Source organism: Aeromonas sp. 30P, from assembly GCF_051919805.1.
Taxonomy (GTDB): Bacteria; Pseudomonadota; Gammaproteobacteria; order Enterobacterales; family Aeromonadaceae; genus Aeromonas; species Aeromonas veronii.
This window is the reverse complement of the sequence record NZ_JBQBEA010000001.1, coordinates 2,075,557-2,190,899: the sequence shown is the minus strand read 5'-3', so window position 1 is coordinate 2,190,899 and position 115,343 is coordinate 2,075,557. Positions and strand designations below refer to the sequence as shown.

Genomic DNA, 115,343 nt, shown 5'->3' with positions numbered 1-115,343 from the left:
TGTTGGCCAGCGCAACCGCCAGACCTTCCAAAATGTGTGCCCGATCCCGCGCCTTGCGCAGTTCAAACACGGTCCGGCGAGTCACCACTTCACGGCGGTGCAGCAGGAACGCATCCAGGATCTCTTTAAGGTTCATCACCTTGGGCTGGTTGTTATCGAGCGCCACCATGTTGATGCCGAACGTGGTCTGCATCTGGGTGTGCTTGTAGAGATTGTTCAGCACAATCTCGCCGGACTCGCCGCGCTTGATCTCGATAACGATGCGCATGCCGTCTTTGTCAGACTCATCGCGCAGGGCACTGATGCCCTCGATCTTCTTCTCTTTGACCAGCTCGGCGATCTTTTCGATCAGTCGAGCCTTGTTCACCTGATAGGGGATCTCGTGAACGATGATGGTCTCGCGACTGGTCTTCTCGTCCACTTCCACTTCAGCTTTGGCCCGCACATAGATGGAGCCACGACCGGTACGGTACGCCTGCACGATGCCGGAACGACCGTTGATAATGCCGCCGGTGGGGAAATCCGGGCCGGTGATGTAGGTCATCAGCTCGTCAATGGTGAGGTCGCCGTTTTCGATCAGCGCCAGGCAGCCATTGACAATCTCGGTGAGGTTGTGAGGCGGAATGTTGGTCGCCATGCCCACCGCGATACCGGAGGAGCCGTTGACCAGCAGGTTGGGAACCTTGGTAGGCATGACCGCCGGGATCATCTCGGTGCCGTCATAGTTCGGCACCCAGTCCACGGTCTCTTTGTCCAGATCGGCCAGCAGCTCGTGGGAGATGCGGGCCATCCGCACTTCGGTATAACGCATCGCCGCGGCGCTGTCGCCGTCGACTGAACCGAAGTTGCCCTGACCATCGACCAGCATGTAACGCATGGAGAAATCCTGCGCCATCCGGACAATGGTGTCATACACAGCGACATCGCCGTGCGGGTGATATTTACCGATTACGTCACCGACCACACGGGCCGATTTTTTATAGGGCTTGTTCCAGTCGTTCCCCAACTCGTTCATAGCAAACAGAACGCGGCGGTGAACCGGTTTCAAGCCATCACGCACATCCGGCAGAGCTCGTCCTACGATCACGCTCATGGCGTAATCAAGATAGGAACTCTTGAGCTCTTCTTCGATGTTGACCGGCGTGATCTCTCTGGCCAGATCGCTCATAGAAAGCCTTATCCCTAATTAGTTGTTCTTTGGCTTAAACAGCGCGACATGGTAACACACTGAGCCAAATACCTTAAGCCACAAATCGGGTATCAGATCGGGCTGGTGTGACAAAGTCCGTCCGTTATAATGCCCGCCAGGACAATAGATTGCGCCCATGACTCAGAAGCGGGCGCCCTGCCACAGGATCTTCGAAAAATGAACAGTGATGCCAATGTCGATCTGACAGAAATCGCCAAGTTTGAAGCCATCGCGTCCCGCTGGTGGGACATGGAAGGTGAATTCAAACCCCTGCATCAAATCAATCCGGTACGCCTTGACTGGATCACCGACAAAAGTGGCGGTCTGTTTGGCAAGCGCATTCTCGATATCGGCTGCGGTGGTGGCATCCTCTCCGAAAGCATGGCCCGCCGTGGCGCCAGGGTCACCGGCATCGACATGGGCAAGGAGCCCCTCGGCGTCGCCCGCTTGCACGCTCTGGAGCAGGGTGTCGAGCTCGAGTACCGCCAGATCACTGCCGAAGCCCATGCCGCCGAAGTGCCAAGCCAGTATGACGTGGTCACCTGCATGGAGATGCTGGAGCATGTGCCGGACCCCGCCTCCGTGCTGCGCGCCATCGCTACCCTGGTGCGCCCGGGCGGACGGGTGTTCGTCTCCACCATCAACCGCAACCCCAAATCCTATCTGATGATGATCATCGGGGCCGAATACCTGATGAAGATGGTGCCCAAGGGTACCCACGATCACAAAAAATTCATCACCCCGGCCGAACTGTGTCGCATGGGTGAAGCGGCGGGCCTGCTGGTGCGGGACATGAGCGGCGTCCACTACGCCCCCCTCACCAACCAGTTCAAGCTCGGCAAGAATGTCGACGTCAACTATATGGTGGAGTTTGTCCGCCCGGAGCAAGGTTGATGAGCGCCTCTCACCCTCTGCCCCTGCGCGGTGTGCTGTTCGATCTGGATGGCACCCTGCTCGACACAGCCCCGGATCTTGGAGCAGCCGTCAACCATGTACTGATAAACGAAGGTTTTGCGCCGCTCTCTGACGACATCATTCGTCAGACCACCTCCCACGGAGCGCTCGGGCTGCTGAAAGCGGGCCTCGGCGACGAACTGCTTGAAGAGCTGGGGGCCACCCGCCTGCGCAATGCCCTGCTCGACTACTACGCGGCCAATCTTTGTGTCGGTACCCGCCCCTATGAAGGAATGGTGGATCTTATCCAGTGGCTCGACGAGAAACAGCTCCCCTGGGGCATCGTCACCAACAAGCCGGGCTTTCTCACCGAGCCACTGCTGGCAGCCCTGCCACAGCTCGCCAACTGCGGCGTCACCGTCAGCGCCGACACCCTGCCGGTACGCAAGCCCGACCCCGCCCCCATGTTCTTTGCTTGTGAGAAGCTGGGGGTCGAAGCAGCTCACTGCCTCTATGTGGGGGATCATGTGCGGGATATCGAAGCGGGCCGCAACGCCGGCATGCGCACCGCGGTCGCTGGCTGGGGCTATCTCAATGATGAGGAAGATCCCGCCCAGTGGGGCGCCGATCTGCACTTTGATACCGTGCAAGCGCTGCACCACTGGCTGCGCTATGAGTTGACGGCCAAGGCGTAACGCGCAGCCTTACCGGCTGATATGCGATAACGGGGCGAAGAGACTCTCCGCCCCTTGCATCTTTCCTTTACGCTCCTGCCTCCTGCGCCACCATCACTCGTCTATTCATGGATAATAAAGGCAGCTTTCTGCCTGTTGGATACCCATTTGACAAGCTAGCAGCCGTCAAAAAGCGGCTACAAACCACCGTCATCTGATGCAAAGCCCTTGCCACGCTGAGCCCGCGGCTGCGACAACTGGACAGCTTTTGACCCTTGTTGCATAAGGGATAATCAGCCGCCGTTTGCTAGTAAAAAGCCCCCCGTTTCGCAAGCAAAAAAAGTTATTTAAATTTTCCATCTTCGATCGGGAGACTTGCATTTAGCGGAGCGGACGAATGAAAACCCGCTCACTGTGAGCAGTCACTAACTGATGGGGCAAGACTCACAATTTATCCACAGCTCGTCACTTATCCACACATTGCAATGGCGGGCTGACCTCACTATCTTGTAGCTCGAACTTAAAATAACACTACATCTTGTGATTCATCGCACAATCTCTACCCAACTCCCGCACACCGCCGGGGCCTGGGTGGCGCCATTGTGCGATGGTTTTTCGGGAATCAACTGAAGGTCATCAGCCAATGAACTTGTTTGTGACGAAGCGTAACGGACACAAAGAACCCATCGATCTGGATAAAATTCACCGCGTGCTGGACTGGGCCGCCGAAGGGCTCGACAACGTGTCGGTCTCCCAGGTTGAGCTCAAATCCCACATCCAGTTCTATGACGGTATCCGTACCGCCGACATTCACGAAACCATCATCAAGGCGACGGCTGACCTCATCTCCGAGCAGACCCCGGACTACCAGTACATGGCAGCCCGTCTGGCCATCTTCCACCTGCGCAAGAAGGCCTACGGCCAGTTCGAACCGCCCCACCTCTACCAGCACGTGGCTCGTCTGGTGGACATGGGCAAATACGACAAGCACCTGCTGGAAGACTACAGCCAGGCCGAATTCGAAGAGCTGAATACCCATCTGGATCACTGGCGCGACATGGATTTCTCCTACGCGGCAGTCAAACAGCTGGAAGGCAAATATCTGGTCCAGAACCGCGTTACCGGCGAGATCTACGAGAGCCCGCAGTTCCTCTATATGCTGGTTGCGGCCTGCCTCTTCTCCAAGTATCCGAAAGATACCCGTCTGGACTACATCAAGCGCTTCTATGATGCGGTCTCGACCTTCAAGATCTCCCTGCCGACCCCGATCATGAGCGGCGTGCGCACCCCGACCCGTCAGTTCAGCTCCTGCGTACTGATCGAATGCGACGACAGCCTGGACTCCATCAACGCCACCGCCAGCTCCATCGTGCGTTACGTTTCCCAGCGCGCCGGTATCGGCATCAACGCCGGTCGCATCCGCGGTCTGGGCAGCCCCATCCGTGGCGGCGAAGCGTTCCACACCGGTTGCATCCCCTTCTACAAATACTTCCAGACTGCCGTGAAGTGCTGCTCCCAGGGCGGCGTGCGCGGCGGTGCGGCCACCCTGTTCTACCCGCTGTGGCACACCGAAGTGGAAAGCCTGCTGGTTCTGAAGAACAACCGCGGCGTGGAGGAGAACCGTGTTCGTCACATGGACTACGGCGTGCAGATCAACAAGCTGATGTACCAGCGCCTCATCAAGGGCGGTGACATCACACTGTTCTCCCCGTCCGATGCGCCGGGTCTGTACGATGCCTTCTTTGCCGATCAGGACAAGTTCGAAGAGCTCTACGTCAAGTACGAGCAGGATCCGGCTATTCGCAAGAAGACCCTGAAAGCGGTAGACCTCTTCTCCCTGATGATGCAGGAGCGTGCCGGTACCGGTCGCATCTACATCCAGAACGTGGATCACTGCAACACCCACAGCCCGTTCGACCCAAGCGTGGCGCCGGTACGCCAGTCCAACCTTTGCCTCGAAATTGCGCTGCCGACCAAGCCGCTGAATAACATCGACGACGAGAGTGGCGAGATCGCCCTGTGCACCCTCTCCGCCTTCAACCTGGGTGCCATCGAGAAGCTGGAAGATCTGGAAGAGATGGCCGATCTGGCCGTGCGCGCCCTCGATGCTCTGCTCGACTATCAGGACTACCCGATTGCCGCCGCCAAGAAGGGCAGCATGGGTCGTCGCACCCTGGGGATCGGCGTCATCAACTACGCCTACTACCTGGCCAAAAACGGTGCCCGTTACTCTGACGGCTCCGGTCTGGCCCTGACTCACCGTACCTTCGAGGCCATTCAGTACTACCTGCTGAAAGCCTCCGTGCAGCTGGCCCGCGAGTTCGGCCCCTGCCCGCTGTTTGGCGAGACCACCTATGCCCAGGGCATCCTGCCCATCGACACCTACAAGAAGGATCTGGATGCGCTGTGCAACGAGCCGCTGCATCTGGATTGGGAAAGCCTGCGTGAAGAGATCAAATCCGTGGGTCTGCGCAACTCCACCCTGACCGCCCTGATGCCGAGCGAGACCTCCAGCCAGATCTCCAACGCCACCAACGGCATTGAGCCGCCGCGCGGCCTGGTCTCGGTCAAGGCCTCCAAAGATGGCATTCTCAAACAGGTGGTGCCCGAGTATGATCGCCTGAAAGATCAATACGAATTGCTCTGGAAGCAACCGAGCGTTGACGGCTACCTACAGCTGGTCGGTATCATGCAGAAGTTTGTGGATCAGGCGATCTCCGCCAACACCAACTACGACCCGGCCCGTTTCGAAGGCAACAAGGTGCCGATGAAGCAGCTGCTGAAGGACTTGCTGACCGCCTACAAATACGGCCTCAAGACCCTCTACTATCACAACACCCGTGATGGTGCGGACGATGCCCAGACCGATCTGCAAGATGACGGTTGCGCTGGCGGGGCTTGCAAAATCTAAGTCACGGCAAGATCTGATAACCGGGCGGGAGCGACAAGCTCCCGCTCTCCTGTTTTCTCCATACAGACATTCTGGTAACCATGGCCTATTCAACTTTCTGCCAAACCCAAAACGACCAGCTCAAAGAGCCGATGTTTTTTGGCCAATCGGTCAACGTAGCCCGTTATGACCAGCAAAAGCACGAAGTGTTCGAGCGGCTGATCGAAAAGCAACTCTCCTTCTTCTGGCGCCCGGAAGAGGTGGATGTCTCCCGTGATCGCATCGACTATCAGGCCCTGCCGCCCCATGAGCAGCACATCTTCATCTCCAACCTGAAGTACCAGACCCTGCTGGACTCCATTCAGGGTCGCAGCCCCAACGTGGCGCTGCTGCCGCTGGTCTCCATTCCGGAGCTGGAAACCTGGATCGAGACCTGGGCATTCTCCGAGACCATCCACTCTCGCTCCTACACCCATATCATCCGCAACATCGTCAACACTCCCGCCCAGGTGTTCGACGACATCGTGACCAACGAGCAGATCCTCAAACGCGCTGGCTCCATCAGCCACTTCTACGACGACCTGATCGAAGCGACCGCCCTCTACAACCTGCACGGTGAAGGAACCCACACCGTTGCTGGCCGCGAGGTGACCATCACCTTGCGCGAGCTCAAGAAGAAGCTCTATCTGTGCCTGATGAGCGTCAACGCGCTGGAGGCAATTCGCTTCTACGTCAGCTTCGCCTGCTCCTTTGCCTTCGCCGAGCGTGAACTGATGGAAGGCAACGCCAAGATCATCAAGATGATCGCCCGCGACGAAGCGCTGCACCTCACCGGCACCCAGCACATGCTGAACCTGATGCGTACCGGCCAGGATGACCCGGAGATGGCCGAGATCGCCGCCGAGTGCGAACAGGCCTGCTTCGAGATCTTCAAGGAGGCGGCCATTCAGGAGAAAGAGTGGGCCGAGTACCTGTTCCAGGACGGCTCCATGATCGGCCTGAACAAGGACATCCTCTGCCAGTACGTGGAATACATCACCAACCTGCGCATGACTGCGGTCGGCCTGCAGCCAGCCTTTGCCGGCACCAAGCAGAACCCGATCCCCTGGATCAACACCTGGCTGTCATCCGACAACGTACAGGTCGCCCCGCAAGAGGTAGAGGTCAGCTCCTATCTGGTCGGTCAGATCGACAGCGAAGTCAATGCCGATGACCTGGGTGATTTCGAGCTGTGAGTGATGCCACCAACACGCTGACCCCTGCCCCGCACGCAGCTGCTGAACAGCAGGCGGTCGTGGCACCACGGGTACATACCCGGGATGGTGCCGTGCTGCACGCCCATCCCGGCGAAAGCGTGTTGGAGACCCTGGAGCGCCATGGTCATCATGTGGAATTTCAGTGTCGCAGCGGCTATTGCGGCGCCTGCCGCACTCCGCTGATGGCTGGCAAGGTGCACTATCCTGCGGTGCCCTTGGCATTCGTCGCCCAGGGGGAGTGCCTCCCCTGCTGCTGCAAACCGGTCGGCGCCATCCGGCTGGATATCCAGAAGAGCTGACGCAGCCACAGACTGGCAACTCGCACAAAATAGAAAGCCGCCGGAGCAATCCGGCGGCTTTTTTTGTCTCTTCACATTGCTCGGGCGCCCGATGACAGACGCCCAACCCATCAGAGGATTACAACCAGGGGGCAGCGGTCGGCCCGTGGTGCAGGCCCAGCTTCCAGACCCGGCCAAAGTGCTTGTAGTGACCGGCTGCGACGCCAGCCTTCTCACCCATACCGTGGTAGAGATCGAGGTGCCCCTTCTTCACTGCCCCGCCCACATCCAGCGCAATCAACAAGCGCAGCTGGTGCTTGCCGGTCCAGTTGCCCTCTTTGTCGAGCAAGGGAACTTCAGCGAGGATCGGGGTCCCCATCGGCAGCAGGGTCTTGTCGGCGGCGACAGCCGCCAGCGGCAGCAGCGGGATACCGGCCGCACCGATCACATCATTGGTGGGTCGACGCTCGAAGAAGACATAGGAGGGGTTCTGCTCCACCAGCTCCTTGACGCTCTCCTCCGGTTGACGGTTGGCCCACTCCTTGATGGCCTTCATCGACATCTGCTCTTTGGGCACTTCACCGCGGTCGATCAGTACCCGACCAATACTCACGTAACCGTGGCCGTTCTTGCCGCTGTAGCCCAGATATTGCAGCCGATCGTCATCCCCGTAGTGGACAAAGCCGGAGCCCTGCACATCCATCAGGAAGTTGTCGATAAGGGATTTGCTGTAACCCAGCTCCAGCCCGCGGTTGGCCAGGGCCCCCTGATGGATCTCGGCCCGGGTCGGACAGCGACCGCCACATTTGGGCATGGCATAGATGGGATATTTGTACTTGGCATCCGGGCGGTGGCGCACCTCCAGCACCGGCGAGTAGTAACCGGTAAACAGCACGTTACCCATGCGATCTGCGCCGCCCAGCTGAGCCAGGCTGATACCGTAACGGGTGATGTCGGCAGGATTGCCGCCGCCCGCCACCCAGCGGGAGAGCTGGTGATAGAGCTCGCCATAACGGCGGGTCATCTTGCCGGAGCGCTCCAATACCAGTCTGCTTTGCGGGCCAAACTTGCTGTAGTCGGCACGCGCACGGCTATTGACCCGCTCCACCCTCACCAGATCCTCTGGCAAGGTCCCGTCCAGATACTGCTTGCCCAGATTTTCCGGCACCTCGCAGTTAAGAAAGCATCTGTTGTCGGTCTGTTTTTTGGGCACTTCTGCTTTGTCAGAGTTGCCCGCACAACCGGCCAGTCCCAGCACTGCGGCGGTCAGCCAGTACGCGTGTTTGTTCATATGTCCTCATATAACGCCAAGAGCCATGCTCGGCGGGGAAGATGCCAAATTTGCAGGGGGAAAGCAAACGACATCAATCACTTGAAGCAGGATTTCTCCAAAGGGGAGCCGCTGGGTTATAACAAGGTGACAGGATGTGCGAGGTGATGAATGGAACAGCTCGAAATATTCCCGCTGCAGAGCCCCTGCATCGGGGTCTGCGAAGTGAACAACAAAGGCTACTGCAAGGGGTGCCTGCGCAATCGCGAAGAGCGTTTCAACTGGCTCACCATGACCCCTGCCCAGCAACAAGAGGTGATGCGCCTGTGCCGGGATCGCAAACGCCGGGTCGAGGCTGCGCGGCGCAAGGCTCGCGAAGGCGATCAACCTGAACCGATGCCGCAATCTGGCTGGGATTTCTGACCCGCTCCTAACATCCCTGCAAACCATATTCCTGCGCTCACGAGACACGACCTATCCAGCATATAAAAAATGCCGCCCGATCTTTCGACCGGGCGGCATTGTCATTGTGATGCGCGTTATGAACGCGGCAGATCAACCAAACAGATGGTGGCTGACGATGAACAGGCCGCCGGAGAGCAACATGGTCAGCGGCAGGGTCAGCACCCAAGCCATCAGGATAGTCTTGATGGTCTGGCTCTGCAGGCCGGATTTGTTGGCTACCATGGTCCCCGCCACCGCAGAAGAGAGGATGTGGGTGGTGGACACCGGCATACCGGTCAGACTGGCGACCCCGATGGAGGTTGCAGCAGTGATCTGGGCCGCAATGCCCTGGCTGTAGGTCATGCCGGTAGTGCCGATCTTCTCGCCCACGGTATGAACGATACGACGCCAGCCCACCATGGTGCCGCAACCCAGCGCCAGCGCGATGGAGACGATCACCCAGGTCGGTGCGTATTCAGCGGTCGCGGTCAGATCCTTGCGCCATTTGGCCAGGTCGGTCAGCTCCTTGGCGGGCAGCGGCAGCTTAGCCGCTTTGCGGGCGGTGTCATCGATACAGAGCAGCAGACGACGCACTTCGCGGCGGTCGGTCAGGCTCATCTGATCATAAGTACGCACGGCCCCCAGACGGGCATCCAGAGTGGCCATCGCCTGCAGCACGCCATCGGCGGAGCAGTGAGTCATCAGCTCTTCCTGAGCCGTTGCCGGTGCAGAGAAGTTGATGACGCCAGAGAGGGCGGACTGGTTGCGCTGGTAGATCTCCATGATGCGCTGGTTGGCATCCTGGGTCCGATCCAGGTCATAAGCGCGGCTGTTCATGTCCAGCGCGAAATAGGCGGGCGCCATACAGATCAGCACCAGCATCACCAGACCGATGCCCTTCTGGCCATCGTTGGAGCCGTGTACGAAGCTGACGCCCATGGCCGAGGCCACCAGGGTCAAACGTGCCCAGAATGGCGGGTGCTTCTTGCCATCCACCAGCTGACGCTCTTCCGGTGTTTTGTGGATCTTGTTGCTGGTCCAGATGCGTTTCATTGCCAGCAGCAGCAGCGCAGCGATGATGAAGCCGATGGTGGGAGAGATGATGAGGGAAAGCATGATGTCGATCGCTTTGCCCACGTTGATCCCTTCTGTCACCGGTTTATGGGTGATCCAGGCATAGGCGCCGCCTACCCCCAGAATGGAACCGATCAAGGTATGTGAACTGGAGGCCGGGATCCCGAAGAACCAGGTGCCCAGGTTCCACACGATGGCGGAAAACAGCAAGGAGAAGACCATGATCAACCCTTGGGTGGAGTCCATCCCAAGCAGCAGGTCGATAGGCAGCAGATGGACAATGGCATAGGCCACACCCAGACCGCCGAACATGACGCCAAAAAAGTTGAAGATCCCCGATGCAACGACCGCCAGGTGAGCTGGCATCGCCTTGGTATAGATAACCGTTGCTACCGCGTTGGCGGTATCGTGAAAGCCGTTGATAAATTCATAGGCAAGCACAAAAAAAACGGCCAATACCAAACCGATTGACCACCACAAACCCAAACCACTAAACATTTCAAACATAAAAAAAAGCCTGTTTATGAGTTGCGGCGGATTATGCCAGATGGCGGCCAACACCATAGCCACCATTGAAATATTTCAGCCATAAAAAAAAAGAGCTTTTTGGAAAAAAATATCCTAGAGCCAGTCTTCATGCGGCTTGCCATCGATTAATTAAAGCCATCAATGATTGCGGGAAAGGGCAAAAATAGCTGACAATTAAGCCAATAATTTCATTTTCATGACGTTTTTATGACAAAAAACGGGCGAAAGTGGTGATAAAACGTCCCTGTCCCGCCAATCTCATCCGACCAGCACCATCAACCCCATATCCGTTTGATTCCAGATGCAAAAAGGGAGCACCTTGTGCTCCCTTGAATCGTTGCCGTGTTGTCAGTTATCAGTCCTGATTGATGCGACTGGCAACGGCGCCCTGCTGGCTCTTGTACTTGGCATTTTCCCGCTTGTTGTAGGGACGGGCTGCGACGCCGGAGAGCATCTCGAAGTTCAAGGCGCCAATTTTCATCTTCGGGCGCAGTGCCAGCGGCAGTTTGCCGCCGTTGTAGAACTCCAGCACGATACGACCGGACCAACCCGGATCGATCCGGTGCGCCGTCACGTGCACCATCAAACCCAGGCGCGCCAGTGAAGAGCGGCCATCCAGCCAGCCGACAATATCGGCAGGCAGGGTGACGGATTCGTAGGTCACCGCCAGCGCCAGCTGACCCGGGTGCAGGTAGAAGGCTTCGCCATCGGGGATGTGGATCTCGTCACTCATCACCCGATCGATGGCATCGGCCATCTCGCTGCTCGGGCCGCTCAGGTCGATATAGGGTGCGGTATGATCGCGAAACACCCGAAACTCGTTACCCAGCAGCACATCGACACTGACACCACTGATCCGCTCTACCCCGGGCCGTGGCTCAATGACGATCTTGCCTTCATCCAGATGGCGTTCAATATCGGTATCACACAGACGCATTGGGCGACTCTCCTGACAAATTGTGCTTTTAAAAAAGCCGGGCATCACCCGGCTTGTTTCATCTTAACCAATCAACATGTGGCGAATACGCGCCTTGAGCATGTCGATGGCGATGCGGTTCTTGCCACCACGGGGCACGATCACATCGGCATACTGTTTGGACGGCTCGATAAACTGCAGGAACATCGGACGCACCGTCTTCTGGTACTGCTTGAGCACGGAGTCCATGGTACGGCCACGCTCCTGCACATCACGCACCAGACGGCGCAACAGGCAGATGTCGAGCGGGGTATCCATAAAGATGGAGGCATCCATCAGATCCCGCAGACGGCTGTCGGTCAGCAGCAGGATCCCTTCCAGAATGATCACCCGGCGCGGGGCAAACGGGGTCACTTCGTTCATCCGGGTGTGTTCGGTGTAGGAGTACTGGGGAATGGCAACCGCGTCACCTTTGACCAGCTGGCTCAGGTGCTGTACCAGCAAGTCGTGATCGAGCGCGTTGGGGTGGTCATAGTTGGTCTTGACCCGCTCTTCCATGGTCAGGTGGGTCTGATCACGGTAGTAGCAATCTTCGGTGATCACACCAATCTGACCTGCGCCCAGTTCGGCCACCAGCTCTTCATAAATGGTCTGGGCTATAAGACTTTTGCCAGACGCAGATGCGCCCGCAATACCGATGATCACACACGAATGTTGAGTATCAGACATGACAAATACCTAAAAGAGAAGAGCAGTGGGGATGGTTTAAACCGATCCATTATATAAAAAAGGGTGGGTCATGCCCACCCTCAATTCCCTGTCAAGTGACCGACCGCCGATTATTCATCCAGCGCCATGGCATAGAGGGGGGTCGCAATCGGTTTTGCGCTGAAAAAGAGTTCAGCCCCTACCCTGCGCGCCAGCTTCAAATAGGCCTGAGCCAGGCTTCCTTCCGGTGCGCCGAACACCGTCGGACAGCCATCATCCATGTGTTGGCGGATATCGATGTGCAGCGGCAACTGGCCAAGCAGCGCCACTTGATACTGCTCTGCCATCTTCTGGCCGCCACCGGTACCAAACAGCGGCTCATGATGACCACAGGCGCTGCAAACGTGATAACTCATGTTCTCGATGATGCCTAGCACCGGCACATTGACCTTGTTGAACATGGCGATCCCCTTGCGGGCATCGGCCAGCGCCACATCCTGCGGGGTGGTGACGATCACCGCCGCCGAAGTCGGCACCTGCTGAGCCATGGTGAGCTGGATATCGCCAGTGCCCGGCGGCATGTCTACCACCAGATAATCTACCTCACCCCAGCGGGTCTCATGGAGGATCTGCGCCAGCGCCTTGCTCGCCATCGGGCCACGCCAGATGGTGGCATCCTGCTCGGAGACCAGATAGCCGATGCTGTTGCTCTTGAGGCCGCAGGCCATCACCGGCTCCATCAGCTTGCCGTCATGGCTGACCGGGCGCTCCTTGAGGGTGCCCATCATGGTAGGAATGGAAGGGCCATAGATATCGGCATCGAGAATAGCGACCCGCGCCCCCTCTTTTTGCAGGGCCAGCGCCAGATTGACCGCGGTGGTGGACTTGCCAACCCCCCCCTTGCCGGAAGCAACCACGATGATGTTGCGAATGCCCTGCACGGCATTGAGGCCCTGCGCCCTCGGCATGCTGGCCACATCGATCTCCAATGCCCAGTCGATACGGGCAGCGCCGGTGGCACTACGCAGCCTGGCATCGTAGTTCTCTTTGAGCTGATCGAGCAGCGAGAGACCGGCAAACGGCAATACCAGCCGGATAGTAAGCCCCTGACCCTGATTGATGATCTCGCGAACGAATCCGGCATCCACCAGATCCATGTGCCAGCCTGCTGGCTTAAATTCGGCGAGGATCTGTTTTACTGAATCAATCACCATTAACTCCTCATTATCTTGTCATTATCTTGAGGTGAACGGTTACCGCACACAAATCAGTGGCTTGCCTGCCATCGTAACAGCAGGTGCTGCCAAGGTTGGCATAGCCACAACCCTAGGCAGGCTACCCCCAATTCGGGTAACATGCACGGCACTCTATCATCCCAACAAGCACATCAAGAACGTAATATGGCAACTGATCCTCGTAAAATGCTGGTAACCTGCGCCCTCCCCTATGCCAATGGCTCCATCCATCTTGGCCACATGCTGGAACATATCCAGGCCGATATCTGGGTTCGTTATCAGCGAATGCGCGGTCATCAGGTGCACTTTATCTGTGCCGATGATGCCCACGGCACCCCGATCATGCTCAAGGCACAGCAGATGGGGATCACCCCGGAAGAGATGATTGCGGCGGTCTCCAAAGAGCACCAGGCCGATTTCGCCGGGTTCAACATCAGCTTTGACAACTATCACTCCACCCACAGCGATGAAAACCGCGAGCTGGCGGAGTTGATCTACGGCCGCCTGAAAAATGGTGGTTTTATCAAGAGCCGCACCATCTCCCAGCTGTTCGATCCGGAAAAATCCATGTTCCTGCCGGACCGTTTCGTCAAGGGAACCTGCCCCAAGTGCAAATCTCCGGAGCAGTATGGCGACAACTGCGACAGCTGCGGCGCCACCTACAGCCCGACGGAGCTGATCGATCCGAAATCTGCCGTCTCCGGTGCGACTCCGGTAATGAAGGACTCCGAGCACTTCTTCTTCGACCTGCCGCAGTTTGAAAAATGGCTCTCTGAGTGGGTGCGCGGCTCCGGCGCCATTCAGGAAGAGATGGCTAACAAGATGCAGGAGTGGTTCGAAAGCGGCCTGCAGCAGTGGGACATCACCCGTGACGCCCCCTACTTCGGTTTTGAAATCCCCGGCGCCCCGGGCAAGTACTTCTACGTCTGGCTGGATGCCCCCATCGGCTACATGGCTTCTTTCAAGAACCTGTGCAACAAGCGTGGCGACATCGACTTTGACAGCTACTGGAAAGCGGACTCCGACGCCGAGCTCTACCACTTCATCGGCAAGGACATCGCCTACTTCCACTGCCTGTTCTGGCCGTCCATGCTGGAAGGTGCCAACTTCCGCAAGCCGACCAAGGTCAACGTACACGGCTATGTGACCGTCAACGGCGCCAAGATGTCCAAGTCCAAGGGCACCTTTATCAAGGCATCCACCTACCTGAACCACCTGGATCCGGAGTGCCTGCGTTACTACTACGCCGCCAAGCTCAACAGCCGCATCGACGATCTGGACCTGAACCTCGAAGATTTCGTGCAGCGCGTCAACGCCGACGTGGTCAACAAGCTGGTCAACCTCGCCTCCCGCAACGCCGGCTTTATTGCCAAGCGCTTTGGCGGCAAGCTGGCAGCAACCTGCGCCGAGCCCGAGCTCTACGCCGAATTCGCCAATGCCCGTACCGCCATCGCCGAAGCGTATGAGAGCCGCGAGTTCAGCCGCGCCATCCGCGAAATCATGGCGCTGGCCGACAAGGCCAACCGCTACGTGGACGACAAGGCGCCCTGGGTTATCGCCAAGCAGGAATGGGCTGACGCCGAGCTGCAGGCGGTCTGCTCTGTTGGCATCAACCTGTTCCGCGTGCTAATGGCCTACCTCAAGCCCGTCATGCCGCTCCTGGCCGAACGTGCCGAAGCCTTCCTGGCCGAAACCCTCAGCTGGGATGGCATCGAGATGCCGCTGGTCGACCATACCGTTGCACCGTTCAAGGCCCTCTTCTCCCGCATCGAGCCGGCGAAGATTGAAGCCATGATCGAGGCATCCAAGGAAGACCTGGCCAAAGAGCAGGCACCGAAAGTGACCGGCCCGCTGGCTGATGACCCCATCAGCGAAACCATCACCTATGACGACTTTGCCAAGATTGACCTGCGCGTCGCGCTGATCAAGAAGGCCGAAGCGGTACCGGAAGCCGAGAAGCTGCTCAAGCTGCAACTGGATATCGGCGGCGAAACCCGTCAGGTGTTTGCCGGTATCAAGTCCGCCTACAACCCGGAAGATCTGGAAGGCAAGCTGACCGTGATGGTGGCCAACCTGGCGCCGCGCAAGATGCGTTTCGGCATGTCCGAAGGCATGGTGCTGGCCGCAGGCCCGGGCGGCAAGGATCTCTGGATCCTGGAGCCGCAGGAAGGCGCCCAGCCGGGCATGCGCGTCAAGTAAGCGTATCGCTGACTGCGACCACAGCGAGATAGAAGAAGAGAGGCCAAACGGCCTCTCTTTTTTGTCTCACCTGTTTGGCCTGGATAGTTTTTGTAGATGCTGGTCGCGGATGACTTCCGCAGATTGCGGCCTCGGGGCTATCCACCGCTTGACTTGGCGGGCGATACATTTTGTTCTGAATACCTGATCACCCGACTTGGCATGTCATTCATGTTGTGGCCTGCCAGCATCGCCAGTTTGAGCGCCACCAGCTCCGCCTGCTGGCAGTCCAGTTGACGCAAACGGGTGGTGATCTTCCCCTTCAACTGCTGCCGCAGTTTCGCCTGCTTGTGGCTGTTCCCCTGCTCTGCTCGCAACCTCCGCCGCCATTGACGCCAATCCTGCAACTGGCCGAGTCGCTCCTGCCAGTGAGTCAGGGTGCTCAACCAGCCGGGATCCCCACTCCCCAGATCCAGCAACAATTCCACGCCATAACGGGCCTGCTTGATCTCGAGGCGCAGCCGATGCCAGCGGTGCAACTGTTGCTGACGGGAGCTGGCAGATTTCCCAACGCAGGGAATAGGTTCATCGAGAGCGCTCTGTGCCTCATCAAGGCGCAGGGCCAGATGCTGCTGATAGAGCGATGCCAATGCCCGCGCATCCGGCACCTGCGCCACCGCCGCGAGCCAGCGGGCCAGTCGCCGTGACAACAGGGGTACGCGACAGGCAGATTTGTGAGTATTGCCCGTGCTGGCAGGCGGCTTGCCAAAACGCTCGGCGTAGACCTGAGCATCCCGCAGCGCCGAGAGCCGCCCGACCGAGCGCAGCAGACGCCGCTCCAGCTCGGGATGATAGGTGAGTGGCCGCCACAGGGCGAGCAGCGCCAGCAAGCGGCGCGCTGCGATACGGTAGCCATGCACGGCCGGTTCGCTGGCCTCTTCGCGCACCGCCCGCGCCGCCTCCTGATAACGGGCGACCCAGCTTGTTGCCTGAGTCAGCAACAGACCTTCCTTGTCAGCGTCCATCTCATCCCCGCCCCTTCAGTTGGTGTGAAAGCCCTGACCGGTGGGCGGCAGCGCCTCCTCATACTCCATCTTGGTCACTCTGGCGGTGCGCGGGCCATGTTCCAGCCACCCCAGCATCATCTGCACCCCCTGCGCGGGGCCGCTGATGAGGATCTCCACCGAGCCATCCTCCAGGTTGTAGGCATGGCCCCGCAAACCCAGTTGCAGCGCCCGCTCGCGGGTGAAATAGCGAAATCCCACCCCCTGCACCTGCCCCCACACCCGAATGACAAACGATTGCTCTCCCATTTCTCACACCTTCCGCTTAAGAAAAAAATTCCCGAGACGATAATGTGCCCGACACTCTATCTCTGCAGGATGCAGCTCCATTATGAAAGAAGTTAAATTCCGGTGGGTTGACCGCTATCTCATTCACCTCACCATCAGTGAAAAATTCCATATCGCGTTCTGGTTACCTCTCTTCATCATCGCCTTCCTCAGCTGGTACATGCTGGCAGCCAGCCATCAGCAGGAGATCTCCCTGCGGGTAGCGCAGTTGCAGCAACGGGTCGAGACCACGGCGCAGCTGGTCAGCCAGCAGCCCACTCTGGTATTGCCTGCTGATCTGCGTCTGACCCGGCAAGGCAGCAGCGGGTTGCAGCAGCAAGGAGATCACTACCTCTTTAGCGCGCCAGCGGGTCAGGCAGGCTACGTCACCGGTGATCTCGATACCGGCAACCTCTCCATGTGGGAGGGTCAGGGCTCGACCCTGCTCCTGATCGGCGCGCTGGCCGCCCTGATGGCGCTGGTGATCCACTACATGATGACCTTTGTCTCCGGAGCGCTTTACTCCACCAACAAGGCGTTGCAAACCGTGGCGGACGGCGATCTCACCTTCCGACTCAACTTCTTCCCGGTGCGGGATGAGTTCTCCACCCTGGCGGGCAGCATCGACCGATTTACCGACCGCCAGCACCAGATCGTCAAACTGGTGGAGGAGTCTGCCGAAGCGCTGACCATGGCCGCCGACGAGTTTCGTGACCATGCACGCGAAGGCGAGACCATGGCGCGTTCCCAGCGCCAGCACATGGATTCACTGGCCACTGCCATGGAGCAGATGTCGGCGGCGATCCGCGAAGTGGCGCGCAATGCCAACGACACCCTGCAACAAACCCGCCAGTCGAGCGAAGAGGCGGCCAATGGCGCCAACCGGGTAGCCCGCACCATAGAGGCGATCCGCACCCTGGCCGACGAGATTGGCAACGCCTCCGGCGCGGTCGAGCGGCTAACCCACAACGCCAACCGGATCAACGAGGTGGTCAACGTCATCAACGCCATCTCCCAGCAGACCAACTTGTTGGCCCTCAACGCCGCCATTGAAGCGGCCCGTGCCGGTGAGCAAGGTCGCGGCTTTGCGGTGGTAGCTGATGAGGTGCGTACCCTCGCCAGCCGTACCCAGCATGCGACGGTGGAGATCCAGCAGATGATCGAAGAGCTGCAGACCGGTACCGGGGCGCTAAACGAGATCATGGAGAAAACCGTGGGGCGTGCCGCCAGCAGCCAGCAGCTCATCAGCGAGGTGGGGCTCGATATCGAGAAGCTGAGCAACCACAGCGATGCGGTGCTGGAGATGAGCACCCAGATCGCTACCTCGAGCGAAGAGCAGAGCTCGGTCGCCGCCGAGATCACCCACAATCTGGATCAGGTGCGCCATGAAGCGGCGCAGGTGGAAGAATCTGCCAGTGCCTCGGTAGCCGGTACGCAGGGGCTGAAAGCCACCGCCAGCGAGCTGACCCAGGCACTCAAGGGGATTAAGCTCTGACCATATGAGGTGTCAGATCAGGGCAACCCCATCCATTACACAGGGTTGTTTGAGTTTTACCTGCGGGCCACATAGAATGTGGCCCCTTTTCTTTCTACCATCGGCAAACATCCATGAGCGCTTCCATCTATCTCGTCAAAGGCCGCGAAAAATCCCTGCTACGTCGCCACCCCTGGATCTTCTCCAAGGGGATTGAGCGGGTTCAGGGCAACCCCATTGACGGCGATACCGTCGAGATCTATGCCAACGATGGCAAGTGGCTCGCCCGTGGCGCCTGGTCAGGCAGCTCCCAGATCCGTGCCCGGGTCTGGACCTTCGACAAGGATGAGACCGTCGATCTCGACTTCTTTATCCGTCGCCTCAAATATGCTCAAGAGTCTCGCGATCCGCTGATCAAGCGTCAGGGTCTCACCGGCTATCGCCTCTGCGCCGCCGAATCCGATGGCCTGCCGGGTCTGACCATCGACCGTTATGCCGATTTTCTGGTGTGCCAGATCCTCTCTGCCGGTGCCGAGTTCCAGCGTGAGCTGATCACCCAAGCACTGCGTACACTCTACCCCGAGTGCAGCATCTATGAGCGCTCCGACGTGGCGGTACGCAAGAAGGAAGGGCTGAAAGAGCGCACCGGCGTCATTTATGGCGAGACCCCGAACGAACCGGTGGTCATCGAAGAGAATGGTGGCGTCAAGATCCTGGTAGACATTCGTAACGGCCATAAAACCGGCTTCTATCTGGATCAGCGGGATAACCGTCAGGCTGCTGCCAAGTACACCGAAGGCAAGCGTGTGCTCAACTGCTTCTGCTACACCGGCGGTTTTGGCGTTTATGCTCTCAAGGGCGGCGCCAAGGAAGTGGTCAACGTCGATCTCTCCCAGAATGCGCTGGATATCGCCCGCCAGAACGCCGAGCTGAACGGGCTGGATACCAGCAATACCCAGTTTGTCCGTCACGACGTGTTCAAGCTGCTGCGGGAATATCGTGAGAAGGGCGAGAAGTTCGACGTCATCGTGCTGGATCCGCCCAAGTTCGCCGAGAGCAAGGCCCAGCTGCTTGGCGCCTGCCGTGGCTACAAGGACATCAATATGCTGGCGTTCCAGCTGCTGGCGCCGGGTGGCGTGCTGCTGACCTACTCCTGCTCCGGCCTGATGGAGCAGAGCCTGTTCCAGAAGATCGTTGCCGATGCGGCGCTAGATGCCGGCCGCGATGCCCAGATCCTGGAGCTGCTCTCCCAGGCCTCCGATCACCCCATCGGTACCGCCTATCCGGAAGGCTTCTACCTCAAGGGACTGGTGGTACGCGCCCGCTGATCGGTCGTCATCTTCCCTTGTGATCAATCAGGCCCCTTGCGGGCCTGATTGTTTTGCATCGCGCCGTATAAACCTGAGCCTGACGCTCGCCCCGTTGACCACCCTCTCTGCTTTATTCGCGTTCCTTCTCCTCCTCTTTTGCTGCCAGCGCCCCACTTCTTTTCTGTTTAAATTACTTTGCACAATAACTGCACATTTATGATTTAAATCACATCCGTATGACTCTCTTTTCCGTAGTGTGATCCCGCCTGCGGCAGCCGAGCCGGGGCAACCGTCCCGTCAGGATTGATGGGCGGTACAACAACAAAATAGATGTCAGGCCAAGCTGAACATCACAAGGGATCCCGATATGAATCAATCATTGCCGCTGTTAACGCCGCTGCGGGGCATCGCTGCCCTGATGGTGGTGCTGTTCCATGCCCGATTATTGCTCTTTCCCCAGTGGATGGAGCCGATCGCAGGCCACACCCAACTCATCGAGAACGGCTACCTCTGGGTCGATCTGTTCTTTATTTTGAGCGGCGTGGTGCTGGCACATGTCTATGGGGAGGCCTTCACCCGCACGCCCCGCACCGTGAGCTATGGCCGCTTTCTCTGGCTACGGCTGACCCGCGTCTACCCCCTCTACCTGGTAACCCTGCTGTTGCTGGTCGGCTGGGAACTTTACAAGGCGCAGTACGGAGTAGGCTTCTATGCCGGCCCCTTGTTCAAGATGTGGGAGTGGGAAGGGATGCCGCCTTTCGGTTCGCCCTTCACGCCAGCCGAAGCGCTGCCCAGCGCCTTACTGCTGCTGCAGGTGGTAACCGATCACGGGTTGACCTGGAACTTCGCCGCCTGGTCGCTGAGCGTAGAGTGGATCAGCTACCTGCTGTTCCCGCTGCTGATCCCGCTGGCGGTAACCCGCAGTCGCTGGAGCCATCTCGCCCCCCTGCTGGCGCTGACGGTGCTGGCCTTTATCGTGCACAGTCGCGGCACCCTGGATGTCACCAGCGGCGCGCTTGCAGTGGGACGCGGGGTGAGTGAGTTTGTGCTCGGTCTCTGGCTGCTGCCAAGGGTCAAGGCCGCAAAAGACTTGCCCATGATGCAGCAGGATCTGCCGCTGCTGGCCGCCTTTGTGCTGCCCTTCGCGCTGATGCAGTTCGCCATGACGCCGCAACTGACCCTGCTGCTGATCAGCTCCTACGTGATGTTGATCTGGATTGCCGCTGCCCAGGGGGAGCGCCGGAGTCCGCTGCTGCGCCTTTTGGATAGCCGCTTCACCAACTGGCTGGGGGATCTCTCCTACTCCATCTACCTGCTCCATGCGCTGGTACTGCTCACCGGCTGCGAGCTCATCCACTATCTGGCGCCGGGGCTCACCGCGTGGTGGTATGCCCAAACCAATCCGCTATTGGGGGTAGTGGCAACCTTGCTGATGCTGGCAGTGCTGATCAGCCTCTCTGCCTTGAGCTACAACCTGCTGGAGCGGCCATTGCAGCGGCGCCTGCGCCGCTGGGGCAAGTCACGGCAACCGGCGCTGGAGCAAGCCGGATAAGCTAATCTTGCCCTGTTTGGATGAGTTGACGGTTTTATGCCAGCTCATCCAGTACCAGTTCATCCAGACTGCTCATCACCCAGGCACTCGGGTGCTGGCTAAATCCGAGCTTGGGGTAGTACGCCACCGCCTGCGGCGCGGCCAGCAGGATCAGCTTGCAGCCGGGCTGCAATTGCAAAAACGTCTCGCGAATAAGAGCTTTGCCAATCCCCTGACCCTGCACCGACTCGGCCACCGCCAGATCCGAGAGGTAGCAACAAAAATGAAAATCGGTCACCGAGCGGGCCACCCCGACCAGGGTCTCGCCCTGCCAGGCGGTGATCAGCAAATTGGCGTTATCCAGCATGCCCTGCAGGGTGGCGGGACGGTCCAGCGGCCGTCTCGCTCCCAGCGAGGTCTGCGCCAACAACGCCGCAAACTGCGCCGTGGTGATGGGGTGGTTAACCAAAAATGTGGTGGTCACTAAGCTCTCCTCCTGATGACGCAGTGGTTGCGTGCGCTATTGCTCTCAATTGACGTTCTCTTGGCTGCATCTGTACTGCAATCAAGCAGTGCGCGGCGGTTCCAGCCCGATGACAGGCAAGTGCGGGCAATTCCCTGCTGTTTATGTGAATTCCTGTTCGAACCCCAAGGGGCAAATGTGGCATAATGCCCCGTCCTGTGGCCCTTGGCGGGGCTGCGCTGGCGCACCTTGTCGCCCTTTTCTTCCCCGTCCGGCCTGGCGGTCCTTCATAACTGCCAGTCATCGCTGCCCCTGTTGGCACCGAGGCCACCCATATTTGCGGCTTCTTGTCATTCTCTCTACAAGACCGCCCATTGACCAAGACGGCTCCACAGAGCCTCTGCTCTGTTTGCAAATAAAAGGGGTAAGTATGTCTTCCATTCGTCTGACCCAATACAGCCACGGCGCTGGCTGCGGCTGCAAAATCTCTCCCAAGGTACTCGACACCATCCTCAAGAGCCAGATCCCGGGCTTCAACGACCCGACTCTGATCGTTGGCAACAGCAGCAAGGATGACGCGGCCGTGGTCGATATCGGCAACGGTCAGGGCATTGTCTCCACCACCGATTTCTTCATGCCCATCGTCGATGACCCCTTCACCTTTGGCCGCATTGCCGCCACCAACGCCATCAGCGACATCTACGCCATGGGCGGCAAGCCTATCGTTGCCATCGCCATCCTCGGCTGGCCCATCAATACCCTGGCGCCGGAAGTGGCCCAGCAGGTAATCGACGGCGGCCGTCAGGTGTGCCACGAAGCGGGTATTTCACTGGCCGGTGGTCACAGTATCGATGCCCCCGAGCCCATCTTCGGCCTCGCGGTCACCGGTATCGTGCCGCTGGATGCCATTAAGCAGAACGACACCGCCAAGGTGGGTGACACCCTCTATCTGACCAAGCCCCTTGGTATCGGTATCCTCACCACCGCCCAGAAGAAGGGCAAGCTCAAGCCCGAACACGAGCAACTAGCCCCCAACGCCATGTGCACCCTCAACAAGATCGGTCAACGATTTGCCGAGCTGCCGGGTGTGCACGCCATGACCGACGTCACCGGTTTTGGTCTGGCCGGTCACCTGCTGGAGATGTGCGAAGGCTCCAATGTCAGCGCCCGTCTCGACTTCAAGGCGCTGCCGCTGCTGGATGAGCTGGATTACTACCTCGCCGAGGGCTGCGTACCGGGCGGTACCCTGCGCAACCACGACTCCTACGGCCACAAGCTGGATGCCATGGACGATCGCACCCGCAACATCATGTGCGACCCGCAAACCAGCGGCGGCCTGCTGGTCGCCGTGGGTAAAGAGAGCGAAGCCGAGCTGCTCGCCATCGCGCAAGAAGCTGGCCTTGCGCTCTCGCCCATCGGCCAGATCAAGCCCCTTGAGGGCACCCGCTTTATCGAGATTGTCCAATGAGTGAATTGCCACTGGCCACGGACTACGCCCAACTCTTTTTGGACGATGTGCCGTTAATTGATGTGCGCGCCCCCATCGAGTTCAAGGAGGGGGCCTTCCCCTGCTCGACCAGCCTGCCCTTAATGACAGATGATGAGCGCGCCCAGGTGGGGACCTGCTTCAAGAAGCAGGGTCAGGCCGCCGCAATTGAGCTTGGACACAAGCTGGTGGGGGGAGCAGTACGGGCCGAGCGACTCGAAGGCTGGCTGGCGCAGTTGCGCAAGCAGCCCGATGCCCTGCTCTACTGCTTTCGCGGCGGCCTGCGCTCGCAAACCGTACAACAGTGGCTGGCTGATGCCGGGGTGACTCGCCCCCGCGTCGCCGGTGGCTACAAGGAGCTGCGCCGCTTCCTGATCGACACCCAGGACAAAGCCTCTGCCGAGTGCCGCTGGACTGTGCTGACCGGCATGACCGGCTCCGGCAAGACCCATATGCTGGACCACGTGGCCCAAGCGCTCGATCTGGAAGGACACGCCCATCACAGGGGCTCGTCGTTTGGTCAACTGCCCGGCGGCCAGCCCAGCAACATCAATTTTGAAAACAACATGGCCATCGAGCTGCTCAAGCGCCGCCATCAGGGCGAGCATGCCTTCGTGGTCGAGGACGAGAGTCGCCTGATCGGCCGCTGCTGCCTACCCCTCTCCCTCCATGAGGCCATGAGTCAGGCACCGCTGGTGGTGGTAGATGTACCGCAGATCGATCGCGCCGAGCAGATCCGTGAAGATTACGTGCACGATCTCTGGCTGCGCTATCAAGCCATGTATGGCCAGGAAGCCGGTTGGCCGCTGTTTGCTGCCTACCTCACCGATGCGCTGGCCCGTCTCAAGCGCCGCCTCGGCGATCAGGCCCACCGCGAGCTGGATGCCCTGATGCAGACCGCCCTCACCGAGCAGGAAAAAAGCGGCGATACCGCGCTGCATCTGGCCTGGATCACTTTGCTGCTGACCCGCTACTACGACCCCATGTATCTCTATCAGCTTGGCAACAAGCAGGAGCGCATCGTATTCCGCGGTGACAAACAGGCCTGTCTCGACTATTTCGCCGAGCAGCATGCCAACGCGCTGCGCGGCTGATCCATCCCAAGAGAGGAACTCTATGTTGAAATTCGAGGTGATCCCGGTCACCCAGTTCGCCCAGAACTGCTCCCTCATCTGGTGTGACGAGACCCATCAGGCCGCCCTGATCGATCCGGGCGGCGAAGCGGACAAACTGCTGGCGGCCATCGCCAAGCGCGGCCTGACCCTGACCCACATCCTGCTGACCCACGGTCATCTGGATCATGTGGGTGCCGCCGCCAAGCTGCGGGAAAAAACCGGCGTCGCCATTACCGGCCCCCACAAGGAGGACGCCTTCTGGCTCGACATGCTGCCCCAGCAGAGCCAGATGTTCGGCTTCGCCCATACCCCCGCCTTCACGCCGGATCGCTGGCTTGAGCAGGGTGACAGGGTGCAAGTTGGCCTGTGCGAGCTGGATGTCTATTTCTGCCCCGGCCACACCCCGGGTCATATCGTGCTGCTCTCCCAGGCCGAAAAACTCGCCTGGGTTGGTGATGTGCTGTTTGCCGGCAGCATCGGCCGCACCGACTTCCCCCGTGGCGATCACGGCACGCTTATCAAGTCGATCACCGAGACCCTGCTGCCGCTGGGTGACGAAATCGTCTTTATCCCGGGCCACGGCCCCAGCTCTACCTTCGGCCGCGAGAAGGCGAGTAACCCCTACCTGACCCAGCCTATCTGGTGATCAAAAAAGGCAGCGGTATTAGCCGCTGCCTTTTCTTCTCTGCTCTCTTTTTCATTCTCGACTCCTGCCATCCGGCCAGCCATGTCCCCTCTGCGTTCTCCAGTTCAGCATGCCTGTTTGTCTCTTTCGCCCAATAAAAATCCCCACCCGGGGGTGAGGATTGATTTATGGGTGCAACCGTCTGGTGGCTTATTGTGCCAGCAGGTGACCGACCAGCTCATGACGCCACCCTTGCAGCAGCATCGGCTTGTCGCTGCGGGCCCGCTCTTCGTCGTTCATCCGCCAGCTCCAGGTGAAGTACTGGTGAATGATCTTCTTGCTGGCAATCAGCTCGGGCGGAATATTGCTCGCCTTGGCCTTCTCTTCCACCATGGCCTTGATGCGCTTGAGCTCGGCCTTGTACTGGGGGAAGTCCACCAGCCGACGAATGGGCTCGGGCCAGCTGTCAGGATCGCTCTGCTGCGCCTTGGCGACGATATCGAGCATCCGCTTGCCGTGGATCTTGATCTCGATGGGCGATAGGCCGAGCTCGTTGAGATCCCGCAGGGAGGCAGGACGACGCTCCGCCACCTTGAACAGGTGCAGCTCTTTCACCACAAAATTGAGGGCCAGGTCCCGGCGCACCGCCTCTTGCTGGCGCCAAGCGGCCAGCTCGCGCAGAATGGCGAGCTCGCGGCGACCCAGTTGCCAGGCGTTGACGATTTCAAGATAAGCCTGACGGGGATCGCTACCCTGGGTCTTGCGGGCAGAGTGGTTCTGGCACTCCTGCTCGAACCAGGCAAACTTGCCGCTTTCCCGCAGTTTGGCCATCACTTTCTCGTAGAGCGGCATCAGGTAGAAGACATCCGCTGCCGCGTATTCGAGCTGACGTGGCGTAAGCGGGCGGGCCAGCCAATCGGTGCGCGCTTGGTCTTTTTCCAGCTCGACCCCGAGGAATTCATTCACCAGCGCACCAAAGCCGACCGAGACGCCGTAACCGAGAAAGGCGGTTGCCAGCTGGGTGTCGTGCATCTGGTTGGGCAGGTGGCCCGCCTGATGCTGGATAAGCTCCAGATCTTCGCCAGAGGCGTGCAGGATGGCGATCTGCCCTTCCCGCCCCAGTCGCTGCCAGAGGGCGGAGAGATCCAGGGTGAGCGGATCCAGCAGCGCCAGATGCTCGCCGTCATAGATCTGGAACAGGCCAAGCTGGGGGTAGTAGGTACGGGTGCGAACGAATTCAGTATCGATAGCCAGGGGAACGTCGGCCAGAGAAGCGAGATACTGCTCAAGTTCGGCTTGCTGAGTGATAAGTTGATAGTGCATCTGTGCCTGCGCGGTTGATCAGGGCCAAAAAGAAAAAACCGTGGGATGACCCACGGTTTTGCATAACGACGGTGCTGGTTTGCAGAGGCTTCTGCAGCCGCAGTCCGGTTATTGCTTGGCAATCTCCTCGTCGCGCAGTACGCGGCGCAGGATCTTGCCCACATTGGTCTTGGGAAGTTCGTCACGAAATTCTACCAGTTTCGGCACCTTATAGGCAGTCAGATGTTTACGGCAGTGGGCAATAATCTCGTCCTCCTGCAATTTTGCATCTTTCTTGACCACAAAGATCTTCACCAGCTCGCCGGAGACCTTGTGCGGCACGCCGACGGCAGCCACTTCCAGCACTTTCGGGTGCAGGGCAACGACATCTTCGATCTCGTTCGGATAGACGTTGAAACCGGAGACCAGGATCATGTCCTTCTTGCGGTCAACGATCTTGAAGAAGCCCTGCTCGTCGCACACGGCGATATCACCGGTACAGAGCCAGCCATCCTGCATCACTTCGGCGGTCGCCTCGGGGCGCTGCCAGTAGCCCACCATCACCTGCGGGCCGCGCACCTGCATTTCGCCCGGGGTGCCGAGGGCGTGGATCACCTGACCGTTGTCATCTACCAGACGGATCTCGGTAGAGCAGACCGGCAAACCGATAGAGCCGTTGTAGTCAGTCAGATCGTAGGGGCAGACACTCACCAATGGCGAACACTCGGTCAGGCCATAGCCTTCCAGCAGCGGGGTATCGGTCAGCGTCTTCCACTTCTCCGCGACCGCGCGCTGCACCGCCATGCCGCCACCGATGGTCAGCTTGAGCTTGTCAAAGGCGAGCCCCTGAAACTCCTCGTTGTTGACCAGCGCATTGAACAGGGTGTTAACCCCGGTAATGCAGGTGAAGGGGTACTTCTTGATCTCTTTGACAAACCCCGGGATGTCGCGCGGGTTGCTGATCAGCAGGTTGTAACCGCCGATACGCATAAAGAGCAGGCAGTTCACGGTCAGGGCAAAAACGTGGTAGAGCGGCAGCGCGGTGACCACGAACTCCTTGCCGCGCTCCAGCATGGGGCCGTAGACGCCGAGGCATTGCTCGACGTTGGCAATCATGTTGCGATGAGTCAGCATGGCCCCTTTGGAGAGGCCGGTGGTGCCACCGGTGTACTGCAGGAAGGCGAGATCGTCGTTGGTGATCTCCGGCTTGATGTACTGCAGGAAACGCCCCTTGGAGAGGGCCTGACGCATGGTGGTGGCGTGGGGCAGATTGTATTTCGGCACCAGCTTCTTGACGTACTTGACCACGAAGTTGACCAGGGTGCCCTTGGCAAGCCCCAGGTTGTCCCCCATCCGAGTCAGGATAACGTGCTTGATCGGGGTGTCATAGACCACTTTTTCCAGGGTATGGGCGAAGTTGGAGACGATGACGATGGCTTTGGCACCGGAATCTTTGAGCTGATGCTCCAGCTCGCGCGGGGTATAGAGCGGGTTGACGTTGACCACGATCATGCCGGCGCGCAGGATGCCGAACACGGCGATGGGGTATTGCAGCAGGTTAGGCATCATCACCGCAACCCGATCCCCTTTCTCCAGCTTCAGCTCGTTTTGCAGGTAGGCAGCAAAGGCGCGGGACTGCTCTTCCAGACGGCGGTAGGTGATGGTTTGGCCCATGTTGACGAAGGCGGGCTGATCGGCAAACTGGGTCACCGAGGATTCGAACATCTCGACCAGGGAGCTGTATTGGTCTGGATTGATCTCGGCGGGGACCCCTTCCGGATAACGTTTCAGCCAGACTTTTTCCACAAACTTCTCCTGCATAACTAGCACCTGTGCGCTCACTGTGTTGCCTCCGTCCCGGTTCACATCCATTTTAATCGGTTGTTTTAAGCTGATGCTCTAATGCCGCACATATTTACACAGCGCAACATCAATTAACAGCAAATTAACAACAGAAAAATGTGAGGGAGAAAACAAACCTGGAATTATTGAAAGCTGGCGATTCTACCGAACTTGACAAAACTTTACGATACAAACGGCCGTATCAACCGAATTTTCCATATGAAAATGGTGGTTTCCACCCAATATGACCCGCTCGATCTGCTGGAAGGCATCCTGACGGGCCTGCCATTGGGCTTCAAGCGCAGCAAAGCCCTGCTCCCCCTGAATCAACAGCACAGGACAACGGATAGCCACCATCAATGCACGAGCCTGTCCTTCGCTCATTCTCAGGGGTGAAAGATCCCGCAAGCGGGGGTCGCTGCGCCAGTACCAGCGCCCTGCCCTCATCTCAAGCTGCCGCTCACAGATAAGGCGCGCCGACTGCGGCGTGATATCCGCCACTTTGCAACGAGCAGCCACGGCTTCATCGATGGAGGCAAAGCCGTTGGCACTGCGCTCCCGGGTGCGACTGCGGTTTAAAATCGCACGTCGCAGCTGGGCAGGTACCTCCTCATCGGGCTGACTGAGCGGGCCCAGCCCCTCCAGCATGATCAGCCGTTCCACCTGTTCGGGAAACACCCCGGCATAGGTCGAGGCGATCAACGCCCCGAGGGAGTGACCGAGCAGAGTGAAGCGCGACCAGCCGGCCGCCTGCGCGATCTGGTAGAGATCGTCCAGCCAGTCAACAAAGACATAAGGGGTGGTTTTGTGATCTGAGTGACCGTGCCCCGGCAGATCGACACAGATGAGGTGAAAATCCCCCAGATGCGGCGCCAGCGGCAAGAAGCTGGCACTGTTGTCGAGCCAGCCATGCAAGGCGATCAACAGGGGTTTGCCCTGCTGAGCCTGATCCGCGAGTTGATTCTCAAGCAGGGCCACCTGCCGACCATCTGCCAGGGTCAGCAGACGTTCGTGCAGAGTGCTTTTGATGCTCTTGATCATGGCAAGCCTTAACGACGCAGCGGCCGTCTCGGCCAGAAGGGATCATAGAAGGGGTCGTAGAAGTAGGGGTCCATATAGCGAACCTCCACCTCCTTGACTGGCGGCCACAGCTTGCTGCCCGTCACATTGAGCACCGAGAAGCGGTACTTGTGCTCGCCAATCTGGCTATCCACCGGTTGGCCTATGGTGCCAAGCACCGTCAGGCTGCGCCCCTTGGCGTAGAGGGTCGGATCGACAAAACCCTTCATGATGGCCAGAAAACGTCCCGGGCTCTGCTCGGTCTGCTCCGGCACACCGTTGGACTTGAGCGGCAGATAGACCACTTCAATAACGCTCTGATCCGCCTTGTTGTGCACCGCCGAGATAACGCCGCTCCAGCGGGCCGGTTTACCCTCCATCCCGCCAAGGGCGGGCTGATAGGCCACCAGCTGGTTTTCAGGCTCATAGGCCAGCTCCTTGGGAACCGAGCTACAGGCCCCGAGCAGCAGGGCCAGTGCCCCGACCACCATAGTGCGTTTCATCATATCGCTTCTGCTATTACGCATCATGTCACTCTCCTGTTGCCAGCGTGGCCCGTCGGGCCATCCGCTTGTGTTGCAGCTGATGAGCGGCAAGAGCGACATGACGTCAGTGCTCCTGCCCTTATTCGCGACCCGGCAGTTTTTTCCAGGTCACCTTGTCACGCAAATAGACCGGCGTCGCTAGCTCAACCGGCACCGCCTCCCCCGCCAGCCAGGCGGCGCGGGCCAGCGGCAGCATGTCCTCTGCCGCCGGGAAACGTACCTGGCTCACCGCCAGCTCATCGGCCAGACCACTCAGGGTCTCGCCATAGGTTTCAAAACCGGTGCCGACGCAGGTCACAGGGCCCGCCAGCTTGCCACGGGCGTCAACCAGCGCCGCGGGCTCGCTCACCACCTCGTCACCCACCAGCTGCATGCGGCCATCAATTAGCTCATAGCGGCCGAAATAGACCTCGTTCATCCGCGCATCGATGGCGGTCAGCACCTGCTGGGCGCCATCCAGTCGATAGGCGCCTTGCGCCATGGCGGCCAGGGTCGAGATGCCGATCAGCGGCACACCCGCACCAAACGCCAGCCCCTGTGCCACACTGATGCCGATCCGCACGCCGGTAAAGGAGCCCGGGCCGCGGCCGAACGCGATAGCATCGAGGTCACTCAAACTTATCCCGGCATCCTCTAACACAGCCTGAACCATGGGCAGGATTTTTCGGGTGTGATCCCGTGGCGCCTCCTCCCAGCGGGAGAACAGCTTGTCACCCACCAGCAAGGCGGCGGAGCAGGCTTCGGTGGCGGTATCTACGGCCAGGATCTTCAACTCATTCATGCTTTCCAATCTCTATAAAATCAGTCAATTACATAACCGGCAAGCGAGATATGCTCACCCGTTGTTCAAATCTGTTAGCTGGCGGCACACTTGTTCACCGCGTTCAGTGCGATCGAAAAAACTCCCCAACGTTCCCAACTCCCGGGTACGGGGGATGGCAGGCAGACTCTTGATAAAGGTGGCGCCGTAAGGTTTGTTGACCATTCGAGGATCACATATCACCAGCACCCCGTGATCACTGCGATCACGAATAAGCCGTCCCACCCCCTGTTTGAGGGCAATCACCGCCTTGGGCAACTGCAGCTCGGCGAAGGGATCACCCCCCTTAAGCTTGCAATCATCCACCCGCGCCTTGAGCAGCGGATCATCGGGGCTGGCAAACGGCAGCTTGTCGATGATAACACACGACAATGCAGCCCCTCTCACGTCGATCCCCTCCCAGAAGCTGCTGGTCGCCACCAGTACGGCGCGGCCATTCTCGACAAACTCCTTGAGCAACCGCTGCTTATTGTCCTCCCCCTGCAACAAGACGGTACGGCCAATCTCCCGGCGCAGCACCTCGGCTACCTGACGCATCACCTGATGGCTGGTGCAGAGGAAGAAACAGCCCCCCGGCGTCTTGTTGATGAGGGGGATCATCAGATTGGCCAGCTGCTCGCCACGGCCAAAGGCGTTGGGCTCCGGTAGATAACGGGGCACACAGAGCCGCGCCTGCTCGCCATAGTCGAACGGACTGTCGAGGATCAGCTCGGCGCTGCCCGCCAGCCCCAGCTCGGCCTTGAAGTGGTCAAACCGCATATCCACCGTCAGGGTGGCGGAGGTGAAGACCCAGGCCACTTCCGGTCTTTGCACCTCGGCACTGAATCGCTCGGCCACCGACAGCGGCGTCAGATTGAGGGTGAAGTGAAGCCGTGAGCAGTCGTACCAGTAGGAGAAACCGGTCTGGTTAACCGCCAGCACTTCACCCAGGCGGGTGCGCAGTTCACTGATGCGCTCGAAGGCGTGATCCAGCTGCTCGCCCCGGCCGAGAGCCAGTTTGAGCACCTCGTAGCAGAGCCCGATGGCATCGTTAAGACGAGCCAAAGCCTGACCCCAGAGCGGCTGGCGCAGCATGTCGCGGGTATTGCCGCGACCGCCATCCACTCCGAAGGCCAGACGCAGATCCTGACTGGCGATAGCGAGCCGGTCCGCCGCCTTGCCAAGCTGGGCCATGTCGTGGGCCTCTGCCCGATAGGCTAGCTGGATATCCTGCGCCAGATCCTGAATCGTTCGGCTGCCTACCGACTTGCCGAAGTAGTTGGTGGCGATCTCCGGCAGCTGATGGGCTTCATCAAACACATAGACTTGTGCTTCCGGCACCAACTCGCCAAATCCGGTGTCTTTCACCGCCATATCGGCGAAGAAGAGGTGGTGGTTGATCACCACCACCTGGGCGTCCATGGCGCGGCGACGGGCTACCACCAGATGGCAGTCGTCGTAATAGGGGCAGTCGCGACCGAGGCAGTTGTCGTTGGTGCTGGTGACGTGGGCGAGGATCTCGGCGTTCTCCTGCAATCCCGGAATATCCCCCACATCGCCGTTATCGGTGGCGGTAGACCAGGATTTGACCTTCACCAGATCGTTGAGGATTTCAGGCTTTTGCAGATGGGATTCGCTCAAGAGCCGGTTCATCCGCTCGATGCAGAGATAGTTGCTGCGTCCCTTGAGCAAGGCCACCGGCGGGGTGTAGGAGAGCGCCCCTGTGATGGTCGGGAGATCCCGATAGAAGAGCTGCTCCTGCAGGTTCTTGGAGCCGGTGCTGATCACCACCCGCTTGCCGGATTCCAGCGCAGGCACCAGATAGGCGTAGGTCTTGCCGGTACCGGTTCCTGCCTCCACCAACAGACGGCCACCACTTTTGATGGCGCGCGCGACCGCTTCGGCCATCTCCAGTTGGGGAGCGCGGGCTTTGAAACCGTCGATATGGCTGGCCAGAGGGCCATCTGGCTTGAACAGGGTCTGGATGGTCAAAAGGGCGTCCCGCAGCAAAAGCGGCCATTATGCCAAAAGCGCGGCAAAAGCGGGACAGATAATCTGCCTAGACGAACAGATCGATCTGATGCTCGGGATCCGGCTTGTGATCGCCCTCCTCCACCTTGGGCTGATCACGCTTGGCGGGCGTGCTATACGCCTGCTGGCGCTGCTGGGAGTCACTGTTGTCAGTGCTGGTCTTGCGCAGCTGGTGCTTTTTGCTGATCTGGTTCACTTCCCGCTTGATCTCTTCGCTGCCGGGCGAGGCAGGCGCCCGGGGCAAAATGGGGAACAACAGGTCCTGGCTGGGCATGATGGCGACTCCTGCAGGGGTTATTGTCTAGTTATCGACCAGAAAACCGTTTTCGCCACTTTAATCGATCAAATCACAATTTCGGGTTGCATTTTCTGTCAAGGCAGGTAGTTTAAATCAGGCGTCAATTACGACATCTTATTTTGTAAAGGATTGATTACATGAAGTTCACCACCCTGAAGACTCATCACCACCATCATCATCCCGACTAGTCTTTCAGGAGGTTGACTGCTGGAAGACACTTAACTGGTGACTTCCAAAAGGACCGCAAGATTCATAAACCCTCGGAAGCACCCACTTCCGAGGGTTTTTTCGTTTTTGACTAGAAGGAAATCGAGCAATGGAAACACAACGTCTGCGTATCGCCATGCAAAAGTCCGGTCGTCTGAGCCAGGACTCCCAAGCCCTGTTCAAGAGCTGTGGCCTCAAGATCAACCTGCGCGAGCAGCGCCTTATCGCCCATGTCGAGAACATGCCCATCGATATCCTGCGGGTGCGTGATGACGACATCCCTGGTCTGGTGATGGAAGGGGTGGTCGACCTTGGCATCATCGGCGAGAACGTGCTGGAAGAGGTGCAGCTTATTCGCGCTTCACAAGGATTGCCTGCGGAGGTCAAAACCCTCAAGCAGCTGGACTTTGGTGGCTGCCGCCTCTCACTGGCGGTACCGGAAGATGTGACCTACACAGGGCCACAGAGTCTGGCGGGCAAGCGCATTGCCACCTCCTACCCGGGGCTGCTCAAGCGCTTCTTTGACGAAAAGGGCCTTGGCTTCAAGAGCGTGATGCTGGGCGGCTCGGTGGAAGTGGCGCCACGCGCGGGTCTGGCCGATGCCATCTGCGATCTGGTTTCCACCGGCGCGACCCTGGAAGCCAATGGCCTCAAAGAGGTGGAGGTGATCTACCGCTCCAAGGCGGTACTGGTACAGGCCCCCAACCCCTTGTCCGATGCCAAACAGAAGCTCATCGACAAACTGCTGCCCCGCATTCAGGGGATGCAGCAGGCCCGCGAGAGCAAGTACATCATGCTGCACGCCCCCAAAGACAAGCTCGATGCCATCACCGATCTGCTGCCGGGTGCCGAGCGCCCCACCATCATGCAGCTGGCCGGTGACACCAATCAGGTGGCGCTGCACGTCGTCTCCAGCGAGACCCTGTTCTGGGAGACCATGGAGCAGCTCAAGGCCCTCGGTGCCAGCTCCATTCTGGTGCTGCCCATCGAAAAAATGATGGAATAAGGAAGGGACATCATGCAGACCCTGATCTGGAAGACCCTCTCCCCCGCCCAGCAGGCCGACGTGCTGACCCGACCGGCCTTGAGTGACGAGGCCGATATCGGCCTCGTGGTACGGGATATCATCGCTGCAGTGCGTAGCCGTGGCGATGAGGCCTTGCGCGAGCTGAGCCTGCGCTTCGAGCGCGCCCCCCGTGAGCAGTTGCGCGTCAGCGAAGATGAGATTGAAGCTGCCTGCGCGCGGCTGGATGACGACATCAAAAATGCCATCGAAGCGGCCATTGCCAACATTCGCTCCTTCCACGCCGCCCAAATGCAGCCGGTGGTACGGGTAGAGACCCAACCCGGGGTGGTGTGCGAGCTGCGCACCCAGCCCATCAGTCGGGTCGGCCTCTATGTGCCGGGGGGCAGCGCGCCGCTCCCCTCCACCGTGATGATGTTGGCTATTCCAGCCGCCATCGCTGGTTGCCGTGAAGTGGTGCTCTGTACCCCATCCCCCGCCAGCGACGAGATCCTGTTTGCTGCCCGAGCCTGCGGGGTCGAGAAGGTGTTCGCCATCGGCGGTGCCCAGGCCATCGCCGCCATGGCGTACGGCACCGAGAGCATCCCCAAGGTGGACAAGATCTTCGGCCCGGGCAACGCCTATGTGACCGAAGCCAAGGGGCAGGTATCCCGCGACTGGCGCGGCGCTGCCATCGACATGCCCGCTGGCCCCTCCGAGGTGCTGGTGATTGCCGACGAGAGCGCCAACCCCGCCTTCGTGGCAGCGGACCTGCTCTCCCAGGCCGAGCACGGCCCCGACAGCCAGGTGGTGCTGGTGACCACCTCGCCGCTGCTGGCCGATGCCATCGCAGGGGAGATCAAGAGCCAGCTGGCCAAGTTGAGCCGCCGCGATATCGCCGCCCAGGCGCTGGGCTCAAGTCTGGTGATCCTCTGTGACGATCTGGCCGAGGCGTGTGCCATCTCTAACGCCTATGCGCCGGAGCACCTGATTGTGCAGACCCGCGCCCCGCGTGATCTGCTGGATAAACTCGAGAACGCCGGTTCCATCTTTCTGGGAGCATGGACACCGGAATCGGTCGGCGATTACGCCAGCGGCACCAACCACACCCTGCCCACCTATGGCTATGCCCGTACCTGTTCCAGCCTTGGCCTCGCCGATTATCAGCGCCGCTATACGGTGCAGGAGCTGAGCGAGCGCGGCATTCAGGGCCTTGGCCCCATCGTCGAGCGCATTGCTCAGGCCGAAGGGCTCGATGGCCACAAAAATGCCGTCACCCTCAGATTGAACGCCCTGGCCGCCGCGCCCCAACCAACAGCACAGCAGAAGGATTTGTCATGAGCATTGCCAATCTGGCGCGCCGCGTGGTGCGGGCCCTCACCCCTTATCAATCCGCCCGCCGCATCGGCGGCAAGGGCCACGTCTGGCTCAATGCCAACGAGGCGCCGCAGGCCTATCCCTTCACCATCGAGGGAAGCCGCCTCAACCGCTACCCCGAGTGCCAACCGGCCGAGGTGGTGAACGGCTATGCCGCCTACGCCGGGGTCAATCCCGATCAGGTGCTGGTGAGCCGCGGCGCCGATGAGGCCATTGAGCTGCTTATTCGCACCTTCTGCGAAGCGGGTGAAGATCAGATCCTCATCTGCCCGCCCACCTACGGCATGTACGCCATCAGCGCCGAGACCTGTGGCGTCGGCATCGTCGAGCAGCTGCTGACCGCCAACCGCCAGCCGGACTGGTCCGCCATCGCCGATCGCCTCAGTGACGTGAAACTGGTGTTTCTCTGCTCCCCCAACAACCCCACCGGGGATCTGGTGGGACGTGACGGTCTCATCGCTTTGCTGGAAAAAGCCCGGGATCGCGCCATCGTGGTGGTGGACGAGGCCTATATCGAGTTCTGCCCGGAAGCATCCGTGGTGGACCTGCTGGCCCGTTTCCCCAATCTGGTGGTGACCCGCACCCTCTCCAAGGCTTTTGCCCTGGCGGGGATCCGCTGTGGCTTTACGCTGGCAAGCCCCGAGGTGATCGCCATGCTGGCCAAGGTGATCGCCCCCTATCCCATCCCCGAGCCCATCGCCCAGATCGCGGCGCAGGCCCTCTCCCCCATGGGACTGGAGCTGATGCGCGAGCGAGTGGTAGAGCTCAACAAGCAAAAAGCCGCCTTCATGGCAGAGCTGGCAACGCTTGCCTGCGTGAAGGAAGTATTCGAGGACAAGGGCAACTTCGTGCTGGTGCGCTTTGTGGATGGCGCCACCGTCTTTGCCGCCATGAAGGCCGCCGGTATCATTCTGCGGGATTTCTCCAGCAAGCCGGGTCTGGACAACAGCATTCGCATCACCATCGGCTATCAGGGCGAGATGGATGCCGTGCTGGCGGTATTGCGTGATCTGCCCTCTCCCACTTTGTAAGACAAGGATGTAGCGATGAAGACCCCGTTTTTGTTTATCGACCGCGACGGCACCCTGATTGAAGAGCCGGTGACCGACAAGCAGGTGGATAGCCTCGCCAAGCTGCGCTTCGAACCCATGGTCATTCCGGTGCTGCGCGAGTTACAGGCTGCCGGTTACGTGCTGGTGATGGTGACCAATCAGGATGGGCTGGGCACCGCCAGCCTGCCGCTGGAGAACTTCCAGCCGCCCCACGACCTGATGATGCACCTGTTTGAATCCCAAGGGGTGAAGTGGGAGCAGGTGCTGATCTGCCCGCACTTCCCCACCGATGGCTGCAGCTGCCGCAAGCCCCACCTTGGGCTGGTGAAGGATTATCTCGCCTCCGGTCGCATCGACTTTGCCAACTCCTTCGTGATTGGCGATCGCCAGACCGATCTGCAGCTGGCCGAGAATATGGGCATTGGCGGCATTCGCTACCACCCTCAGGATCACAACTGGCTCGCCATCCGTGATCAGCTGTTGTCCAAAGGACGAGTAGCCGAAGTAGAACGTTACACCAAAGAGACCCGCATTCAGGTAGCTGTTGACTTGGACAAGAGCGGCGGCAACCAGATCGCCACCGGCATCGGCTTCTTTGATCACATGCTGGATCAAATTGCCACCCACGCCGGTTTCCAGCTCAAGCTGAACGTCAGCGGCGATCTGCATATCGACGATCACCACACGGTGGAAGATGTGGGGCTGGCGCTGGGTCAGGCACTGCGTCAGGCCCTTGGCAACAAGCGCGGTATCGGCCGCTTCGGCTTCGTGCTGGCGATGGACGAGGTGCAGGCGGTGATCGATGCGCGCCCGCTGACCGAGCAGGAGGTGAGTACCGCGCTGGATCTCAGCGGTCGCCCCTACTTCGTGTTTGACTGCCCGAGCGGCTTTGGCCGCGACAACGTGGGCGAGATGGCCACCGAGATGGTGCCCCACTTCTTCCGTTCCCTCTCGGATGCCATGGCCATCACATTGCAGATGAAGGTGGGTAGCGGCAACACCCACCATCAGGTGGAGGCACTGTTCAAAGGCTTTGGCTGCGCCCTGCGTCAGGCTATTCGGGTGGAAGGGAGCGAGCTCCCCTCCAGCAAGGGAGTGCTGTGATGGATGCGAGCAAGCAGAAGCTGGTCATTATCGATACCGGCTGCGCCAATCTGGCCTCGGTCAGGATGGCGTTCGAGCGCCTCGGCGTGCAGCCGCTGGTCTCAAGCGTGGCGGCCGATATCGAGCAGGCGGACAAGCTGATCCTGCCCGGCGTCGGCACCGCGGTGGCCGCCATGAAAAACCTCAACGAGCGCGGGCTGGTGCCCCTTATTCGCGCCGCCAAACAGCCGCTGCTGGGCTTTTGCCTCGGCATGCAGATGCTGGCGGAGGCCTCCGAAGAGAGCATGGGTACGGATGACTCGTCAGAGCGGCTTATCGACTGCCTTGGCATAGTGCCGGGCAAGATCCGGCTGATGGAGGTCGGCACCTTATACCAGTCAAACATGCGCCTGCCCCATATGGGCTGGAACCAGATTGAGCATGACGAGACCCATCCTCTGCTCAAGGGGATCCCGAGCGGCAGCTACTTCTACTTCGTGCACTCCTATGCGCTGGAGGTGACCGGGGCGACGCTGGCGACCTGCGACTACGGCCAGCCGTTTACCGCCATCGTCGGTTGACAACTTCTTTGGCGCCCAATTCCACCCGGAGCGCTCAGGCGCAGCCGGTGCCCGTTTGCTGCAAAATTTTCTGGAGCTGTGACTAGCATGATCATTCCCGCAATTGACCTTATCAACGGTCAGGTAGTTCGCCTCTATCAGGGGGACTACGACCAGAAGACCGAATACAGCAGCAGCCCGCAGGCCCGCTTCGATGAATATGTCTCCCAGGGGGCGGTGCAGCTCCATCTGGTGGATCTGGACGGTGCCAAGGATGCCAAGGCGCGCCAGCTGCCCCTGCTGACCCAACTGCTGTCAGCCACCGAAGCGCCAGTGCAGGTCGGCGGCGGCGTGCGCACCGAACAGGATGTAGCGGATCTGCTGGCCGCCGGTGCCAGCCGGGTAGTGATTGGCTCCACCGCCGTCAAATCCCCGGATCTGGTAGCGAGCTGGATGGAGAAATATGGCCCCGAGCAGATTGTGCTGGCGCTGGACGTCAATATCGATGAGCAGGGCAATCGCCATATCGCGGTGGCGGGCTGGCAGGAGAACAGCGGCGTGACCATCGAAGCGCTGATCGATCGCTTCCTCCCCGCCGGGCTCAAGCATGTGCTCTGCACCGACATCAGCCGTGACGGCACCTTGGCTGGCACCAACGTCGAGCTCTATCGTGATCTCTGCGCCCGCTACCCGAGCGTCGCCTTTCAGGCCTCCGGCGGCATTGGCGGCATCGCGGATATCGAGGCGCTCAAGGGCTCCGGCGTCAAGGGGATCATCCTTGGCCGCGCCCTGCTGGAGGGCAAGTTCTCGGTGGGTGACGCCATCGCCTGCTGGCAAGCCCCCGCAGCCGATACCACAGGAGGCAACTGATGCTGGCAAGACGCATTATCCCCTGCCTCGACGTGAAAGATGGCGTGGTGGTCAAGGGGGTACAATTTCGCAACCACGAGGTGATGGGCGGCATTGTCGAGCTGGCGCGCCGCTACGCCGAGGAAGGGGCCGACGAGCTGGTGTTCTATGACATCACCGCCTCCAGCGATGCCCGGGTGGTGGACAAGAGCTGGGTGAGCCGGGTAGCGGAGGTGATCGATATCCCCTTCTGCGTCGCCGGTGGCATCAAAAGCGTGGAAGATGCCCGCCAGATCCTCGAATTTGGCGCCGACAAGGTCTCCATCAACTCTCCGGCCCTTGCCGACCCGACTCTGATCAGCCGACTGGCCGAGCGCTTTGGCGTGCAGTGCGTGGTGGTGGGCATTGACTCCTACTTCGATGCCGACACGGGCCACTATCAGGTCAAACAGTTTACCGGCGACGAAAGTCGCACCCGCACCACCGCCTGGCACACCCTCGACTGGGTGCAGGAGGTGCAAAAGCGCGGCGCGGGCGAAATCGTGCTGAACGTGATGAATCAGGACGGCATGCGTCAGGGCTATGACCTCGACCAGCTCAAGCTGGTGCGCAGCGTCTGCAAGGTGCCGCTGATTGCCTCCGGCGGCGCCGGGGCCATGGCACACTTTCGCGATGCCTTCACCCTCGCCGACGTGGACGGGGCGCTGGCCGCCTCTGTGTTCCACAAGGGCCTTATCCCCATTCCCGAATTGAAACGCTGGCTGAAAACCGAAGGAGTCGCCATCCGTGAATAACTTCTCTGAAAATGCACAAACAACCGCCAGCGCGCGCCCCCTTGCCGAGCAGCTCGACTGGGAAAAGTGCGATGGCATGATCCCCGCCATCGTCCAGCACGCCGCCAGCGGCGAGGTGCTGATGCAGGGCTTTATGACCCGCGAAGCGCTGGAAAAAACGCAGACCACCGGTCAGGTCACCTTCTTTAGCCGCAGCAAACAGCGGCTCTGGACCAAGGGTGAAAGCTCGGGCCATGTGCTCAAACTCGTGGCCATCAGCACCGACTGCGATCAGGACTCTCTGCTGATCGCCGCCAACCCCGTCGGCCCCACCTGCCATAAAGGGACAACCTCCTGCTTTAACGGCCACCCGCTGCCGCCCCTCGGTTTTCTGGCAGAGCTGGAGCAGGTGCTGGCCGCCCGCAAAGGGGCCGATCCGGCCACCAGCTACACCGCCAGCCTCTACGGCAAAGGGACCAAGCGCATCGCCCAGAAGGTCGGTGAGGAAGGCGTAGAAGTGGCGCTCGCCGCCATGGCCAAGGATCGGGAGGAGCTCATCAACGAATCCGCCGATCTGCTCTACCACCTGACCGTGCTGTTGCAAAACGAAGGGCTGGGATTACAGGATGTGGTGCAGCGGCTTTATCAGCGGCACAATAAATAAGCTGAGAATATAGCCGGGTTATCCCGGCTTTATTTAGTCAAGATACACGGCTAGCTCAACTAAATTTTTATACGTTGTTAAGCGTCGCTCCAATAGTGACAGTTCCTTTTCTGCCAAAATAGTATTTTCTTCTACAGTCAAATTCCGCATACGCCTAACACAATCTATTGTTAACGAGATAAAACGAGATGAATATTCATCATCTAAAGTCGGCTTCAATAGCCCCTCATAAGACATGACTAAAATGTTTCTCAAGGAAACCATATATTCACTATCTTTAAATGGATTTGCATATCGTTCACCATCGACATACTTAATATAACTTCCTATAGTACTCCCTGCTTTTATAAAACATTGAAAATGTTGTTCTTCATACTCACTTGTCAGACTATTAAAACCTTTCAAAGTAGGATGGTTATCTGTCTTAGGCATTTTGCCATCCGCTACAGCGCGATAATCTTCATTATTTTTCTCGCATAGAGAGAACAGGTAAATAAGAAAAATCAGATTTAATGTGCAACCTTGGTAATTTACGATGGACGCGTTCGTTCGATCCAACACTTGCTCTGTTTTTCTTAAGCTCAATGAAAAATGATCACAAACAGCAGTTAATACATTTACCAACACTTGGCTATTAGTGATCTCAGGCCATACAGTGACATGCTCAAAATGCAATTTTTTATCTACAACTGCCTGCTTAATAAACTCTCGCCGAGAGATACTGCCTAACGTAAATCGTCTATGAAAAAATCGGCCAAGATAACTTTCTGCATCAAAACCATCGCCATAAATTACCTTGATAGCATGCTGTAACTGCTCGGTATCGGTTGCAAGTACAAACACCACGCCGGGAATATCAAAAATATGTTTTATGGTCTCCAGCATTTCTACCGCATAGGAGGGGCGACAGCGATCCAGCTCATCAATCAGAATAAAGGCGGGATAATCCAATCGACCTTGGCCATCCAATTGGTCTAAGTTTGCTGAAACCGCAGCTTCAACCCATTGCCGAATTTCTTGTTTAAGATACTGGATAGATTCATAACGCTCTTTGTGATTGCTACAAAGCGTATCAACCAGCTTATCTGCATCTTCGCCTTCCACAGAAAAATCACTATCTTCCCATCCAGCTTTTTTAATAGCAGACTTGAGCACCAATTTTCCGCCCAGCTTGAGCAAACCCAATAGCTTGGGCTTGATGCCATCAGGTATGGAAACCTTATTTCCTGTTGCATCTTTCAATTGATCGATAATCGACGAAATAACCGTCAACAAGGGATCATCGGAAAAGTCCTGCTGCCAGGCATCGATATAAACGGTGGGATAATGCGCTTTCAGCTCCATATACCAGCGCTTGATAAACCAGGTTTTACCCGCCCCCCATTCGGCATTGAGGTTGAGCACATAATTGCGCTGCTTGCCTTCGGCAGCGAGGTAGTTGGTCAGAAACTCGGCATAGCGGGCGCGATCCAGCCGATCAGCACTCAAGATCTCTTCGCTACCCGCAATGGCCCCCGGCCCGTCCCACTGAACTGCGTCATCCCAATTAAACGGTGCCACTGCCATCTCGTATCTCTCCATATTGCGTTGCTGAGGATGATATCAGGGGCACAGTGAAAATAGTTTGATTAAAGACCTGTTTGTTGCCCTTTCTGCCGCTCGGAGTGGCGTATTTGATTGCCGATTAATTTCTCTGCTGCTAACCAATAATGCCGGGCCGATAAAGGGGGGAACAGGGTGATCTGCACAACCACAGACTCGGTTGATTGCCTTTGAGCTCGACAACGATGACAACCGTGTGACATGGCGCAGAACTTGCGGAAATAAACGCGAAACCTGACCTGTTCGGTGCTTTATTTAAAGCTGTTGATCTCTGTTGCGCGTCTTGTTCAACCGACCCATCGTAGCGACCCAAGGATGGCTAGCCCCATGAAGGATGAACCCTTCTCTATCCAGTTACAGCATGAGCTGGATCACCTCAAAGCCATCTTCAACGAGACGGACGCCTACATGTTTACCAAGGATCTGGCGGGCCGTTATACCTATGCCAATCAGGCGGTGCTGGATCTCTTTGGCTGTACCCTAACCGAGTTGCAGGGGCAGGATGATCGGGCCTTTTTTGATCTCGAATTCTCCGACACCATTCAACGCAACGACCGGTTGGTACTGGAGCAGCAACTCGCCATCGCCCAGGAGGAGATCAACTACCTCAAATCCACCGGGGAAAAGCGCTGCTACTGGACCGTTAAAAAGCCCATCCATGACAAGGATGGCAACCTGATCGGCCTGTGCGGCATCTCCACCGATATCACGGAACACAAGCTGATTGAGGCCCGCATGGCGGAGCAGCATCAGCTGCTGGAAATCATCCTCGCCAACGTGGATGCCCATATCTATATGAAGGACAGCCTGCACCGCTTTCTCTACGTCAACCAAAAGGTCGCCGATCTGCTGGGCATTCCTGCCGAGCAGATCATCAATCGGCGCGATGATGAGGTGATCCCCGCGGCCAGCGCCTGCCAGCTGTGGCGGCTGGACAACCGGGTATTCGAAACCGGCGAGCTGCAAGCCGGGGAAGAGATGCTGACCGATCCCGAAGGCAATCAGCACTACTACTGGTCGGTCAAGGTGCCCTTTCTGCTGGGGGATGGCACCCCCACCCTGATCGGTATCTCCTCAGATATCACCGAACTGCACCAGCTCAAGGAGCAACTGCACCAGCAGTCAGTGCGCGATGGCCTCACCGGTCTCTACAACCGCCGTTTCTTTTTCGAGATGTGCGAGAAGAACCTCAGTCTGGACATGCGCCACCACCTCACCTCGGTGCTGATGGTGCTGGATGTGGATCAGTTCAAGTGCATCAACGATCGCTTCGGTCACCCCCTTGGGGATAGCGCGCTGTTGCATCTGGGCAGGGTGATGCAATCGGTGCTGCGCAGCGAAGATGTGCTGGCCCGCATCGGCGGTGACGAGTTTGCTATCTTGCTGCCCAACACCACCCTCTTGGCCGCCGCATCCCTGGCCGAGCGACTGCGCCTGCAGGTGATGCAAAGCCCGCTGCCCCTGCCCGGTGGAGATAAGCTGGTCATCACCATCAGCGCAGGACTGGTGGAAAATGGCGAGGGGGAGCTGATGGAGAGCCTCTACGCCCGCGCCGATCAGATGCTCTATCAGGCTAAACAGAGCGGCCGCAACTGCGTTGCCTGCAAGGCTCCCTAGCCACACAATGGGAGGGCCAGCAGCCCTCCAGCTCCCTCGTATCTCCCTCCTATGAAAGTCTGTGCTGGCGCCTTACGAACAGGCCGCTACCCCAGCTGTTTGCGCAGCACGAATTTTTGCACCTTGCCGGTCGAGGTTTTCGGCAGCGGGGTGAAGATGATTCGTTTGGGGGCCTTGAAGTGGGCCATCTGCTCCCGGCAAAAGGCGATCAGCTCCGCCTGGGTGGTCTCTCGCCCCTCTTTCAGTTTGACGAAGGCGCAGGGCACCTCCCCCCACTTCTCATCGGGCATGGCGATCACCGCCGCTTCGTCCACATCCGGATGGCGATAGAGCACATCTTCCACCTCCAGACTGGAGATGTTCTCCCCGCCCGAGATGATGATGTCCTTGGATCTGTCCTTGATCTCCACATAACCATCCGGGTGCCATACCGCCAGATCGCCACTGCGAAACCACCCCTCCGCCATCGCCTCGGCACTGGCCGCCGGATTTTTGAGATAGCCCTTCATCACCACATTACCGCGCAGCACTATTTCCCCCATGGTTTTGCCATCTTTGGCCACCGGCTCGCCACTGACCGGATTGATAACCCGCATCTCCCCCTGCAGGGGCGACGCAACGCCCTGGCGCGCCTTGAGGCGGGATAGCGCCGTGGCATCCTGCCCTTGCCAGCTTCTTTGCGGCTCGCACAACACGCAGGGGCCATAGGTTTCGGTGAGGCCATAGACGTGGGTCACGGCGATCCCCATCGCCTCCATCCCGGCGATCACGGTGGCGGGGGGCGCAGCGCCGGCGGTCATCACCTTGATGGGGTGATCCAGCCCCTGTTTGAGTGCCTGATCGGCATTGTTGAGCATATTGATCACGATGGGCGCCGCACAAAAATGGCTCACCTTGTGCTCGTGCAGCGCCTCATAAATGGCGGCCGCCTGCACATGGCGCAGGCAGATACTCACCCCGGCGGTGGCCGCCAGCGTCCAGGGGAAACACCAGCCGTTGCAGTGAAACATCGGCAAGGTCCAGAGATAGACGGGATGTTTGGGCAGCTCCCAGGAGAGCACGTTGTTGATGGCGTTGAGGTGGGCGCCGCGATGGTGATAGACCACCCCCTTGGGGTTGCCGGTAGTGCCGGAGGTGTAGTTAAGGGAGATGGCCTGCCACTCATCCTCTGGCAACCAGCCTGGCTCATCGCCGTTACCAGTGGCAATAAAGGTCTCATAGTCGAGGTCACTGACAAGCGCCCCCTCCCGGTAAAGGGGATCGTCGATGGCGATAACCAGCGGCTGGCTCTTCAGCAGATCCAGTGCCTTGCGCACCACAGGGCCAAACTCCCTGTCCACCAGCACCACCTTGCTCTGGGCATGCTGGAAGATAAAGGCCATCGACTCTGCATCGAGCCGGGTATTGATGGTGTTGAGCACAGCACCGCTCATGGGCACCCCGAAGTGTGCTTCAAACATCGCCGGGATATTGGGCGCGACGATGGAGACAGTATCCCCCTCCCCGATGCCGCGAAGCCGCAGGGCCGAGGCCAACTGGCGGCAACGGCGGGCGGTCTCGCCCCAGCTCTGGCGTAGCGAGCCGTGGATCAGCGCCGGATAGTCGGGATAGACCCGCTCCGCCCGCCCCAAAAAGCTGATGGGGGTCAGGGCCTCAAAATTGGCAGCAGTTTTGGCAAGGTCGCGCTCATAGATGTTCTGCACTGTCATCGGATTCCTTCCTCACAAGTGGCACAAAACGGGCAGTTTCGGGATGATTCAGAGATCAGCAAGCGACATGGGCATCCTGCCCGTCACTGGTCTCTTATGGGGATGACAGCCTAACAGTGAGCCTGTGGCGGCAGGTATTAGCAAAACGTCTTAGAGGAAGAGCGGAAAAGGTATTCGGTGCGAGTACGGGTAAGCGAATAGCCTCCGCCAATGGCGAAGGCTTTACCTCAATCATCGTTAGTGGCGCACCCGCCCCTGCTGGCGAAAGCAGTAGAGTTTAAGGCTGATGTCGGCGATATCGGCGGGAAGCTCCTCTCCCTGCTCGGCAAGGGGCTGGTAGAGGGATGAGAGCAGACGTTCGGCCTGCTGCGCCGTGATGATGTTGGCCTGGACGGCCGGGGTGATCCAGCTGGGTAACATTGACATATCTCCCCCTCGTTGATCCGGTGATCTCGGGTGAAGTCTTCATTTCAGGTCTTACGCAGTTGTCTGCCGACCCGTTCACCCTCTGCTTCACCCAATCAAAGCAAAATGCTTGCCGTGATCTCTTATCGGCCAACATCCGATGGGGCTGGAGCCATTTATCAACCACTTGCGTGGCCATCTCAACGAACAGAGCCCTTGTTCAAGATCTCCCTTGACCTGCCCCCGTCAGCACTTTGCCACTCTGGCATTCTGCTCACCACCCGCCTTGCAAATTGCGACTCGAATTGCTCCTTATCACACTGGCAAAGCCCGCCATGCGCCGGAAACCGGTCACTTTTAGTCCGTTGTCGCCAAAGTCAGACACTTTTTCGGGGTGACTTTTTTGACCTTGTCACCGGCTGTCGCACCCTCATCCCCCTCGCCTTGTCCGGCCAACCGGTTGTGACAAGATGGCGCCAGATTGGAACAGCCCGTATGGGTATGCAGGAGAACAACAAGATGAACAGATCCATGATGGCAGGTATCGGTATTGGCATCGCCTCGGCCCTGGCGCTCTCGGCGGCGGCCAGTGGCTCGCTCTTTACACCCCAGCCCACCTTTGCCGAGGTGATTGCCAGCAAGCCGATCACCGAGACCATCAAGACTCCCCGACAGGAGTGTCGCAACGTCACCGTGACCCACCGCAAGCCGGTACAGGATGAACACAAGATCCTCGGTACAGTGGTGGGCGCAGCGCTAGGTGGCGTGGTTGGCCACCAGTTTGGCGGCGGCAGCGGCAAGAAGGTGGCCACCGCAGCCGGGGCTGTCGCGGGTGGTTATGCCGGTAATCAGGTGCAGGGCAATATGCAGGCTGGCGATACCTACACCACCACCGAGCAGCGCTGCAAGACGGTGCAGGATACTAGCGTCAACACCATAGGTTATGACGTGACCTATCGCCTCGCCGGTCAGGAGGGGGTGATCCGCATGAAGCAAGCCCCCGGTGCCACCATTCCGGTCAAGGATGGTAAATTGGTGATCGACCAGCCAAAAGTGTGATTTCTCCTGGCGCAATTCAGCAGCAGGCCCGCCTCTTTCAAGGCGGGCCTGTGTTTTTGGGCGGCTTGTTTCCTTTCTTAAACAACGGCACTCAGGGTCATTGCGCCCAGTCAGTTACTCCTTGCAGCACTTCTTCACCGCACGCACCACGTTCTGATAGCCGGTACAGCGACAGAGGTTGCCCGACAGCCCGCGGCGGATCTCCGCCTCGGTCAGCGGACGGCGTTCGGTCTTGTCGAGCAGAGCCGCGCTCGCCATCACGAGGCCCGGGGTGCAAAAACCGCACTGCACCGCCCCCTCGTCAATAAAGGCCTGCTGCACATCGGAAAGCTCGTTACCTTTGCGTTCCCCCTCCACGGTACGAATGGATTTGCCATCGGCCCAGACCGCCAGATAGAGGCAGCTGTCGATAGCCGTGCCATCCACCCGCACGGTACAGGCGCCGCACTCACCGACACTGCACCCCTCTTTCACACTGATAAGCCCCTGCCCACGCAGGAAGTGGAGCAGCGACATGGTGGGCGGCACAGCATAGGAGTAAGGCTTGCCGTTGATCTCGCACTGGATCTCCACTGCGGGACAGCTTTGCGGTTGCATCATAGGATCTTGCCTCCGGCACGTTCGACTGCGCAGGCGACCACCCGCTGCGCCAGGGTTTTGATAAGGTGCAGGCGAAACTCCTTCTCCGCCCGCCAGGAGGAGCGCGGCGCCACATCGGCTACCACCGCCTCGGCAATGGCGGCCAGTGTGGCGCGAGTCAGCGGTTGCCCTTCGGCCGCAGCTTCCGCGTGAGGCGTGCGTACCGGTGTCGGTGCCGCCACGCCATAGGCCAGCCGCAGACTCTTGAAGTGACCATCCTCAATCTGGCAGTAGGCGGCGCAGCCGATGGTGGCGATATCCATGGCATCGCGCATGGCGTATTTGAAGTAGTGGGAGCCCACATGGGGGTGCGAGTCCAGGGCAAAGTGAAACGCCACCAGGATCTCCGCCGGTTGCAGCGCCACCTTGCCGGGGCCGGTGTGAAAACCGGCGATGGGGATGCGGCGTGTGCCGTTAGGGCCAGCAATCTCAAGCTCGGCCTCGAGCGCGACGGTAGGCGCCGCCGAGTCGGCACTGGTGGCGCCGTTGCAGATATTGCCGCCATAGGTGGCGACGTTGCGGATCTGCGGGCCGGCTATGGTGGCGGCCGCCTCGGCCAGCATCGGCAGGCGGCGCTGCACCAGTTCGTTCTCGATGAGCTCGGTAAAGGTGGTGCCGGAGCCGATGCGGATAGAACCGTCAGCCAGCTCGCTCACCCCTTTGAGTTCGGGCAAGTCGTGAATATCGACGATATGACGATAGGCGGCGTTGAGGTGATGAAGCTGGATCATCACATCGGTGCCACCGGCCAGAAGGCGCGCCTCGGGGTCGGCCTGGCGCAGGGCAACCGCCTCGGCCACGCTGTGCGCCTTGTAGTAACGGGCAATATCAAACATGGTGTTGCTCCTCCCCTGATCCCTCGCCAATCAAACCCGCCGCGACAAACTCCCGGAACAGGGTTTTGGGGGTGATGGGCAGCTCGTTGATGGCCACCCCGGTCGCCATTCGAATGGCGTTACGGATGGCGGGGCCCGGCGAGATGATGGGCGGTTCCCCCAGTGATTTGTGGCCATAGACCGACTGGGGCTCATAGGTCTGCACGAAGTCGCATTCCAGCTCGGGCAAATCCAGCATGGTGGGGAACTTGTAGTCGAGCAGGTTGGGATTGCGCACCACGCCGCTCTTGGCATCGATGATCATCTCCTCGAACAGGGACCAGCCGATCCCCATCCCCATGCCGCCATGCACCTGTCCCTCCGCCAGTTGCGGGTTGAGGATCTTGCCTGCATCGTGCAGGTTGATGATGCGATTGATGGTCACCTTGCAGAGATCGATATCAACGCTGAGATCGACAAAGGTACAGCCGAAACTGGGCGGGTTGGTGGTGGTCTTGTGGGAGACCTCGGAGGTGATCTGACCGCCGATAGTGAGGTGGTAGTAGGCGTTGACCGACACTTCGGCGACGCTGATCAGTACCTTCTCCGGCGCACCGGCCAGCACCACGTAGCCGTCGATCAGGGTGAGGGATCCCACATCCTGATGGCAGAGTTGGGCCGCCAGCGACAAAATGCGGGCCCGCAGCTGCAGCGCCGCCTGATGGATGGCTGGAGCCGCCACATAGCTCTGACGCGAGGCGAACGAGCCAGGATCGTAGGCGGTGATGTCAGTATCCTGGGTCGAGATGACCCGGATCTGCTCAAACGGAATGCCTAACGTCTGGGCCGCCATCTGGGCAAAGACAGTATCCGATCCCTGCCCTATCTCGGTGGCGCCGATCTGCAGATTGACGGTGCCATCCTGATTGAGCAGCATGCGGGCGCCGGCAATTTCGACCCCCACCGGATAGGTGTTGGAGCCGTAGCTGAAACAGGCCACCCCGATGCCGCGCCGCACCCGGCTTGCAGGATCCTGCCCCAGACACTCGGCCTTGAGTCGATCCCACTCGAACATCTCGCGGCCACGCAGCAGGCAGTCCGGCAACCCGGCGCTGTAGATGGTCTTCTGGTTGACCTGATTGACGTCCCCTTCCCGCGCCACGTTGGCGATCCGCACATCGAGCGGATCTAACCCGAGTTCAGCGCAGGCATCGTCCAGCATACACTCGAGGGCAAAAATCACCTGTGGCGCGCCGTAACCGCGCATGGCACCGGCGGTGGGCAGGTTGCTGTAGAAGGTTTTGGCGTCATAGCCAAAGGCGCTGCGCGGATAGAGGTAGCTGATCTTGTTGCCACCGGCGCTGGCGATGGAGTGGCCATGAGAGGCATAGCCGCCGGTGTTGGAGAGTACGTCGAGCTGATAGCCCTTGAGGGTGCCATCGCGGTTGAGGCCAATCTTGCCATCGATGGCAAAGCCGTGGCGGGTGCGGGAGGCAAAAAAGCACTCCTCCCGGCTCAGAGTCACCTTGACCGGTACGCCGCCGAGCTTGTAGCTCAAAAACGCCGCCATCGGCTCTTCCAGCACATCCTGCTTGTTGCCAAAACCGCCGCCCATATAGGGCTTGATCACCCGCACGCTCGACCAGGGCAGACCGAGGGACTTGGCCACCCGGCTGCGCACAATCTGGGGGATCTGGGTACTGCTGACGACGATGATGTGGTCCGGTTGATCCATGTAGGCGTAGCAGGTCACCGTCTCCAGATGGCAGTGCTGTACCACAGGTGTCCGGTAGTGTGCCTGAAACTGCAGATCGGCCGCCGCAATGGCCTGCTCCGGGTCATTGGCGCGAAGCTGGCTTTGACGCAGCAGATTGCCGCTCGGGTGGATGGGATAGGCACCGTCGGCCAGCGCACTTTCGGCATCCGTCATCACCGGCAGCGGCTCGTAAGTCACCTTGACCAGCGCGGCAGCCTTCTCGGCCACCAGCGGATCGCGGGCTACGACTATGGCGACCCCATCGCCAAAGTGGCGTACATGGTCTGTGAGCAGACGGCGGTCTTTCACATCACGTTTCGCCTCATCGAGAGACCAGGCGTGACCGGCGGTACGAAAACAGGTGGTGGGCACATCTTCATGGGTAAATACGGCTTCGACCCCGTGCAGGGCCAGCGCCTCGGTCGCATCGATGGCAAGCACCTTGCCGTGGGCGATATTGCTGCGCACATACTTGGCGTGGCGCATCCCGAGCATGATGTTGTCATCGGTATAGCGGGCGCTGCCGGTCACCTTGGCCTCGGCATCCACCCGCTTGAGCGGTAATCCTATGGACATATGCAAGTCCTTTTTCGAATGGAAAAATCTGGAACCGGCATAAAAAACAGCAGATATGCGCCTGTTTCCCGCCATCGTCAGGAGAATGGGAAGAAGTGTGAAGGGGATCCCATCTAGCCCGCTTTTGTTGGCCCGAAGCGACAAGCCAAGGGCAGCCCCTGAGCACACGGGGCATATCGTCGGTGAAAAAAACGGCAGAGCGAGGAGAGCAAGGGTGGAAGCCTATCAATCTGGTAGGAGGATTTATCAAAATGGTATCGCGATGGCACCAGCGGCTAAGGCATGGTAACCAGCGTTGACGGTCAGAGCCCCGCAGATATAAAAATGGGGCCGCCAGAGCGACCCCAAACGGGCGGGTTATCCCTAAATAGCCCACCCCCCAGCATAAAAGAGCACCAGCGCCAGGGCGATGACCACGGTGCCGACGTTGAGCTTGTGCCACTCCTTCGAGCAGATGCGGCCGATCACCAGCGAGCTGAAGCCAAGCATGATGCCGGTCACGATGTTGCAGGTGAGCACGATAAAGACGGCGCACACCAGCCCGGACATGGCCCCGACAAAGTCATCGAAATCGAGCTTGGTGACGTTGCTCAGCATCAAGAGCCCCACATACATCAGGGCCGGTGCGGTGGCATAGGCGGGCACCAGATAGGAGAGCGGCGAGAGGAACAGCATCAGCAGGAACAGGCCGCCCACCACGGTCGCGGTCAGGCCGGTTTTGCCCCCCGCTGCCGTGCCTGCCGCCGATTCGATATAGACGGCAGCCGGCGCCGCCCCCACCAGACTGGAGAAGATGCTGCTGACCGAGTCGGCACTGAGCGCCTTGCCGCTGTTGATGATGTGACCATCCTTATCGAGCAGGTTGGCCTGCCCCGCCACGGCGCGGATGGTACCGGTGGCATCGAATACCGCCGTCATTACCAGCGCCAGCACGCTGGGCAGCACCAGCGGCGAGAGGGCCCCCATGATATCCAGACTGAAGATGAGGGACTTGCCCTGATCGTCCGAGAGGCTCGGCAGGGCAAACAGCCCCTGATACTTCACCGCCGGATCGAAAATCAGGCCGAAGATGGAGATGGCGATGATCACCAGCAGGATCCCCCCCGGCACTCTCAGCTTCTCCAGCCCGAAGATCACCGCAAGGCCGATCAGGGACATGATGACCGGCATGGAGGTGAAGGCCCCCAGCGCCACCGGCAGCCCCTCCAGCGGGTTCTTGATCACCAGCCCCACCCCGTTGGCGGCGATAAGCAGCAAGAAGAGACCAATCCCGATGCCGGTACCGTGGGCAATTCCCATCGGCAGGTTGTCGAGGATCCAGCTACGCACCCCGGTCACCGAGATGGCGGTAAACAGCACCCCCATCAGGAAGACGGCCCCCAACGCCACCGGAATGGGGATCTGCTGCCCCAGCACCAGACTGAATGCAGTAAATGCCGTGAGGGAAATAGCGCAACCGATGGCCATCGGCAGCTTGGCCCAGAGCCCCATCAAGAGCGAACCGAACCCCGCCACCAGACAGGTGGCGACAAACACGGCGCCGGGAGGAAAGCCCGCCTTGCCGAGCATGCTCGGCACCACGATCACCGAGTAGACCATGGCAAGGAAGGTGGTGAGGCCCGCCAGCACCTCCTGTCTGACGTTGCTGCCCCGCTCGCTGATCATAAAGTAGCGATCAAGAGCCGTGAGCGGCTGTTGCTTTGCTGCGCTCTGGCTGGCGTCATCATTGGCCAGCTGTTCCACGCTGTTTGTCCTGCTGTTTGCTTGGGTCATACCCAACTCCTTCACACGCGCCTGAATGTTCCATGACGAAATGGCGACAGGATCTGCGGGTCTGCCGAGCGCCAGTCTGATGAGAAACAGGCGATGGCGGCAGAGGATGCGACAGACAGACCAGGGCTGGCGGCCTTGACTCAAACGTTTGCCTTGCTGGTCAAAAAAACCGGGCCATTTCACGTTCTATGCGGGGAGATCCCCTGTGGTGCGGCAAGACTGGCGCCCCTGTGGAGCACGCCAGCCGCCGTATTCGTTGGGGCTGCACCGCGGCAGCCCACTACAAGCCCTACCCCCGTTCATGCACCAGTTGGCCATCCACATAGGTGCGGTAGATGGATCTGTCATCCCCCAGGGTCAACAGTACAAAGAGCTTGTCCCGCAGGGTGGTGGAGTTGTCATAACGCAGTTGCTGCAGCGGGGTGGCGACCGGGTCGAGCACCACGAAGTCCGCCTCCTTGCCCACCGCAAAGCTGCCGATCTTCTCGTCCAGCCCCAGCGAATGGGCGCCGCCCAGGGTCGCCAGATAGAAGGCCTGATAGGCCGAGAGCCGCTCGCCCTGCAGTTGCATCACCTTGTAGGCCTCGTTGAGGGTCTGCAGCATGTTGAAGGTGGTGCCGGCGCCGATGTCGGTGCCCATCCCCACCTTCACCTGCTTGCGCCACGCCTTGTGCAACTTGAACAGACCACTGCCGAGATAAAGATTCGAGGTGGGACAAAACGCGATGGTGGAGCCGGTCTCCTTCAGGCAATCCCACTCCTGCTCTTCCAGATGGACGCAGTGGGCAAACACGCAGTTGTGGCCGGTGAGGCCGTGCTGGTGATAGACATCGAGATAACCCTTGTGCGCCGGGAAGAGGGATTTGACCCAGGCGATCTCGTCCTTGTTTTCGCACAGATGGGTGTGCAGATAGGTGGTGGGAAACTCCTCGCGCAGTCGCCGCGCCATCGTCAGCTGCTCGGGTGTCGAGGTGGGTGCAAATCGTGGTGTGATGGCATAGAGCAGTCGACCATTGCCGTGCCAGCGCTCGATAAGCTGCTTGCTCTGCACATAGCTGCTCTCGGCGGTATCAAGCAGATAGTCGGGCGCATTGCGATCCATCATCACCTTGCCCGCGATCATCCGCATATTGATGCGGCTGGCCGCCTCGAACAGGGCATCCACCGACTCGGGGTGCACTGTGCCGAACACCAGCGCCGTGGTGGTGCCGTTTCGCAGCAACTGCTTGATAAAGAAGGTGGACATCTCGCGGGCATACTCGAGATCGTTGTAACGCCGCTCGGCCGGGAAGGTGTGGCGGTTGAGCCACTCCAGCAGTTGCTCGCCATAGGCTCCCACCATCTCGCTCTGGGGATAGTGAATGTGGGTATCGACAAAGCCAGGCACTATCATCTTGCCGCGATAATCCCGCACCCGCACTTCGGCCGGAATGCGATCCTTCCCCTCCTCCCACTCACCGAACCAGTCGATGCAGCCGTTGCGAATGATCAGCAGACCATCCTCGATAAGACGGGCGTTGGACTCAATCTCCTCGGGCTGATCCACCACCCGGGTGATATCGAAGAAGCTGCCGCGTACCGCTTTGACAGAGTTGTCGTTTTTCATAACCGTTTCCCTGTTTTTCTTGTTCTGTTGACGTTTTTGCCGGTTTAACCGTCAGATCCGTTCCACCTGTGGCGCCACCGCCTCCCCGGGTACTGGCTCTGGTGAACCCTCACCCTTGCTGGCCGATGGCTGGCCCGCACTGCGGGCGGTAAAGATCACATCCGGCTTGTCGCTCAGCTGGATCACCTCCACCGCCTCGGCATCCCTGACGGCCGCCTTGCGTTTGCGGCTCTGTGGCAACACCAAATTCATGATGATGGCGGTGATGCCGCCGGCGCAGATGGGGTTCTCCACCAGCATGTAGATACCCGCCGGCAGCACCTTGAAGACGTTCGGGTCATAGGAGACACCAAGCCCAAGACCCAGGGAGGTGGCGACAATCAGGGTCTCCCGCCGATCGAAGCCGTGGCTGATGATGATGCGACCACCGGCGATTGCGATCATGGAGAACATGATGACCATGGCGCCCCCCATCACAGGTGACGGTATGGTGGTAAAGAAGCGCCCCACCACCGGGAAAAGCCCCAGCAGCACCAGAATGACGGCGATAAACTTGCCCACATGGCGTGACGCCACTCCGGTCATCTGGATGACGCCGTTGTTCTGGGCAAAGGTGGTGAGTGGCAAAGAGCCGAGGGCAGAGGCGATCACCGACACCAACCCATCAGCCAACACGCCGCCGGAGAGCCGTTTTTGAAATTCAGGCCCCTGAATATCCCGGTGGGAGACCATGGCGGTGGCGGTGATGTCCCCCACCGCCTCCAGCACGCTCAACAGATAGATGGTGCCCGCCAGCATAAAGGCGTGAAAATCGAAGGAGAAACCGTACTTGAACGGGATCGGCACCGTAATAAGCGGCAGGTTCTCAAGGGCGGAGAAATCCACCATACCGAGCATCAGGGCCACCGCATAACCCACCAGCAGGCCGATTGCAATGCCGCTCATCCGCAGCAGCGGGCTTCGGCTGCAGTTGAAGGCGATGATGACGCAGAGCACCAAGAGCCCCAGCCCGATGTTCTCGTATTTGCCAAAGGTGCCGCTGCTCATGGCGGAGAAGCCGCCGCCAAAGTCGATGATCCCCACCTTGATAAGGCTCAGACCAATCATCAGCACCACTACCCCGCTCACGGTCGGGGTGATCACCCGCTTGAGGTAGGGCAGCACAAAGGAGGAGCCCATCACCAGAAAGGCACCGACAAAGGAGACCCCGAGCAGAGTCGAGACGATCAGCTCCTCGTGGATGCCATCTTTTTTCATGGCGCCGCCGAGCGCGATCATCACGGTGACGAAGGAGAAGTTGACCGACTGGATGGAGAGCAGCCCAGACCCGATGGGGCCATAACGGTTTACCTGCAGCCAGGTGCCGATACCGGAGGCGATCATCGCCATGGAGACCAGATAGGCGGTGGTCTCGGTGGAGAGACCCAGGGCGCCGCCGACGATCAGCGCCGGGGTTACCATAGGAACAAAAATGGCCAGCAGATGGGTCACTGCACCCATCAGGGTTTGATAAAACGGGGGGTTGTCTTCCAGCTCGTAAATGAGATCCGAGTGCTTGCGTGTTGTTTTAGACATCGTGTTTGTCCCATCACACAGAATGTAGGCGGAGTACTCATTCCGCCGTCAGGCGCTGGGGGCGAGCTGGCGCCCGCCCCTCACCTTTTCTTTTGTTATGCCGACACGTTTTGCTCCAGCTTGCCCAGTTCGCGCAGGATCTGCTCCGGCGTGAAGTGCCACTTGCGCAGCCAGACACCGCAGGCGTCGTGGATGGCGGTAGCGATGGCGGGCGCCGCCCCGTTCACCCCGATCTCCGAGATGGACTTGGCGCCGTAGGGGCCAACCTTGTCATCACTCGGTACCAGGAAGGCCCGGAAGTCGCGCGGAATGTCGCCAATCTTGGGCGCACCATAGCTCTTCAGATCCCGGGTGAGCGGGATGCCCTTGCCGTCGTAGCAGATCTCTTCGGTCATGGTGTGGCCGATGGCCCGCATGGTCGCCCCGTAGATCTGGCCGAGGGCCAGCTCCGGGTTGATGGGGGTGCCGCAGTCGAGCAGGGCGTAGAACTTGTCGAGGCGGATCTGGCCGGTTCTGACGTTGACCGCCACCTCGGCGAAGTTGGCCCCATACGGGAAGGCAAGCTCAGAGGTGATGTAGCTGGCAGTGCCCACCAGAATGCCGAAGCCGGTACCTGTCTCCGCCTTGTGGGCCAGCTTGGCGAGGGTCACCTCCCCCTGCTTGCCGCGCACGATCCCCGGGTGAACCAGCTCTACGTCTTCGACCGGCTCGCCCAGCATGGCGGCGCCGTGGAACAGGATCTTCGCCTTGAGGTTCTCGGCCGCCATCTTGGCCGCATTGCCGGAGAAGCAGGTGCCTGACGAGGCGTAAGCCCCCTTGTCGAACAGGGCGTGGTCGGTGTCGCCAGAGATCACATGCACATCGCTGAGAGGGCAACCGAGCACCTCGGCGGTCAGCTTGGCCACCACGGTATCGAGGCCGGTGCCGATATCGGCGCCACCGGAGTGGACGATAAAGGTGCCGTCCGATTCCAGCTTGACCATGCAGTTGGCCTGATCGATATCCGGGATCCCCGATTTTTGCATGATGATGGCGACGCCACGGCCGATGCGCCAATCCCCGTCGGCGGGTTTGGGGCTATCCCAGGCAATCAGTTCGCGACCCTGTTTGAGGATGGGTTCGAGGGCGCAGCTGGCGGCGTGGGGCACAGAAGTGGGCATCTTGCCCTCGCCGATGGCACCCAGCACCTTGAGGATATCCCCTTCGTGCACCCGGTTGTGCTCCACCATGTCGAGCTGATCGATCCCCAGTTTCTCGGCCAGTTCGGCAATGGCCATGGTCAGGGCGAAGTTGCCCTTGGGCGCGCCATAACCCTGATAGGCGCCGGTCGGACAGATGTTGCTGTAGTAGGTGTTGACGGTAAAGCGCACGTTGTCGCACGGATAGAGCGGCAGGGAGAGCGCCGGGCCGTTACTTGGCACCGTCAATGAGTGGTTGCCGTAAGGGCCGGTGTTGGCACGAAAATCCATGTCGATGGCGGTGATGGTGCCATCTTTTTTGGCCCCCACTTTCACCTTCACCTTGGCCACGTGGCGGGAGGTGTTGCTGATGAACTCCTCTTCACGGGTGTAGCGGAAGGTGACCGGACGGCCGGTGACCTTGGTCGCCCAGGCGCACACCTCTTCCAGCAGGATGTCCTGCTTGGAGCCAAAACCGCCCCCTACCCGCTCCTTGATCACGTGCACCTGATGTTGCTTGAGGCCAACGATACGCGCCACCTGACGGCGCACGTGCCACGGCACCTGGGTGGATGCATGAATGACCAGACGATCCCCATCCATGTAGGTGAAGCAGATGTGCGGCTCGGTCGGGCACTGCTGGGCCTGGGTCGATTCGTAGGTGCGTTCGATAATCTCGTCCGCCTCTGCAAAGCCCTTGGCTACATCGCCGATCTGGCCATGGACGCTGGCGGCCAGGTTCTCGTGCGGACGGGAACCGATGGGGAAGTTGATGATCATGTGCTCGTCGCCGCGACGCACCGAGCAGGCGTTCTGCTGCTCGAGATCCGCCGGCGCACCGGCCATGTAGACGATGGGCTCGTCGTGCACGAGAGGAGCATTGGGGGCCATCGCCTCATCGATGTTCATGACCGCTGGCAGCACCTGATACTCGACATCGATGAGTTTCAGGGCTGCCAATGCGATGGCTTCGCTCTCGGCTACCACAGCGGCAACACGATCACCGACATGGCGCACCTTGCGGCTGAACATGCGGCGATCGAGCGGTGATGGCTCGGGCGCACTCTGGCCACCCGGGGTGTAAAACACATCCGGGCAGTTGAGGTGGGTGATGACATGCACGACGCCCGGCAGCGCTTCGGCGCGGCTCACGTCGAGTTTGGTGATCACCGCATGAGGATGGGGACTGCGCAGCATCTTGATGATCAGCGCATCCTCGGTAACCCTGTCCTCCACGTAGCAGGGCTTGGCCTGCACCATTTTGGCGGCGTCCACTTTCGGGCAGCTCTTGCCGATATGGCGCAGATCGTCGCGAAATTCCGGGGCGATCTGGCACAGGTAATCGGGATCCTTCATCCGTGAACAGGCAAGCTCGATGGCCTGATAAAACTGCTGATAACCGCCATCGCGGTGAAACAGGCCCGAGAGGGCATCGTCGATTTGATCACGGGTGGGCTCGGGATGGCGATCAAGCAGGTCGGTGACGATGAGCGCGGCAGCCGGATCGTTGTAGCCGGACTGCACCACGCCCACATCCACCATTGCCTGCTGCACCAGACTGAGCTGGTTCCAGCTGCCCAGCGACTCGGCGGTGCGCACTTCTGATCCATCCAGCTGGGCGGCGATCAGCAGGGAGGCGTTGATCACCTTGCCGTTGAAGAGAATGGCGTCGGAGCCGGCGAAGCCGTCGTCGCTGTTGCGCACCGAGTGCATCCGGCACTGGTTGAACAGCACCCGCTGGGCATTGTCACCGGCCTTGCAGATGACGGTGCGCAGGGCACCGTTCAGGGTAAAGTTGAGTTCCATCATGCTTGCACCTCCTGCTGCTGGCAATCCACCAGCAGATCCGCCACCACTACACCGGTGATATACCGCTTGTAACTCACGCTTCCCGCCAGATCCTCACGGGGCGCAATCAGCTCGCTCACGGCGGCTTCCAGCGCGGCATCGTGCAGTTCGCGGCGCTCCAGATCCCGCAGACGCATCGGCTGCGGGGTAACGCCAGCGACGGCCACCCGCATCTCGCCAATGCTGTCGAGGGCCACGGCTGCGGTCATCACCGCCAAGCCATCGGCATTGCGGCTGATGCGGCGAGTGGCGCAGCGCAGTTCGGGCTCCGGCAGCACAACTCCGAGCACCAGGGCATTGCGCTGCCCCGCCAGATAGGCGTCGATGGGTTGCAACAGGTTGTTCTCCAGCACCACCACGGCTTCGAGCACCAGCAACACCGGCAGCAAGGGGGAGTCCTGCTGCTGGCAAGCAATTTCACCGCCAATGGTGGCCTGATTGCGCAGATGGCGGGAGTAGACAAACCCCAGCGCGTCGCACAGGGCGGCCGGGGTACGGGGATCATCTTTCAGGGTCTGCAGGGTGACGGTGGCGCCGATATGGAGCTGGCCGTGCTGCTGCTCAATCTGGTTCAGTCCCAGCTTGTCCAGCGAGATAGCGACCTTCTTGTCGGTGCGAGTCGGGGCTGCGTTGAGCTTGCTGCCGCCCCCCATGTAGACGGCGTCGTTGCCAAAGCGGGCCTTGAGTTCCAAAGCCTGACCCAGTTGCTCGGGTCGGAAGAATTGCTCAATCATGTGTCGTCCTTACTCTTGCTGCCCGCCGCCGGGAAAATCCACAGGGCGGGCAATCCAGTCCAAACGTGTGGAGGGTGGCCTCAGGCCAGCTGATCCATCCGTTGCCACAGGCGGCTCGCCACCTTGCTGGCCTGCTGATAAATGGGTTCGACGTCAAAGGCGAACTCGCGATCCTGATAGACCATGCGACCCTCCACCATCACGCTATTGACCGAGGATGAGCCCATGCCAAAGGCGAGATGGCCGCCGAGGTTGCGCGGCGCCAGCGGGGTCGGTGCGGCGTAGTCGCAGATGGTGAGGTCGGCCTTGTAGCCCGGCTCCAGGCGGCCAAATTTGGCGCCGAAGTTGCGCTCCAGCAAGGTGTTGCCGTTCCACAGGAACCGGGCAAAGCTGTCGGGCCACAGCGCGCCACCGGCATCCTTGTGCTTGAAGTAGGCGAACTTGAGCTCTTCGAGCATGTCGGAGCCGATGCCATCGGTACCGAGCGCCAGATTGCGATACTCCGGCAGGTGCATGTTGTAGCCCACGTGGTTGTTCATGTTGGAGCGGGCGTTATGTACCAGGAAGGCATCGCGGCTGTTGAGCAGCTCGATGTCAGCCGGGCTCAGGTAGATGCCGTGGGCGATCAGGGTCTTGCTGTCGACAAGGCCAAACTCGTCCAGCCGGGCGATGGGTTCCTTGCCATAGTGGTGGTGACCGTGGGCCATGTCGTAGCGGTCTTCCGCCACATGGATATGCAGACCACGACCGGTGACCTGCACCGCTTCGCGCAGCATGGCCAGCCCCTCGTCGGGCACGGTGAAGGGGGCGTGGGCGCCGATATGAGCCTCCACCAGATAGGGCTCGCTGCCCTTGGCTTTGGCCGCATCGATCTGTTGGGCGAACAGGATGTTCTCCTCCACCCCGGCCTGCAGCTCGGCGAGGCCGCCGTTGCGATCCGTGGTCTCGAAGCAGGTCATGCCGCGCAGACCCGCCTCCATAAACCCTTTGCGCAACACATTCAGGGAGCCCTTGATGAAGTTGGGCGAAGCGTGGTGGTCGATCACCGCGCTGCAGCCGCTCTTGATCGCTTCCAGCGAGCAGATGAGGCCGCTGTAGTAGAGGGACTCTTCATCGAGCGCCCGATCGAGGCGCCACCAGAGGTTTTTCAGGGTGGAGATAAAGTCCGGGCAAGGGGCGATATTGGCCATGATCCCCCGCGACAGGCCGGAGTAGAAGTGGTTGTGGGCACAGACGATGCCCGGCATCACCAGCTTGCCCCCCATCTCCCGATAGTTGGCCTCCGGGTAGAGGGCCCGCAGATTGGGCCCCACCGCTTTGATAAGCGATCCTTCGATGGCGATATCCACCCCTTCCAGCACCCGGGTCGGCTCCAGCTGGACAGCAGTGACGTTCTTCAGAATAAACATGGTTTGCTCCTTCGCTTATTCGTGGTTCGCTCAGGCCTCGACGGCCCCCAGCAGGTAGTGGTGATGAGCATGGACATGGCTGATGATCCGGCACATGTCGCCAAGGGCCGCTGGCGCATCCTTGATCCGGCTCTGGGCATCTATGGTCAGGCGATAGGTCTCGCCATCCTGACGCACCCGCAGTTCGCCACCGTCAGCCAGATAGAAACCGGGGTTGCGGCTGTTGTCGAAGTCCTCGGGCAGGCTGAAGATGGTGACCTTGTCCTGATAGGGCTTGCCCTGCCACGGGCAGAACTGGGCGCAGTTGCCACATTCGTTGCAGTAGGCATCCAGGTGCAGGGTCTGGAACTGGTCTTTGAAGCCCGGCACCGCGATGGCGACGTTGGCCCGGTTGGGGCAGACATCCACGCACTTGCTGCAGAGGTAGTTGCACTCGAGGCAACGGTGCGCCTCTTGCGCCACGAAGGCATCGCGCTCGTTCTTGTCAACCATGGTGACGGCGATGCTCCCCTTGCGGCGGTAGATCTCATCCTTGCCCGACGGCTGGATGGTCACTTCACTCTGCTGGCTGGCGATATGCTCACGAGAGAGCACCAGATCCGCGGCGCGGCGGGCACCACCGATGGCACCGACGATGGAGGATGGGCCGCTCTGCACGTCACCGATCAGGAAGACGTTGCGACGGCTGGTTTCGCCGGTCTGGCCATCCACCTCGGGCCAGCCATCGCTGCCAAGGGGAATCCCCATCGCTTTGAGCACCTCGCAGTCAGGCTGCTCGCCGATGGCGGTGATCAGGGCATCCATCTGCATCACTTCGGTCTGCTCGGTGGGTACCGGACGGCGGCGGCCCTGCTCGTCAGGATCCCCCAGCGCCATCATCCGCACAGTGAGCTTGCCATCTTTCTCAAAGCGCTCCGGATTGGTGAGGAAGCAGAAACGCACCCCATCCTCCACCGCTTCCAGATACTCCTCGCGATAGGCGGGCATCTCTTTTTCGCTGCGACGGTAGATAACGGTCACATCGCTGACACCGGGCACCTTGAGGGCAGCGCGGGCACAGTCCATGGCGGTGTTGCCGGCGCCGATCACCGCCACATGGCGGCCCAGCGGCAGCGGTTTGCCCTGATTGAAGCTGCGTAGGAAGTTGAAGGACTTGTAGACCCGATCATGCCCCCCTTCGAGGCGCATGCCGCCATTCTTGTCGGCACCGATGCCGACGAAGACATAGCTAAAGCCCTGGGCGTGCAGCTTGTCGACGGTGAGAGCCGGATCGCAGCCAAACTCGAACTTGACCCCGTGGGCGGCGACAAAGTCGATATCGTGCTGGATAAGCTCGGCCGGGATGCGGAACTCGGGGATGATGTGCTTGACCACGCCACCGGCATCCGCTTCGCGCTCGAACACGGTGACCGGATGGCCGGCACGGGCCAGGAAGTAGCCGGCGGAGAGACCGGCCGGACCGGCGCCAATCACCGCCACCGGATGCTTGTCTCCACTGCCGGCCGGTTTGTGCCAGCGGGCCTTGTACCCTTCCCAGCCGCGCTCCAGCGCCACTTTTTTCAGCTCGCGGATATTGAGCGCGCTGTCGTAGTCGAGACGGGTGCAGTTGTACTGGCACTGGTGATCGCAGATGTGGCTGGTGATGGCAGGCAAGGCGTTGCGCTGATAAATCAGCTCAAGGGCTGCCACATACTCCCCCTCGCCCATCAGGCGAATGTACTCGGGGATATCCTGATGCACGGCGCACGCAGTGACGCAGGGCGCCACGTAGCAGTCGGTTAGCGGCAGGCCGCCCCCCACTTCGATGCGATCCTCGGACTTCCACTCCTTCTGGGTGTAATCCATGGTGAGCGCCTTGGCAGCAAGCGCCTCCAGCTTGGCCACGTCCACCTGACTCATGCCCCAGCTGTCCGACGCATCTATCTCTTTGAGGCACTCGATCTGGCGCAGATAGCCACCTGGTTTCAGCAAGTCGGTGGCCATGGTGATGGGGCGGATACCGGTCTCGAAGATCTCGGCGATGTTGAACTTGCTGGCACCACCGGAGTAGGAGATAGGCAGTTTGCCCTCGAAGGCGCGAGACAGCACGGCGGCCACGTTGATGGAGAGGGGGAACAGCGCCCGGCCGGACATATACATCTCATCCCCCGGCAGCGCCCCTTTGCGGTTGATGGTGCCAAGGGTATTGGTCAGCTTGACCCCGAAGGTGAGCCCCTTCTCGGCCCCCAGCGCCATCAAGCGGGTCAGCATCGCCTTGGCCTGATCCAGCTTGAGGTCGTGATCGAATGACTCTTCGCTCAGGCCAATGTAATCAAAGCCGCAGGTATCGAGGATCTCGCGCACCCGCGGGTAGCCCAGCAGGGTCGGGTTCAGTTTGACGAAGGTGTTGAGCCCCTTCTCTTCCAGCATGTAGCGGCAGATGGCCTCGATCTCGTTGGGCGGGCAGCCGTGCATGGTAGAGAGGGTAACGCCGTGCACAAGATTGGCCGGGATGCGCTCCACCAGCTGTTGCAGGCGAGCGCGCCGCGCCCCCAGTCCCAGCTCGGCGATAAACTGCTCGTCGGCCACCAGCTCGCGCAGCACCTGCTGGTACTCGGCAAATTTCGGACTTTGGCTTGCATCCATCAGGCTGTGGATAAACTGCTGCATCGGTGGCTGTTTGATGCCATCGAGGTTGTACCCCACGCTCATGTTGAAGATGAAGGACTTGGCCTCTCCGTCGAGACGGGGGTCGAACACCTCCTCCAGCAGATAGAGGGCAAACCAGGCCTTCAGATACTCGTCAAACGCCTTGGGCAGGGTGAACTCGGTAGACCACTCGGTGTTGAAGCACTCGTCCTCGGCATCGATACAGGGCTTTTCCAGTTCGAGACGGTCCAGGATCTGCACCGTCTTGAGCTCGATAAAGCGCCCACCGGTCAGCCAGGAGGTGACGATGTTCTGGGCCAACTGGGTATGGGGACCGGCTGCCGGGCCAATGGGAGTCTCACAGGTTTCACCGAACACCTTGATCTTGCGCTCGTCCTGCTTGCGATAAAATTGTGCGGCGGGAATACCGAAAATACTCTGACTCTCTTTATATTCCGCGAAAATACGGGTCAGCAGGTTCTTGAACGGAACGGGTCGCATAATATCGCCCATGGCTATCTCCTTGCAGCTGTTCTGCCCATTGGCAGCATGAATAAATGGGGTATCCCGCACGGGTGTTCCCCCTTGGCAAGGAGAAGAGCAACAATCAGGCCACTACAGTTACAAAACTATTTTTTACGGTAAAAGCGTGAGACAGCTCCAATTAATGGAGAGAATTTACGATGCCACCATTATGGGTATTGCGAGTAGTTATCAATCACTCTGGAATTTACTTAATGAGCAGTTCAAAAAGAACTCACCCTATCAGATCAAGTGCGAGAAATATCACTTTGATAGGGTGAAAATCATCCAGCATTATCGCAAGCCAGCCCCGGCCAATATGGCCGGGGCTGGCTTAAAAGTCACAGCCATATAAAAGGCAGTCGTCGTTATTTCGGTTTATCCAAAGGCTGCGAGATGACTCGCGTCACCGCCCCTCTGGCTGCCATTGTATGCAGAGGGAGGTGGGTCCCAACGATACGACTCAGCCCTGCTCGGTCGTAAACTCGTCGGCAGAACGCAGCTCCAGCTCGCCGCGGATCAGCGCCTGATATCGCTCGGGGGTATCGATATCTAAGAGGATGGCAGGACTCTCGACCGGTATGCTGCGGTGTGGGCGTTGCAGCAACCAGCGGCGCACCGAACCCTGTGCCGGCGCGGCAGCCAGCTCCCTTGCGATGGATTTTGGCAGCAAGACCGGGTGGCCCGCCTCCCCCTCATAGCTCGGGAACAGGGCGAACTCTCCGCGCGCCTGCCACAACTGTTGGTAGACCTCGCATGGGATACAGGGCAGATCCCCGTGGCTGATAAAGAGGTAGTCAGCATCGCTGGCCGCCAGGGCAGAGCGGATCGAACTGCCCAGCCCCAACTCATAGTCAGGGTTATGGACGATGAGGATGTCGGGGCGATTCCCATAACAGGCAGCGAGCTCGGCCCCGCGATGGCCCACGACCAAAATAATCCGGGAACAGAAGGCCAGGGCATTTTTGAGACTTGCATCAAGAATTGTCCCCGAGCCATAAGGTAGCATCATTTTCCATGCCCCCATGCGGGATGACAAACCTGCTGCGGTAATTATACAGTCACACTGTTCACGCCCCCGAGCCTGCACCTTTTCATTCACCTCGCTATTTATTTCGGTCATTGCCATGTCCTTGCCACACTCTGTTATTCATGCGTTTCCGGATATTGGTTCGCTTTTAAATCCACTGCTTGAAAATAGTGACAACCATACCACGCTAATTAGCCTTTGTGGCGCCGGTGGAAAAACCAGTACCCTGTTCTGGCTGGCGGAATATTTTTATCAACAGGGTAAAAGGGTGCTAATTACCACCACCACCCGGATGTTTCTGCCTGCCCCGTCACACTATCGGGAATTGATCCTGGAAGCCGATCCCGTCCGCCAGCTGACCCGCTGTCAGCAACTGCCCGATGAGCCGACCCTGGTCGCCCTGTTCAGCCATATCGATCAGGCCAGCGGCAAGGTGGCGGGCCCCACACCCCAGCAGATTGATCTTATCAAGGGGCAGCAGCGCTTCGATCTCATCCTGGTCGAATCGGATGGCGCCAATCACAAGTTATTGAAAGTGCCCGCTTTGCACGAACCTTGCATTCCTCAGCACAGTGATTGGGTGATCGCCCTGACAGGCGGCGCCATGGTGGGGGCCAAGGCCGACCCGCAGCAGATCCACCGCTGGGCAGAGCTTCAGGCCCTGTGCGGGATAGAGGCCGGTGACCCCCTCGACTGGGCCCTGTTTCACCAGCTGCTCTCCCACCCCGAGGGGCTGTTCAAAGGCACCCGGCCAGGGCGCGCCGGATCTGGTTTATCAATGGGGATTATCAAAATGAGGCGTCATGGCTCGATGAATTGATAAAGCTGCATAGCCGCCACCCCGAGATCCATGCCATCTGGCAGGGGGCGGTTCGCGAGCCACAGCCCATTCGCCACGCACTCGGTTACTTCGCTCAGGATGAGGCTCAGCCGCCTCGCCCATGATGGTTTAAGGATAAGAAGAGGTACCTTATGAATCTGTTTTCACACGCAGCCCGACTGGAACAGGAGAACACTCCCTTTGCCATGGCCCAGATCATCGAGAGCCGTGGCTCCACCCCCCGCCATCAGGCCCAGATGCTGGTGATGGCCGATGGCCAGATCCTCGGCACCATCGGCGGCGGCATGATCGAGCGGCTGGTGATCGAGGAAGCGATGGCCGCCATTGCCGAGCGCAAGCCGCGCATCTTCCACGGCCGGATGGCACGCAACGGTGAGCATGCGGTCGGATCGGATTGCGGTGGTGCCATGTCGGTCTATATCGATGTCTATGGTCTGCGACCACGGCTGGTGCTCATTGGTGCCGGCCACGTCAACCGGGCTGTGGCCCATGCTGCGGCGCCGCTCGGCTTTGATGTCCATGTAGGGGATTGCTTCGAGGGGAGCCTCAACCCTGACCTCTTCCCCGCCGGTACCCATCTGGTGCAGGCCGATACCATCAGCGCGGTGATCGATAAACTGGCCATCGAGCCCGCCAACTTCGTCATCATCGCCACCAACCATCAGGACAAGGAGGCGCTGGATCGCCTCATCAGCCGTCCCCTCGCCTATCTGGGGCTGCTCGCCAGCAAGCGCAAGGTACAGACCTTCACCCAGGCGCTGCGCCAGCAAGGGGTGAGCCAGACCCAACTGCAGCAGCTGCACGCCCCCATCGGTTACAACATAGGTGCCGAAACCCCCGAGGAGATCGCCATCAGCATCCTCGCCGAGCTGCTGCAGGTGAAAAATGGCAAAGCGGGTGGACTGATGCAGGATGATGTGCGCCTCAAGCGGGATCAACTGGTGGTGATGCGCGGCTCCGGCGACATCGCCACCGGCGTCGCGCTGCGCCTGCACAATGCCGGCTTCAAGGTGGTGATGCTGGATCTCGACAAACCCACGGTGATCCGCCGCACCGTCGCCTTCGCCCAGGGGATGTTTGACGGTGAAACCAGTGTCGAGGGTGTGCGCGCCAAGCGGGTCGAGAGCGTTGAGCAGGCGTTCGAGCAGCTGGATCGGGGCGTCATTCCGCTGCTGGTTGACCCCGACTGCGCCACCCTTGCCGAGCTCAAGCCGCGCTATCTGGTGGATGCCATCCTCGCCAAGCAGAACCTCGGCACCCACAAGGAGATGGCCCCCATTACGGTGGCCCTTGGCCCGGGATTTGAGGCGGGACGCGACTGCGATGCAGTGATCGAGACCAACCGTGGTCACCATCTGGGGCGGGTCATCTATCAGGGCCCCGCCCAGCCCAATACCGGCATTCCCGGAGTAATCGAGGGGCACTCCGCACGCCGGGTGGTACGCGCCCCCGCCCCCGGCGTGATGAAGAGCCTGATCAAGCTCGGCGATCTGGTTCAGGAGGGGGATGTGATTGCCCATGTAGGGGATGCCCCCATCATAGCGCCCCTCTCTGGCATGGTGCGGGGGCTGCTCAGCGATGGCATCGAGGTGCCAGTCGGCTTCAAGATTGGCGATATCGACCCGCGTGGCGAGCGCGCCGATGCCACCACCGTCTCTGACAAGGCACGCGCCATCGGCGGCGCCGTACTCGAAGCCATGATGCATCTGGCACGGCGCAGATAAGGGCACAGCGCGTCCCCCCTCAGCGCCAAGCAAAAGCCCCACCGTGATGGTGGGGCTTTTTTCGGCCTGTCGGTTGATGCAGCTCCTTTACATCAGGAGAACCTGCATCACGACCGGGTTCGTTGCAATCGCCAGGCTCGCACCGCCAGCACAACCAGAGTGATGGCGGTGAGCGGCAATACAAAACCGGTTAGCGCTGCACTGAACTGACCTTGCAGCGGACTGGATGTGGCGTGGAGGATCAGCCAGCAGGTGTAGCCGATGTAGTAGGCCAGGAACAGCGCCCCTTCCCAGCGGGCGATGGTGTAACCGGTAAAGAAGATGGGCAGGCAGGCAAGCGCCACCGCAATCATTACCGGAATATCGAACTGAAGGGCGGTGGCCGACACTTCAAGCCCTCCCGGCGTCACCATGGAGGTGAGTCCCAGCACGCAGAGGATATTGAAGATATTGCTGCCGACCACGTTGCCCACCGCGATATCCCGCTCCCCGCGCAGGGCTGCGACGATGGAGGTCACCACTTCGGGCAAGGAGGTACCGGCAGCCACTATGGTCAAGCCGATGATCAGATCGCTCACCCCGAAGTAGTGGGCAATCTCCACTGCACTGCCAACCAGCAGGCGGGAGCCGAGGATCAGCAGACCCAGACCTGCGGCAATAAAGAGCAGATTGCGCAACCAGTTGCCCGCCGTACTCGCTTCACGGGTACCAAACTCCTGCTCGTACTCCGCCTGCACCGCTTTGTTTTCCCGTCGACTCTGGACAAAGAGAAACCCGGTGTAGGCGATGATGCCGGCAAACAGCAGCGCCCCTTCCAGTGGCGCAATACGGCCATCGTAGCCCAGCAACAACACCAGAAAAGAGACCACTATCATCAAGGGAACGTCGAGACGTACCAGTTGCAGGGAGACGGTCAACGGTACGATCAGTGCCGAAATACCTAAAATAAACAGCACGTTGAAAATATTGCTGCCGACCACGTTCCCCACCGCTATCCCTGCCTGCCCCTCGAGGCCAGACTGGATGCTCACCGCCAGCTCGGGAGCACTGGTCCCAAAGGCCACTATGGTCAATCCCACCACCAGTGGCGATATCCCCATCATGGTGGCGAGGCGAGATGCGCCCCGCACAAGAGATTCGGCCCCCACCACCAGACACACCAGGCCTACAGCCAACCACACCAGCGTCATCATACGGTCTCATCCTTGCCGTTAGGTTTGTTGAAATAATCACAATAAATCAGATACCTGTGCTCCAAGCACAGTCAGACCACGCCATTGTAACTAGGGGCTGGTCCCCTGTCGCGGGCTCTTTTGAGTGCTGTTTATTGTGCCACTGGCAGCCCAGTCACCCCTCAACCGTGCTTGATACGGGTCTCCCCCGCCACCGATACCACGGAGCGCTTGCCCTTGCGGCTAATCACCAACAACGCCATTACGATAAGGGCGATGCCGCTCCCCTCCACCGGCCCCGGATTTTCCCCAAGCAGCCACCAGGAGAGCAGCACGCCGGTTACCGGCACCGCCAGGGTGCTGAGGCTGGCAATCCCCGCCGGCAGCTTTTTCAGCACGAACAGCCAGAGGCTCCAAGCCAGCGCCGTGGCGAAGATGGCGCTATAAGCCAGCGCCCCCATCACGTAGGGCTGCCAGTCGATGGGGCGCTCCGGCACCAGTGCGGCCACCAGTGTCATCACCAGGGTGGCGTAGATCATCTGCCAGGTGGTGAGGGACATCAGATCCACCCCGGGGTGGCGGGCATACATCCGCTTGGCGATGATGGCGCTGATCCCCCAGCAGATGCCGGAGAGGATCGCCAAGAGCGCACTCTTGAGGGATTCAAGGTGCAGCAGCCAGGGCTGTATCACCAGCAGCAGCCCGCAGGCCGCCACCCCGACAGCCATATAGTGCAGCTTGCGCATCCGCTCCCCCAGAAAGAGCGCTGCGAAGATCACCACCCAGAACGGCATGGTGTAGCTCAGAATAGCCACCTTGCCCGCCCCGCCGCTGATCAGCGCCCACTGGGCCAACCCCACCATGCCGCAGGTCTGGAACAGGGCGATGGCTAATGTATAGCGAAACGGGGTGGGTTTGAGGTAACGGCGGCCACGCAGGGCCAGCACCAGCAACAACACCAATGAACCGCACAAGCAGCGCAGGGCGGTGAACTCGAACGCCCCCGCGTAGAGCATCACCTGCTTCATCACGATCCAGCTGTAACTCCAGATGGCGGTGAGCAGGACCAGTCCCCCCAACGCCGCCATATTGATCTTTGTGCTCATTACTCTGCCTTTTTGGCGCCTGTGCGCCTGCATGCCGGGCTAACCAGCCCCTAAAAGGACCATCTTACTCTTGTGGGGGCCGACAGCCCAAACGTGCACGCCCCCTGAAGAGGGGCGTTGACGAAGAACCTTGCCAAGGTGGGCCTCGAACGACTAATACGCTATATACGTCCCTTATCTGACCCTTGGTAAAATCGATTGCCATCATTAAATGCAAATGCTAATACTTCTCACCCCAAAATCCGTTCAAGGTTTTCACAAGATGTTTCGTCACCCCCTGGCAAAGTTGCTGCTGCTCGGTCAGCTCGCCCTGATGAGCTGGATGGCGCAGGCAAATCCCCCGGTTGAAGTAGAAGATGTGATGGGCCGCAAGGTCTCCCTCAGCCTTCCGGCCAGCCGTATCGTGCTCGGTTTCTATCCCGAGGATTATCTGGCCGTGGCCGGTGAAGGCGGCGCCGATCGGCTGGTGGGCATGTCCCGTGGCTGGTTCGTCAAGTCCCGCCCCGCCATCTGGTCGCTCTATGTGGCCAGCCTGCCGCAACTGGCCAAGGTGCCTGACCTTGGCAATGTGCAGGATCAGAGCTTCTCCATCGAGAAGACCCTGGCGGTCAAGCCCGATCTGCTGATCCTGGCGAAGTGGCAATATGAGGCCCTCGGCCCGGATCTGCCACGCTTCGAACAGGCCGGGATCCCGGTGGTGGTCATCGACTACAACGCCCAGACCCTGGAGCGCCACATGGCGAGCACCTTGCTGCTGGGCAAGGTGACAGGTCAGGAAGCTCGTGCCCAACAGATGGCCGACGAATACAAGACCAAGATTGACATCATCACCTCCCGCGTTGCCAACGCGAAGCGCCAGCCCCCTCGGGTCTATATCGAGCTGGGTGACAAGGGCCCGGCCGAGTACAGCTACACCTATGGCAAGGACATGTGGGGCGCGATGGCCCTGCTGGCCGGGGGTGACAACGTCGCGGCTCCCTTCGTCGAGCGCTGGGGCCCCATCCATCCTGAGCAACTGCTGGCGAGCAAACCCGAAGTCATCCTGATGGCGGGCTACGAGAGCGTGAGCAGCGCAGAGGCGATGCAGGTCGGCCAGGATGTGTCGGCTGAGACCGTGCGCCAGCGTCTGCAGGGTTTTGCCGCCCGCCCGGGCTGGAGCGAGTTGCCCGCAGTGCAGCAGGGTCGTCTCTATGCGGTCTATCACGGCGCCACCCGCAGCATCATGGATGCCGCGCTCATCGAGTTCATGGCCAAGGCCCTCTACCCGGATCTGTTCCAGGATCTCGATCCACTGGTCACCTATCAGGGCTTCTACCAGCGCTATCTGCCCATCCGTCCCCAGGGCACATTTATGCTGGGCATCAAGCAGGGTGACGCAAACTGAATCCGGTCGTTCGGGCTTTGCCTGTCTAGGCAGAACCCTCTTCATCCCTCTTTCACCCTTGTGGGCGCCTCTCATGGCGCCCGTTTCAGGATTGTCATCATGAATGATTTGGCTGCCCTGCAGCAGACCCTCGCCCGCCAGCGGCAACGGGAGCGCCGTCGCGGGCACTGGCTCCTGCTGCTCACCCTAGTGCTGTGCATTACCCTGGTGCTCGACATCGCCACCGGCCCCTCTCTGCTGCCACTGGGCGAAGTGGTCGATGCCCTGCTCGCCCCCGCCCAGGCCGATCCCATGACCCGCACCATAGTCCATGACATGCGCCTGCCCATCGCCCTGATGGCGCTGGTGGTCGGTGCTGCGCTGGGCCTTGGCGGCGTCCAGATGCAGACCCTGCTGGACAATCCGCTGGCCAGCCCCTACACCCTGGGGCTCGCTGCCGCAGCGGGGCTCGGTGCCGCACTGGCGCTCTATACCGGCGGTCTTGGGCTCCCTCCTCTGATTGCCATTCCGGCTGGCGCCTTCATCCTCTGCATGTTTGCCGCGAGCCTTTTATTTGGCTTGGCCATGATGCGCCATGTCAGCAGCCAGACCCTGATCCTGGCGGGCATCGCCCTGCTGTTCCTGTTCCAATCCCTGCTCTCCCTGCTGCAGTTTCTCTCCTCCCCCGAGCTCAACCAGCAGATCCTGTTCTGGCTGTTTGGCAGCCTGATGCGCACCACCTGGGACTCCCTGATCATCACCGCCGCCATCACCCTGATCTGCACCCTGCTCATCTACCGGGATGCCTGGGCCCTCACCAGCCTGCGCCTCGGGGAAGCCCGCGCCCGCAGCCTCGGGGTCAACGTGGACAGGTTGCGCATGAAGACCCTGATCCTGGTCGCCCTGCTCACCGCCACCGCCACCAGTTTCGTCGGTGTCATCGGCTTCGTTGGCCTGGTGGCACCCCATATTGCTCGCATGCTGGTGGGGGAAGATCAGCGCTTTTTGATCCCGCTCTCGGCCCTGTGCGGCGCCTGCATGCTCTCGGCGGCCTCAGTGCTCTCGAAGTCCATTATTCCGGGGGCCCTCTTTCCCATCGGCATTGTCACCGCTCTGATTGGCGTGCCCTTCTTCATCTGGTTGATCCTCGGCAGGGGGCGTAAACGTGCTTGAAATATCCCGACTCACCCTCTCCCTCGGCCAGCAGACCCTGCTGCGAGAGCTCAACCTCACCCTGCATCCGGGTCAAGTCCACGTGATCATCGGTCCGAACGGTACCGGCAAGACCTCCTTGATGCGCACCCTGTTTGGTGAACTGACCCCGGATGGCGGCGATATCCGCCTGGGGGGCCAGAGTGTCCGCCAGATGACGCAGGCCAAGTGGCGCCAGCAGTTTGGCTACATGCCCCAGAACATCCAGCTGGAGCTGGACTTGAGCGTCATCGAAGTGGTGGTACTCGGTCGCCTCGACAGCCTCTCCATGCGTCTGGCTGACGAGGACATTCTGGCGGCGGGCCGCGCCCTGCAAGCGCTCGGCATCGCCCATCTGGCGGATCGCCCCCTCTACTCCTTGAGCGGCGGCCAGCGGCAGATGGTGCTGTTTGCCCAGGTGCTGCTGCGCGATCCCCGCATCATGATGCTGGACGAGCCGGTCAGCGCCCTGGATCTGCACCACCAGATGCAACTGATGGAGCACCTGTGTCAGCAGACCCGCGAGCAGCAGTGGATCACCCTGGTGGTGCTGCACGATCTCAACCTCGCAGCCCAGTTTGCCGATCAGCTGATCGTGCTGGCAGGGGGCGATCTGCAGGCCTTCGGCCCCCCCGCCCGGGTGCTCGACGCGGCCCTCATCGAGCGCCTCTACCATGTGCCGGTGGAGATAAGCCACGATCAGAGCGGCATCCCCTTCCTCAGAACCGTGCGAAAGGCCTCATGACACAGCGCTGCGCCCCCCCTGCAACCACCTACCCACGCGCTGGCGGGAGGCGCACATGAACGGCGCCTCCTACTGGCGGGACTGGCAGGGCATGAGCCCGGCAGCCCGCCTGCTTATCACCAACGGGCTGGCCTTCAACCTCGGCTTCTACATGATGATGCCCTTCCTCGCCCAGCACATGGGTAGCGGGCTGGGTCTCGCCGGTTGGGCCTGTGGCCTGGTCATGGGGATGCGGGTCTTCAGCCAGCAGGGGCTCTTTCTCTTGGGGGGCACCCTTGGGGATCGCATCGGCTATCACCCCGCCATCGTCTGGGGCTGCCTGGTGCGCTCCATAGGCTTCGTGTTGCTCGGCTGGGCCGAGTCCCTGCCCATCCTGCTGCTGGCCGCCGCCCTCACCGGCTTTGCGGGGGCCCTGTTCACCCCTTGCGCCCAGGCGTATCTTGCCAGCGAATGCCACAACCCGAGCCAGCGTCAGCGCGCCTTTGCCCTGCACAATCTCGCCAGCGAGGCGGGCATGCTGCTCGGGCCCCTGGTTGGACTGACACTGACCCAGCAGAGCTATACCCTGACCGGCTTGTTGGCGGCGAGTCTGTTCGCCCTGCTCGGCGTGCTGCAATACCGGGTGCTGCCCAAACGCCCGGTGAGCCACCAGAGTCCGCGTGGCGCCATTTTGCGCCAATGGAGAGAGATAGTGCGCCAGCGCCCATTTATCGTGTTTACCCTGCTGGCGGGCAGCTACCAGATCCTGTTCCACCAGCTCTATCTCGCCCTGCCCGCCCATATCCAGAGTCTGCCGGACGCCACCTACCTGCTCGGCGGCGTCTTTACCCTCTCGGCGGTGATCGGCGTCCTGCTCCAGCTACCAGCCTCCCGTCTGGTAGAGAGGCGCCTGGGAGTGCCGCTCGCCATGGGGTTGGGTATCGGGATGATGGGCTTGAGCTACCTGGCTCTACCGCTGCTGGCACCTTGGCCGACGGCAGGCGTGTTGACGCAGGTAGCCCTGCTATCGCTCGGATCCATTCTCTGCTTCCCGCTCTTTTCCGCCCAACTGCCCCGATACGCCCCTCCCGAGCAGCTCGGCAGCTACTACGGCTTCTATGCCAGCGCTGGCGGCTGCATGGCGCTCTTTGGCAACCTGCTCATCGGTTTTATGTTGGGGGATGCGGGCAGCCGCCCCGCCACAGTCATCTGGCTGCTGCTGGCGATGATTGGTTTGCTCGCCGGTATCGGCCTCTACAGGTTTCTGCCATCCACAAAAACCGGTTGCCACTCCAACTAGCCCCATTGCCACTCCCACAGAGCGGTTCATCTGGCCTGCAGAACACGATCGACAGTGATGATCCGTCACCGCCATCCCAATAAAACTGAGTGTGGAGCCAAGGCTCCACACTCTATCAGGGGGCCGGATGCCCCTGCGGGTCAATACGCATGATTACAGGCTGATCACGGTACCGGTCTTGCCAGCGATCCCCTCGGCGGCCTTCTCCAGCAGGGTGATGAGGGATTTGCGCCCCGGCATGGATGTGGCAAACGAGAGCGCCGCCTCCACCTTGGGCAGCATGGATCCCTTGGCAAACTGCCCCTGCTCGATAAAACACTGGGCATCTCCCACGCTCAGCTGATCGAGCCACTGCACATCGGGTTTGCCGAAGTTGATGGCCACTTTCTCTACCGCGGTAAGGATGATCAGCATGTCGGCGTCGATAAGCTCCGCCAGCTTGGCACTGGCCCAATCCTTGTCGATCACCGCACTGGCACCGCGCAGGTGATTGCCCTCCCGCAGCACCGGAATGCCGCCGCCACCGACGGTGATCACCACCTGACCGGCAGCCAGCATGGCAGAGACGGTCTCTTTCTCGATGATATCGACGGGTTTGGGGGATGCGACCACCCGGCGATAGCCGCGACCGGCGTCCTCTTTGAGGTGCTCACCCTGCGCCATCAGCGCCTCGGCCTCCTCCTTGCTGAAGAAACCGCCGATGGGCTTGCTCGGGTCGAGGAAGGCGGGATCGTTTTTATCAACCTCAACCTGGGTCACCAAAGTGGCAACCGGCTTGTGGATGCCGCGTTCAAGCAGTGCCTCGCGCAGGGCGTTTTGCAGGTCATAACCGATATAACCCTGACTCAGGGCCACGCAGACCGACATGGGCAGATGGGGCGCCTTGGAGTCATGGCGGGCCGCCACCTCGAACGCCTGCTGGATCATCCCCACCTGCGGGCCGTTACCGTGGGTCACCACCACCTCATGCCCCTGAGCGATCAGGTCGGCAATGGTGCCCACCGTGCTCTGCACCGCCTTCATCTGCTCGGGCAGGTTGTTGCCCAGCGCATTGCCGCCAAGGGCCAGTACGATTCTCTGTTTCATCTTGTTATCTCCAGTGATGGGACAAGCCGGCGCAATACCGGCCCACCTTTCGTTGTTCACATAAGCTTGCTGATTTGCGTGTTTCGAACGGATTGTCAGCCTGCCACTGTGGGGCAAGGCGAGTGCAGCTCCGGCGCCAACGCCGGATCAAAGGGCGCTCTGGCTAGAAAACGGCCGTGACCACGCAGCCCCAGAAACTCGCCATCGCGAGCGACTATCTCGCCGCGACTGAGGGTCATCCTGATCTGGCCGGGACAACGCATCCCCTCGTAGGGGCTGTAGTCGCCGTTGTCGTGCAGGGCGGCGTGACGAATCTGGGTCTCGCCACGGGGATCCATCAGCACCAGATCGGCATCAGACCCCGCTTGCAAGTTGCCCTTGCGCGGCCAGAGGCCAAACAGGCGCGCCGAATTGGCGCTGGTGAGGGCCACGAAGCGGGACGGCGAGATGCGCCCGCCCAACACCCCGTGGGCAAACAGCAGCAGCATCCGGTTCTCGACGCCCGGCAAGCCGTTGGGGCAGCGGCTGAAATCGCCGCCTGACAGGGTCATGCGCTGGGCATGGGAGAAGTTGCAGTGATCGGTCGCCACCGTGTCGATGTCGCCCGCAGCGATGCCAACCCACAGCTTGTCCTGCTCGCGGCGTGAGCGCAGCGGGGGGCTGAGCAGATAGTCGACCCCGTTCTCCCGGTAGTAACAGCTGTCATCAAGCAGCAGATATTGCGGGCAGGTCTCCACAAACCGGTTGCCCCTGACGGCGCGCCAATTTCAGATACTCCAGCCCCAGTCCGTTGGAGAGGTGGACGATATAGAGCGGGGCATTGCCCGCGAGCCCCGCCAGGTTGATCATCCGGGCGATCGCCTCCGCCTCGCACTCCAGCGGGCGACTTTGCGGGTGATACCAGGGCTCATGGTGACCGGCGGCCAATAGGGCCGCCCGGCGCGCCGCGATGGCGGCATCATTCTCGGGATGGACGGTGGCGAGCGCCCCCACCTCTTTGAGGCGGGCCAAGGCGCGCAGCACGTCATGGTCCCCCAGCTTGTACTGGTAGGTGAGATAGAGCTTGAAGCTACTGATCCCCTCCTCCTGCACCATGGCGGCCATCTCATTAAGGATGGCGTCATCCACATGCTGGATCACGCCGTGAAAGCTGTAGTCGACCACCGCCTGATCGGCGGCGTAATCGTGATAGCGGGCCAGCTGGTGATGCAGATTGCACCCCGCCGGGCCAAATCCCATGTGGTCGATGATGGTGGTGGTGCCACCACAGGCGGCGGCACGGGTACCGCTGAAAAAGTCATCGCAACTGCGGGCAATCCCCACATCGATGTTGAAGTGGGTGTGGACATCGATGCCACCTGGCATCACATAGCAGCCGCTGGCATCGATCACCTCGGTTTCGCCATCGGGCTGGATATCGGCGGCACGGGCGCGGATCACCCCGTTTTCGATCAGCAGATCCTGACGATATTCACCCTGCGCATCGACCAACACACCGTTTTTGATCAGCCGTTTCATCCCCACCACCTCGAATGCTTTTTGCCTTCAAACAGCAAGGCCCCGCCTCAATGGAGACGGGGCACTTTCAACAGCTGGGCGGCGATGGCAGTCACCACCCGGCAGTCCCCTTACTTGTCCAGCTCGGCCAGATAGAGCATGGGGATCACGGCGTACATGGCGGCGCACTTGACCAGATGCTCTTTCCAGGTCTTCTCGTTCGGTGCGTGGGCCTCCGGCTCTTTACCCGGGCCAAAACCGATGACCGGAATACCGTGGCGACCCATGATGGAGACCCCGTTGGTCGAGAAGGTCCACTTGTCCACTACCGGCTCCTTGTTGAACAGCTCGCGATAAGCCTTGGAGAGGGTTTTGACGGTGATGTGATCCTCTTCCACCTTCCAGGTCGGGAAGTAGCACTCGGTCGGGTAGACCAGACCTGTGTAGGCCGGACGGTCGTACTGATACATGGAGACCTCGGCACCGGCGGCTTGCACCGCAGGCAGGGCGCGGATCTCGTCGAGCGCCCCTTGCCAGGTCTCGCCCCAGGTGAGGCGGCGGTCGATGGAGACGGCGCAGCTGTCGGCGACAGCGCAGCGGCTTGGCGAAGTGAAGAAGATCTCGGAGACAGTCAGGGTACCCTTGCCGAGGAAGTCGTCATGACCGAGGTTGTGGCTCAGCTCCTGCAATTCGCCGAGGATCGGGCCCATCTTGAAGATGGCGTTGTCACCGCGCTCAGGCGCAGAGCCGTGGCAGCTCACCCCCTGCACTTCCACACGGATCTCCATGCGGCCACGCTGGCCACGGTAGATCTGGCAGTCGGTGGGTTCGGTACTGACCACGAACTCGGGGCGGATCTTGCTCTGCTCGATGATGTACTGCCAGCAGAGACCATCGCAATCCTCCTCCTGCACGGTACCGGTCACCAGCAGGGTGTACTGATCTTCCAACCCCAGATCCTTGATGATCTTGCCCGCGTAGACCATGGAGGCCATGCCGCCTTCTTGGTCAGATGCACCGCGGCCACCGATGATCTCGTGATCTTCCATCCCCTCATAGGGGTCGAAAGTCCAGTTGGCGCGGTTGCCGACCCCGACGGTATCGATGTGGGCATCCATGGCGATCAGGTGCGGGCCGTGGCCGATATAGCCCAGCACGTTACCCATGGGGTCGATCTCGACCTTGTCAAAGCCAACCTTCTCCATCTCCTGCTTGATGCGCAGCACGACGCGCTCTTCATCGCAGCTCTCGCTCGGGATGGCGATCATGTCGCGCAGGAACTGACTCATCTCGGCCTTGTACTGGTAGGCCTTCTCCAACACCATTTCAAACGGAATTTGCTTGCTCATTGTGATTCTCCATAACAACTGAGAGTGCGCGGCCTGTTCATCGGCAGCGCCCTGTGCCCGTTACCGCGCCCCGTTGGCGAGGTGCGATCAGTTCTTCAATTCGTGTCTCTGCTCTGGCGGGAGAGTTAGTCGCAGGCAGGATGTTTGCCTTCCCACACCACTTCCCGGTAGTGGGTCACATCGGTATCCCCTTCGGTGTTGATGATCAGCACCACGGAGTCGCGACTTAGCCCCAGACGTTCCATCAGCGCCGCGCGATCCGGGTGGTGACGCACCGCCGCCAGCACGCCGGTACCGACCGAACCGGACTCACCGGAGATGATGCGGGGGTCATTGCCAAGAGGGTTACCGAGCACTCTCATCCCTAATGCCGACACCTTGTCGTGGCAGGAGATAAACTGGGTGGTGCAGCTTCTGAGCAGTGGCCAACCGAGGGGGTTGGGTTCGCCACAGGCGAGACCGGCCATGATGGTGCGCATGTCGCCCCCCACGTTGACCATCTCCCCCGCCACGCCGGAGCGGTAGATGCAGTCGGCCTGATCCGGCTCGACTACGATACTGTGCAGGTTTTTCGCCCCGAAGCAGTCCACCAGATAACCGAGCACCCCGCCCGCCAGCGCCCCGACCCCGGCCTGCAGCAGCACGTGGGTGGGCTGCTTGATGCCCATGGCCTGCATCTGCTCGACCGCTTCGTCGGCCAGGGTGGAGTAACCCTGCATGATCCAGGTCGGGATCTTGGTGTAACCCTCCCAGGCGGTGTCCTGCACGATGTGCCAACCGCGCTCTTCGGCCATCTTCATGGTCAGGCGCACGGTGTCGTCATAGTTCATGTCGGTGACGATGCATTCGGCACCGAGATTGAGGATGTGGTCCACCCGCTCCTGGGTCGAGCCCTTGGGCATGTAGACCACCGCATGCTGACCCACCTGTTTGGCGGCCCAGGCAACGCCACGACCGTGGTTGCCATCTGTGGTGGTGGCGAAAGTCATCGGCTCCTTGATGGTGCGTTTGATGAGATCGAAGGAGAAATCCTCGATGGCCACCCCGTACTTTTCACAGAGCAGGTTGGCGATGGCGTAGACGCCACCCAGCATCTTGAAGGCGTTGAGGCCAAAGCGCTTTGACTCGTCCTTGACCAATATATTTTTCACCCCGATATAGGCGGCCAGAGCTTTCAGGTCGCACAATGGGGTCGGTTCATAACCGGCCAGTTTTTTATGAAAAGCGCGAGCCTTTTGTGCTTCGGCGCGAGAAAACAGCGGAGATGGCTCGGCGGTAAAAAAGCGGTTATCGGCAATATCCATCTTCAAAGAAAATTGGGACATGCTTACCTCACTAGGCGTTACCTGACAAAGAGCTGCCTCGCCGGGAGATCCGTTATTCAAATGCCACGGGGAGAAAACTCAAAATAATGGGTTCGACAGTGTGGGCAGGATGAATATTCACCCTGCCCTGCCGTTATTTATTTCACCCGCTTTTGCGCCTCTTTAATCAGATTTTCCAGGGTTTCTGCCGGGGCGGAGAATTTACGGGCCATGATCATGGCGGCGATAATATAGGGCTTCCAGCTCGCCTCTTTGTAAGTGGCGATACGGTATTTCTCGAATACCCCTTCGGTTACTTCGCCCTCTTTGCAGGAGACGCCGGAAATATCGGCGGGCAGGCAGTGCATATAGAGCGCTTCGCCACCCTTGGTGAGCGTCATCATCTCCTCGGTGCAGTGCCAATCCTTGTGCTTGGCGTTCTGCTCAAGACAATGTTTCTCCAGCTCCTTGAGGCCAGCGTGGTCATTGGCACGCAGCAACTCGGTGCGCTGCTCCATCACCTTGTAGGGGGCCCAGGACTTGGGATAGACGATATCTGCATCCTTGAACGCCTCTTCCATGGAGGTGACCTGACGGAAGCTGCCGCCGGAGGCCTTGGCATTCTCTTTGGCCACTTCGATCACGTCCGGGATCAGGTCATACCCTTCCGGATGGGCCAGGGTCACGTCCATCCCAAAGCGTGTCATCAGACCTATGATGCCCTGGGGCACGGAGAGCGGCTTGCCGTAGCTCGGGGAGTAAGCCCAGGTCATCGCAATCTTCTTGCCCTTGAGGCTCTCCAGGCTGCCGAAGTGCTCCTGCAACCAGGCGAGATCAGCCATCGACTGGGTCGGGTGATCAATGTCGCACTGCAGGTTGACCAGCGCCGGACGCTGGGGCAGAACCCCCTTCTCGAATCCTTCATCCAATGCGGCGCCCACTTCGCGCATATAGGCGTTGCCGGCACCGAGGAACATGTCATCACGGATCCCGATGGCATCGGCGCAGAAGGAGATCATATTGGCCGTTTCACGGACGGTCTCGCCGTGGGCGATCTGGGATTTGCCCTCATCCAGATCCTGCTGGGCCAGACCGAGCAGATTCAGCGCAGAGGCGTAAGAGAAGCGGGTTCGGGTGGAGTTATCGCGGAAAACCGAGATACCGAGCCCGCTGTTAAACAGTTTGGTGCAGATATTTTCGGCGCGCAGGGTCTTGAGGGATTCGGCCAGTTTCAATACCAGCTCCAACTCCTGAGGCGTTTGCTCCCAGGTCAGCAGAAAATCTTTTTCATGCAGGTTGGATTTGAGTGCTCTGATCTCTTTGATTAATTCGTTAACTGCTTTCATCGTTCGCCCCAATCATTGGATGAGATATGGATAGCTCCCCTTTCACTCACGATGTCACCAGCATCCCGGTTGTGGGTGAGCGCGTCGGTTAGCGTCGATATGAGGCAATCAATAACCGTGCCAAACCAATAAAATGCAGGCAGATATTAATAGATGGCGAAAGTGTGTGATGCCACCCACAAAATCAGCGGCTATTTAAGCGGTTTATTCAATAAAAAGGTGAGCAGATCAGCCAAACCATAAAATAGCAAGGTGATAATAATCAGAGGCGATATCTCGGCGTCGGTGAGAATTATCATCAAAGGTCAGTATCAGGGGCTGAAATGATATCAGCGGGGTTGCCGTTATCATTATGATAATGCCCGCAACACCTTTTCTCTTGGAATGATCTCTCCAGCGTTGACACTGCTGCTATCTCGCCTCCCCTGCGCTCCCCGCCCGAATCACCTCTCACCATATCTTCCGGCCACATCGATGGGCGCGGTTGGCCCAAGGTGCTAACGTGAATACGCCAGCTGCGCATCTGTCTCGGATGCTCAGGAGAGGCCGACGTTCACTGCCGCAACTGCGCGGATGAACCTGCATGACTTACATCTTTGAGGGATTATCTATGTCCAGGAATGCTGCTCTGCTCATCACCCTGACCCTGCTCGGGCTCACCCCTGCCCACGCCATCAGTGCCAAATATGCCGAGCAGCTGGAGCGATCCGGCTGCACCCAGGTCACCGAGGCGCAGGGCTGTGACATTCACAAAACCAAAGCTGAAAATGCCAAGGCGGGATTTGGCACGCCCGCCCCGGCTGCGGAGGGCGGTCTGAATCTGAGCTATGAGCAGAAGCTGGAGCGCTCGGGCTGCACTCAGGTGAGCGAGCTTAATGGCTGCGATATCAACAAAACCAAGGCTGAGAACGCGGCTGCCGGTGTTGGCAATGCTCCGGCTGCGGCAACCAGCGGCAGCCCCTATGCGGGCAACTGGATCGCCACCTTCCCCCAAACTGGCGCCACCGTGGCCAACATCCGCATCGATGGCAAGGATCAGGTGTGGGTCAACGACAAGAAGGTCAATGCCAAGAAATCCGATGGCGCGTTGGTGTTCAAGGATGGCATGGTCATCTACACTATTCAGGGGGATCGCCGCATCAAGGGTGAAGATGGCTGGGTCGATAATGATGCCGGCACCAAGGGGCCCATCAACGCCAAGTAAGCAGCAGACCACAAATGACGGGGAGCCCGGGCTCCCCGTTTCACACCTGATTGCCCATCTCTTCCAATGACCAGCTCCGCCAATGAGGGGCCAGAATCAATACCTCCTGCTCCAGCCAAGTCCCGTCTGTGATCAGTTTATCGAGCCAGGGAACGTCTGCCGGCGAGCCATGATCATCGACCTGATCAGCCTGCGTCGCCACACGCCAGGGCACCTTGCCACTGTCCGTTGCAAAGGTGCGTACCGGACGGGCGTAGTGATCCAGATAAGGTTGCAGCTCACAGGGAAGCCAGAGCATGGCCGGTCGATTTAGCTCACGCGCCAGCTCGATGGCAATATCGATACCCCGTTGATCGAGATCGCCAAAATGGGCCCACTGCACGCCCGCAGGCAGCAGCGGGATCAGCTGTTTGGCCAAGGTGGTATTGCGACCGGGGGCAAAGAGCAGCAGTTGCCCGGGTTGCAGCGGGTAGTCGACAAAGGCCCCCTTATTCTCCACCGTAATGACAAGCTCCCCTTGCCAGCCGATGGCCGCCAGCGTGCCCAGAGTCCGCTCCGGCAACGCCAACTCCCCCAGCAGCGCCATCATTGCCGTCATATCGTGCTGCTGACCCTGCCGATCGACCAGCGAGAGCGGTTCGAGGGAACGGATGCGGATCACCTCATCTTGCGTGAGCGACAAGTCCGCAAGCAGTGGCGCGGCAAGGGATGCTGACCGCGAATGCTTGCTGTCCCCATGCCATAGGGCATAAAAGCAGGCCTGATTGAGCCGTGCTGGCAAACTCACTCCCATTCGTTGCAGCTGCTCACCCTTGTCCTGTTCCGGGGGAACTACCTGCGCCAGCTGTCTGATCAGATAAGCCCGTCCCGCCTCGGTTAATACATGACGAGCGCTTCGCCCAAAAGGTCTTAACCCACAATTCGTCTGCAACAACTCTTTCAACTTGCGGCCATGCCGACTCTCAAGGGAGCACCCCTTCTCGTTCTGGCTATCGAGCAACTTTGCACAGAGCGCCTGTACCTGCACCTCATCAAACAGCGACATCCTCACCTCTCCATGTGGCTTCATATGACGAAGTAGAGATGATTTTCCCTGTCATTACCGTGACCGGCTTCGCAAGCGGTTCTTATCAGCCCCGCCATGCATGGCCCGTTACTGGTAAACCCGCCACAAAGGGCGCAAGCTGGTTTGATATAGAGATACGCTGCGCTCTTCGCGGCACGACAACGCGATACCCGCTTTCACAAGGGCTTGCCATGACCGACGCCACAGACCCCTCGCCATCATCTTCCTGGCATCTTTCGGATATCCGCGAGCTGGCGCACCTGCTGACTCTGGCGCTGCCCGCCGCGGTAGAGATCACCGAAGCGGTACATCAGGCGGTACTGAGCGGTATGGGGCTCAAGGGATGGGATGAGGGAAAAACAGCGGGGATCACCGGGCTGGTCTACAAGGGGGTACATGGCACCGCCAACAACCTAAGCAGCGGCATCAACCATCTGCTCAGCCGCCTGCCAGCCACACCGCCGCCTCACCAGATCCCCGAAACCCCAAAACGTGCGGCCCTGATCGCCACGCTCAATGGCGTGTTGGGGGACAAGCTGGTCGAACACCACAATGCTCTCGCCACCCCTATGACCCTGCGCTATCAGGGCAAGCCCCTCGATTGGCAGGCGATGCCGAAGGATCTACCCCGCGAGGGACGGGTGCTGCTGATGATCCATGGCCTGTGCATGAACGATCTGCAGTGGCAGACCGAGCATCAAGGCAAACCGGTCAATCACGGAGAGCAACTTGCCAACGCGCTTGGCTATCAGCCTCTTTATTTGCGCTACAACTCGGGCCTGCCCATCGCACAAAACGGAGAGGCGCTGGCCCTGTTGCTGGAACAGCTGTTCGCCCACTGGTCGGGAGACCTCAAAGAGATAACGATAATGGGCTACAGCATGGGGGGACTGGTTGCACGCAGTGCCTGCCACCATGCTAGCCAAGCCGGGCTCACCTGGCCTGCACACCTTGCCAACCTGATATTTCGGCACACCACACCACGGCGCGCCGCTCGAACATGCCGGTCACTGGCTGGAGCAGTTGCTGCCCGCCATCGCCTACAGCGAGCCCTTCGTCAGGCTGGCGCGGCTGCGCAGTATTGGCATCAAGGATCTGCGCCACGGCAAGGTGATCGACGAAGTGGCCCAACCCGACCCCGCCGTGCCCTTGCGCGATCCCCGCGTTCCACTCCCCTTGCCCTGCAGCGTCAACTGTTATGCCATCGCCGCGACCACTGCCGCCAAGCGCAGCCTGCTGGCCGACCGGCTGATTGGCGATGGACTGGTGCCGCTACGCAGCGCCCTCGGTCAGCACAGCGAGGCGCGTCATCAGCTTGCCTTCCTCCCCGCCCATACCCTGATCGTCTATCGCACCAGCCATATGGCCCTGCTCGCCAGCCCGCAAGTGGGCCAGCAACTGCTGCGCTGGCTCGACCCCTTGCAGTTATAGCGAGCTGGCTATTAAAGCAACAGAGTGCTGGTTCACAAAGGAGCCCTGTGGCACTCTGGGACGTCAAAGGGAAGACCCACACTGACACCTAATGTGTCCCCACTGCAAAGGAGCGCCACCGATGGCCAAAGCAAGCAAGAAAGAGATCAAGAAGAAGATCGCCGCTCGTCTTGAGAAAATTGCCAAGCATGAAGGCAAGATCAAGAAGCTGAAGAAGGCCCTGAAGTAGGGCCCATCGCATAAGAAAAACCGCCAGCTGGCGGTTTTTTCATCCCTTTTTGCCCCTCTCCCATCGCTTTTGATACCAATGGACTTGATGTAAACGCCTCAAGCGCACCTCAGCAAAACAACCCAGCTGAAACCACGCACGTTCTCATCACCGCTATTTGGTCTAACAGCGCCAATCGGGCGCCGCGCGCCCCCTTGCCAGCAACTACCTTCAACGGAGTGTTTGATATGAGCCAGCAGTGGAGCGCCATATGTTCTCTTACACCCTCACCTTCAAGGAAGATGTCGATCGCCTGACTTCCCCCGAGCAGGAGATCACCTTGCAAAGCCCCGCTCAGGCGGGGGATTTTATTATCCTCTCCGACGGCAGCCGCCATCAGGTGATGTTTGTCACCCACCGCGCCCACTACAGCAGCCTCTATCTCGATAAAGGGGTCAGGGTGCCGCAGAGTTAGTGACTATCGCCTTCAATTGATGGGGCTGAGTGAAATATTCACGCCGTTGACATAATAATCATCGCATCATGTCAATGTTCCTTTATCTCTATAACGATATATCTGAGGAAGCGCGATGAAAAAATACAATATTGTCTTATATCAAATTCAATTTATTTAGCCCCGAAAAAACAAATCATAACTCACAAAAACTAACCACCATCACTCAATATCATTGACCACATCCTTGGTCCGTTATAACAATTACTTTGCTGAACATATTTATTCGCAAGTCATTATTAGTGATGGAGTTATCACAATGAATAAAGTTATCTTACCCATAGCATTAATTACCTGTGCCACGCTCGCTCACGCAGAGTCCAGCACTATTATCAATGGTCTGGATTTTGGTCCATTAGCTCAGTTGGCTGGCACATGGAAAAGCACCGATGCTGGTGGTGTAGATGTAGCACCCGGCCAGGAGGGCAGCAAAGTTGGCAAAGGGGGGCCGGCAGTGGAACCCTTTTACGAAGTCATTACCTTTGAACCGGCGGCCGATGCAAAAAACGCCAGCGAACAATATCTGGTAGCCATGTATTACAAACAGGAAGTATTCAGAAAAAGCGATAATGGGAAATTTCATGACCAACGCGGCTATCTGATTTATGACAAGACCAATCAGCTTGTTTACAACTCATATTGTATACCCCGTGCAGTCTGTGTGGTCACTGAAGGCAAAGCGGGTAACAAAATCGAGTTCAAGACGGGCAAGCGTGGTATTGCGGAAAGCAATTATATGACCATTAATGATTCCACCACGGATTTCTCGATGACTCTGGACTTCTCAGAGAAAGATCTCCTCAAATACAGTCAAACCACCAACCTGATGGTGTATGGCAAGCCATTCGCACACTCCGATAGTGCATCCCTGACCAGAACCAATTGATGTTTCATAGCCAAGGTATTCATTACCTTGGCTTTTTTATATTCGTCGATAATCTATCCTGATGGCATCCCTATCCCACTCGGGATTGAGCACACCGGCATACCAAAGTGTCAGAATGACATCCATCTGATTGTTATGCTTCACAAGCTTGCCGCACTTACAGGCCGAGATCACTTCCAGCCATAACTGCTCGGGATTGATCGGTTTGGTAATATCCTTGTGTGACAATAAATCAATGGCAGCCAACACATATGCTCTGGTTTTGGTCGCAGCTACATAATGAACTGGCATGATGCAACTGATACAACCAAGACTGCAAAGAGTCAAAAAAGTTACCTTTGGATTATTTTTGAATTTTCCTGTGCTGATATCACCACCAAATGCTTCAGCAATAGCCATATCCCAGGCGGTGGCATGCCCATAATTATTCCCTGCACCATCAGATGAACAGCTCTCAGCGCTGCACCACCATATTTACCATAGATAATCATCACTAATCCCTCCTTTTGCCCCATAGTAAGGCCGAACAGGCGAGATAAGCTAAAATAAATATCAATCACGATCATCGATTTTTCCCATTGATAACAAATCCATTTTTAGCTGAATTAAATATTGATCCATATCAATGTTATATCTTTATCTACCGAAAGGTTGACTGGTCGATGTCAGCCTTCCATTATCATTCATCAACATCCATTTTCGTGTATAAACGGGTTCACCCAGCCTAGAGCACCTCTATTTTTACTTTGATAATCCCGTCGCGAATATTGCCGATGGTACGAAAGGCCGATTTGGAGAGATCGATAATACGTCCCCTTTTAAAGGCGCCGCGGTCATTGACCTTGACCACTACACTCTTGCCATTGGCGAGGTTGGTGACCCGCACCATGGCGCCAAAGGGCAATTCCATATGGGCGGCGCTATTGAGGTTGGTGCGATAGATCTCGCCGCTGGCGGTCTTTTTGCCATGATAACGGTCGGCATAATAGCTGGCGTAACCGGTTTTGCTATAGCCGCGCCAGCTGCCGCCGTGACTCTCGTCATAACGGCTGCTACAGGCCGCCAGCAGCAGGCAAAGAGATAACAGCAGCCCTTTCTGGATATGTTGCACCTTTCCCCTCTCCTCTCTTCTTCTTTCCACTCTGCGCTATTTTTGCATCTTCGATGCGGCCGGTGACACTGGCGGCATGTTCGCAAGCAACTTCTCGCCTTGTTGTCAGGCAGCAGCGACGGTGCGGCTACTTTGCCATATCTTCCATGTAAAAAGGGAGGCAAATGCCTCCCTTTCAACTAGTTACCGGTCATCCCGTGTCGGATGGGCCAGAGACTTCTCAGGCAATCAGCTTGTCATCGGCAAAGCCGAAGCCGCGCAGGCCGACCACATGCACATGCTCGTGCTTGCCCTGCACCTTGCGGATGAGCTTGTAGGTGGTGCCCTTCTCCGGGCTGATGTTCTCGGGTGCGGCGATCAGCAGCTGCATATCCTGCCGCTCGCACAGCTCGAACAGGGTGGCGATGGATTTGCCATCCAGACGGGCCGCTTCGTCGAGGAACAACAGGCGGCAGGGGGCGATATCCTTGCCGCGCAGACGGCGGGACTCCTCCTCCCAGCTGATCAGCACCATCAGCAGGATGGCCTGACCGGTACCGATCGCCTCGCCGGTGGAGAGCGCGCCGCTCTCGGCCCGCAGCCAGCCATCGGCCCCGCGCTGCACCTCGATCTCCAGCTCCAGATAGTTGCGATAGTCGAGCAGCACATCGCCCATCACCTGATAGCTGCGATCCCCCTGCTCTACTTGCGGGTTCAGGCGCTGGAACAGCTTGGCCATTGCCTCGGAGAAGCTGAGCTCCTTGTCTGCAAACAGATCGTTGTGCATGGCGGTTTGGTCGGCCAACGCCGTCAGCAGACGGGTGTGGGCCTCGCGGATATTGACGTTGAGGCGCACCCCGCGCACCAGACCGAAGGCGATATTCTGCAAGCCCTGGTTGAGCACCCGGATGCGGTTCTGCTCGCGGCGGATGATGTTGGTGATCTTGGCCGCCACCTCGTGAGAAGAGAGCGACAGGTGGGTTTCCCGCTGCTTGAGCTCGTCAGCCAGACGGGCCAGCTCGATCTCCATCTCTTCGATCGCCTCGACCGGATCATCGGAGCGGATGATGTCGTTGCGAATGCGATCCTTGAGGTAGCGGTAGACCTGCACATAGAAGGCGACCTTCTGCTCGGTGCTGCGGTTGCCCTCCGACAGTCGCAGCGCATCGCGCAGGGCCTCGTCGTGGGCCACCGCCACCCGCAGGGCGCCGAGGGCCTTGTCCGACATGGAGCGCAGCTCGTCGCTGTCAAGGTACGCCAGTTCACGCTTGTTGAGGCGCTTCTCGACATCGGTCTCCCGCGCCAGTCGCACCACCCGTGACCAGCTCGCCTTGTGACCCACCAGGGATTTACGGGCGCTGTAGTAATCCTTGCCTTCCAGCTTGAGACGACCGCCAAGGGATTCGATCTCGCGCTTGGTCACCTGCAACTGGGCCTCGGCGCTGGTGCGACGGGAACGGGTGCGGATCAGCAGCTCTTCAATCTCTTTCTTGTGGGCGCGCGCCTTCTCTTCCATATCGTCAGAGAGGGTCAGCCCCATGGCCGCCAGCTCCTGCTCGAACTCGGTCAGGGTCTGGCGCTTGGCCTCGACGCTGGAGTTGAGCGCGGTACGCAGCTGCAACGCCTCGGTGTGGCGCTGGGCAATCTGCTTGTGCTGCTCGCCAGCGGTGCGGGCGGCAAGCTCGGCCGCCTTCAGCTTCTCTTTGAGTCGCTCGCTCATCTCGGACGCCTTGCCCAGCAGGTCTTGCGCATCCTGATAGGCAAAGTGCGGCAAACGGGCCACCAGCTGATCGAGGGCGTAGCAACGGCGCTTCTGCTCGGCCAGCAGGTCGCTCACCTCATCGTAAGCTGCCTGCAACGCGGCAAGATCCTGCGGATCCTGACGCAGTACCTGCACCATGGTTTCCAGCTTTTCCAGCGACTTGCCGTGTTTGGCGATAAAGGCTTCGGCTGTTTTAAGGGCCTCAACGTCGGCATGGGCCGCCTCGAGGCGGGCCGCCAGATCAGTCTCGGCAAACAGGTGGGCAAACGGCAGCATCCCCTGTACCAGCTGGATATGGCGGGTCAGCTGGGCGGCGGCCGCTTTGGCATCACTCAGCTGCTTGTCGCACTCGCCGATGGCCCCTTGCAGCGCGCGCAGTTCGGCCTGTTTGGCCTGCACTTCGGCTTCGGGGTCGGGGCGGAAGGCGATATCCAGATGCTGACCGATAAAGTCGCGGAAGTGACCGTAGAGACGGTGGTACCTCTGCTGCTCGAAAGCGGCCTTGGCGTAACCCTCGATGAGACCTTCGCGCTCAAGATCGAGCTGCTCGATCCGCCTTTCCCGGGCGGCGCGACCAAACAGCGGCAGCTCGGGGTAGCGGGAGAAGCGCACCTGACGCTTGCTGGTACGCACCAGCACGGCGTCCCCCAGCTCGTCCGCTTCCACCAAATCCTCGTCAAAGGAGTCGGGGTTGCCCTGAATCAGGTAGATATCTTCCGGGCAATCTTCCAGCTTTTTCAGCCGCTCGATGGCACCCTCAAGGTCGAGCACCACCAAAGCGCTGCGAGCCGGGCCGTAGAGCGCGGAGTAGTAAGGAGCATCGTCGATGGAGATGTCGTCATAGACGTCGGAGAGCAGCACGCCCCCCACCTGCTCGGCAATGCGGGCAAGACGGGGATCCGCCTCGCCGGCTCCCAGCTGCAGGTTGCGAATTTGCAGCTCCAGCGCCTGTTTCTGCGCAGCGATGCGGTTGCTCTCCTGCTCGAACTCGCGCTCCTTGTCGAGCACAATCTGCATACCGGCCGAAAGCTCTTCGGCGGTGGCGAGCGGCAAACCGCTCTGCTCGCGCAGCTGCTCGAGCTTCTCGAACGATTTCAGCCAGCGCGGCGCCAACTTGGTCAGCTCCGCAATATCGCGGCCTAGCTGGGTACCCTGATGCTCGAGGCTGGCGCGGCGCTGGTTCACCTCCGCCTGCTGCTCGGAGAGCTCCTCCTGACGAGTGCGTTGGGCTTCGAGGAAGATCTCCAGCTCATCGCTGCTGGCAATCAGCTGGCCAGAGGCCTGCTGCAGCTCGTCACGCAACTTGAAGAGATTCTTCTGGCTTTCGCTCTCTTTCTCGAGGCGAGCCAGCGCGGCGCGCAGACCCTGCCCCTGGGCAATGCGAGCCTTGTCTTCGATGTGACGCTTGAGCAGCGCCTGCGCGGTGGGCCAGGCGGCCTCACGTACTGTCTCCGGAGCGATGCTGAGCAGCAGCGCCAGCGCCGCTTCATGCTCGGCTACCGCCGCCTTGGCCAGCGCCAATTGCTGCTCGGCCCCCAGCACCCGGCTGGTGAGACTCTGCTCGGCTGCGCGGAACTGGTGCAGGGTGTCGCTCGCCTGCTCGGCGGTCAGCCCCGGCAGCTCGCACTGCTCGCGGGCAGCATCGAGGGCCTGCACCGCCTGACGGTACTGGATTGCGCGGGTCTGCTGAATATCGAGCGCCTGCTGATAATCGGCCAGCTGGGTCTTGAGGCTGTCGACTTCTGCCTGCGCCAACTCCTTGCGCTCTTCCACTTCCAGCAGCTGGCCGTGGATCTCCTCCACCACCGCTTGCTGCTGCTCGAGTTTGTCAGAGAGATCCGCCAGATCGGCGCGGTACATCTCGATCTTCTTCTGCAAGCTGACAGCCGCCATCACCTTGGCCAGATGCTCGGAGGCAGACTCCAGCTCGTCGGTCAGCAATTTTTCGCGGTTGGTGAGCTGCTCCACTTCATCGGCCAGATAGATAGCGCGCTGTTTCTCTTCGGCCAGAATGCGGCGCTTGTCGGCCAGCTCCTGACGCGCCTTGAGGGCCAGCTCGGAGAGGCGGCTCTTCTCGGCGGCATTGCGCACATAGTCCGCTGCCACATAGTGGGTGGTCTCGGTGATCAGGTTCTTGAACAGATCCCGCTGACCCTGGGTTTCCTTGATGGCCTCCAGCGTGCGGCGGTTTTCATAGATGGCCGCCTCCATGTCTGCAAACGCCTTGCGCACTCCGGAGTTCTCCGGCAGCAGGTATTCACGCAGGGAACGGCTGATGGACGAGGAGATGCCGCCGTAGAGGGAGGCCTCGATCAGGCGATAGAACTTGCCGCGATCTTTTTGATCACGCAACTTCTTCGGGGTGATGCCGAACTCGAACATGAAGTTGTGATAATCGGTCACCGTATTGAACTTGGCGACTTTCAGCGCACCCAGCTCGGCGGCCGCCCCTTTAAGGTCGGTAAAGGCGCGTACCCGCCCCTTGCCGCCATCAAGCTTCTCCAGCAGCAGATCGGTCGGCGCTAGATTCTCCGGCACATCCACCAGCGCAAACGGAGTGATGTTGACCTTGTTGTCACGGTTGGCCACCTGTTCGAGGTGGACGCCGACCCAGATCCGCTGTTCGCGGCTGTTCATCACTTCCAGCAGGGAATAGCAGTGGCCGCGCTGCAGCTTGCCGTAGAGCCCCTTGTCACGGGAGGCGCTGCTCGACCCCGCTTCCGTGGTATTGCGGAAATGGAGAAGTGACTGGTCGGGGATAAGCGCCGCGATAAAGGCCGCCATGGTGGTGGACTTGCCCGCGCCGTTGCCGCCGGAAAGGGTAGTGACCAGCTGGTCGAGATCGAAGGTCCGGGCAAAGAAGCCGTTCCAGTTGACCATGGTCAGGGATTTGAACTTGCCTCGCACCGGTTATACCTCCAGATCCAGTTGTTCTTCATCGAGATCCGCCTCGATGTCATCAAAGAGCGAGTCGCTGCTCGGCATTTCGTCGTCGTGGAAGATGGCTTCACCCTCCTGGATCATCCGCAGCTGAACGGCGCGCGGATCTTCATCGGAACGCACATCGGCGGCGAAACGGAACACCGATTCGTTAACCCGGAATTTATCCCCGTTGCCAAGGGCGGTGATCATGCCAAGGCGGCGCAGACGGCGCATGGAGGTACGGATCTTTTCGAGCAACTTTTTCTTGTCGAGATCGGTACCGCCGGAGCGGCTGTTGACCATCCGCAGCAGCTGCTTCTCGTCGGCGAGGCTCAGCACCTCTTCCTGCAGCTCGGCCATGGCGAATACCCCTTCCGAAGCCAGACGATCCGGGCTCAGGTAGAGGTAGCAGAGCACCTTGCCCACCAGCATATCGAGCTCGGAGAGCACAGTGGTGCCGATGTCGGAGCTCGGGCGCGGACGCAGGTAGAAGAAGCCTTCCGGCGCCTTGATCAGCTCCACCTGATAGCGGCCGTAGAAGATCTCCAGCTCGCTGTGATATTCGACCAGCGCTGAATGCTGCTCGAACTCGTCGGCACTGATGTGGCGACCGGAGCGCAAGGCGGTGTCGATGCGCGGAAACAAGGGGTTGGCAATCGCCTCTGCGAGCCGCAGCGGCAAGGGAAACTCAGTATTGATCAATGACATAGGCCTGAACCTTGGATCCAGCTTGGTTAATGGGTTTCCATGCGGGTTGGCGATGCAGTTCGCGCTCGCCGCTGGCATGGCCCAGGCGCACGGCCTGGTCGATCAGAAGACGCGCCACATCGAAGTGGGCATGAGCCGGGTAATCCAGCAGGTATTCCCGCAGCACGTCGGCCAGATCCAGCTGCTGCCCCTGCTCGGGGTAGCGGGCCAGATAGCGCTCGATGCGCTCGGCCAGCTCCTGGTTGATGTCCACCATCTCGACATACTCCATCTCGAGGGGCACCTCACCGGTCACCTCCTCGTCGTGGATGGCGATGGTCTCGTCGCGCAGCTCCAGCAGACGGGGCTCTTCGGCCACCCGCAGCTGCCAGTTGTGCTGCTCGAAATTGCGGATGGACTCGCGCAGCCGCTGGCTGAAGGCACGGTTCTTGTCCATGTCGATGGCGTTGCGGATAAATTTGTGGACGTGCCTGTCGTAGCGGGACCAGAGCTCGATGCACTGCTGACCCCAGCTGGTGATGACGTCAAGACGACCTTGCAAGGCGTGAGTCAGCTCCTCGACGTGGAACAGGTCATCGCGCCCCTGCGCCGCTTCTTGAATATTGAGCAGCCCCGCCTGCAAGCGGTGGCCGGCAGCGTCCAGGGTATCCTGCAGCTCGCGCAGGGTCTGGCCGGTCTCGTGCAGCAGCTTTTCGCAGCTGTGAATGGCATCGACCCAGTTCTGGGTCAGCAGGGCCGCGATTTCGCTTTTGACCTGATTCTGCTGCTCATCCATGGCGCGCTGGGTGAGATCGATCCGCCCCAGCGTCTCTTCCAGCGAGAAGGTGAGGCGCGGCAGCACCTCGGCATCCCACTGCTCGCGGGTGTTAGTCTCAAGCGCCGCCTTGCGGGCGGTGTCGAGCTCGGCAGCCAGGTGTTCTAGCAGAATGGAGAGCTTGATGGAGTCAACCTGACGCTGATCCATAAAGAAGTCGACGATGCTCACACCCAGGCGCGACAGGCGGTAGAGACTCTCCCCCGCCACCATGTCGGTATTGAAGCGCGACAGCAGCTGCTGGCGAATGAGATCGTTGATGGCGTTGTTGGCGCGACCGGTGAGGGTCTCGTCCATCTGGCCGAAGGCGCTGCTGACATAGCCAAAGGCATCGTGCAGCGCCGCTTCCGACAGGTCCGACTCATCTTCGGACAGGGTCTTGATTGCGATCAGAAAGGCCAGCCGGTCGGTCGGCAGGCTCAGCGCCAACCCCTCCTGCCTGACCCACCCTACTAGCTCCGGCAAAGAACGCTCTGGCAGGGTACGGGATGTACTCATCATGATGTTGTCATCTCGTTGTTGTATTGGGCGCAAAATCGTGCGCGCGGCTACATCCGGTAGCATCGAAAACATGGTTCACATCGACGTGAACAGCGAGCAATCAGCTGGCCGGCTTCTGGGCCATCACATGGATATAGCGACCGAGGGAGACAAAAGGCTCCTGACGGCAATATTGCTGCTCCATGGCCAGCAGATCGTCGAACTTCTCCACCTGATCCTGCTTGTGACGCATATAGTCGTGGATCACCCGCACCCCGGTCTTGCCGATGATGCGCAGCCCCCCGCGACCAATCCAGTCATAGACCTGCTCCGGCAGCTGGGGGTTGGTGGGCGTAAGCGCAGTCTGGCGCTTCTTGCGAAGGCCAAGGCGCACATAGTCAAAATTGCCCACCACCAGGCTCTGGAACAGCAGGCCATGACGGTTGTAGAAAAGCAGCGACAGTATGCCCCCGGCATTGACGAAAGGGAACAGACCCAGCAAGGTCTGGCGCGGCTCGGCGAGCCATTCCAGCACCGCATGGCAGAGCACCAGATCAAAGGTACCGGTCACGTGTTGCTTCAGATCCTGAATGGGGCAATGGATGAGACGGATTTTGTCTTCCAGCCCCTTCTCGGCGATCTGGCTGCGGGCCAGTTCCAGCATTTCTGCTGACAGATCGCACAGCTCCACCTGATGGCCCATGGCCGCCAGCTTCTGGGCGAAATAGCCAAAACCGCCCCCCGCATCGAGGATGCGCAGCGGTCGGTTGCCAAGGCGGGCCAGGCAGGCTTCGATGTCGCTCCAGACAATGGTGGTGCGGATGCGCCCCTTGGTGGAGTCGTAAATGTTGCGGGCGAACTTGTCGGCGCGCCCGTCAAAACTCTGATCGTGCTTCAAGGAGAAACTCAACATTAGCGCCACAGGGTTGTGGCCATCCCAAAAAAGAGAGGTATTCTGTCACATCCCGAATTTGCTGAAAACTCAAGGAAGTGTCTGCCGTGTTTGTGATTAAAAAGTGGCTGGGTCAGCTGTTGATGCCGCTCCCCTTCTCCCTCTCCCTGCTGCTGGTCGCCCTGCTGCTGCTCTGGTTCACCCGTTTTCAGAAAACCGGCAAACTGCTGGCCACTCTCTCGCTGCTCATTGTGGCCCTGATGGGGATGCGGCCGGTGAGCTATGAACTGGCCCGCGGGCTGGAGCAGACCTTCCCGCCGTTCGAGGTGAGCCAGCATCCCAACATCGACGCCATCGTGGTGCTCGGCAACGGCCATGTCAGCGACCCGGCGGTGCCCGAGCGCTCTTGGCAAAACAATATTGCCCTGGCCCGCACCCTCGAAGGGGTTCGCCTCGCCCAGGCCTATCCGGACGCCGAGCTGGTTTTCTCCGGCTATGTATCGGGGGATACCCTCTCCAATGCCGAGGTCAATGCCCGGATGGCCGAGAGCCTCGGCATATCCCGTTCGCGGATGACGTTGTTTGAAAACAACAAAGACACTCATGATGAGGCGGTCAGTATCAGCCGCCATCTGAAAGGAAAAGAGGTGGCGCTGGTCAGTTCGGCCACTCATTTGCCACGTGCCATGGCCCTCTATCAGGGTCAGGGACTCAAGGCCGTGCCGGCCCCCACCGACTACACCGCCAAGCAGAGCCAGGTACCTCAGCCGCTCTACAGTTATTTACCCAAAGGGCGTTATTTGATGTATTCCGAAGCTGCCATCCACGAATGGATTGGGGTATGGTGGGCTCGCTTGCGGGGGCAGGTTAACGAATGAGCGATCAAGCGTTTCATTCCTGATTTGGATCAGGAAAGCGAAAAAAAATTACGTCATTTGCCGCCGGGTCAGCTATCTTGGGCTCGGTTCAATTCATATAATGTCGCGCAATCAAATGCCTAGGAGATATACAAGATGAGACAGCACCTGGTAATGGGTAACTGGAAACTGAACGGCACCAAGGCTTCTGTAGAAGCTCTGATCAAAGGACTGACCCCGGCTGCTGCCGCTCATCCTTCTGTGCAAGTCGCCGTCTGCCCGCCGGTTATCTTTTTGGGTCTGGTTGAGCAACTGACCGCTGGCAGCAAAATTGCCTACGGTGCCCAGAACGCTGACGTTCACGAGTCTGGTGCCTTCACCGGCGAAAACGCCCCCTCCATGTTGAAAGCCTTTGGTTGCACCTACTCTCTGGTCGGCCACAGCGAGCGTCGTACCCTGCACGCAGAGAGTGACGACGTGGTTGCTGCCAAGTACGAAGCGATCCAGAAAGGCGGCTTGGTGCCGGTTCTGTGCATCGGTGAAACTCTGGAGCAGTTCGAAGCCGGCGTGACCAAGAACGTGGTTGAGACCCAGCTGAAAGCCGTTATCGACCGTTGCGGTATCGCCTCCTTCAACAACGCCGTTATCGCTTACGAGCCGGTATGGGCCATCGGTACTGGCAAGACTGCCACTCCGGAGATCGCTCAGTCCGTTCACGCTCACATCCGTCAGTACCTGGCCGGTTTTGATGCCGCCGTTGCTGCCAAAGTACAGATCCTGTACGGCGGTTCCGTTACTGGTGCCACTGCAGCCGACCTGTTCGGTCAGCCGGACATCGACGGTGGCCTGGTCGGTGGTGCGTCCCTGAAAGTGGACGACTTCTCCCAGATCATCGCTGGCGCTGCCAGTAATCGCTGATTACGGCAAAGAGAGGGGCTCGTCCCCTCTCTTGTATCGCTTTTCCTATGGTGGCCCCCGCATCCCATATGAAAGCCGATATAGTAAAAGTGGCTTGTCTATTTAAACATTCGTATTTGACAACTCAGATCCAGAGGCACTCATGACCAAACAAATCAAACGTATTGGTGTTTTGACCAGTGGTGGCGACGCACCGGGTATGAACGCAGCCATTCGCGCCGTGGTTCGCGCCGGTTTGCATCATGGCCTGGAAGTTTACGGTATTTATGATGGCTACCTCGGTCTGCACCAGGATCGTATCGTCAAGCTGGAGCGTCACAGCGTCTCCGACGTGGTGAATCGTGGTGGTACTTTCCTCGGCTCCGCCCGTTTCCCTGCCTTCAAAGACCCCGCAGTGCGCGCCGAAGCAATCGAAAACCTGAAAAAGCACGGTATCGATGCGCTGGTCGTCATCGGTGGTGACGGCTCCTACATGGGTGCCAAGAAGCTGACCGAAGAGGGTTTCCCCTGCATCGGCCTGCCGGGCACCATCGACAACGACATCGCCGGTACCGACTTCACCATCGGCTTTGATACCGCTCTGAACGTGGTGGTTGACGCCATCGACCGCCTGCGCGACACCTGCAGCTCCCACCACCGTATCTCCGTGGTCGAGATCATGGGCCGCCACTGTGGCGATCTGGCCATGTCTGCCGCCGTTGCCGGTGGTGCCGAATATGTGATCGTACCGGAAGTGGCTTTCGACAAAGAGAAGCTGCTCAAGCAGATTAAGGAAGGCGAAGCCAAGGGCAAGAAGCACGCCATCATCACCATCTGCGAGCACGTTACCGACGTGAACGCACTGGCCAAAGATATCGAAGCACTGACCGGTCGTGAAACCCGCGCCACCATCCTGGGCCACATCCAGCGTGGCGGTGCCCCGACTGCCCGTGACCGCATCATGTCCAGCCGTATGGGTGCTTATGCCGTCGAGCAGCTGCTGGCTGGTCACGGTGGTCGCTGCGTCGGTATCCAGCGCAACGAGCTGGTACACCACGACATCATCGACTGCATCGAGAACATGAAGCGTCCGTTCGATCAGGAGCTGTACAACCTCTCCACCACCCTGTTCTAAGCCTCGCGGCTTTTTACCGGCTGTTGATGACAAAAACCCTCCATCGGAGGGTTTTTTAATATTTTACAAAAACGGGGGCATCGGTACGCTGTGTGGCCCTCACCATATGGGTTGCCTGATCCCCAACCCTTGCTCCGTCTGACTGATCGTTAACGTCCACCTCCTCGCACCAACCGATATCAGCCAAAGATACCGTTCCGATATTGCCGTGGATGTTTTATCACTGCGAACCGGATTGCGTTGACCTGCGCTCTGTCGACCCTGAAGCGAGCTTGTTCAGCCTCCTCGTCATATGCCGCTTTTTATATCTCAATCTTGCAGAAGTGATTCAGATATCTTCTCCAATCATGCTCCGGCACAGTTCTCGTATTGCACTCACATGACTCACGCAGATGTACCGGCTACGCAAATCGCTACTCGCGCCCAGCCCAGCCCAGCCCAGCCCAGCCAGAGAATACGCCTCGGGCCTATTGCGCACCTCACTCTTGCTGCGGCCATGTCTATTCCGAGGCCGACGGGAAAATTGGCGGTGATAAAACAGCCAACTGCCACTCTGTATCACCCCGATGCACCGCTCTCATCCCTATGAACCCAGTGTATTGCTGTAAAAATGCGGAGACTCTGGACTGATAAAGTGATGGTGTGACAAGGGTTGGCAACCAGACTCTCTCCATAGACTTCTTTTGGATGGGCTATCTACGTCAGGAATCGTCAAATCATTGCCTTGCACACTTTTTATGGCCTCAATGACACTATTACGAGGGTGAAAACTTATAAAACGCCACTTAAGCTCCATACAAAACCCTTCACCAAACCAGCCAACAGCTCACCAACTAATTGAATTTAAATGAAATAACCATAAAAAAAGAATCTTTAATGCCTGCCACGCCAGAGCAGGTGATAAAATCAGCTCAATATGACAAAAATAGCCATCTCAACCAACCACACACATAAGGAAGCTATTTTATCAACTTACACCTTGTTTTACCCCCTTGTTATGGTATCTTGACTACATCAACCAACAACTTAGGGAGAGAAAAATGAAAGAGTTTGTCGTTACTGCCGTTTTCACGGTGTTTTTCACCCTGGTTGCTGTCTCTCTGCCCTCACTGTCACAATTCTGAGCCGGATAGAGAGGCATCAATCCGGACCGACCCTCTTTGCCATGTCTGTTTAATCGCCACCAACTGGCGCTTTTCAGCAATAATGCCGAGATGGTCAACATAGATATGATTTCATCACGTTGACGCTGTTTCTTTCGCCACAAGGGTGTAACCAGGATGGTTTAACCATATGGCCTGATGGAGTAGAACCAGCAGCAAATCATATCCGAGGGGAGCAAGGCTCCCCTTTTTGTTACCCGCCGTTTGACAGTCCCCTACCCCGGCATCTACAACAGGCCGGTTGACGCCATACGGCCCATGCCCAAAACTGATGTTTTCCCCTCCTGTACTCTCCATTCAACACAGCTACATCCGTCAGCAATCTCTTGTGCACACCTTTGCTCTGATACTTGTCCGGCAGATATAAAAAAGCCCCCGCCATCATGGCAGGGGCTCGCGTTACCCAGTGTCAGCTTAGGGCTATTATATCTCAGTCCAGCTCAAAACAATTATGCCTTGTTCCAGCGCTCTGGGTCATATTCCGGGCTGAAACGGTCAACAATGACAGCACAAGCCGCATCGCCGGTGATATTGAGGGAGGTGCGGATCATATCGAACAGTCGATCCAGCGCGAACAGCAGCGGCAACCCTTCGATGGGGATCCCGGCCGCCAGCAGCACGGCAACCACCAGGAAGCTTGGGCCCGGCACACCGGCCTGACCGATCGCCCCCAAAGTGGAGGTCACAATGATGGCCGCCCAGGCACCGACGCTCAGATCGATGTTGTAAACCTGCGCGAAGAAGATGGCGACCAGACCGTAATAGATGGCGTTGCCGCTCATGTTGATGGTGGCACCCAGCGGCAACACGAAGGAGGCGGTCGCGTTGGTCACTTTCAGATCATGCTCGCAGGTCTCCATATTGACCGGCAGGGTCGCCATGGAAGAGGCGGTGGAGAAGGCCACGATCTGCGGCTTCTTCATGGCAGAGAGGTACTTCATCACCGGCGTGTTGGAGAACATCATCACCAGCAGCGGATAGACCACAAAGCCGAAGATAAGGATGGCAGCCACATAGACCACGAACAGCTTGAGCACCAGGGTCAGCACATCGAAGCCATAGGTACCGATGGCTTCCGCCATCAGACCGAACACCCCGAGCGGCGCGATGATCATCACCTTGTTGATCATCCAGACGAAGGCATCCACCAGGGTATTGAGCCCATCGACCAGTGGCTTGGCCCGCTCGCGCGGCTGTTTGGCCAGCGCAATGCCGAGGAACATGCAGAACACCAGGATCTGCAGGATGTTCGCTTCGTTGAGGGAGTTGAAGACGTTGGTGGGGATCATGCCAAGCAAGGTGGCGACTGCATCCGGCAACGCCCCTTTATCGGCATAGTCACCGCCAAACATGGAGGCAACGGAAGCGAAATCGACCCCGACACCCGGTTTGAAGATCTGCCCCATCACCAGTGCCAGCAACACGGCCAACGCTGAGGTCACGAGGAAGAAAGCCAGCGTAGCCGCACCGATCTTGCCCGCAGCCGGGCTGGCGCCCAGATTGGCGGCGCCGGAGAGGATGGCAACCGCCACCAGCGGGATCACCAGCATTTTGATCAGCTGGATAAACAGGGTACCGAGCGGTGCAAACACGGTGGCTTGTTCACCCATGAACGCGCCGACCACTGCGCCCAGTACCATGGCGACCACAACCTGGAAGCCGATGTTTTTAATGAGTCCTTTAGTTAACACAATATGTTCCTTTATGTAGCAAAATTCACACTTTCCCAGTGCAATTAACCAAACAGGGGAATGAGCGTCTGCCCATTCCCCTGTTTGCGCGTGTTATCTCACATTTAATTGCTGTTTTAAATCAGCAAATCATTAACCTTGGCTATTAATAAGTTTGCGAAAAAGTAAAGATTCAAAGCGGTCTCGGCGATTTTTACCTCATCCCCCATGACAACTGGCAAAAGATTGTGCTAGTTTGGCTGCACAAACGTACACACAGGGATGTAAAGATGCTGAAAGTTAACGAGTATTTCGACGGAAATGTAAAATCCATCGGTTTCGAACAAAAAGGGGAGAAATCAACCGTAGGGGTGATGAACGCCGGTGACTACCTGTTCAACACCGCCGCCCCCGAACGGATGACAGTGATCAAGGGCGCCCTCACCATCCAGCTGGCTGATGAAGATGAGTGGCACACCTACAGCCAGGGTGAATCCTTCCTGGTGGCCGGTCACTCCTCCTTCAAACTGGAAGTGAAAACCCCCACAGCTTATCTGTGCGAATTTCTCGACTGATCAGGCCGGTTGAAGGGGATCTGCCCCTTCAACCTTCTTGGTTCCCCCCAGCCCTATTATCTGTGTCCATGTCACAGCACCGCACATCCCCGCTTTCCATCCACGGCAAAAATCCTAGAATAAACAGACATAAACCATCACCGGATTGATGTCATGATCAGCGTGTTTGACCTGTTTTCCATCGGAATTGGCCCCTCCTCTTCCCATACCGTCGGCCCCATGCGTGCCTCTTACGCCTTCGTCCAGCAGCTCAAGCTGCAAGGGCATCTGCCACTAGTCACGCGGGTCGAAGTGGAGTGTTACGGCTCGCTTGGCCAGACCGGCAAAGGGCACGGTACCGGCAAGGCAATCATTCTGGGGCTATCGGGCTTTGAACCGGAATCGGTCGATATCGATGCCATCCCCGCCATTCTGGATCGAGTGGAAAAGGAACAGAACCTGCAGCTGGCAGGCGAACAACCAAGCCATTTTCCCCGCACCGGTGCCATCATCTTCAACCGCCGAAAAACCCTGCCGGCCCACACCAATGGCATGACTCTGCGAGCCTTTGATAAAGAGGAAAACCTGCGCTTCAGCCAGACCTACTACTCCATCGGGGGCGGCTTCATCATTGAAGAGAGCCACTTTGCCACCGCCAAGGAAGAGGCCGCCAAGTCCGATGCCGAACACCCTGTCCCCTACCCGTTCGACAGCGGCGCCCAGCTGCTGGCCCACTGTCAGGAGAGCGGCCTCTCCATCTCGGGGCTTATCCTCGCCAATGAGCGGATATTTCGCAGCGATGAGCAGATAAAAGCGGGGCTGCGCAAGATCTGGCAGGCGATGCAGGGCTGCGTCGAGCGAGGCTGCAAAAGCGAAGGGGTGCTGCCGGGCGGCCTCAAGGTTCGGCGCCGCGCCCCTGGGCTGTTCCGCCAGCTCAGCTGCGAGACCAACTTCAACAAGGATCCGCTGATGGTGATGGAGTGGGTCGATCTCTTTGCGCTGGCGGTCAACGAGGAGAACGCCGCCGGTGGCCGGGTGGTCACCGCCCCCACCAATGGCGCTGCGGGCATCATCCCCGCCGTGCTGCACTACTACGATCGCTTCGTGCACAAGGTGGATGACGAGACGCTGATCCGCTACTTCCTCACCGCGGCTGCCATCGGCATCTTATATAAGAAGAACGCCTCCCTCTCCGGGGCCGAAGTGGGCTGTCAGGGGGAAGTGGGAGTCGCCTGTTCCATGGCGGCTGGCGCACTGACCGAACTGCTGGGTGGCAGCCCGGCCATGGTGGAGAACGCCGCCGAGATCGGCATGGAGCACAATCTCGGCCTCACCTGCGATCCCATAGGCGGACTGGTGCAAGTGCCCTGCATCGAGCGCAACGCCATGGGGGCGGTCAAGGCGATCAATGCCGCCCGCCTCGCCCTGCGCGGCACCGGCGAGCACAAGGTGTCGCTCGACAAGGTGATCAAGACCATGTGGGAGACCGGCAACGACATGAAGACCAAATACAAGGAGACGGCCCGTGGCGGCCTCGCCGTTAACATTACCGAATGTTAAAAAACGGCAAATGACTCCATTTGGTTCCTAAATGCCCGGCATCGCCGGGTATTTTTATGGGCAAACGCTTAACAAAATGGATAAGCACAAAAATAAATTTTATACTCGCGCCTCAGATTCAACAAAAATAGATCTATTTCAACTTTTTTTAGGTCTGGAGCCGTTACACTACGGTTATCTGGCTCTGTGACCTGCGCTGACAAGCGCGTTCCATGGATCTCCCAAATTTCTGTGAGTGGGCATGCCGCCCCCTTCTACCCTGAGGTAATAGTGACATGATCAGCGTTTTTGATATCTTCAAAATCGGTGTAGGCCCCTCTTCTTCCCACACTGTTGGCCCGATGAAAGCGGCCAAACAGTTTGTTGACGAGCTGCGCGCGGGCGGCAAGATCCGCGATGTAACCCGGATCAATGTCGATGTTTACGGCTCCCTCTCCTGGACTGGCAAAGGCCACCATACCGACACTGCCATCATCATGGGCCTGGCTGGCAACCTGCCGGAAAATGTCGATATCGATGCCATCCCCGAGTTTATCTCCCGTGTTGAGCAGACCGAGCGCCTGCCGATCGGCCTGCACTGCCACACCGTCAGCTTCCCGCGTGACGCCATGGTATTCCACGACGAAGCCCTGCCGCTGCACGAAAACGGCATGAAGCTGACTGCCCTGATCGAAGATGAAGTGGTTTACAGCAAGACCTACTACTCCATCGGTGGTGGCTTCATCGTTGACGAAGAGAACTTCGGCAAGGCTGACAGCGGCGACATGTCCGTACGCTATCCGTTCAAGAGCGCCGCCGAGCTGGTTGCCCATTGCAGCCAGACAGGTCTCTCCATCTCTGCCCTGATGATGGAAAACGAGAAGTGCTTCAACACTCCGGAAGAGATCTACAAGAAATTCGGCAAGATCTGGAACACCATGCGTGAAGGTATCGAGCGCGGCTGCCGTACCGAAGGCGTTCTCTCCGGCCCGCTGCGCGTACCCCGTCGTGCCGCACCGCTCTACCGTCAGCTCAACACCAACGAGAACCTCTCGAGCGACCCGATGAACATCGTTGACTGGGTCAACATGTTCGCTCTGGCCGTGAGTGAAGAGAACGCTGCCGGTGGCCGCGTGGTCACTGCCCCGACCAACGGCGCTGCCGGTATCATTCCGGCCGTACTGGCTTACTACGACAAGTTCATCCAGCCGGTTGGCCGCGACGAGTATACCCGTTTCTATCTGGCTGCCGGTGCCGTCGGCATCCTCTACAAGATGAACGCCTCCATCTCCGGCGCCGAAGTGGGCTGTCAAGGTGAAGTAGGTGTTTCCTGCTCCATGGCCGCTGCCGGTCTGACCGAGCTGATGGGCGGTAGCCCGGAGCACGTCTGCGAAGCTGCCGAGATCGGCATGGAGCACAACCTGGGTCTGACCTGTGATCCGGTTGCCGGTCAGGTACAGGTGCCTTGCATCGAGCGTAACGCCATCGCAGCCATGAAGGCTGTCAACGCCTCCCGTATGGCCCTGCGTCGTACCTCCAAGCCGCGCGTCTCTCTGGACAAGGTGATCGAGACCATGTACATCACCGGCAAGGACATGGACTCCAAGTACCGTGAAACCTCCCGTGGTGGTCTGGCCATCAAGGTGATGCAGGTTGCTTGCGAATAAATAGGGGTTGCGACCATCATCTGAACAAAGGCGGGATATCCCGCCTTTTTTATTGCCCGAATGGGATACTGGACACTTATACCGGCATACCGACCATTTCACTGTAGGGCGTCGCTGATATACCCTGCTACGCCACCGCAATGCGGATTGCCTTGTCTGCATACCTCTCTAATTACATACCTTGATTAACTCTTCTCAATGCATTGAGAGGGACATTACGCCCCTACATGAAACCTGTACCTGCTATCTTGCCCCGGTCACGATTCCACAACTAATCGATATCGAGATGGCCCCTCAGCTCAATCCCCTCCCCTTTGGGCATACCCTTGTTTGGCAAGACGCGGTTACCGCTCACCCTGCGGATTATCACGCCGCCACATTGATTGCCTCCTATGTGGCACTTTCGTGCTCAGGGCAAACAATCAAGTACACAAACAGGGGGTTAGCTCATCATTTTGGCCACAGCGCATCGCGCAAACTGGTTTTAGCACAGTTATCATCGCCCTCTTTGCGCCCCATTTGATGGATAACTCATCGCGCAGTGGAGACAAAAAAAGCGCCCAAAGAAGGGGCCGAAAATAATCGATGAATGGGCCAATAGCCGTTGGAATGGAGGATATGAGTACGCGCCACTCGCTATTTTTGTGAGCGCCAGCAAAGGTTGAGGATATGGTGTTGGGAGCAGATTGACTTTCTATTTAAACAGCGAAAAGTGAATATCACCAAAGGGAGGGTTTAATTTGGCCAGATCCTGTCACGGGATTATCGCAAGCTACCTCACCGGGGCCGGAATGCGTCATGCAGAGTCACAAAGAATTAGCCCCGCTGGGCAGAACGCACAACGGGGCTGGATATTCAGGATGGCTGTTTCAAGCTGGCCTTGTGCTGCTCCAGCAAATTCTCGGGGGGCGGCGGCACCTGCAGGTAGAACCCCTGGTTGGTCAGCGCGGCCATCACCTTGCCAACATCAGCCAGCCCCAAGGGCTTGGCCGGATCCAGCTTGGTCATCAGCACCAGCTCGGGACGCCCGAATGCGCTCAGCAGTGGCTCGGGAACACGGGAGAAATCCTCTCTTTTTTCAACAAAAAGGTAGGTCTCGGCTTTTTTGCGACTTTTATAGACTGCACACAACATGGAAATTGATATAATCCGACGAGTTTATTGCCTCTGATGGGGGCAAACTATAACATCAGGAATTGAATAACAATAACGGATTAGCATCTCTGCCTCGGGGAAGATTCATGGTTGAGCGCGATAACGAATTGAAAGGGACCACCTTCACTATTTCTGTGTTGCATATCAGCGATGGCGAGCCTGAGCGGATACGTCAGTTGTTGGCCGAAAAAGTGGCCCAGGCACCCTACTTTTTTAATTGTGCGCCGCTGGTGATCAATGTTTCCCGACTGGAACATATTCCCGATTTCGAACAGCTCAAGGAGCTGGTGGAGTCCGAAGAGTTTGTGCTGGTCGGCATCACGGGGGCGCGCAGTGAAGAGATGAAGACAGCCGCCAAGGCGGTGGGACTGGCCGTGATGGCCTCGGGCAAGAGTCGCAAGAGCGAACCGGAACCCGAGCCTGCCCCCGCGCCAGCCGCCCCTGAGGTGGTTCCCGAGCCAGAACCCGCCCCCTTGATCCCGAGCAAGGTACATGTGGGACCGGTTCGTTCCGGCCAGCAAATTTACGCCGCCGGCACCTCGCTGGTGGTGCTGGGGTCCGTCAGTCCGGGAGCCGAAGTGCTCGCCGACGACAGCATTCATATTTATGGCACCCTGCGTGGCAGAGCCATTGCCGGTGCCCGGGGAAACACCCAGGCCCGGATCTATTGCCAGCAATTACAGGCCGAGCTGCTCTCCATCGCGGGCACATTCCAGCTGAGCGATGCATTGCCGGCAGGCTTGATCCAGCAACCGGTACACGTCCGGCTGGACAACGAACAACTCCGAATAGACCGTATCAAATAGAGTTACAAGGAAGCGAGAATGGCGCGAATCATAGTCGTTACATCGGGTAAAGGTGGCGTTGGCAAGACCACAACCAGTGCGGCCCTGAGCACCGGCTTAGCCCAGCGTGGTCACAAGACAGTGGTCATTGACTTTGACATCGGTCTGAGAAACCTGGATCTCATCATGGGCTGCGAGCGGCGCGTGGTGTATGACTTCGTCAACGTCATCAATGGGGAAGCAAACCTCAATCAGGCGCTGATCAAGGACAAACGCTCGGAAAATCTGTTTATCCTGCCCGCCTCCCAGACCCGGGACAAAGATGCCCTCACCCGTGAGGGGGTCGAGAAGATCCTGGATCAGCTGGCGGAGATGAAGTTCGATTACATCGTCTGCGACTCCCCGGCGGGGATCGAGGCGGGCGCACTGATGGCACTCTATTTTGCCGATGAAGCGATCGTCACCACCAACCCGGAAGTCTCTTCCGTGCGTGACTCCGACCGCATCCTTGGCATCCTGGCCTCCAAGTCCCGTCGCGCCGAGCGTGGCGAAGACCCCATCAAGGAGCACCTGCTGCTGACCCGCTACTGCCCGACCCGCGTCAACCGCGGCGACATGCTGAGCGTGCAAGATGTGCAGGAGATCCTGGCCATCCCGCTGCTCGGGGTGATCCCGGAGTCCCAGGCGGTGCTGCGCGCCTCCAACTCCGGCGAACCGGTCATTCTGGACAAGGAGTCCGATGCCGGTCAGGCCTACGAAGATGCGGTGTCACGCCTGCTGGGCGATGCCAAGGAATTTCGTTTTCTGGAAGAAGAGAAGAAGGGCTTCTTTAGCCGACTGTTCGGGAGTTAAACATGTCATTATTGGATTATTTTCGTTCCAACAAGAAACAGAACACCGCACAACTGGCCAAAGAGCGGTTGCAGATCATTGTTGCTCACGAGCGTTCATCCAGAGGGGGGCCGGATTACCTGCCCCAGCTCAAGCAGGATATCCTCGATGTGATCCGCAAATACGTCAACATTGATCCGGAGAAGATAACCGTCCAACTGGATCAGAAGAGTGATGAGCTGTCGGTACTGGAGCTCAACATCACCTTCGCCGATGACAAGAAGGGATGAGCTGACGCCCTATGCGTGACCCCTTCCCCCAATGAAGACCGGATCCTGTCACTGGATCCGGTTTTTTATTGGCACAAAAACAGGTCACAGCGGCTCGCCTCATCTCGCCAAGGGGTCTGCCGACCGCTAGAATAGCGCCGCCCCGCAGGCAGTGATCTGCGCTGGCACCTTTTTCTCTTTTCTGGAACAGACCGCTTATGTCTATGAATGACGAAATGCACAGCGTCGAGGAACTGCTCGATACCGCCCTCGAACTCTTTATGGAGCTGGCCTCTGACAACCTGCCGGAGCAGGAGATCGCCCGTTTCAATCAGGAGTTCAACGACCGCGGCCTGCTGGCCGAAACCGACCCGGCCGATGACTGGGAAGCGGACGTGGGTTTTGCGGTGAGCGATACCGACTATGCCGAGATCTGGGTAGGCCTTGGCAATGAAGAACAAGAGTATGAGCACCTGTTTGCCCGCATGCTGCTCTCCCGCCGTGTTGACGAGAAGTTCTGCCACATCGAATGGCTGCCCCAATAATTCCGGATCCCGATGATCCCAGCCACTATCAGTGGGAGTCAGACCCTGCTGCCGTTGCCCCCGAGCGCCCATCTGCATCGTTTGGGCGCCGGGTGTTGAGGTGGGCAGGCAAGATCGCGCTGGCCGGGCTGCTCTGCTCGGTCGGCTCGGTCGCCTTGCTGCGTTTTATTGATCCGCCGATGTGGAGCTGGCGTATCGAGCGGGCTCTATTTCCGCCCGCCAAGATCACCCAGGTACGCCATCAATGGGTAGATCTGGAGTCCATCTCCAAGGAGCTGCAACTGGCGGTGATCGCCGCCGAGGATCAGCGCTTTGCCGATCACAACGGCTTTGACATGGATGCCATCAACGCCGCGCTCAAGCACAACCAGCACAGCGAACGGGTGCGCGGTGCCAGCACCCTCAGCCAGCAGACCGCCAAGAACCTCTTTATGTGGAGTGATCGCAGCTTCTTGCGCAAGGGGCTGGAGGCCTGGTTTACCCTGCTGATGGAGCTGGGTTGGGACAAGGCCCGCATTCTCGAGGTCTATCTCAATATCGTGGAGTTCGGCCCCGGCATCTATGGCGCCGAAGCCGCGGCCCGCACCTACTTTGGCAAACCGGCCAGCAGCTTGACCCGCTACGAGTCATCCCTGCTGGCTGCTGCCCTGCCCAATCCGTGGCGCTATCGGGTCAAGCCCCCTTCACCCTATGTGCAGAAGCGCTCGGTCTGGATCCGCCGCCAAATGGGTCAACTGGGCCAGATCACCCTCAATCGGGTGCATCAGGCCGACTGATCCTCAGGGCTCATCGGGTTTCTCCGGTGGGCCCAGATGACCGCCCACCGTCTCGCGGTGAAGCGGCAGATAGTGCCACCACCAGGCCTCGCGCCGTCGCTTGATCTGTTGCCGCCGTCCCCGCTGCTTCATCCCCTCACTCCCTGCCAGATGATCCGCGCCTTAACCATACTCCCCCAACGGCAACTTGGACAGGTCAGGCACGCCCGGCGCACTGGTCTGGCCGCCACAGCCAATAATTGTTACAGTAGCGAACCTCGATGTATCTGGAGTGATTTCATGGAACAGCGTACCCCGGATCAGCTGGTCGAATGGGCCTATGATCAGTTTCTTGAGCAGGCCGCCGATATGCTGGCCCCCGAACAAATAGTCGACATCACCCTGGAGTTTGAGCAGCGTGGCGCCGTGGAGGCGACTCTGCCCAATGCCGACTGGTCGACCGAGCTGGGTGAGCCGGTCGATATGGAGCGCTGGGCCGAAGTGTGGGTCGGTTTGCTGGATCATCAGGATGAGTTTGAGGTGATCTTCGCCACCTTCCTGCTGCCCCGTCTGTTGACCGAAGATCAAGTGCATGTGCGCTGGCATCGCCAGCAGCAGGCATAAAAAAGGCGCCATCGGCGCCTTTCTTGTTTCTGTGCACTCTTCTTGCTGTTTTCTGCTAATCCTGCGCAGCGATGGCCTTGGCCAGACAGCGGCGGCACCAGCAAGCGCTGGCCTCCTGCATCGGCAGTGTCGGTAACTGGCTGCACCAGCACTGGGCGATGGTCTGACCGGCAGAGACGGCGCAATAGGCCGGTTCACCACAACCCGGGCAGCGGTGAGTACTTTTCGAGCCATCCAGCTCGGCCATCACCGCCAGCTGGGCCTTGCTATCCATCGCCGACCAGTGGCCGATCTCGGTCAGGGTGCGGCCACAACCAAGGCAAAGCCCATCTTTCGCCTTGCAGAGACCAACACAGGGACTCGGCATCTTATTCGCTATCCACTGCCGAGTCGGTCTCTGTGGCCACCAGAGTGATGGCGTTATCTTCGATGACAATCTTGCCCTGCTTGTAGAGGCCGCCGATCGCCTTCTTGAAGGTACCCTTGCTCATGCTGAACAGCTTGTAGATGAGCTCGGGTTCGCTCTTGTCACCCACCGCCAGACTGCCGCCCTGCTTTTTCATCCGGCTCAGAATGCGCTCACCGGCGTCATCAACCCGCGCCAGACCCGGCTTTTGCAGGGTCAGATCGAGCTTGCCATCCTCGCGCACCTGCTTGACCCAGGCGGTTTGCGGCCGACCGGTCATCACCCGGCCAAACACTTCGTTCTTGAACAGCATGCCGGGATACTGACCGTTGACGATCACCTTGATGCCCAAGGGTGAGTGCTCCCCCGGTAGCGCGGTCACTTCGTCACCGACCTTGAAGTTGCTGCCGGCCGGGGTCAGGAAACGCTCGATGCGGCTGGTGCCGACCATGCGCCCTTCGTTATCCAGTTGCAGACGCACCAGATAAACGTGGCCCACCTGCATCGGCTTGTTCTGCTCGCGGCTCGGCACAAACAGATCCTTTTTCATGCCCCAGTCGAGGAAAGCACCAATCTTGTTGGCATTGACCACTTTCAGACCGGCAAATTCGTCCACCATGGCAAATGGCTTGTCGGTGGTGATCACCGGCTCGCAATCGGCATCCAGATAGAGGAAGACCTGCACGCTATCCCCCTCTTTCACCCCTTCCGGCAGTTGACGTTTGGGCAGCAGCAGTTCACCGTACTCATCGGCCGCAAGCCAGGCGCCACGGTCTTCGAGTTCAACAACGGTGAGGGTGTTCATCTTGCCAATCTGTATCATGGTGCTCTCTTTTTTCATTACCCGGATGGGCCAACTGAACATGGCCCCTATGGGCGCGCATGTTACCTCAAGAGCGGTGATCCGGCCTAGTCCCCAAGCCACCACGAGCCGCCCTTTCGCCCCTATCTTATCCGCCAATGGTGATTAAATCGCCAAACAGGCGGCCATTTGCTGCAAATAACCCCACTTTTAGGTAGACTTCGCGGCTGTTCAAATCCAGAGGAACTGTCGATGAACCCATCCACTCGTACCCGCCATCTTAATCAATGGATCCAGAGCCACAGCGATCAGGACATGACCTACCCGGCCCTGCACGGTTTTCTCTGTGCTCGTCTGGTGGGGCCGGAAAGCCCTGACTGGCAACGCCCGCTGGCTGGTCTGCTGGAACAGGATGCCGAGTTGGATGAAAAAAGCGCAGAAGCCCTCAACCACCTGATCGCCGAGCTGGAATCCCAAGCCGACGACGCCCAGCTGGCCCTGCCGAGCCAATGCCGCCTGCCCAGCGATAACCCCGAGCAGGTGTTCGAACAGAGCCACCCCCTCGGTCAATGGTGTTATGGCTTCAGCATGGGTTTTGCCACCTGGCCCAAGCCGAAGGATTTGAACGACCCGACCACCCAGTACCGCTTCAGTCTGGCCGCCGAGCTGAGCCTGTTTCGCGACAAGCAGATGGCCCAGATGCTCTATAGCGCTGCCGCCAGCGAGCTTCCCTTTGTCGAGTTCTGCAAACGCCAGCGCCAGAACATGAAAACCGCCCTCAACCAGCTGCTCAACCTCGACCAGTATCAGGCCGCCCCCAGCACCGATGTCGCCCTCAATGGCGAGCAGGCCCAACAGTGGCAGACCTGGTTCGAGCTGGCCGACAGCTGCCGCGATCATCAGGCCCGCCTCGGCTGGTTCGAGAAGATCATCGCCGATGCCACCCCGCTCTTTGATGAAGCCTTCTGGCAGCAAATCGCCGGCCACGGCTGGAGTGCCCCCGAACTGCGCCCCCTGCTGGCCGCCAGAGCCGGCCGCGCCGACTGCCTGCTGCGCCTTGGCAAGCTGGGCGAGGCCAAAGCGGAGTATCTGGCGCTGCTGACAATCTGCATGGCCGATGAGCTGGGTTGCCGCTACAACCTCTCCACTCTCTATGCACTGCAAGGGGATTGGCAGGCGTTGGCCGCCCTGTTGGTGCGCTTCGATGAAGCCTCCAGCTGGTTGCTCTATAACAAGGCACTGATGGTCTTTGCCACCGAGGGTGCCGAGGCAGCCAAGCCCCATCTGCTGGTCGCCATCGAGGCCAACCCGCACATTCCGGCCTGCCTGCTGGGTCAGCGCAAACTGCCCAAACAGGAGCCACAAAGCTGGCAAGCGGGCAGCCGCGACGAGGCCGCGCTCTACGCTATCCACACTCGCGAGGCCTGGCTCAAGCAGAACGCCCTCATCTGGTTGCGTAAAGGCTGAACAGCGTTGGCTTAAAATCCCGTCGGTCAGACCCGGTTTTTCCTTGAGGGCGTGCGCCACCGCACATTTCATCGCAACCGGGTCAGACAAATCAGCTTGAGTTTCGTATCATCAATGTCAAAGTATCAAAAGAAACTGCATCTGATGCAGCCGTCACAGCAGGGTGTAATATGTCAAAAATCATAGCGTTACTCGCTCACTACCCGCCCTATCAGTTGGTACATGCCGCCGAGATGCTACGGGATACCTTCGAACAGTTTTATGAACAGCGTTACCAGCTGACCGTGCCACAATGGCGCCTGATGATGGTGCTCGGCCCCAACTACCCCATCAGCCAGAAAGAGCTGGTCGAGGCGAGCGGCATGGACAAGGTGCGCATCTCCCGCGAGATCCGCCGTCTGGTCGAAAAAGGGATCATCTTCACCGAGAGCAGCGAGCAGGATAAACGCATCAGCCTGGTCTCCCTCACCAATGCCGGGCTCGCCCTCTTCCTGCAGCTCAAGAGCGAAGCGGGCAGCTGGCAACACACCCTGACCGACTATCTGCCGAGCGAATCCCGCGAGGCGATCCGCCAGCATCTGCACAGCGTCAGCGCCGCCATCGAGCAGCTGCAATCACTGGATCGGGAGAAATAATCATGGATTTGAAAAAGTTCGCCACCATGGACATCAACATGCTGCTGAGCGTCGTCAATATGCAACTGCGTGATCGCTATGACGATCTGGATGATCTATGCAAGGCGCAGGAGATCGATCAGGCAGCACTGGAAGCGCGGCTCGCCAGCGGCGATTTTCACTACCAGCCAGCGCAGAAACAGTTCAGATAAAGAGAGCTAGCGGGATCGGGATCACAGCGCCACTGATGGCGCTGGCTCTGCGGTAAAAACCTGATATGGTCTGAAGAGCCCCAACAGGGTGATGCACGGATACATCACCCTGTCACAAGAGGGCATTAAAATCGTTTCAGGTGAGCAAACCAAGGATGACCCCATGATATTGATGACCCGACAGAGCCTGTTGATCACGCTCTGTACCCTGTTGATGATCAGCCTCTTCACACCCCACTTGCCGCAAAGTACCGAACAGTGGCTGACCACCCTCTTGCTTGGCCTGCTGGTCACGGTGGCGCTGCTGCTGGTGCGGTTGTCGCCGCTTTATGATGGAGTAGTGACTCCGCCGGAACGTCTATACCGACCGCTTGCCGCGATACGCTCTGTAGCATTACGGTCTTGTCGCAATCACACCAAGCCAAAAAACAAACGCAGCCTGATGGCTGCGTTATTGTTTCTGGCTGGGCAACCCCTTGAAGAGATAACCCCTGACGGGATCGAGAGCCCTTGTAGAGAGAGCCCTTAGATAGCCAGAGCCTCAAGCTGCGCTTTGGCCGCTTCCATCCCCTTGCTCTGGGCATCCGGGCCCATCCCCATCCCCTCTGCGTAGATGAAATCCACCTCTTTGATACCGATGAAACCGAGCACGGTACGCATGTAGGGAGTGACCAGATCGGTAGCGCTGCCGACGTGCATGCCGCCGCGAGGGCTGATCACCAGCGCACGGGTATTTTCAACCATACCCACCGGACCGGTCTCGGTGTAGCGGAAGGTGACGCCAGCGCGAGCCACCAGATCAATCCAGTTTTTCAGCTGGGTCGGGATGTTGAAGTTGTACATGGGGGCCGCAATCACCACCAAGTCGCTCGCTTTGAGTTCGGCAATCAGCTCGTCGGACTGGGCGATCACCGCCAGTTGACGCTCATTGAGGTTGTCACCACCGCGCAGGCCGGAGGCCAACTCGCCATCCAGCACCGGCAAGTTGAGGGCCGCCAGATCACGCACGGTGACGGCATCATCCTGATGGTCAGCCAGGAAACCGTCTATCAGGGCGTTGGATTGGGAATATTGACCCAGGATGCTGGATTTGAGTACGAGGATATTGGCCATGGTGAAACTCCATTTGGTTGTCGGTTGAACAGCGTTGCTGTCGATGGAGGTCACTCTAAACATGGTGCTTATTTGCTGATAGCGAAAATAGATGCTCAACTTGTTCAAATTTTTTGATGCAAGGCCACTTCCTCGCCAGCCAACCCTGCGGCCGCGCTTCAACCCTTGGCAGAACAAACGATTGCCGTTATGATCCGCCGCACTTTTTTCCAGCGACCCGGATCCCATGATACCCTCGCGCAGGCACTCTCCTCTGGCCGGTGCAGTCTGGATGATGGTGGCAGGACTCTGCTTCGCCGCCGTCAACAGCCTGAGCCAGTATGTCAGCTTCAAACTCGGCCTTGCCTCTACCCAGGTCGCTTTCCATCAATACCTGATCGCCCTGATCTGCCTGCTGCCCTGGCTGGTCCGCCACGGCCTGCGCCAATCCCTGATGACCAATCAGTTCCGGCTGCACCTGTTGCGGGTATTGCTGGCGGTAGTCGGCATCCAGCTCTGGCTCTGGGCACTGGCGTACCCCGTCCCCATCTGGCAGGGGATCGCTCTGCTGATGACCTCGCCGCTGTTTGCCACCCTGGGCTCCGCCCTGCTGCTCAAGGAGCAGGTGAGCCGCGCCCGCATTCTGGCCACCCTGGCGGGCTTTGCCGGCGCCATGCTGATCCTCGCCCCCTGGACTGACGAATTCAACTGGGCCTCCCTGCTGCCGGTGGCAGCGGCGCTGTTCTGGGCCGGCTACTCCCTGATGGTACGCTATCAGGCGGCCAACGAATCATCCCACACCATAGTGGTGTATCTGCTTATCTTCAGTACCCCGTTCAACGTCATGCTGGCCCTGCCGGAGTGGCAGTGGCCAAGCGAGAGCCAGTGGCTGCTGGTAGCCGCTTCCGGCGTGCTGACGGCGCTGGCCCAGATGTCCATCGCCCGCGCTTACAGCGTGGCGGAGGCCTCCTTCGTACAACCTTTCGATTTTGCCAAGCTGCCGATGAACGTGCTGGCGGGCTGGCTGGTATTTGGCTGGGCGCCCCCCGGCCGTCTGTGGCTTGGCGCCGCCATCATCATTGGCGCCATTACCTTGCTGACCCATCTGGAGCAGCGCGCTCACAAACCCGTTTCCTGAGGTACGCCATGCGTGCCTCTTTTTTGTCCGCTATTTGTGTAATAGCGATCATCAACAATCACCATCGACATCAGGAGAGATCGTATGTTTGGAACCGCAACCCGCCCCGGCGCCACCCGTGCCCTGCTGCTGGGCTCCGGCGAACTTGGCAAGGAAGTGGCCATCGAGTTGCAACGGTTCGGGATCGAAGTAATCGCCGCCGACCGCTACCCCAATGCCCCCGCCATGCAGGTGGCCCACGCTGCCCACGTGCTGGACATGCTCGATGGCAACGCCCTGCGTGCCCTGGTTGCCAAGGTTAAACCCGACCTCATCATCCCCGAGATTGAAGCGATTGCCACCGATACCCTTGCTGCCCTTGAGCAAGAAGGGGTCAAGGTAGTGCCCAACGC

Annotated in this window: 100 protein-coding genes, 3 pseudogenes and 1 other annotated feature (2 of these 104 only partly in view); of the genes and pseudogenes, 52 read left to right on the top strand and 51 right to left on the bottom strand. The window is 59.2% G+C overall.

The genetic code is table 11. From position 1 onward, the window contains the following. On the bottom strand, positions 1 to 1,168 hold the 5' end (the start) of the coding sequence (gene gyrA / locus ACTG2B_RS10110) for a DNA topoisomerase (ATP-hydrolyzing) subunit A (RefSeq protein ID WP_439995660.1). Its footprint begins 1,580 nt before the window's first position; only the first 1,168 of its 2,748 coding nucleotides appear in the window; its start codon is at positions 1,166 to 1,168; its stop codon lies beyond the left edge, outside the window. Positions 1,169 to 1,366: 198 nt separating this feature from the next. Here gyrA and ubiG point away from each other — a divergent pair, with 198 nt between their 5' ends. From ubiG to yfaE, 5 genes are all read left to right on the top strand, one after another. After that, positions 1,367 to 2,083 carry a bifunctional 2-polyprenyl-6-hydroxyphenol methylase/3-demethylubiquinol 3-O-methyltransferase UbiG gene (ubiG, locus tag ACTG2B_RS10105; protein WP_439995659.1) on the top strand — a complete coding sequence of 239 codons (717 nt, stop codon included), beginning with the start codon at positions 1,367 to 1,369 and terminating at the stop codon, positions 2,081 to 2,083. Continuing rightward, positions 2,083 to 2,778 carry an HAD family hydrolase gene (locus ACTG2B_RS10100; protein WP_439995658.1) on the top strand — a complete coding sequence of 232 codons (696 nt, stop codon included), beginning with the start codon at positions 2,083 to 2,085 and terminating at the stop codon, positions 2,776 to 2,778. The genes ubiG and ACTG2B_RS10100 overlap by 1 nt, the downstream gene beginning before the upstream one ends. 622 nt (positions 2,779 to 3,400) lie before the next feature. Beyond that, the gene (nrdA, locus tag ACTG2B_RS10095; protein ID WP_005336705.1) at positions 3,401 to 5,668 is read left to right on the top strand and encodes a class 1a ribonucleoside-diphosphate reductase subunit alpha; all 2,268 of its coding nucleotides are present in this window, start codon (positions 3,401 to 3,403) and stop codon (positions 5,666 to 5,668) included. Between the two features lie 80 nt (positions 5,669 to 5,748). Continuing rightward, complete coding sequence (gene nrdB / locus ACTG2B_RS10090; RefSeq protein WP_439995656.1) at positions 5,749 to 6,882, top strand: class Ia ribonucleoside-diphosphate reductase subunit beta; 1,134 nt, start codon at positions 5,749 to 5,751, stop codon at positions 6,880 to 6,882. Further along, positions 6,879 to 7,202, top strand: coding sequence for a class I ribonucleotide reductase maintenance protein YfaE (gene yfaE / locus ACTG2B_RS10085; RefSeq protein WP_019838758.1), 324 nt, complete (start codon positions 6,879 to 6,881; stop codon positions 7,200 to 7,202). Before nrdB ends, yfaE begins: the two co-directional genes overlap by 4 nt. 118 nt (positions 7,203 to 7,320) lie before the next feature. On the opposite strand, the gene mltA is transcribed toward yfaE, so the two are convergent. Next, a complete protein-coding gene (gene mltA, locus ACTG2B_RS10080; RefSeq protein ID WP_019445143.1) occupies positions 7,321 to 8,472 on the bottom strand; it encodes a murein transglycosylase A in 1,152 nt (383 codons plus the stop codon). Positions 8,473 to 8,622: 150 nt separating this feature from the next. On the opposite strand from mltA, the gene ACTG2B_RS10075 reads away from it, so the two are divergent. After that, entirely contained in the window at positions 8,623 to 8,874 is a 252-nt protein-coding gene (locus ACTG2B_RS10075; RefSeq protein WP_005352130.1) for a DUF1289 domain-containing protein, read from the top strand. A gap of 132 nt (positions 8,875 to 9,006) precedes the next feature. Here the strand turns inward: ACTG2B_RS10075 and ACTG2B_RS10070 are convergent, their stop codons facing one another. The 4 genes from ACTG2B_RS10070 to apbC form a co-directional block, all read right to left on the bottom strand. Further along, positions 9,007 to 10,476, bottom strand: a complete 1,470-nt coding sequence (locus ACTG2B_RS10070) for an inorganic phosphate transporter (protein ID WP_005336717.1) — start codon at positions 10,474 to 10,476, stop codon at positions 9,007 to 9,009. A gap of 376 nt (positions 10,477 to 10,852) precedes the next feature. Beyond that, positions 10,853 to 11,434: a dCTP deaminase gene (dcd, locus tag ACTG2B_RS10065; RefSeq protein ID WP_005336719.1), complete on the bottom strand. Its 582-nt coding sequence runs from the start codon at positions 11,432 to 11,434 to the stop codon at positions 10,853 to 10,855. Between the two features lie 63 nt (positions 11,435 to 11,497). Next, entirely contained in the window at positions 11,498 to 12,142 is a 645-nt protein-coding gene (udk, locus tag ACTG2B_RS10060) for a uridine kinase (protein ID WP_005352133.1), read from the bottom strand. A 110-nt stretch (positions 12,143 to 12,252) separates the two neighbouring features. Continuing rightward, positions 12,253 to 13,335, bottom strand: a complete 1,083-nt coding sequence (apbC, locus tag ACTG2B_RS10055) for an iron-sulfur cluster carrier protein ApbC (RefSeq protein WP_439995655.1) — start codon at positions 13,333 to 13,335, stop codon at positions 12,253 to 12,255. Between the two features lie 186 nt (positions 13,336 to 13,521). Here apbC and metG point away from each other — a divergent pair, with 186 nt between their 5' ends. Next, on the top strand, positions 13,522 to 15,555 hold the full coding sequence (gene metG, locus ACTG2B_RS10050; RefSeq protein WP_439995654.1) for a methionine--tRNA ligase: 2,034 nt from the start codon (positions 13,522 to 13,524) through the stop codon (positions 15,553 to 15,555). Positions 15,556 to 15,692: 137 nt separating this feature from the next. Here metG and ACTG2B_RS10045 read toward each other — a convergent pair whose 3' ends face one another. Beyond that, a complete protein-coding gene (locus ACTG2B_RS10045; RefSeq protein ID WP_439995653.1) occupies positions 15,693 to 16,559 on the bottom strand; it encodes a CHAD domain-containing protein in 867 nt (288 codons plus the stop codon). Positions 16,560 to 16,574: 15 nt separating this feature from the next. Further along, positions 16,575 to 16,847 carry an acylphosphatase gene (locus tag ACTG2B_RS10040; RefSeq protein ID WP_129504015.1) on the bottom strand — a complete coding sequence of 91 codons (273 nt, stop codon included), beginning with the start codon at positions 16,845 to 16,847 and terminating at the stop codon, positions 16,575 to 16,577. A gap of 82 nt (positions 16,848 to 16,929) precedes the next feature. Here ACTG2B_RS10040 and ACTG2B_RS10035 point away from each other — a divergent pair, with 82 nt between their 5' ends. The 3 genes from ACTG2B_RS10035 (at position 16,930) to ACTG2B_RS10025 (ending at position 21,201) form a co-directional block, all read left to right on the top strand. Further along, a complete protein-coding gene (locus tag ACTG2B_RS10035) occupies positions 16,930 to 18,360 on the top strand; it encodes a methyl-accepting chemotaxis protein (RefSeq protein WP_139747268.1) in 1,431 nt (476 codons plus the stop codon). Between the two features lie 113 nt (positions 18,361 to 18,473). Then, the gene (locus tag ACTG2B_RS10030) at positions 18,474 to 19,667 is read left to right on the top strand and encodes a class I SAM-dependent methyltransferase (RefSeq protein ID WP_005336736.1); all 1,194 of its coding nucleotides are present in this window, start codon (positions 18,474 to 18,476) and stop codon (positions 19,665 to 19,667) included. A gap of 349 nt (positions 19,668 to 20,016) precedes the next feature. Continuing rightward, positions 20,017 to 21,201: an acyltransferase family protein gene (locus tag ACTG2B_RS10025; RefSeq protein ID WP_439995652.1), complete on the top strand. Its 1,185-nt coding sequence runs from the start codon at positions 20,017 to 20,019 to the stop codon at positions 21,199 to 21,201. Positions 21,202 to 21,235: 34 nt separating this feature from the next. On the opposite strand, the gene ACTG2B_RS10020 is transcribed toward ACTG2B_RS10025, so the two are convergent. Further along, positions 21,236 to 21,664 carry a GNAT family N-acetyltransferase gene (locus tag ACTG2B_RS10020; RefSeq protein ID WP_160881641.1) on the bottom strand — a complete coding sequence of 143 codons (429 nt, stop codon included), beginning with the start codon at positions 21,662 to 21,664 and terminating at the stop codon, positions 21,236 to 21,238. A 409-nt stretch (positions 21,665 to 22,073) separates the two neighbouring features. On the opposite strand from ACTG2B_RS10020, the gene selD reads away from it, so the two are divergent. From selD to ACTG2B_RS10005, 3 genes are read left to right on the top strand one after another with little or no spacing between them, the layout of a single operon-like run. Beyond that, the gene (gene selD, locus ACTG2B_RS10015) at positions 22,074 to 23,111 is read left to right on the top strand and encodes a selenide, water dikinase SelD (RefSeq protein ID WP_439995650.1); all 1,038 of its coding nucleotides are present in this window, start codon (positions 22,074 to 22,076) and stop codon (positions 23,109 to 23,111) included. After that, positions 23,108 to 24,223 (top strand): tRNA 2-selenouridine(34) synthase MnmH, encoded by a 1,116-nt coding sequence (gene mnmH, locus ACTG2B_RS10010; RefSeq protein WP_439995649.1) that lies wholly within the window; start codon positions 23,108 to 23,110, stop codon positions 24,221 to 24,223. The genes selD and mnmH overlap by 4 nt, the downstream gene beginning before the upstream one ends. 22 nt (positions 24,224 to 24,245) lie before the next feature. After that, entirely contained in the window at positions 24,246 to 24,890 is a 645-nt protein-coding gene (locus tag ACTG2B_RS10005; protein ID WP_439995647.1) for an MBL fold metallo-hydrolase, read from the top strand. Positions 24,891 to 25,079: 189 nt separating this feature from the next. On the opposite strand, the gene rnd is transcribed toward ACTG2B_RS10005, so the two are convergent. From rnd to ACTG2B_RS09970, 7 genes are all read right to left on the bottom strand, one after another. Next, on the bottom strand, positions 25,080 to 26,192 hold the full coding sequence (gene rnd / locus ACTG2B_RS10000) for a ribonuclease D (protein WP_108612378.1): 1,113 nt from the start codon (positions 26,190 to 26,192) through the stop codon (positions 25,080 to 25,082). 108 nt (positions 26,193 to 26,300) lie between these two features. Next, positions 26,301 to 27,977 carry a long-chain-fatty-acid--CoA ligase FadD gene (gene fadD, locus ACTG2B_RS09995; RefSeq protein WP_429076857.1) on the bottom strand — a complete coding sequence of 559 codons (1,677 nt, stop codon included), beginning with the start codon at positions 27,975 to 27,977 and terminating at the stop codon, positions 26,301 to 26,303. Between the two features lie 198 nt (positions 27,978 to 28,175). After that, on the bottom strand, positions 28,176 to 29,054 hold the full coding sequence (locus ACTG2B_RS09990; RefSeq protein ID WP_439995646.1) for an alpha/beta fold hydrolase: 879 nt from the start codon (positions 29,052 to 29,054) through the stop codon (positions 28,176 to 28,178). An 8-nt stretch (positions 29,055 to 29,062) separates the two neighbouring features. Then, entirely contained in the window at positions 29,063 to 29,578 is a 516-nt protein-coding gene (locus tag ACTG2B_RS09985) for a Slp family lipoprotein (RefSeq protein ID WP_019446435.1), read from the bottom strand. Between the two features lie 118 nt (positions 29,579 to 29,696). Then, entirely contained in the window at positions 29,697 to 30,398 is a 702-nt protein-coding gene (gene tsaB / locus ACTG2B_RS09980; protein WP_429132226.1) for a tRNA (adenosine(37)-N6)-threonylcarbamoyltransferase complex dimerization subunit type 1 TsaB, read from the bottom strand. Between the two features lie 54 nt (positions 30,399 to 30,452). Next, positions 30,453 to 32,408, bottom strand: coding sequence for an ATP-dependent DNA helicase (locus ACTG2B_RS09975; RefSeq protein ID WP_088869088.1), 1,956 nt, complete (start codon positions 32,406 to 32,408; stop codon positions 30,453 to 30,455). A 67-nt stretch (positions 32,409 to 32,475) separates the two neighbouring features. Further along, complete coding sequence (locus ACTG2B_RS09970) at positions 32,476 to 32,721, bottom strand: hypothetical protein (RefSeq protein WP_439995644.1); 246 nt, start codon at positions 32,719 to 32,721, stop codon at positions 32,476 to 32,478. Between the two features lie 187 nt (positions 32,722 to 32,908). Further along, positions 32,909 to 33,037 (top strand) — a sequence feature (His leader region). A 24-nt stretch (positions 33,038 to 33,061) separates the two neighbouring features. On the opposite strand from ACTG2B_RS09970, the gene hisG reads away from it, so the two are divergent. The 8 genes and pseudogenes from hisG (at position 33,062) to hisIE (ending at position 40,313) form a co-directional block, all read left to right on the top strand. After that, positions 33,062 to 33,958 (top strand): ATP phosphoribosyltransferase, encoded by an 897-nt coding sequence (hisG, locus tag ACTG2B_RS09965; protein ID WP_042080809.1) that lies wholly within the window; start codon positions 33,062 to 33,064, stop codon positions 33,956 to 33,958. 12 nt (positions 33,959 to 33,970) lie between these two features. Continuing rightward, a complete protein-coding gene (gene hisD, locus ACTG2B_RS09960) occupies positions 33,971 to 35,296 on the top strand; it encodes a histidinol dehydrogenase (protein ID WP_439995641.1) in 1,326 nt (441 codons plus the stop codon). After that, entirely contained in the window at positions 35,293 to 36,363 is a 1,071-nt protein-coding gene (hisC, locus tag ACTG2B_RS09955; RefSeq protein ID WP_439995640.1) for a histidinol-phosphate transaminase, read from the top strand. Before hisD ends, hisC begins: the two co-directional genes overlap by 4 nt. 15 nt (positions 36,364 to 36,378) lie before the next feature. Next, positions 36,379 to 37,488, top strand: a complete 1,110-nt coding sequence (hisB, locus tag ACTG2B_RS09950; protein WP_439995638.1) for a bifunctional histidinol-phosphatase/imidazoleglycerol-phosphate dehydratase HisB — start codon at positions 36,379 to 36,381, stop codon at positions 37,486 to 37,488. Further along, positions 37,488 to 38,130: pseudogene (gene hisH / locus ACTG2B_RS09945) on the top strand (imidazole glycerol phosphate synthase subunit HisH). Before hisB ends, hisH begins: the two are co-directional and overlap by 1 nt. A 5-nt stretch (positions 38,131 to 38,135) precedes the next feature. Continuing rightward, the gene (gene hisA / locus ACTG2B_RS09940; protein ID WP_439995637.1) at positions 38,136 to 38,897 is read left to right on the top strand and encodes a 1-(5-phosphoribosyl)-5-[(5-phosphoribosylamino)methylideneamino]imidazole-4-carboxamide isomerase; all 762 of its coding nucleotides are present in this window, start codon (positions 38,136 to 38,138) and stop codon (positions 38,895 to 38,897) included. Then, positions 38,897 to 39,670, top strand: a complete 774-nt coding sequence (gene hisF, locus ACTG2B_RS09935) for an imidazole glycerol phosphate synthase subunit HisF (RefSeq protein ID WP_005345639.1) — start codon at positions 38,897 to 38,899, stop codon at positions 39,668 to 39,670. Before hisA ends, hisF begins: the two co-directional genes overlap by 1 nt. Continuing rightward, positions 39,663 to 40,313 (top strand): bifunctional phosphoribosyl-AMP cyclohydrolase/phosphoribosyl-ATP diphosphatase HisIE, encoded by a 651-nt coding sequence (hisIE, locus tag ACTG2B_RS09930; RefSeq protein WP_439995636.1) that lies wholly within the window; start codon positions 39,663 to 39,665, stop codon positions 40,311 to 40,313. Before hisF ends, hisIE begins: the two co-directional genes overlap by 8 nt. 33 nt (positions 40,314 to 40,346) lie before the next feature. Here hisIE and ACTG2B_RS09925 read toward each other — a convergent pair whose 3' ends face one another. Next, positions 40,347 to 41,879 carry a KAP family P-loop NTPase fold protein gene (locus tag ACTG2B_RS09925; RefSeq protein WP_439995635.1) on the bottom strand — a complete coding sequence of 511 codons (1,533 nt, stop codon included), beginning with the start codon at positions 41,877 to 41,879 and terminating at the stop codon, positions 40,347 to 40,349. A gap of 363 nt (positions 41,880 to 42,242) precedes the next feature. Here ACTG2B_RS09925 and ACTG2B_RS09920 point away from each other — a divergent pair, with 363 nt between their 5' ends. Then, entirely contained in the window at positions 42,243 to 43,532 is a 1,290-nt protein-coding gene (locus tag ACTG2B_RS09920; protein WP_439995634.1) for a sensor domain-containing diguanylate cyclase, read from the top strand. An 86-nt stretch (positions 43,533 to 43,618) separates the two neighbouring features. Here the strand turns inward: ACTG2B_RS09920 and ACTG2B_RS09915 are convergent, their stop codons facing one another. Together ACTG2B_RS09915 and ACTG2B_RS09910 are read right to left on the bottom strand one after the other, a co-directional pair. After that, entirely contained in the window at positions 43,619 to 45,241 is a 1,623-nt protein-coding gene (locus tag ACTG2B_RS09915) for an acyl-CoA synthetase (protein WP_439995632.1), read from the bottom strand. A gap of 237 nt (positions 45,242 to 45,478) precedes the next feature. Then, entirely contained in the window at positions 45,479 to 45,667 is a 189-nt protein-coding gene (locus ACTG2B_RS09910; RefSeq protein WP_439995631.1) for a hypothetical protein, read from the bottom strand. A 498-nt stretch (positions 45,668 to 46,165) separates the two neighbouring features. Between ACTG2B_RS09910 and ACTG2B_RS09905 the strand changes: the two genes are divergently transcribed. Next, the gene (locus ACTG2B_RS09905) at positions 46,166 to 46,705 is read left to right on the top strand and encodes a glycine zipper 2TM domain-containing protein (RefSeq protein ID WP_026035120.1); all 540 of its coding nucleotides are present in this window, start codon (positions 46,166 to 46,168) and stop codon (positions 46,703 to 46,705) included. Between the two features lie 114 nt (positions 46,706 to 46,819). On the opposite strand, the gene xdhC is transcribed toward ACTG2B_RS09905, so the two are convergent. The 10 genes from xdhC to ygfK form a co-directional block, all read right to left on the bottom strand. Next, positions 46,820 to 47,305: a xanthine dehydrogenase iron sulfur-binding subunit XdhC gene (gene xdhC / locus ACTG2B_RS09900; protein ID WP_439995630.1), complete on the bottom strand. Its 486-nt coding sequence runs from the start codon at positions 47,303 to 47,305 to the stop codon at positions 46,820 to 46,822. Beyond that, a complete protein-coding gene (xdhB, locus tag ACTG2B_RS09895; protein WP_439995628.1) occupies positions 47,302 to 48,180 on the bottom strand; it encodes a xanthine dehydrogenase FAD-binding subunit XdhB in 879 nt (292 codons plus the stop codon). Before xdhB ends, xdhC begins: the two co-directional genes overlap by 4 nt. Then, on the bottom strand, positions 48,173 to 50,491 hold the full coding sequence (gene xdhA, locus ACTG2B_RS09890; RefSeq protein WP_439995627.1) for a xanthine dehydrogenase molybdenum-binding subunit XdhA: 2,319 nt from the start codon (positions 50,489 to 50,491) through the stop codon (positions 48,173 to 48,175). The genes xdhB and xdhA overlap by 8 nt, the downstream gene beginning before the upstream one ends. 363 nt (positions 50,492 to 50,854) lie before the next feature. Then, positions 50,855 to 52,156: an NCS2 family permease gene (locus ACTG2B_RS09885; RefSeq protein ID WP_180343373.1), complete on the bottom strand. Its 1,302-nt coding sequence runs from the start codon at positions 52,154 to 52,156 to the stop codon at positions 50,855 to 50,857. A gap of 397 nt (positions 52,157 to 52,553) precedes the next feature. Continuing rightward, positions 52,554 to 53,870 carry a guanine deaminase gene (gene guaD / locus ACTG2B_RS09880; protein WP_123173123.1) on the bottom strand — a complete coding sequence of 439 codons (1,317 nt, stop codon included), beginning with the start codon at positions 53,868 to 53,870 and terminating at the stop codon, positions 52,554 to 52,556. A gap of 51 nt (positions 53,871 to 53,921) precedes the next feature. Further along, complete coding sequence (locus tag ACTG2B_RS09875; RefSeq protein ID WP_439995625.1) at positions 53,922 to 55,445, bottom strand: nucleobase:cation symporter-2 family protein; 1,524 nt, start codon at positions 55,443 to 55,445, stop codon at positions 53,922 to 53,924. A 95-nt stretch (positions 55,446 to 55,540) separates the two neighbouring features. Continuing rightward, positions 55,541 to 58,432, bottom strand: coding sequence for a molybdopterin-dependent oxidoreductase Mo/Fe-S-binding subunit (locus tag ACTG2B_RS09870; protein ID WP_439995624.1), 2,892 nt, complete (start codon positions 58,430 to 58,432; stop codon positions 55,541 to 55,543). Beyond that, the gene (gene ygfM, locus ACTG2B_RS09865; RefSeq protein ID WP_439995623.1) at positions 58,429 to 59,205 is read right to left on the bottom strand and encodes a molybdopterin-dependent oxidoreductase FAD-binding subunit; all 777 of its coding nucleotides are present in this window, start codon (positions 59,203 to 59,205) and stop codon (positions 58,429 to 58,431) included. Before ygfM ends, ACTG2B_RS09870 begins: the two co-directional genes overlap by 4 nt. Positions 59,206 to 59,285: 80 nt before the next feature. After that, positions 59,286 to 60,614, bottom strand: coding sequence for a putative aminohydrolase SsnA (gene ssnA / locus ACTG2B_RS09860; RefSeq protein WP_029300822.1), 1,329 nt, complete (start codon positions 60,612 to 60,614; stop codon positions 59,286 to 59,288). A gap of 30 nt (positions 60,615 to 60,644) precedes the next feature. Beyond that, positions 60,645 to 63,755 (bottom strand): putative selenate reductase subunit YgfK, encoded by a 3,111-nt coding sequence (ygfK, locus tag ACTG2B_RS09855; protein WP_439995621.1) that lies wholly within the window; start codon positions 63,753 to 63,755, stop codon positions 60,645 to 60,647. A 136-nt stretch (positions 63,756 to 63,891) separates the two neighbouring features. Here ygfK and ACTG2B_RS09850 point away from each other — a divergent pair, with 136 nt between their 5' ends. Beyond that, positions 63,892 to 64,119, top strand: coding sequence for a hypothetical protein (locus tag ACTG2B_RS09850; RefSeq protein ID WP_439995620.1), 228 nt, complete (start codon positions 63,892 to 63,894; stop codon positions 64,117 to 64,119). Positions 64,120 to 64,227: 108 nt separating this feature from the next. Here ACTG2B_RS09850 and mocA read toward each other — a convergent pair whose 3' ends face one another. Beyond that, positions 64,228 to 64,887, bottom strand: coding sequence for a molybdenum cofactor cytidylyltransferase (mocA, locus tag ACTG2B_RS09845; protein WP_257725254.1), 660 nt, complete (start codon positions 64,885 to 64,887; stop codon positions 64,228 to 64,230). On the opposite strand from mocA, the gene yqeC reads away from it, so the two are divergent. Both yqeC and yqeB read left to right on the top strand, forming a co-directional pair. Further along, positions 64,790 to 65,614 carry a selenium cofactor biosynthesis protein YqeC gene (gene yqeC / locus ACTG2B_RS09840; RefSeq protein ID WP_439995619.1) on the top strand — a complete coding sequence of 275 codons (825 nt, stop codon included), beginning with the start codon at positions 64,790 to 64,792 and terminating at the stop codon, positions 65,612 to 65,614. The two genes, mocA and yqeC, sit on opposite strands and share 98 nt — an antisense overlap. A gap of 152 nt (positions 65,615 to 65,766) precedes the next feature. Next, positions 65,767 to 67,359: a selenium-dependent molybdenum cofactor biosynthesis protein YqeB gene (gene yqeB / locus ACTG2B_RS09835; RefSeq protein WP_439995618.1), complete on the top strand. Its 1,593-nt coding sequence runs from the start codon at positions 65,767 to 65,769 to the stop codon at positions 67,357 to 67,359. Between the two features lie 107 nt (positions 67,360 to 67,466). On the opposite strand, the gene ACTG2B_RS09830 is transcribed toward yqeB, so the two are convergent. Both ACTG2B_RS09830 and ACTG2B_RS09825 read right to left on the bottom strand, forming a co-directional pair. Beyond that, entirely contained in the window at positions 67,467 to 68,552 is a 1,086-nt protein-coding gene (locus ACTG2B_RS09830) for a calcium/sodium antiporter (RefSeq protein ID WP_439995617.1), read from the bottom strand. 161 nt (positions 68,553 to 68,713) lie between these two features. Further along, positions 68,714 to 69,637, bottom strand: a complete 924-nt coding sequence (locus tag ACTG2B_RS09825; RefSeq protein ID WP_335832378.1) for a DMT family transporter — start codon at positions 69,635 to 69,637, stop codon at positions 68,714 to 68,716. 262 nt (positions 69,638 to 69,899) lie between these two features. On the opposite strand from ACTG2B_RS09825, the gene ACTG2B_RS09820 reads away from it, so the two are divergent. The 4 genes from ACTG2B_RS09820 (at position 69,900) to ACTG2B_RS09805 (ending at position 74,215) form a co-directional block, all read left to right on the top strand. Next, positions 69,900 to 71,021: an ABC transporter substrate-binding protein gene (locus ACTG2B_RS09820; RefSeq protein WP_439995616.1), complete on the top strand. Its 1,122-nt coding sequence runs from the start codon at positions 69,900 to 69,902 to the stop codon at positions 71,019 to 71,021. A gap of 99 nt (positions 71,022 to 71,120) precedes the next feature. Then, positions 71,121 to 72,173: a FecCD family ABC transporter permease gene (locus tag ACTG2B_RS09815; protein ID WP_439995615.1), complete on the top strand. Its 1,053-nt coding sequence runs from the start codon at positions 71,121 to 71,123 to the stop codon at positions 72,171 to 72,173. After that, on the top strand, positions 72,166 to 72,936 hold the full coding sequence (locus tag ACTG2B_RS09810; RefSeq protein ID WP_439995614.1) for an ABC transporter ATP-binding protein: 771 nt from the start codon (positions 72,166 to 72,168) through the stop codon (positions 72,934 to 72,936). Before ACTG2B_RS09815 ends, ACTG2B_RS09810 begins: the two co-directional genes overlap by 8 nt. Positions 72,937 to 72,991: 55 nt before the next feature. After that, positions 72,992 to 74,215 (top strand): MFS transporter, encoded by a 1,224-nt coding sequence (locus ACTG2B_RS09805; RefSeq protein ID WP_439995612.1) that lies wholly within the window; start codon positions 72,992 to 72,994, stop codon positions 74,213 to 74,215. A 153-nt stretch (positions 74,216 to 74,368) separates the two neighbouring features. Here the strand turns inward: ACTG2B_RS09805 and arcC are convergent, their stop codons facing one another. The 5 genes and pseudogenes from arcC to ygeW form a co-directional block, all read right to left on the bottom strand. After that, the gene (gene arcC / locus ACTG2B_RS09800) at positions 74,369 to 75,301 is read right to left on the bottom strand and encodes a carbamate kinase (RefSeq protein WP_439995610.1); all 933 of its coding nucleotides are present in this window, start codon (positions 75,299 to 75,301) and stop codon (positions 74,369 to 74,371) included. Positions 75,302 to 75,396: 95 nt separating this feature from the next. Next, positions 75,397 to 76,819 (bottom strand): annotated as a pseudogene (hydA, locus tag ACTG2B_RS09795) (dihydropyrimidinase). Between the two features lie 110 nt (positions 76,820 to 76,929). Then, positions 76,930 to 78,147, bottom strand: coding sequence for a YgeY family selenium metabolism-linked hydrolase (locus tag ACTG2B_RS09790; protein WP_005336806.1), 1,218 nt, complete (start codon positions 78,145 to 78,147; stop codon positions 76,930 to 76,932). A gap of 125 nt (positions 78,148 to 78,272) precedes the next feature. Then, entirely contained in the window at positions 78,273 to 79,472 is a 1,200-nt protein-coding gene (gene dpaL, locus ACTG2B_RS09785) for a diaminopropionate ammonia-lyase (RefSeq protein ID WP_439995609.1), read from the bottom strand. Positions 79,473 to 79,609: 137 nt separating this feature from the next. After that, the gene (ygeW, locus tag ACTG2B_RS09780) at positions 79,610 to 80,797 is read right to left on the bottom strand and encodes a knotted carbamoyltransferase YgeW (RefSeq protein WP_201946419.1); all 1,188 of its coding nucleotides are present in this window, start codon (positions 80,795 to 80,797) and stop codon (positions 79,610 to 79,612) included. Between the two features lie 610 nt (positions 80,798 to 81,407). Here ygeW and ACTG2B_RS09775 point away from each other — a divergent pair. Beyond that, complete coding sequence (locus ACTG2B_RS09775) at positions 81,408 to 82,001, top strand: hypothetical protein (protein WP_439995607.1); 594 nt, start codon at positions 81,408 to 81,410, stop codon at positions 81,999 to 82,001. Positions 82,002 to 82,041: 40 nt separating this feature from the next. Here the strand turns inward: ACTG2B_RS09775 and ACTG2B_RS09770 are convergent, their stop codons facing one another. Continuing rightward, complete coding sequence (locus tag ACTG2B_RS09770) at positions 82,042 to 83,046, bottom strand: Wadjet anti-phage system protein JetD domain-containing protein (protein ID WP_439995605.1); 1,005 nt, start codon at positions 83,044 to 83,046, stop codon at positions 82,042 to 82,044. A 212-nt stretch (positions 83,047 to 83,258) separates the two neighbouring features. Between ACTG2B_RS09770 and ACTG2B_RS09765 the strand changes: the two are divergent. The 3 genes and pseudogenes from ACTG2B_RS09765 to ACTG2B_RS09755 all read left to right on the top strand — a co-directional run bounded on the left by ACTG2B_RS09765 (position 83,259) and on the right by ACTG2B_RS09755 (position 86,106). Then, positions 83,259 to 84,498, top strand: a pseudogene (locus ACTG2B_RS09765) (lipase family alpha/beta hydrolase). 479 nt (positions 84,499 to 84,977) lie between these two features. Beyond that, the gene (locus tag ACTG2B_RS09760; RefSeq protein WP_368193708.1) at positions 84,978 to 85,181 is read left to right on the top strand and encodes a hypothetical protein; all 204 of its coding nucleotides are present in this window, start codon (positions 84,978 to 84,980) and stop codon (positions 85,179 to 85,181) included. A gap of 298 nt (positions 85,182 to 85,479) precedes the next feature. Next, positions 85,480 to 86,106 carry a heme-binding beta-barrel domain-containing protein gene (locus tag ACTG2B_RS09755; protein ID WP_042055942.1) on the top strand — a complete coding sequence of 209 codons (627 nt, stop codon included), beginning with the start codon at positions 85,480 to 85,482 and terminating at the stop codon, positions 86,104 to 86,106. Between the two features lie 36 nt (positions 86,107 to 86,142). Here ACTG2B_RS09755 and ACTG2B_RS09750 read toward each other — a convergent pair whose 3' ends face one another. From ACTG2B_RS09750 to cmoM, 7 genes are all read right to left on the bottom strand, one after another. Continuing rightward, the gene (locus tag ACTG2B_RS09750) at positions 86,143 to 86,505 is read right to left on the bottom strand and encodes a DUF6979 family protein (RefSeq protein ID WP_439995604.1); all 363 of its coding nucleotides are present in this window, start codon (positions 86,503 to 86,505) and stop codon (positions 86,143 to 86,145) included. Further along, complete coding sequence (locus tag ACTG2B_RS09745) at positions 86,439 to 86,672, bottom strand: hypothetical protein (protein ID WP_439995603.1); 234 nt, start codon at positions 86,670 to 86,672, stop codon at positions 86,439 to 86,441. Before ACTG2B_RS09745 ends, ACTG2B_RS09750 begins: the two co-directional genes overlap by 67 nt. Positions 86,673 to 86,830: 158 nt before the next feature. Next, positions 86,831 to 87,217 (bottom strand): septal ring lytic transglycosylase RlpA family protein, encoded by a 387-nt coding sequence (locus ACTG2B_RS09740; RefSeq protein ID WP_439995602.1) that lies wholly within the window; start codon positions 87,215 to 87,217, stop codon positions 86,831 to 86,833. Between the two features lie 220 nt (positions 87,218 to 87,437). Then, on the bottom strand, positions 87,438 to 91,865 hold the full coding sequence (mukB, locus tag ACTG2B_RS09735; protein ID WP_439995601.1) for a chromosome partition protein MukB: 4,428 nt from the start codon (positions 91,863 to 91,865) through the stop codon (positions 87,438 to 87,440). Between the two features lie 3 nt (positions 91,866 to 91,868). Beyond that, entirely contained in the window at positions 91,869 to 92,588 is a 720-nt protein-coding gene (gene mukE / locus ACTG2B_RS09730; RefSeq protein WP_005345759.1) for a chromosome partition protein MukE, read from the bottom strand. Then, positions 92,569 to 93,903, bottom strand: coding sequence for a chromosome partition protein MukF (gene mukF / locus ACTG2B_RS09725; protein ID WP_005345760.1), 1,335 nt, complete (start codon positions 93,901 to 93,903; stop codon positions 92,569 to 92,571). Before mukF ends, mukE begins: the two co-directional genes overlap by 20 nt. 100 nt (positions 93,904 to 94,003) lie before the next feature. Beyond that, positions 94,004 to 94,780, bottom strand: coding sequence for a tRNA uridine 5-oxyacetic acid(34) methyltransferase CmoM (gene cmoM / locus ACTG2B_RS09720; RefSeq protein ID WP_033113262.1), 777 nt, complete (start codon positions 94,778 to 94,780; stop codon positions 94,004 to 94,006). 101 nt (positions 94,781 to 94,881) lie between these two features. On the opposite strand from cmoM, the gene elyC reads away from it, so the two are divergent. The 3 genes from elyC (at position 94,882) to pfkA (ending at position 97,663) form a co-directional block, all read left to right on the top strand. Next, positions 94,882 to 95,652: an envelope biogenesis factor ElyC gene (gene elyC, locus ACTG2B_RS09715; RefSeq protein ID WP_439995600.1), complete on the top strand. Its 771-nt coding sequence runs from the start codon at positions 94,882 to 94,884 to the stop codon at positions 95,650 to 95,652. 135 nt (positions 95,653 to 95,787) lie between these two features. Next, on the top strand, positions 95,788 to 96,549 hold the full coding sequence (gene tpiA / locus ACTG2B_RS09710) for a triose-phosphate isomerase (RefSeq protein WP_439995599.1): 762 nt from the start codon (positions 95,788 to 95,790) through the stop codon (positions 96,547 to 96,549). Positions 96,550 to 96,691: 142 nt separating this feature from the next. Further along, positions 96,692 to 97,663 (top strand): 6-phosphofructokinase, encoded by a 972-nt coding sequence (gene pfkA / locus ACTG2B_RS09705; RefSeq protein WP_005336840.1) that lies wholly within the window; start codon positions 96,692 to 96,694, stop codon positions 97,661 to 97,663. A 1,612-nt stretch (positions 97,664 to 99,275) separates the two neighbouring features. Here pfkA and ACTG2B_RS09700 read toward each other — a convergent pair. Next, the gene (locus tag ACTG2B_RS09700; protein ID WP_005360943.1) at positions 99,276 to 100,517 is read right to left on the bottom strand and encodes a dicarboxylate/amino acid:cation symporter; all 1,242 of its coding nucleotides are present in this window, start codon (positions 100,515 to 100,517) and stop codon (positions 99,276 to 99,278) included. A 269-nt stretch (positions 100,518 to 100,786) separates the two neighbouring features. Between ACTG2B_RS09700 and ACTG2B_RS09695 the strand changes: the two genes are divergently transcribed. The 3 genes from ACTG2B_RS09695 to ACTG2B_RS09685 all read left to right on the top strand — a co-directional run bounded on the left by ACTG2B_RS09695 (position 100,787) and on the right by ACTG2B_RS09685 (position 104,256). Continuing rightward, a complete protein-coding gene (locus tag ACTG2B_RS09695; protein WP_005336842.1) occupies positions 100,787 to 101,071 on the top strand; it encodes a pyrimidine/purine nucleoside phosphorylase in 285 nt (94 codons plus the stop codon). A 153-nt stretch (positions 101,072 to 101,224) separates the two neighbouring features. Next, on the top strand, positions 101,225 to 102,610 hold the full coding sequence (locus tag ACTG2B_RS09690) for an L-serine ammonia-lyase (protein ID WP_439995597.1): 1,386 nt from the start codon (positions 101,225 to 101,227) through the stop codon (positions 102,608 to 102,610). Positions 102,611 to 102,885: 275 nt separating this feature from the next. Continuing rightward, the gene (locus ACTG2B_RS09685) at positions 102,886 to 104,256 is read left to right on the top strand and encodes an L-serine ammonia-lyase (RefSeq protein ID WP_005336844.1); all 1,371 of its coding nucleotides are present in this window, start codon (positions 102,886 to 102,888) and stop codon (positions 104,254 to 104,256) included. 855 nt (positions 104,257 to 105,111) lie between these two features. On the opposite strand, the gene ACTG2B_RS09680 is transcribed toward ACTG2B_RS09685, so the two are convergent. Further along, positions 105,112 to 105,390, bottom strand: a complete 279-nt coding sequence (locus tag ACTG2B_RS09680; RefSeq protein ID WP_042080846.1) for a YcgL domain-containing protein — start codon at positions 105,388 to 105,390, stop codon at positions 105,112 to 105,114. Positions 105,391 to 105,497: 107 nt separating this feature from the next. Here ACTG2B_RS09680 and minC point away from each other — a divergent pair, with 107 nt between their 5' ends. From minC to mtgA, 5 genes are all read left to right on the top strand, one after another. Then, positions 105,498 to 106,217, top strand: coding sequence for a septum site-determining protein MinC (gene minC, locus ACTG2B_RS09675; protein WP_013723728.1), 720 nt, complete (start codon positions 105,498 to 105,500; stop codon positions 106,215 to 106,217). Positions 106,218 to 106,235: 18 nt separating this feature from the next. Continuing rightward, a complete protein-coding gene (minD, locus tag ACTG2B_RS09670) occupies positions 106,236 to 107,048 on the top strand; it encodes a septum site-determining protein MinD (RefSeq protein WP_005336847.1) in 813 nt (270 codons plus the stop codon). Positions 107,049 to 107,050: 2 nt separating this feature from the next. Continuing rightward, positions 107,051 to 107,317 (top strand): cell division topological specificity factor MinE, encoded by a 267-nt coding sequence (gene minE / locus ACTG2B_RS09665; protein ID WP_005336848.1) that lies wholly within the window; start codon positions 107,051 to 107,053, stop codon positions 107,315 to 107,317. Between the two features lie 197 nt (positions 107,318 to 107,514). Continuing rightward, complete coding sequence (locus tag ACTG2B_RS09660) at positions 107,515 to 107,841, top strand: HI1450 family dsDNA-mimic protein (protein ID WP_005352317.1); 327 nt, start codon at positions 107,515 to 107,517, stop codon at positions 107,839 to 107,841. After that, positions 107,826 to 108,617: a monofunctional biosynthetic peptidoglycan transglycosylase gene (gene mtgA / locus ACTG2B_RS09655; RefSeq protein ID WP_335848432.1), complete on the top strand. Its 792-nt coding sequence runs from the start codon at positions 107,826 to 107,828 to the stop codon at positions 108,615 to 108,617. The genes ACTG2B_RS09660 and mtgA overlap by 16 nt, the downstream gene beginning before the upstream one ends. A 3-nt stretch (positions 108,618 to 108,620) precedes the next feature. Here mtgA and ACTG2B_RS09650 read toward each other — a convergent pair whose 3' ends face one another. After that, on the bottom strand, positions 108,621 to 108,749 hold the full coding sequence (locus tag ACTG2B_RS09650; RefSeq protein ID WP_019445852.1) for a hypothetical protein: 129 nt from the start codon (positions 108,747 to 108,749) through the stop codon (positions 108,621 to 108,623). Positions 108,750 to 108,896: 147 nt separating this feature from the next. Between ACTG2B_RS09650 and ACTG2B_RS09645 the strand changes: the two genes are divergently transcribed. Then, entirely contained in the window at positions 108,897 to 109,220 is a 324-nt protein-coding gene (locus tag ACTG2B_RS09645) for an HI1450 family dsDNA-mimic protein (RefSeq protein WP_167572682.1), read from the top strand. A 55-nt stretch (positions 109,221 to 109,275) separates the two neighbouring features. Here ACTG2B_RS09645 and ACTG2B_RS09640 read toward each other — a convergent pair whose 3' ends face one another. Further along, the gene (locus ACTG2B_RS09640; RefSeq protein WP_120414346.1) at positions 109,276 to 109,587 is read right to left on the bottom strand and encodes a DUF1289 domain-containing protein; all 312 of its coding nucleotides are present in this window, start codon (positions 109,585 to 109,587) and stop codon (positions 109,276 to 109,278) included. Between the two features lies 1 nt (position 109,588). Next, the gene (locus tag ACTG2B_RS09635) at positions 109,589 to 110,449 is read right to left on the bottom strand and encodes a CvfB family protein (protein WP_005336853.1); all 861 of its coding nucleotides are present in this window, start codon (positions 110,447 to 110,449) and stop codon (positions 109,589 to 109,591) included. A 231-nt stretch (positions 110,450 to 110,680) separates the two neighbouring features. On the opposite strand from ACTG2B_RS09635, the gene ACTG2B_RS09630 reads away from it, so the two are divergent. The 4 genes from ACTG2B_RS09630 (at position 110,681) to ACTG2B_RS09615 (ending at position 113,250) form a co-directional block, all read left to right on the top strand. Then, the gene (locus ACTG2B_RS09630; RefSeq protein WP_439995596.1) at positions 110,681 to 111,895 is read left to right on the top strand and encodes a UPF0149 family protein; all 1,215 of its coding nucleotides are present in this window, start codon (positions 110,681 to 110,683) and stop codon (positions 111,893 to 111,895) included. A 170-nt stretch (positions 111,896 to 112,065) separates the two neighbouring features. Continuing rightward, complete coding sequence (locus ACTG2B_RS09625) at positions 112,066 to 112,530, top strand: MarR family winged helix-turn-helix transcriptional regulator (RefSeq protein WP_005336856.1); 465 nt, start codon at positions 112,066 to 112,068, stop codon at positions 112,528 to 112,530. Positions 112,531 to 112,532: 2 nt separating this feature from the next. Beyond that, the gene (locus ACTG2B_RS09620; RefSeq protein WP_019445848.1) at positions 112,533 to 112,721 is read left to right on the top strand and encodes a DUF4250 domain-containing protein; all 189 of its coding nucleotides are present in this window, start codon (positions 112,533 to 112,535) and stop codon (positions 112,719 to 112,721) included. A 91-nt stretch (positions 112,722 to 112,812) separates the two neighbouring features. Beyond that, the gene (locus tag ACTG2B_RS09615; RefSeq protein ID WP_439996976.1) at positions 112,813 to 113,250 is read left to right on the top strand and encodes a hypothetical protein; all 438 of its coding nucleotides are present in this window, start codon (positions 112,813 to 112,815) and stop codon (positions 113,248 to 113,250) included. Here the strand turns inward: ACTG2B_RS09615 and ACTG2B_RS09610 are convergent. Beyond that, on the bottom strand, positions 113,247 to 113,834 hold the full coding sequence (locus tag ACTG2B_RS09610) for an FMN-dependent NADH-azoreductase (protein ID WP_005352326.1): 588 nt from the start codon (positions 113,832 to 113,834) through the stop codon (positions 113,247 to 113,249). The genes ACTG2B_RS09615 and ACTG2B_RS09610 overlap by 4 nt on opposite strands. A gap of 226 nt (positions 113,835 to 114,060) precedes the next feature. Here ACTG2B_RS09610 and ACTG2B_RS09605 point away from each other — a divergent pair, with 226 nt between their 5' ends. Both ACTG2B_RS09605 and purT read left to right on the top strand, forming a co-directional pair. Then, the gene (locus ACTG2B_RS09605) at positions 114,061 to 114,951 is read left to right on the top strand and encodes a DMT family transporter (RefSeq protein ID WP_139732184.1); all 891 of its coding nucleotides are present in this window, start codon (positions 114,061 to 114,063) and stop codon (positions 114,949 to 114,951) included. An 84-nt stretch (positions 114,952 to 115,035) separates the two neighbouring features. Further along, on the top strand, positions 115,036 to 115,343 hold the beginning of the coding sequence (purT, locus tag ACTG2B_RS09600; protein ID WP_439995595.1) for a formate-dependent phosphoribosylglycinamide formyltransferase. 871 nt of this gene lie beyond the right edge of the window; the window shows 308 of its 1,179 coding nt (coding positions 1-308); its start codon is at positions 115,036 to 115,038; its stop codon lies off the right edge, out of view.

Coding starts and splice junctions, on each gene's coding strand:
- ACTG2B_RS10070 (WP_005336717.1), bottom strand. CDS start 10,476: ATGTTTGAAATGTTTAGTGGTTTGGGTTTGTGGTGGTCAATCGGTTTG.
- ACTG2B_RS10100 (WP_439995658.1), top strand. CDS start 2,083: ATGAGCGCCTCTCACCCTCTGCCCCTGCGCGGTGTGCTGTTCGATCTG.
- dcd (WP_005336719.1), bottom strand. CDS start 11,434: ATGCGTCTGTGTGATACCGATATTGAACGCCATCTGGATGAAGGCAAG.
- hisB (WP_439995638.1), top strand. CDS start 36,379: ATGAAGACCCCGTTTTTGTTTATCGACCGCGACGGCACCCTGATTGAA.
- metG (WP_439995654.1), top strand. CDS start 13,522: ATGGCAACTGATCCTCGTAAAATGCTGGTAACCTGCGCCCTCCCCTAT.
- ACTG2B_RS09875 (WP_439995625.1), bottom strand. CDS start 55,445: ATGTCTAAAACAACACGCAAGCACTCGGATCTCATTTACGAGCTGGAA.
- ACTG2B_RS09755 (WP_042055942.1), top strand. CDS start 85,480: ATGAATAAAGTTATCTTACCCATAGCATTAATTACCTGTGCCACGCTC.
- tpiA (WP_439995599.1), top strand. CDS start 95,788: ATGAGACAGCACCTGGTAATGGGTAACTGGAAACTGAACGGCACCAAG.
- ACTG2B_RS09815 (WP_439995615.1), top strand. CDS start 71,121: ATGAATGATTTGGCTGCCCTGCAGCAGACCCTCGCCCGCCAGCGGCAA.
- ACTG2B_RS09885 (WP_180343373.1), bottom strand. CDS start 52,156: ATGATCAGCGAGCGGGGCAGCAACGTCAGACAGGAGGTGCTGGCGGGC.
- selD (WP_439995650.1), top strand. CDS start 22,074: ATGTCTTCCATTCGTCTGACCCAATACAGCCACGGCGCTGGCTGCGGC.
- ACTG2B_RS09775 (WP_439995607.1), top strand. CDS start 81,408: ATGTCCAGGAATGCTGCTCTGCTCATCACCCTGACCCTGCTCGGGCTC.
- ACTG2B_RS09750 (WP_439995604.1), bottom strand. CDS start 86,505: ATGGCTATTGCTGAAGCATTTGGTGGTGATATCAGCACAGGAAAATTC.
- ACTG2B_RS09760 (WP_368193708.1), top strand. CDS start 84,978: ATGTTCTCTTACACCCTCACCTTCAAGGAAGATGTCGATCGCCTGACT.
- mnmH (WP_439995649.1), top strand. CDS start 23,108: ATGAGTGAATTGCCACTGGCCACGGACTACGCCCAACTCTTTTTGGAC.
- ACTG2B_RS09905 (WP_026035120.1), top strand. CDS start 46,166: ATGAACAGATCCATGATGGCAGGTATCGGTATTGGCATCGCCTCGGCC.
- hisG (WP_042080809.1), top strand. CDS start 33,062: ATGGAAACACAACGTCTGCGTATCGCCATGCAAAAGTCCGGTCGTCTG.
- ACTG2B_RS10040 (WP_129504015.1), bottom strand. CDS start 16,847: ATGGGAGAGCAATCGTTTGTCATTCGGGTGTGGGGGCAGGTGCAGGGG.
- minD (WP_005336847.1), top strand. CDS start 106,236: ATGGCGCGAATCATAGTCGTTACATCGGGTAAAGGTGGCGTTGGCAAG.
- ACTG2B_RS09645 (WP_167572682.1), top strand. CDS start 108,897: ATGGAACAGCGTACCCCGGATCAGCTGGTCGAATGGGCCTATGATCAG.
- ACTG2B_RS09680 (WP_042080846.1), bottom strand. CDS start 105,390: ATGTTGTGTGCAGTCTATAAAAGTCGCAAAAAAGCCGAGACCTACCTT.
- hisA (WP_439995637.1), top strand. CDS start 38,136: ATGATCATTCCCGCAATTGACCTTATCAACGGTCAGGTAGTTCGCCTC.
- ACTG2B_RS10025 (WP_439995652.1), top strand. CDS start 20,017: ATGAATCAATCATTGCCGCTGTTAACGCCGCTGCGGGGCATCGCTGCC.
- hisD (WP_439995641.1), top strand. CDS start 33,971: ATGCAGACCCTGATCTGGAAGACCCTCTCCCCCGCCCAGCAGGCCGAC.
- ACTG2B_RS09630 (WP_439995596.1), top strand. CDS start 110,681: ATGAACCCATCCACTCGTACCCGCCATCTTAATCAATGGATCCAGAGC.
- mocA (WP_257725254.1), bottom strand. CDS start 64,887: ATGACCGAAATAAATAGCGAGGTGAATGAAAAGGTGCAGGCTCGGGGG.
- ACTG2B_RS09650 (WP_019445852.1), bottom strand. CDS start 108,749: ATGAAGCAGCGGGGACGGCGGCAACAGATCAAGCGACGGCGCGAGGCC.
- apbC (WP_439995655.1), bottom strand. CDS start 13,335: ATGGTGATTGATTCAGTAAAACAGATCCTCGCCGAATTTAAGCCAGCA.
- rnd (WP_108612378.1), bottom strand. CDS start 26,192: ATGCACTATCAACTTATCACTCAGCAAGCCGAACTTGAGCAGTATCTC.
- ACTG2B_RS09625 (WP_005336856.1), top strand. CDS start 112,066: ATGTCAAAAATCATAGCGTTACTCGCTCACTACCCGCCCTATCAGTTG.
- ACTG2B_RS09985 (WP_019446435.1), bottom strand. CDS start 29,578: ATGATGAAACGCACTATGGTGGTCGGGGCACTGGCCCTGCTGCTCGGG.
- ACTG2B_RS09660 (WP_005352317.1), top strand. CDS start 107,515: ATGTCTATGAATGACGAAATGCACAGCGTCGAGGAACTGCTCGATACC.
- arcC (WP_439995610.1), bottom strand. CDS start 75,301: ATGAAACAGAGAATCGTACTGGCCCTTGGCGGCAATGCGCTGGGCAAC.
- ACTG2B_RS09770 (WP_439995605.1), bottom strand. CDS start 83,046: ATGTCGCTGTTTGATGAGGTGCAGGTACAGGCGCTCTGTGCAAAGTTG.
- ACTG2B_RS09830 (WP_439995617.1), bottom strand. CDS start 68,552: ATGATGACGCTGGTGTGGTTGGCTGTAGGCCTGGTGTGTCTGGTGGTG.
- ACTG2B_RS09605 (WP_139732184.1), top strand. CDS start 114,061: ATGATACCCTCGCGCAGGCACTCTCCTCTGGCCGGTGCAGTCTGGATG.
- ACTG2B_RS09825 (WP_335832378.1), bottom strand. CDS start 69,637: ATGAGCACAAAGATCAATATGGCGGCGTTGGGGGGACTGGTCCTGCTC.
- ACTG2B_RS09685 (WP_005336844.1), top strand. CDS start 102,886: ATGATCAGCGTTTTTGATATCTTCAAAATCGGTGTAGGCCCCTCTTCT.
- ACTG2B_RS09870 (WP_439995624.1), bottom strand. CDS start 58,432: ATGATGGAACTCAACTTTACCCTGAACGGTGCCCTGCGCACCGTCATC.
- udk (WP_005352133.1), bottom strand. CDS start 12,142: ATGTCTGATACTCAACATTCGTGTGTGATCATCGGTATTGCGGGCGCA.
- ACTG2B_RS09990 (WP_439995646.1), bottom strand. CDS start 29,054: ATGATCAAGAGCATCAAAAGCACTCTGCACGAACGTCTGCTGACCCTG.
- ACTG2B_RS09610 (WP_005352326.1), bottom strand. CDS start 113,834: ATGGCCAATATCCTCGTACTCAAATCCAGCATCCTGGGTCAATATTCC.
- guaD (WP_123173123.1), bottom strand. CDS start 53,870: ATGAAAAACGACAACTCTGTCAAAGCGGTACGCGGCAGCTTCTTCGAT.
- ACTG2B_RS09925 (WP_439995635.1), bottom strand. CDS start 41,879: ATGGCAGTGGCACCGTTTAATTGGGATGACGCAGTTCAGTGGGACGGG.
- ACTG2B_RS09635 (WP_005336853.1), bottom strand. CDS start 110,449: ATGATACAGATTGGCAAGATGAACACCCTCACCGTTGTTGAACTCGAA.
- ACTG2B_RS09640 (WP_120414346.1), bottom strand. CDS start 109,587: ATGCCGAGTCCCTGTGTTGGTCTCTGCAAGGCGAAAGATGGGCTTTGC.
- mtgA (WP_335848432.1), top strand. CDS start 107,826: ATGGCTGCCCCAATAATTCCGGATCCCGATGATCCCAGCCACTATCAG.
- hisC (WP_439995640.1), top strand. CDS start 35,293: ATGAGCATTGCCAATCTGGCGCGCCGCGTGGTGCGGGCCCTCACCCCT.
- ACTG2B_RS09920 (WP_439995634.1), top strand. CDS start 42,243: ATGAAGGATGAACCCTTCTCTATCCAGTTACAGCATGAGCTGGATCAC.
- ACTG2B_RS09695 (WP_005336842.1), top strand. CDS start 100,787: ATGCTGAAAGTTAACGAGTATTTCGACGGAAATGTAAAATCCATCGGT.
- mukE (WP_005345759.1), bottom strand. CDS start 92,588: ATGTCATTGATCAATACTGAGTTTCCCTTGCCGCTGCGGCTCGCAGAG.
- ACTG2B_RS09690 (WP_439995597.1), top strand. CDS start 101,225: ATGATCAGCGTGTTTGACCTGTTTTCCATCGGAATTGGCCCCTCCTCT.
- ACTG2B_RS09910 (WP_439995631.1), bottom strand. CDS start 45,667: ATGTCAATGTTACCCAGCTGGATCACCCCGGCCGTCCAGGCCAACATC.
- ACTG2B_RS09790 (WP_005336806.1), bottom strand. CDS start 78,147: ATGAGCAAGCAAATTCCGTTTGAAATGGTGTTGGAGAAGGCCTACCAG.
- ACTG2B_RS10035 (WP_139747268.1), top strand. CDS start 16,930: ATGAAAGAAGTTAAATTCCGGTGGGTTGACCGCTATCTCATTCACCTC.
- hisF (WP_005345639.1), top strand. CDS start 38,897: ATGCTGGCAAGACGCATTATCCCCTGCCTCGACGTGAAAGATGGCGTG.
- ACTG2B_RS09745 (WP_439995603.1), bottom strand. CDS start 86,672: ATGATCGTGATTGATATTTATTTTAGCTTATCTCGCCTGTTCGGCCTT.
- ACTG2B_RS09620 (WP_019445848.1), top strand. CDS start 112,533: ATGGATTTGAAAAAGTTCGCCACCATGGACATCAACATGCTGCTGAGC.
- xdhA (WP_439995627.1), bottom strand. CDS start 50,491: ATGTCCATAGGATTACCGCTCAAGCGGGTGGATGCCGAGGCCAAGGTG.
- ssnA (WP_029300822.1), bottom strand. CDS start 60,614: ATGTTTATTCTGAAGAACGTCACTGCTGTCCAGCTGGAGCCGACCCGG.
- minC (WP_013723728.1), top strand. CDS start 105,498: ATGGTTGAGCGCGATAACGAATTGAAAGGGACCACCTTCACTATTTCT.
- ACTG2B_RS09915 (WP_439995632.1), bottom strand. CDS start 45,241: ATGACAGTGCAGAACATCTATGAGCGCGACCTTGCCAAAACTGCTGCC.
- xdhC (WP_439995630.1), bottom strand. CDS start 47,305: ATGATGCAACCGCAAAGCTGTCCCGCAGTGGAGATCCAGTGCGAGATC.
- ACTG2B_RS10005 (WP_439995647.1), top strand. CDS start 24,246: ATGTTGAAATTCGAGGTGATCCCGGTCACCCAGTTCGCCCAGAACTGC.
- ygeW (WP_201946419.1), bottom strand. CDS start 80,797: ATGAAAGCAGTTAACGAATTAATCAAAGAGATCAGAGCACTCAAATCC.
- pfkA (WP_005336840.1), top strand. CDS start 96,692: ATGACCAAACAAATCAAACGTATTGGTGTTTTGACCAGTGGTGGCGAC.
- nrdB (WP_439995656.1), top strand. CDS start 5,749: ATGGCCTATTCAACTTTCTGCCAAACCCAAAACGACCAGCTCAAAGAG.
- ACTG2B_RS10045 (WP_439995653.1), bottom strand. CDS start 16,559: ATGGACGCTGACAAGGAAGGTCTGTTGCTGACTCAGGCAACAAGCTGG.
- mltA (WP_019445143.1), bottom strand. CDS start 8,472: ATGAACAAACACGCGTACTGGCTGACCGCCGCAGTGCTGGGACTGGCC.
- nrdA (WP_005336705.1), top strand. CDS start 3,401: ATGAACTTGTTTGTGACGAAGCGTAACGGACACAAAGAACCCATCGAT.
- ACTG2B_RS09615 (WP_439996976.1), top strand. CDS start 112,813: ATGCACGGATACATCACCCTGTCACAAGAGGGCATTAAAATCGTTTCA.
- ygfK (WP_439995621.1), bottom strand. CDS start 63,755: ATGGGCGATATTATGCGACCCGTTCCGTTCAAGAACCTGCTGACCCGT.
- ACTG2B_RS10030 (WP_005336736.1), top strand. CDS start 18,474: ATGAGCGCTTCCATCTATCTCGTCAAAGGCCGCGAAAAATCCCTGCTA.
- ACTG2B_RS09820 (WP_439995616.1), top strand. CDS start 69,900: ATGTTTCGTCACCCCCTGGCAAAGTTGCTGCTGCTCGGTCAGCTCGCC.
- yqeB (WP_439995618.1), top strand. CDS start 65,767: ATGAATCTGTTTTCACACGCAGCCCGACTGGAACAGGAGAACACTCCC.
- yqeC (WP_439995619.1), top strand. CDS start 64,790: ATGCGGGATGACAAACCTGCTGCGGTAATTATACAGTCACACTGTTCA.
- tsaB (WP_429132226.1), bottom strand. CDS start 30,398: ATGAATGAGTTGAAGATCCTGGCCGTAGATACCGCCACCGAAGCCTGC.
- ygfM (WP_439995623.1), bottom strand. CDS start 59,205: ATGATTGAGCAATTCTTCCGACCCGAGCAACTGGGTCAGGCTTTGGAA.
- ACTG2B_RS09805 (WP_439995612.1), top strand. CDS start 72,992: ATGAACGGCGCCTCCTACTGGCGGGACTGGCAGGGCATGAGCCCGGCA.
- minE (WP_005336848.1), top strand. CDS start 107,051: ATGTCATTATTGGATTATTTTCGTTCCAACAAGAAACAGAACACCGCA.
- ACTG2B_RS10075 (WP_005352130.1), top strand. CDS start 8,623: ATGGAACAGCTCGAAATATTCCCGCTGCAGAGCCCCTGCATCGGGGTC.
- ubiG (WP_439995659.1), top strand. CDS start 1,367: ATGAACAGTGATGCCAATGTCGATCTGACAGAAATCGCCAAGTTTGAA.
- dpaL (WP_439995609.1), bottom strand. CDS start 79,472: ATGTCCCAATTTTCTTTGAAGATGGATATTGCCGATAACCGCTTTTTT.
- xdhB (WP_439995628.1), bottom strand. CDS start 48,180: ATGTTTGATATTGCCCGTTACTACAAGGCGCACAGCGTGGCCGAGGCG.
- mukF (WP_005345760.1), bottom strand. CDS start 93,903: ATGATGAGTACATCCCGTACCCTGCCAGAGCGTTCTTTGCCGGAGCTA.
- ACTG2B_RS09970 (WP_439995644.1), bottom strand. CDS start 32,721: ATGCCCAGCCAGGACCTGTTGTTCCCCATTTTGCCCCGGGCGCCTGCC.